94 protein-coding genes, 3 tRNA genes and 3 pseudogenes (2 of these 100 only partly in view) are annotated in these 115,343 nt (G+C 71.6%); 63 read left to right on the top strand and 37 right to left on the bottom strand.

Going from position 1 to position 115,343, the window contains the following annotated elements:
• The 7 genes in view from MQN93_RS09230 to MQN93_RS09200 are tightly spaced (at most 23 nt apart) and all read left to right on the top strand, a layout consistent with a single transcriptional unit that may run on beyond the window.
• Nucleotides 1-1,341, top strand: partial view of an alpha-(1->3)-arabinofuranosyltransferase gene (locus tag MQN93_RS09230; protein ID WP_242709067.1) — the end only. 3,411 nt of this gene lie to the left of the window's left edge; 1,341 of the gene's 4,752 nt are visible here — the last part of the coding sequence; its start codon lies off the left edge, out of view; it ends in the stop codon at nt 1,339-1,341.
• Complete coding sequence (locus tag MQN93_RS09225; protein ID WP_242709066.1) at nt 1,338-2,726, top strand: condensation protein; 1,389 nt, start codon at nt 1,338-1,340, stop codon at nt 2,724-2,726. Before MQN93_RS09230 ends, MQN93_RS09225 begins: the two co-directional genes overlap by 4 nt.
• On the top strand, nt 2,723-3,457 hold the full coding sequence (locus MQN93_RS09220; RefSeq protein ID WP_242709065.1) for a class I SAM-dependent methyltransferase: 735 nt from the start codon (nt 2,723-2,725) through the stop codon (nt 3,455-3,457). The genes MQN93_RS09225 and MQN93_RS09220 overlap by 4 nt, the downstream gene beginning before the upstream one ends.
• Before the next feature lie 23 nt (nt 3,458-3,480).
• Complete coding sequence (locus tag MQN93_RS09215; protein WP_037782476.1) at nt 3,481-4,398, top strand: membrane protein; 918 nt, start codon at nt 3,481-3,483, stop codon at nt 4,396-4,398.
• Nucleotides 4,395-4,619: a Trm112 family protein gene (locus MQN93_RS09210; RefSeq protein WP_016435436.1), complete on the top strand. Its 225-nt coding sequence runs from the start codon at nt 4,395-4,397 to the stop codon at nt 4,617-4,619. Before MQN93_RS09215 ends, MQN93_RS09210 begins: the two co-directional genes overlap by 4 nt.
• Entirely contained in the window at nt 4,619-5,455 is an 837-nt protein-coding gene (locus tag MQN93_RS09205; protein ID WP_242709064.1) for an FkbM family methyltransferase, read from the top strand. Before MQN93_RS09210 ends, MQN93_RS09205 begins: the two co-directional genes overlap by 1 nt.
• Nucleotides 5,421-6,020, top strand: coding sequence for a hypothetical protein (locus tag MQN93_RS09200; protein ID WP_242709063.1), 600 nt, complete (start codon nt 5,421-5,423; stop codon nt 6,018-6,020). The genes MQN93_RS09205 and MQN93_RS09200 overlap by 35 nt, the downstream gene beginning before the upstream one ends.
• Here MQN93_RS09200 and MQN93_RS09195 read toward each other — a convergent pair.
• Entirely contained in the window at nt 6,010-7,545 is a 1,536-nt protein-coding gene (locus MQN93_RS09195; RefSeq protein WP_242709062.1) for an FAD-dependent monooxygenase, read from the bottom strand. The two genes, MQN93_RS09200 and MQN93_RS09195, sit on opposite strands and share 11 nt — an antisense overlap.
• A gap of 143 nt (nt 7,546-7,688) precedes the next feature.
• On the opposite strand from MQN93_RS09195, the gene MQN93_RS09190 reads away from it, so the two are divergent.
• Nucleotides 7,689-8,375, top strand: coding sequence for a TetR/AcrR family transcriptional regulator C-terminal domain-containing protein (locus MQN93_RS09190; protein ID WP_242709061.1), 687 nt, complete (start codon nt 7,689-7,691; stop codon nt 8,373-8,375).
• On the opposite strand, the gene MQN93_RS09185 is transcribed toward MQN93_RS09190, so the two are convergent.
• The gene (locus MQN93_RS09185) at nt 8,344-9,213 is read right to left on the bottom strand and encodes an ATP-grasp domain-containing protein (protein WP_242709060.1); all 870 of its coding nucleotides are present in this window, start codon (nt 9,211-9,213) and stop codon (nt 8,344-8,346) included. The genes MQN93_RS09190 and MQN93_RS09185 overlap by 32 nt on opposite strands.
• A gap of 160 nt (nt 9,214-9,373) precedes the next feature.
• Here MQN93_RS09185 and MQN93_RS09180 point away from each other — a divergent pair, with 160 nt between their 5' ends.
• Nucleotides 9,374-10,432, top strand: a complete 1,059-nt coding sequence (locus MQN93_RS09180) for a MerR family transcriptional regulator (protein ID WP_242709059.1) — start codon at nt 9,374-9,376, stop codon at nt 10,430-10,432.
• A gap of 26 nt (nt 10,433-10,458) precedes the next feature.
• Here the strand turns inward: MQN93_RS09180 and MQN93_RS09175 are convergent, their stop codons facing one another.
• A complete protein-coding gene (locus tag MQN93_RS09175; protein WP_242709058.1) occupies nt 10,459-11,193 on the bottom strand; it encodes a FadR/GntR family transcriptional regulator in 735 nt (244 codons plus the stop codon).
• Between the two features lie 224 nt (nt 11,194-11,417).
• Between MQN93_RS09175 and MQN93_RS09170 the strand changes: the two genes are divergently transcribed.
• The 3 genes from MQN93_RS09170 (at nt 11,418) to MQN93_RS09160 (ending at nt 15,753) form a co-directional block, all read left to right on the top strand.
• Nucleotides 11,418-12,818, top strand: a complete 1,401-nt coding sequence (locus tag MQN93_RS09170) for an SLC13 family permease (protein WP_242709057.1) — start codon at nt 11,418-11,420, stop codon at nt 12,816-12,818.
• Between the two features lie 84 nt (nt 12,819-12,902).
• On the top strand, nt 12,903-14,369 hold the full coding sequence (locus tag MQN93_RS09165; protein WP_242709056.1) for an acyl-CoA synthetase: 1,467 nt from the start codon (nt 12,903-12,905) through the stop codon (nt 14,367-14,369).
• The gene (locus MQN93_RS09160; RefSeq protein ID WP_242709055.1) at nt 14,362-15,753 is read left to right on the top strand and encodes a carboxyl transferase domain-containing protein; all 1,392 of its coding nucleotides are present in this window, start codon (nt 14,362-14,364) and stop codon (nt 15,751-15,753) included. Before MQN93_RS09165 ends, MQN93_RS09160 begins: the two co-directional genes overlap by 8 nt.
• On the opposite strand, the gene MQN93_RS09155 is transcribed toward MQN93_RS09160, so the two are convergent.
• Complete coding sequence (locus MQN93_RS09155) at nt 15,728-19,351, bottom strand: S8 family serine peptidase (RefSeq protein WP_242709054.1); 3,624 nt, start codon at nt 19,349-19,351, stop codon at nt 15,728-15,730. The genes MQN93_RS09160 and MQN93_RS09155 overlap by 26 nt on opposite strands.
• A gap of 201 nt (nt 19,352-19,552) precedes the next feature.
• Here MQN93_RS09155 and MQN93_RS09150 point away from each other — a divergent pair, with 201 nt between their 5' ends.
• The 6 genes from MQN93_RS09150 to MQN93_RS09125 all read left to right on the top strand — a co-directional run bounded on the left by MQN93_RS09150 (nt 19,553) and on the right by MQN93_RS09125 (nt 28,626).
• Nucleotides 19,553-19,903: a CU044_2847 family protein gene (locus MQN93_RS09150; RefSeq protein WP_037782470.1), complete on the top strand. Its 351-nt coding sequence runs from the start codon at nt 19,553-19,555 to the stop codon at nt 19,901-19,903.
• A complete protein-coding gene (locus MQN93_RS09145; protein WP_242709053.1) occupies nt 19,900-21,570 on the top strand; it encodes a VMAP-C domain-containing protein in 1,671 nt (556 codons plus the stop codon). The genes MQN93_RS09150 and MQN93_RS09145 overlap by 4 nt, the downstream gene beginning before the upstream one ends.
• A 32-nt stretch (nt 21,571-21,602) precedes the next feature.
• Nucleotides 21,603-22,610, top strand: a complete 1,008-nt coding sequence (locus tag MQN93_RS09140) for an AAA family ATPase (RefSeq protein WP_242709052.1) — start codon at nt 21,603-21,605, stop codon at nt 22,608-22,610.
• Nucleotides 22,610-25,891: an SAV_2336 N-terminal domain-related protein gene (locus MQN93_RS09135; RefSeq protein ID WP_242709051.1), complete on the top strand. Its 3,282-nt coding sequence runs from the start codon at nt 22,610-22,612 to the stop codon at nt 25,889-25,891. Before MQN93_RS09140 ends, MQN93_RS09135 begins: the two co-directional genes overlap by 1 nt.
• A 178-nt stretch (nt 25,892-26,069) precedes the next feature.
• On the top strand, nt 26,070-27,107 hold the full coding sequence (locus MQN93_RS09130) for a rod shape-determining protein (protein ID WP_016435420.1): 1,038 nt from the start codon (nt 26,070-26,072) through the stop codon (nt 27,105-27,107).
• 52 nt (nt 27,108-27,159) lie between these two features.
• Nucleotides 27,160-28,626 (top strand): GAF domain-containing protein, encoded by a 1,467-nt coding sequence (locus MQN93_RS09125; RefSeq protein ID WP_242709050.1) that lies wholly within the window; start codon nt 27,160-27,162, stop codon nt 28,624-28,626.
• Nucleotides 28,627-28,633: 7 nt separating this feature from the next.
• Here the strand turns inward: MQN93_RS09125 and MQN93_RS09120 are convergent, their stop codons facing one another.
• Nucleotides 28,634-29,584 carry an anti-sigma factor RsbA family regulatory protein gene (locus tag MQN93_RS09120; protein WP_242709049.1) on the bottom strand — a complete coding sequence of 317 codons (951 nt, stop codon included), beginning with the start codon at nt 29,582-29,584 and terminating at the stop codon, nt 28,634-28,636.
• 554 nt (nt 29,585-30,138) lie between these two features.
• On the opposite strand from MQN93_RS09120, the gene MQN93_RS09115 reads away from it, so the two are divergent.
• The 3 genes from MQN93_RS09115 (at nt 30,139) to MQN93_RS09105 (ending at nt 32,298) form a co-directional block, all read left to right on the top strand.
• On the top strand, nt 30,139-30,627 hold the full coding sequence (locus MQN93_RS09115) for a hypothetical protein (protein WP_234024427.1): 489 nt from the start codon (nt 30,139-30,141) through the stop codon (nt 30,625-30,627).
• Between the two features lie 193 nt (nt 30,628-30,820).
• Nucleotides 30,821-31,114 carry a hypothetical protein gene (locus tag MQN93_RS09110; RefSeq protein ID WP_016435415.1) on the top strand — a complete coding sequence of 98 codons (294 nt, stop codon included), beginning with the start codon at nt 30,821-30,823 and terminating at the stop codon, nt 31,112-31,114.
• A gap of 119 nt (nt 31,115-31,233) precedes the next feature.
• On the top strand, nt 31,234-32,298 hold the full coding sequence (locus MQN93_RS09105) for a LamG-like jellyroll fold domain-containing protein (protein ID WP_308404275.1): 1,065 nt from the start codon (nt 31,234-31,236) through the stop codon (nt 32,296-32,298).
• Nucleotides 32,299-32,450: 152 nt separating this feature from the next.
• Here MQN93_RS09105 and MQN93_RS09100 read toward each other — a convergent pair.
• The 3 genes from MQN93_RS09100 to MQN93_RS09090 form a co-directional block, all read right to left on the bottom strand.
• Nucleotides 32,451-32,524, bottom strand: a tRNA-Ile gene (locus MQN93_RS09100).
• Nucleotides 32,525-32,703: 179 nt separating this feature from the next.
• Nucleotides 32,704-32,776, bottom strand: a tRNA-Asn gene (locus tag MQN93_RS09095).
• Between the two features lie 5 nt (nt 32,777-32,781).
• Nucleotides 32,782-32,854 (bottom strand) — tRNA-Asn (locus MQN93_RS09090).
• A gap of 157 nt (nt 32,855-33,011) precedes the next feature.
• Here MQN93_RS09090 and MQN93_RS09085 point away from each other — a divergent pair.
• From MQN93_RS09085 to MQN93_RS09070, 4 genes are all read left to right on the top strand, one after another.
• Nucleotides 33,012-33,317, top strand: coding sequence for a hypothetical protein (locus MQN93_RS09085; RefSeq protein ID WP_037782862.1), 306 nt, complete (start codon nt 33,012-33,014; stop codon nt 33,315-33,317).
• Nucleotides 33,318-33,418: 101 nt separating this feature from the next.
• Nucleotides 33,419-34,876, top strand: coding sequence for an FGGY family carbohydrate kinase (locus tag MQN93_RS09080; RefSeq protein WP_016435412.1), 1,458 nt, complete (start codon nt 33,419-33,421; stop codon nt 34,874-34,876).
• A 115-nt stretch (nt 34,877-34,991) separates the two neighbouring features.
• On the top strand, nt 34,992-36,725 hold the full coding sequence (locus tag MQN93_RS09075) for an ABC transporter ATP-binding protein (RefSeq protein ID WP_016435411.1): 1,734 nt from the start codon (nt 34,992-34,994) through the stop codon (nt 36,723-36,725).
• Nucleotides 36,725-38,653, top strand: coding sequence for an ABC transporter ATP-binding protein (locus tag MQN93_RS09070; RefSeq protein WP_016435410.1), 1,929 nt, complete (start codon nt 36,725-36,727; stop codon nt 38,651-38,653). The genes MQN93_RS09075 and MQN93_RS09070 overlap by 1 nt, the downstream gene beginning before the upstream one ends.
• Before the next feature lie 32 nt (nt 38,654-38,685).
• Here MQN93_RS09070 and MQN93_RS09065 read toward each other — a convergent pair whose 3' ends face one another.
• From MQN93_RS09065 to MQN93_RS09045, 5 genes are all read right to left on the bottom strand, one after another.
• Nucleotides 38,686-39,990, bottom strand: a complete 1,305-nt coding sequence (locus MQN93_RS09065; RefSeq protein ID WP_037782467.1) for an RNA polymerase sigma factor — start codon at nt 39,988-39,990, stop codon at nt 38,686-38,688.
• 102 nt (nt 39,991-40,092) lie between these two features.
• Nucleotides 40,093-41,997: a DNA primase gene (dnaG, locus tag MQN93_RS09060; protein ID WP_016435408.1), complete on the bottom strand. Its 1,905-nt coding sequence runs from the start codon at nt 41,995-41,997 to the stop codon at nt 40,093-40,095.
• A 29-nt stretch (nt 41,998-42,026) separates the two neighbouring features.
• Nucleotides 42,027-43,292, bottom strand: a complete 1,266-nt coding sequence (locus tag MQN93_RS09055; RefSeq protein WP_016435407.1) for an NAD(P)/FAD-dependent oxidoreductase — start codon at nt 43,290-43,292, stop codon at nt 42,027-42,029.
• A gap of 168 nt (nt 43,293-43,460) precedes the next feature.
• Entirely contained in the window at nt 43,461-44,774 is a 1,314-nt protein-coding gene (locus MQN93_RS09050) for a deoxyguanosinetriphosphate triphosphohydrolase (protein ID WP_016435406.1), read from the bottom strand.
• A 75-nt stretch (nt 44,775-44,849) separates the two neighbouring features.
• Nucleotides 44,850-45,650: a sirohydrochlorin chelatase gene (locus tag MQN93_RS09045; protein WP_242709048.1), complete on the bottom strand. Its 801-nt coding sequence runs from the start codon at nt 45,648-45,650 to the stop codon at nt 44,850-44,852.
• Between the two features lie 242 nt (nt 45,651-45,892).
• On the opposite strand from MQN93_RS09045, the gene MQN93_RS09040 reads away from it, so the two are divergent.
• Both MQN93_RS09040 and MQN93_RS09035 read left to right on the top strand, forming a co-directional pair.
• A complete protein-coding gene (locus MQN93_RS09040; protein WP_016435404.1) occupies nt 45,893-46,564 on the top strand; it encodes a SanA/YdcF family protein in 672 nt (223 codons plus the stop codon).
• A gap of 113 nt (nt 46,565-46,677) precedes the next feature.
• Nucleotides 46,678-48,777, top strand: a complete 2,100-nt coding sequence (locus MQN93_RS09035; protein ID WP_242709047.1) for a molybdopterin oxidoreductase family protein — start codon at nt 46,678-46,680, stop codon at nt 48,775-48,777.
• 3 nt (nt 48,778-48,780) lie between these two features.
• Here MQN93_RS09035 and MQN93_RS09030 read toward each other — a convergent pair whose 3' ends face one another.
• Nucleotides 48,781-49,215 carry a gamma-glutamylcyclotransferase family protein gene (locus tag MQN93_RS09030; protein WP_242709046.1) on the bottom strand — a complete coding sequence of 145 codons (435 nt, stop codon included), beginning with the start codon at nt 49,213-49,215 and terminating at the stop codon, nt 48,781-48,783.
• 141 nt (nt 49,216-49,356) lie between these two features.
• On the opposite strand from MQN93_RS09030, the gene MQN93_RS09025 reads away from it, so the two are divergent.
• On the top strand, nt 49,357-51,009 hold the full coding sequence (locus MQN93_RS09025; RefSeq protein WP_242709045.1) for a M4 family metallopeptidase: 1,653 nt from the start codon (nt 49,357-49,359) through the stop codon (nt 51,007-51,009).
• A 122-nt stretch (nt 51,010-51,131) separates the two neighbouring features.
• Here MQN93_RS09025 and MQN93_RS09020 read toward each other — a convergent pair whose 3' ends face one another.
• Entirely contained in the window at nt 51,132-51,713 is a 582-nt protein-coding gene (locus MQN93_RS09020) for an NADPH-dependent FMN reductase (protein ID WP_242709044.1), read from the bottom strand.
• Nucleotides 51,714-52,016: 303 nt separating this feature from the next.
• On the opposite strand from MQN93_RS09020, the gene MQN93_RS09015 reads away from it, so the two are divergent.
• Together MQN93_RS09015 and MQN93_RS09010 are read left to right on the top strand one after the other, a co-directional pair.
• Complete coding sequence (locus tag MQN93_RS09015) at nt 52,017-52,532, top strand: hypothetical protein (RefSeq protein ID WP_242709043.1); 516 nt, start codon at nt 52,017-52,019, stop codon at nt 52,530-52,532.
• 416 nt (nt 52,533-52,948) lie between these two features.
• A complete protein-coding gene (locus MQN93_RS09010; RefSeq protein ID WP_242709042.1) occupies nt 52,949-53,569 on the top strand; it encodes a class F sortase in 621 nt (206 codons plus the stop codon).
• Here the strand turns inward: MQN93_RS09010 and cpt are convergent.
• Entirely contained in the window at nt 53,553-54,086 is a 534-nt protein-coding gene (cpt, locus tag MQN93_RS09005; protein WP_242709041.1) for a chloramphenicol phosphotransferase CPT, read from the bottom strand. The genes MQN93_RS09010 and cpt overlap by 17 nt on opposite strands.
• A gap of 211 nt (nt 54,087-54,297) precedes the next feature.
• Here cpt and MQN93_RS09000 point away from each other — a divergent pair, with 211 nt between their 5' ends.
• The 5 genes from MQN93_RS09000 to MQN93_RS08980 all read left to right on the top strand — a co-directional run bounded on the left by MQN93_RS09000 (nt 54,298) and on the right by MQN93_RS08980 (nt 60,037).
• Nucleotides 54,298-55,509: an NAD(P)/FAD-dependent oxidoreductase gene (locus MQN93_RS09000; protein WP_016435396.1), complete on the top strand. Its 1,212-nt coding sequence runs from the start codon at nt 54,298-54,300 to the stop codon at nt 55,507-55,509.
• Nucleotides 55,509-58,142, top strand: coding sequence for a nitrite reductase large subunit NirB (gene nirB, locus MQN93_RS08995; RefSeq protein WP_242709040.1), 2,634 nt, complete (start codon nt 55,509-55,511; stop codon nt 58,140-58,142). The genes MQN93_RS09000 and nirB overlap by 1 nt, the downstream gene beginning before the upstream one ends.
• The gene (gene nirD / locus MQN93_RS08990; protein ID WP_016435394.1) at nt 58,139-58,489 is read left to right on the top strand and encodes a nitrite reductase small subunit NirD; all 351 of its coding nucleotides are present in this window, start codon (nt 58,139-58,141) and stop codon (nt 58,487-58,489) included. The genes nirB and nirD overlap by 4 nt, the downstream gene beginning before the upstream one ends.
• A gap of 54 nt (nt 58,490-58,543) precedes the next feature.
• The gene (locus tag MQN93_RS08985; protein ID WP_242709039.1) at nt 58,544-59,128 is read left to right on the top strand and encodes a TetR/AcrR family transcriptional regulator; all 585 of its coding nucleotides are present in this window, start codon (nt 58,544-58,546) and stop codon (nt 59,126-59,128) included.
• 141 nt (nt 59,129-59,269) lie between these two features.
• Nucleotides 59,270-60,037, top strand: a complete 768-nt coding sequence (locus MQN93_RS08980) for an SDR family NAD(P)-dependent oxidoreductase (protein WP_242709038.1) — start codon at nt 59,270-59,272, stop codon at nt 60,035-60,037.
• Nucleotides 60,038-60,086: 49 nt separating this feature from the next.
• Here the strand turns inward: MQN93_RS08980 and MQN93_RS08975 are convergent.
• Nucleotides 60,087-61,012, bottom strand: a pseudogene (locus tag MQN93_RS08975) (oxidoreductase).
• A gap of 166 nt (nt 61,013-61,178) precedes the next feature.
• Between MQN93_RS08975 and MQN93_RS08970 the strand changes: the two are divergent.
• Nucleotides 61,179-64,001: a helix-turn-helix transcriptional regulator gene (locus MQN93_RS08970; RefSeq protein ID WP_242709037.1), complete on the top strand. Its 2,823-nt coding sequence runs from the start codon at nt 61,179-61,181 to the stop codon at nt 63,999-64,001.
• Nucleotides 64,002-64,023: 22 nt separating this feature from the next.
• Here MQN93_RS08970 and MQN93_RS08965 read toward each other — a convergent pair whose 3' ends face one another.
• On the bottom strand, nt 64,024-66,657 hold the full coding sequence (locus MQN93_RS08965) for a hypothetical protein (protein ID WP_242709036.1): 2,634 nt from the start codon (nt 66,655-66,657) through the stop codon (nt 64,024-64,026).
• Nucleotides 66,658-66,915: 258 nt separating this feature from the next.
• Here MQN93_RS08965 and MQN93_RS08960 point away from each other — a divergent pair, with 258 nt between their 5' ends.
• Together MQN93_RS08960 and MQN93_RS08955 are read left to right on the top strand one after the other, a co-directional pair.
• Nucleotides 66,916-67,548, top strand: coding sequence for a hypothetical protein (locus MQN93_RS08960; RefSeq protein ID WP_242709035.1), 633 nt, complete (start codon nt 66,916-66,918; stop codon nt 67,546-67,548).
• Nucleotides 67,545-68,810, top strand: coding sequence for a hypothetical protein (locus MQN93_RS08955; RefSeq protein WP_242709034.1), 1,266 nt, complete (start codon nt 67,545-67,547; stop codon nt 68,808-68,810). The genes MQN93_RS08960 and MQN93_RS08955 overlap by 4 nt, the downstream gene beginning before the upstream one ends.
• A 139-nt stretch (nt 68,811-68,949) precedes the next feature.
• Here the strand turns inward: MQN93_RS08955 and ppdK are convergent, their stop codons facing one another.
• Together ppdK and MQN93_RS08945 are read right to left on the bottom strand one after the other, a co-directional pair.
• Nucleotides 68,950-71,670, bottom strand: coding sequence for a pyruvate, phosphate dikinase (gene ppdK, locus MQN93_RS08950; protein ID WP_242709033.1), 2,721 nt, complete (start codon nt 71,668-71,670; stop codon nt 68,950-68,952).
• Between the two features lie 440 nt (nt 71,671-72,110).
• Nucleotides 72,111-73,307 carry an ROK family transcriptional regulator gene (locus MQN93_RS08945; protein ID WP_242709032.1) on the bottom strand — a complete coding sequence of 399 codons (1,197 nt, stop codon included), beginning with the start codon at nt 73,305-73,307 and terminating at the stop codon, nt 72,111-72,113.
• Between the two features lie 140 nt (nt 73,308-73,447).
• On the opposite strand from MQN93_RS08945, the gene MQN93_RS08940 reads away from it, so the two are divergent.
• Together MQN93_RS08940 and MQN93_RS08935 are read left to right on the top strand one after the other, a co-directional pair.
• A complete protein-coding gene (locus MQN93_RS08940) occupies nt 73,448-75,385 on the top strand; it encodes an amylo-alpha-1,6-glucosidase (protein ID WP_242709031.1) in 1,938 nt (645 codons plus the stop codon).
• A gap of 222 nt (nt 75,386-75,607) precedes the next feature.
• A complete protein-coding gene (locus MQN93_RS08935) occupies nt 75,608-77,437 on the top strand; it encodes an LTA synthase family protein (RefSeq protein ID WP_372504320.1) in 1,830 nt (609 codons plus the stop codon).
• A gap of 224 nt (nt 77,438-77,661) precedes the next feature.
• On the opposite strand, the gene dusB is transcribed toward MQN93_RS08935, so the two are convergent.
• Nucleotides 77,662-78,795: a tRNA dihydrouridine synthase DusB gene (dusB, locus tag MQN93_RS08930; RefSeq protein ID WP_242709030.1), complete on the bottom strand. Its 1,134-nt coding sequence runs from the start codon at nt 78,793-78,795 to the stop codon at nt 77,662-77,664.
• A gap of 65 nt (nt 78,796-78,860) precedes the next feature.
• A complete protein-coding gene (locus MQN93_RS08925) occupies nt 78,861-79,736 on the bottom strand; it encodes a helix-turn-helix transcriptional regulator (RefSeq protein ID WP_242709029.1) in 876 nt (291 codons plus the stop codon).
• Nucleotides 79,737-79,838: 102 nt separating this feature from the next.
• Here MQN93_RS08925 and MQN93_RS08920 point away from each other — a divergent pair, with 102 nt between their 5' ends.
• Complete coding sequence (locus tag MQN93_RS08920; protein ID WP_242709028.1) at nt 79,839-81,284, top strand: MFS transporter; 1,446 nt, start codon at nt 79,839-79,841, stop codon at nt 81,282-81,284.
• Nucleotides 81,285-81,377: 93 nt separating this feature from the next.
• Nucleotides 81,378-82,823, top strand: a complete 1,446-nt coding sequence (locus MQN93_RS08915) for an MFS transporter (protein WP_242709027.1) — start codon at nt 81,378-81,380, stop codon at nt 82,821-82,823.
• A 98-nt stretch (nt 82,824-82,921) separates the two neighbouring features.
• On the opposite strand, the gene MQN93_RS08910 is transcribed toward MQN93_RS08915, so the two are convergent.
• Nucleotides 82,922-83,830, bottom strand: a complete 909-nt coding sequence (locus tag MQN93_RS08910; RefSeq protein WP_242709026.1) for a helix-turn-helix transcriptional regulator — start codon at nt 83,828-83,830, stop codon at nt 82,922-82,924.
• Between the two features lie 101 nt (nt 83,831-83,931).
• Between MQN93_RS08910 and MQN93_RS08905 the strand changes: the two genes are divergently transcribed.
• The 3 genes from MQN93_RS08905 (at nt 83,932) to MQN93_RS08895 (ending at nt 86,991) form a co-directional block, all read left to right on the top strand.
• Nucleotides 83,932-85,359, top strand: a complete 1,428-nt coding sequence (locus tag MQN93_RS08905) for an MFS transporter (RefSeq protein WP_242709025.1) — start codon at nt 83,932-83,934, stop codon at nt 85,357-85,359.
• A 179-nt stretch (nt 85,360-85,538) separates the two neighbouring features.
• On the top strand, nt 85,539-85,748 hold the full coding sequence (locus MQN93_RS08900) for a hypothetical protein (RefSeq protein WP_016435378.1): 210 nt from the start codon (nt 85,539-85,541) through the stop codon (nt 85,746-85,748).
• A gap of 85 nt (nt 85,749-85,833) precedes the next feature.
• Nucleotides 85,834-86,991, top strand: a complete 1,158-nt coding sequence (locus MQN93_RS08895) for a serine hydrolase domain-containing protein (RefSeq protein ID WP_242709024.1) — start codon at nt 85,834-85,836, stop codon at nt 86,989-86,991.
• Here the strand turns inward: MQN93_RS08895 and MQN93_RS08890 are convergent, their stop codons facing one another.
• Both MQN93_RS08890 and MQN93_RS08885 read right to left on the bottom strand, forming a co-directional pair.
• The gene (locus MQN93_RS08890) at nt 86,992-87,582 is read right to left on the bottom strand and encodes a TetR/AcrR family transcriptional regulator (protein WP_242709023.1); all 591 of its coding nucleotides are present in this window, start codon (nt 87,580-87,582) and stop codon (nt 86,992-86,994) included.
• A 25-nt stretch (nt 87,583-87,607) separates the two neighbouring features.
• Entirely contained in the window at nt 87,608-88,618 is a 1,011-nt protein-coding gene (locus tag MQN93_RS08885) for an aldo/keto reductase (protein ID WP_242709022.1), read from the bottom strand.
• A gap of 174 nt (nt 88,619-88,792) precedes the next feature.
• On the opposite strand from MQN93_RS08885, the gene MQN93_RS08880 reads away from it, so the two are divergent.
• On the top strand, nt 88,793-89,839 hold the full coding sequence (locus MQN93_RS08880; RefSeq protein ID WP_016435374.1) for a chitinase: 1,047 nt from the start codon (nt 88,793-88,795) through the stop codon (nt 89,837-89,839).
• Between the two features lie 4 nt (nt 89,840-89,843).
• On the opposite strand, the gene MQN93_RS08875 is transcribed toward MQN93_RS08880, so the two are convergent.
• Complete coding sequence (locus MQN93_RS08875) at nt 89,844-90,455, bottom strand: LysE family translocator (RefSeq protein ID WP_016435373.1); 612 nt, start codon at nt 90,453-90,455, stop codon at nt 89,844-89,846.
• Nucleotides 90,456-90,642: 187 nt separating this feature from the next.
• On the opposite strand from MQN93_RS08875, the gene MQN93_RS08870 reads away from it, so the two are divergent.
• Nucleotides 90,643-91,347: a hypothetical protein gene (locus MQN93_RS08870; protein WP_242709021.1), complete on the top strand. Its 705-nt coding sequence runs from the start codon at nt 90,643-90,645 to the stop codon at nt 91,345-91,347.
• Between the two features lie 69 nt (nt 91,348-91,416).
• Here the strand turns inward: MQN93_RS08870 and MQN93_RS08865 are convergent, their stop codons facing one another.
• Nucleotides 91,417-92,799, bottom strand: coding sequence for a glycine--tRNA ligase (locus MQN93_RS08865; RefSeq protein ID WP_016435371.1), 1,383 nt, complete (start codon nt 92,797-92,799; stop codon nt 91,417-91,419).
• A gap of 173 nt (nt 92,800-92,972) precedes the next feature.
• Here MQN93_RS08865 and MQN93_RS08860 point away from each other — a divergent pair, with 173 nt between their 5' ends.
• From MQN93_RS08860 to MQN93_RS08845, 4 genes are read left to right on the top strand one after another with little or no spacing between them, the layout of a single operon-like run.
• Nucleotides 92,973-93,932: a metal ABC transporter substrate-binding protein gene (locus MQN93_RS08860; RefSeq protein ID WP_016435370.1), complete on the top strand. Its 960-nt coding sequence runs from the start codon at nt 92,973-92,975 to the stop codon at nt 93,930-93,932.
• On the top strand, nt 93,929-94,699 hold the full coding sequence (locus MQN93_RS08855) for a metal ABC transporter ATP-binding protein (RefSeq protein ID WP_242709020.1): 771 nt from the start codon (nt 93,929-93,931) through the stop codon (nt 94,697-94,699). Before MQN93_RS08860 ends, MQN93_RS08855 begins: the two co-directional genes overlap by 4 nt.
• Nucleotides 94,699-95,601, top strand: a complete 903-nt coding sequence (locus tag MQN93_RS08850) for a metal ABC transporter permease (RefSeq protein WP_242709019.1) — start codon at nt 94,699-94,701, stop codon at nt 95,599-95,601. Before MQN93_RS08855 ends, MQN93_RS08850 begins: the two co-directional genes overlap by 1 nt.
• Nucleotides 95,602-95,660: 59 nt before the next feature.
• Nucleotides 95,661-96,080 (top strand): Fur family transcriptional regulator, encoded by a 420-nt coding sequence (locus tag MQN93_RS08845; protein ID WP_016435367.1) that lies wholly within the window; start codon nt 95,661-95,663, stop codon nt 96,078-96,080.
• Between the two features lie 92 nt (nt 96,081-96,172).
• Here the strand turns inward: MQN93_RS08845 and MQN93_RS08840 are convergent, their stop codons facing one another.
• Nucleotides 96,173-96,982 carry a helix-turn-helix transcriptional regulator gene (locus tag MQN93_RS08840; RefSeq protein WP_242709018.1) on the bottom strand — a complete coding sequence of 270 codons (810 nt, stop codon included), beginning with the start codon at nt 96,980-96,982 and terminating at the stop codon, nt 96,173-96,175.
• A gap of 71 nt (nt 96,983-97,053) precedes the next feature.
• Here MQN93_RS08840 and MQN93_RS08835 point away from each other — a divergent pair, with 71 nt between their 5' ends.
• Entirely contained in the window at nt 97,054-97,767 is a 714-nt protein-coding gene (locus MQN93_RS08835; protein WP_242709017.1) for an SDR family oxidoreductase, read from the top strand.
• Between the two features lie 18 nt (nt 97,768-97,785).
• On the opposite strand, the gene MQN93_RS44565 is transcribed toward MQN93_RS08835, so the two are convergent.
• Entirely contained in the window at nt 97,786-98,298 is a 513-nt protein-coding gene (locus MQN93_RS44565) for an NAD(P)H-dependent oxidoreductase (RefSeq protein WP_278190598.1), read from the bottom strand.
• 81 nt (nt 98,299-98,379) lie between these two features.
• On the opposite strand from MQN93_RS44565, the gene MQN93_RS08820 reads away from it, so the two are divergent.
• Nucleotides 98,380-98,868, top strand: a complete 489-nt coding sequence (locus MQN93_RS08820) for a MarR family winged helix-turn-helix transcriptional regulator (protein WP_242709015.1) — start codon at nt 98,380-98,382, stop codon at nt 98,866-98,868.
• Nucleotides 98,869-98,902: 34 nt separating this feature from the next.
• Here the strand turns inward: MQN93_RS08820 and MQN93_RS08815 are convergent, their stop codons facing one another.
• From MQN93_RS08815 to MQN93_RS08800, 4 genes are all read right to left on the bottom strand, one after another.
• Complete coding sequence (locus tag MQN93_RS08815; protein WP_016435362.1) at nt 98,903-99,748, bottom strand: isoprenyl transferase; 846 nt, start codon at nt 99,746-99,748, stop codon at nt 98,903-98,905.
• A 79-nt stretch (nt 99,749-99,827) separates the two neighbouring features.
• Nucleotides 99,828-100,574 carry a DNA repair protein RecO gene (gene recO / locus MQN93_RS08810; RefSeq protein WP_016435361.1) on the bottom strand — a complete coding sequence of 249 codons (747 nt, stop codon included), beginning with the start codon at nt 100,572-100,574 and terminating at the stop codon, nt 99,828-99,830.
• A gap of 26 nt (nt 100,575-100,600) precedes the next feature.
• The gene (locus tag MQN93_RS08805; protein ID WP_242709014.1) at nt 100,601-101,224 is read right to left on the bottom strand and encodes a DUF1266 domain-containing protein; all 624 of its coding nucleotides are present in this window, start codon (nt 101,222-101,224) and stop codon (nt 100,601-100,603) included.
• Between the two features lie 36 nt (nt 101,225-101,260).
• Nucleotides 101,261-101,476, bottom strand: a complete 216-nt coding sequence (locus MQN93_RS08800) for a hypothetical protein (RefSeq protein WP_016435359.1) — start codon at nt 101,474-101,476, stop codon at nt 101,261-101,263.
• Between the two features lie 183 nt (nt 101,477-101,659).
• On the opposite strand from MQN93_RS08800, the gene MQN93_RS08795 reads away from it, so the two are divergent.
• The 5 genes and pseudogenes from MQN93_RS08795 (at nt 101,660) to MQN93_RS08775 (ending at nt 106,209) form a co-directional block, all read left to right on the top strand.
• Entirely contained in the window at nt 101,660-102,493 is an 834-nt protein-coding gene (locus MQN93_RS08795) for a helix-turn-helix domain-containing protein (protein ID WP_016435358.1), read from the top strand.
• Nucleotides 102,475-102,753, top strand: coding sequence for a DUF397 domain-containing protein (locus tag MQN93_RS08790; protein WP_242709013.1), 279 nt, complete (start codon nt 102,475-102,477; stop codon nt 102,751-102,753). The genes MQN93_RS08795 and MQN93_RS08790 overlap by 19 nt, the downstream gene beginning before the upstream one ends.
• A gap of 212 nt (nt 102,754-102,965) precedes the next feature.
• Nucleotides 102,966-103,778 (top strand): annotated as a pseudogene (locus MQN93_RS08785) (DUF8746 domain-containing protein); the annotation flags it as partial.
• Between the two features lie 19 nt (nt 103,779-103,797).
• Nucleotides 103,798-104,628: an ABC transporter permease gene (locus tag MQN93_RS08780; RefSeq protein WP_242709012.1), complete on the top strand. Its 831-nt coding sequence runs from the start codon at nt 103,798-103,800 to the stop codon at nt 104,626-104,628.
• 99 nt (nt 104,629-104,727) lie between these two features.
• A complete protein-coding gene (locus MQN93_RS08775) occupies nt 104,728-106,209 on the top strand; it encodes an alpha/beta hydrolase (RefSeq protein WP_242709011.1) in 1,482 nt (493 codons plus the stop codon).
• Nucleotides 106,210-106,218: 9 nt separating this feature from the next.
• On the opposite strand, the gene MQN93_RS08770 is transcribed toward MQN93_RS08775, so the two are convergent.
• Entirely contained in the window at nt 106,219-107,331 is a 1,113-nt protein-coding gene (locus tag MQN93_RS08770) for a glycoside hydrolase family 113 protein (protein ID WP_242709010.1), read from the bottom strand.
• Between the two features lie 139 nt (nt 107,332-107,470).
• Between MQN93_RS08770 and bla the strand changes: the two genes are divergently transcribed.
• Complete coding sequence (bla, locus tag MQN93_RS08765) at nt 107,471-108,352, top strand: class A beta-lactamase (RefSeq protein ID WP_242709397.1); 882 nt, start codon at nt 107,471-107,473, stop codon at nt 108,350-108,352.
• 10 nt (nt 108,353-108,362) lie between these two features.
• Here the strand turns inward: bla and MQN93_RS08760 are convergent, their stop codons facing one another.
• From MQN93_RS08760 to MQN93_RS08755, 3 genes and pseudogenes are all read right to left on the bottom strand, one after another.
• Complete coding sequence (locus MQN93_RS08760) at nt 108,363-108,791, bottom strand: protein-tyrosine phosphatase family protein (RefSeq protein ID WP_242709009.1); 429 nt, start codon at nt 108,789-108,791, stop codon at nt 108,363-108,365.
• Nucleotides 108,792-108,844: 53 nt separating this feature from the next.
• A pseudogene (locus MQN93_RS44540) lies at nt 108,845-108,948 on the bottom strand (protein phosphatase); the annotation flags it as partial.
• Between the two features lie 28 nt (nt 108,949-108,976).
• Nucleotides 108,977-109,705, bottom strand: a complete 729-nt coding sequence (locus MQN93_RS08755; protein WP_242709008.1) for a FadR/GntR family transcriptional regulator — start codon at nt 109,703-109,705, stop codon at nt 108,977-108,979.
• A gap of 207 nt (nt 109,706-109,912) precedes the next feature.
• Between MQN93_RS08755 and MQN93_RS08750 the strand changes: the two genes are divergently transcribed.
• The 4 genes in view from MQN93_RS08750 to MQN93_RS08735 are tightly spaced (at most 39 nt apart) and all read left to right on the top strand, a layout consistent with a single transcriptional unit that may run on beyond the window.
• Nucleotides 109,913-111,511, top strand: a complete 1,599-nt coding sequence (locus MQN93_RS08750) for an ABC transporter substrate-binding protein (RefSeq protein WP_016435349.1) — start codon at nt 109,913-109,915, stop codon at nt 111,509-111,511.
• A gap of 39 nt (nt 111,512-111,550) precedes the next feature.
• The gene (locus tag MQN93_RS08745; RefSeq protein ID WP_242709007.1) at nt 111,551-112,513 is read left to right on the top strand and encodes an ABC transporter permease; all 963 of its coding nucleotides are present in this window, start codon (nt 111,551-111,553) and stop codon (nt 112,511-112,513) included.
• The gene (locus tag MQN93_RS08740) at nt 112,510-114,555 is read left to right on the top strand and encodes a dipeptide/oligopeptide/nickel ABC transporter permease/ATP-binding protein (protein ID WP_242709006.1); all 2,046 of its coding nucleotides are present in this window, start codon (nt 112,510-112,512) and stop codon (nt 114,553-114,555) included. Before MQN93_RS08745 ends, MQN93_RS08740 begins: the two co-directional genes overlap by 4 nt.
• Nucleotides 114,552-115,343: the 5' portion of an oligopeptide/dipeptide ABC transporter ATP-binding protein gene (locus MQN93_RS08735; protein WP_242709005.1), read on the top strand. 228 nt of this gene lie beyond the right edge of the window; 792 of the gene's 1,020 nt are visible here — the first part of the coding sequence; its start codon is at nt 114,552-114,554; its stop codon lies off the right edge, out of view. Before MQN93_RS08740 ends, MQN93_RS08735 begins: the two co-directional genes overlap by 4 nt.

Below are 115,343 nucleotides of genomic sequence, written 5' to 3'. Positions count from 1 at the left end.
CACCGGGTCGAGGCCGGGGACGCGGGGCCGCTGGTCCTCACCGATGTGACGCTGACCCGCGGCACGGTCGCCGAACCCACGTCTGTGGCACGGCAGTTGACGGTGCGGGACTGGCTGGGCGACCGCCGCGAGGTGACCGTCGGCTCCGGTGCCGCCATGTATCTGACGACGTACGAGAACTACAACGACGGCTGGAACGCCACCCTGAACGGCAAGGAGCTGACCCCGGTCCGCCTCGACGGCTGGCAGCAGGGCTGGCGGATCCCGTCCGGAGCGGGCGGCACCGTCAAGCTGTCGTACGAGCCCGCGACGACCTACGAGGGCGGGCTGATCGGCGGGGCGGCGGGTCTTGCGGTCCTGATCGGTCTGGTCGTGTGGCGCCGTCGCGCGCCGAACCCCGACCCGGTGCAGCCGACCGCGCCGCTGCCGGGGCTGTGGCTCGGCACGGTGGTGCTGACGGCGGTGGGCATCGTGATCGCCGGGTGGTTCGCGCTACTGGTACCCGCACTGGCCCTGCTCGCCCTACGCCGACGCGCACTACTCGTACCGCTCGCGTTCACCGCCCTCGCGGCCGCGGGAATCGCGGCGGCCACAGGGGCCGGCGAGCCCGCAGGCGCGGGCCACGGCTCCTTCGGCCACACGGCCCAACTACTGTCGCTGCTCGGCCTGTTCGCGGGGATGGTGAGCGTGCAGGAGCCGCACGAAGAACCGGACTCCACGGCGGTACTACCTCCGACACCCGCGCCCGGACCGACACCAGGCGGACCGGCGCCCGGCGGGGGGATACCCGGCGGCCCGGCGCCCGGCGGGCGGACGCCCGTTGGCCCGGCGCCCACCCCACCCGCACCCACCGGACCGGCCCCCGGCTCCGAGGCGCCGACCCGTCCACTCCCCCCGCTGCCCCACCTCCCGCAGCGGCAGCGGGGGGAGAGCGGGCCGATCCCGGGCGGGCCCCGCGAGGGCGGACACGGGGACGGCGACGGGCCACGCTCGGGTAGCGCGGGCGCGGCGCCCGCGACCAGCCCCGACGGCGGGCCGCGCCCCGGTAGCGCGAGCGCGGCGCCCGGCCCCGACGCCGAGCACCCGATCCCGGCGCCCGGCCCCAACTCCGGGCACCCGATCTCGACGCCCGGCCCCGACGCCAAGCACACGATCCCGGCGTCCAGCCCCGACTCCGCCCACCCGATCTCGCCGCCCAGCCCCGACTCCGGCCACACGATCTCGGCGCGCGGGCCCGGCGGGTCCGATCCCGCGCCGCCCACTGCGCGGATCAGGCGCGGTAAACCGCTGTTCCGGGCGACCGCGCCCGGGGGCGAGGGGGAGAGGGGTGAGTCCAGGTGACTGCGCTCGACCGCCCCGCTCGCGCCGAAGGCCCGGCGCATCCGCCCGTACGGATCCCGTTTCCGGTCGTCGATGAGGTGGCCCGGCACTGTCTTCAGGAGGAGGAGCCGGAGACCGTGCACATCGAGGTGCATCTGCCGGGGTGCCTCGACCGCGACCGGCTGCGCGGCGCGTTCGGCGAGGCGCTGCGCAGGCACCCCCGCATCCTGATGCGTGAGGCACCCGGTGCCTGGTACCGGCGGCGCTACGAATGGGAGTTGACCGCCGAGCCGGACACCGAGGTGGTGACGTTCCCGCCGGCCGGCCGCTGCGCCCTGCGCGACGCCCGCACCCGGGCCCTGACCACGGCTCCGCCGCTGTCCCTGTCGCCGCCGATACGCCTTGAGGTGGTGGAGGGCGCGGGCCCGGCGGAAGGCAGCGAGGCGACGGACGCCGTCGGTGTGCCGCCCGGAAGGTCCGAAGGACCCAGGCCGCCGCGCCCCACGGGCACCGTTCTCTTCCTCACCATCAACCACACCGCCCTCGATGGCCCCGCCTGCCTGCGGGTGCTCGCCACCGCCGCCGAGATCTACGGCGGCCGCGACAACTCCCCCGCCGCACCGCCCGTACGCACACCGGACGCCCCCCAGGACCCCGGCGACACCCCCTCCAACTGGTCCCCGCCCGCCCGTGTCGCCCCCGGCACCCCCGAGCCCTCCCCCGGCAACGGCATGCTCGTCACCGAACTCCCCCTGCCACACCGGCCCAAGGGCTCGCCGTACACGGTGAACGACCAGCTCATGGTCACCACCGCGCTCACCATCGCCCACTGGAACCGCGAACACGGCGCCGCGCCGCGCCCCTTGCGCATCACCATGCCCGTGGACGACCGCCCCCGGGACGCCACCATGCCCATCGGCAACGGCACCCGGCTCGTCGAAGTACCGTTCGCCGTCGAAGAGTTGGCGGCACACGGCCCCGAGCAGATGCCCGCCCTGCTGCACCGCACGGCGACCCGTACCCGCGCCCTGAAGTCGCTGCCCCGCCCCCAGCTCGGGCACGGCGCCGCCCTGCTCACCGCCCCCGTCACCCCCGTGACCTGGCGCGCCGCCCTCACCCGCGGTCTGCGCAGGGCCGCCGCGCCGTGGACGTCGACGACCCTGCTCAGCAACATCGGCCGCGTCCCCTACCCGCTGGACTTCGGCGAGGAGGCGGGCCGCGCGTACGCGGTCTGGTTCTCGGCGCCCGCACGCATGCCGCGCGGCCTGACCGTCACCACCGCCTCCACCGCGGGCCGCCTCCACCTCGCCCTGCGCTGGTCGCGCGCGCTGCTCAGCCACGGCGACGGCGCGCATCTGCGGGACCTGTTCGAGCACTATCTGCACGCCACGGAGGTGACCCCGTGACCACCGCCCCGGTGCACCACCCCGACCTGCGCGACTTCTACGAGGACCCCGCCGTCCCCGTCGCCTCCGGCACCCCCCGCAGCCTCCGCCAGGCCCGGATGCTGGCCGCCGCCCTCGGCCCGGCAGGCGCCGTACCGCGCACCGTCCTCGACATCGGCTGCGGCGACGGCACCGCCGCAGCCACCGCGGCCCCCCTGCTGAGCGGCCACCGCATCGTCGGCGTCGACTGGTCCCAAGACGCCCTCACCCGCGCCCGTACGCGTCTGACGTACGCGATCCGGGGTGAACTCACCGGCGGGGGGCTGCCGTTGAAGGCCGGTTGCGCCGACGCCGTGCTGTTCAGCGAGGTCGTCGAGCATCTGGTCGACCCGGACTCGGCACTCGACGAGATCCGCCGGGTCCTGCGCCCGGGCGGCCATCTGATGCTCTCCACACCGAACCTGGCCGCCTGGTACAACCGCGCCCTGCTGCTAGCCGGGGTGCAGCCCGTGTTCTCCGAGGTCAGCCTGCGCGCGATCCACGGCCGCCCGGGAAAGGAGGTGGTCGGACATCTGCGGCTCTACACCGCCCGTGCGCTGCGGGAGTTCGTCACCGCCGCCGGATTCGAGGTGGTGGGGCTGAAGGGCGCGCCCTTCCACGGCGTGCCCCGCCCTCTGCGCGCCCTCGACCGGCTGGCCTGCTCCAGACCCTCCCTCGCCTCGATCCTGCTCCTGCACGCGAGGAAGACGTAGAGGGGGCCGCCATGTGGTGGGGAGTGGCCGCGGCGTTGATGGCGAACACCCTGTACAGCCTCGGTTTCGTCCTGGAGAAACGGGCGCTGACCGCTCTCCCCGAGGTGACCATCCGCAAGCCCGCCCGGCTGCTGCGGCTGGTGCTCGGCAGCCCGCTGTGGATCGGCGGCTCGCTCGCCCTGGCCGCCGGGTTCGGCGCCCAGCTCGTCGTCTACCGCACCCTGCCGATCGCCGCCGCCCAGGGCATCTTCGTCTCCGGACTGGTGCTGCTCGTGCTGCTGTCGGCCCGGCTGCTCGGCGAGGAGACCACGGGACGGGAGCGGTACGCGCTCGGTGCGATCCTCGGCGCCCTGCTCATGGTCGTGCTCTCGCTCAAGGAGCAGGGCGCGGGCGCCGACTCCGTCAGCCGCAGCGCGCCGTACCCGCTGATCCTGCTGGTGTGCGTGCCGTCGCTCGCGGGCGGGGTGTGGCTCTACGGCTCCGCGGAGCGCCGCGCCCGCCACCGGCACCGTGCGCCGACCACGGGGGTGGAGTACGGGGTGGCCGTGGGCCTGCTGTACGGGGTCAGCTCGCTCGCCATCAAGGGCGTGTCGAGCTGTCTGACCGCCCGTGGGCTCGGGCCGGCGGTGTCCGGGGTGCTCCGCTCGCCGTACCCCTATCTCCTGCTGTTCACCGGCGCGTTCGGCCTCGTCATGTCGCAGGCCGCGCTGCAGCGCTGCCGGGCCTCGCTGATCGTGCCCGTGTGCACCACGGTCACCTGCCTGTACACGGCCGTGCTCGGCACGCTCTCGTTCGGCGAGTCGCTTCCGCAGGACCCGCTGCGGCTCGCGCTGCGTCTGGCGGGGATCGCGCTGGCCGTGTCCGTCCTTCTCGCCATGCCCAAACACGATCCTCAGCCCTCTCAACCCCCCATCCCCACCAAGGAGTTGACCCCTCCATGAACCCCGACGACCCGCTGCTGCAGATCCTTGCGTGCCCGCTCGACAAGGGCTCGCTGCACCTTCTCGTGCCGACCGGGCCGACGGAGCACGAGGCGCTCTACAACCCGCGTCTGCACCGCCGTTACCCGATCGTGGACGGCATCCCGCAACTGCTTCCGTCCTCCGGCGAGCAGGTGTCGGACGCCGAGCACGAGATCCTGCTGGAGCGGATGGCCCGGTGATGTCCCGCACCCTGGCCGCCCGGCTTGCCCCGCTGCTGCCCACCCGGCTGGTGGCCGCCACCGCGCGGGCGGTCTATCCGCGCTTCGAGCCCGAACTGGCCCGGCTGGCCGACCTGTGCCCGTCCGGCTGCGGCACCGCCGTGGACGTCGGCGGCTGGTACGGCCCGTGGACGCGACGCCTGGCCGGGCGGGCACGCGACGTCGTGACCGTGGAACCCGTCCCCCATCTGGCCCGGCTGCTCGACTCCGCGACCCCGTCGAACGTACGCGTCGTCCAGGCCGCCGCCTCCGACCGCCCGGGCACCGCCCGGCTGTGGTTCCCGGCCGACGACTCCGGTGACCGGGGGGTGTCCTCCCTGGTCCGGCGGGACATCCACGCCCGCTCCCTGCACGTCCCCTGCGTCACCCTCGACGAACTCGGCCTGCGTGACGTCGACTTCATCAAGATCGACGTGGACGGCGGGGAGCTCGCGGTGCTGCGGGGCGCCACGGGGCTGCTGGCGCGCGACCGCCCGGCGCTGTTCGTGGAGCTGGAGTCCCGCATCCAGCCGATCGCCCGCGTCGTCACCTATCTCTCCCTGCTCCGCTACGACGGCTGGGTGCTGCCGGGCTCGACCTGGGTGCCGCTCGCGCAGTTCCCCCTGGAGGCGCACCAGGCCACCGCCGCGCACGTCGTCTCCCAGGGACTGCTGGGCCGCGTCCTGCCCTTCCGCCGCCATCCGCGCTACGTCAACTCCGTCCTGTTCCTCCCGGACGGGCGGCGCCCCGGCGGCAGCGCGGTCGAACACGGCATGGGCGACCATGGTTCCCATGCCGTCCGCCAAGCGCCCCGCTAGCCCCTTCACCCCGCTCGACTTCCAGCTGGTCCTGCTGCGCCGCATGGCCGACCACAATCCGGACCTCGTGGAGGACGCCCGGCACCAACTGGGCGTCTCCATCGCCGACATGAGGGAGGCCAACAAACGCTGGCAGGCGATGCTGCACTCCCCCCGCGGCCGCGCGGCCGCCTCCCGCTACCGCTCGATCCTCGGCACACCCGAGGCCACGCTCCCCCGCAAGATCGGCGACCTGGACTGCGAGGCCCTGCTCTGGCCCGTCCCCCTCTGGCCCGACCTGCGCTTCGAGGCCCTCCTCGCCCCCAACGGCGCCGTCTGGAACGAATGGCTGGTACGCGCCCCGGGCGCCGAGGGCCCCACCCTGAGGACCCTCGACGACCTCACCCCCTGGTCCTGCACAGTCGACGAGGCCGCCCACGCCTTCGCCCCCACCCGCCCACTGGAGGGCACAGCCCCAACCCGCTGGGGCCTGTCCTTCACGGCCCCGGACGCACAGGGGGTGCCGCGTCAGGTGGCCGCGGAGTTCACCTGGGGGCTGCTGCAACGCACCGCCGTCAGCGACTGAACCAGGCGGCCAGGGCGGTCTCCAGGGCCTCGTCCACCGGTCCGTCGGCATCGGATCCGGCTCCGGTTGCGACTCCGGCTCCATTTCCGGCACCACCCCCTGCGCCGGCCCCCGACGCCCAAGCGATCGCCCCGTCCGGGCGTACCAGTACGGCGTCGAGGCCGTCGTGGGCGATGGACTCGATCCGGACGAGTTCGACGCGTCGTCGCCAGGGCTCGGCCGGCCTCAGGTCCGGTGCGAGGAGGACGGGGCGTCCCTCACGGGTGTAGGTGCTCAGGCGTTCCTCGCGCGTGCCGGTTCTGACGGTCAGGTCGGGGCAGTGGCGGCCGGTCAGGGGGTGGGGGCTCGGGTAGGGGAAGTCGTAGGTGTCGTCGAGGCCGGACAGCATGCGGCCGAGGTGGCGGTTGACGTCGGGGAGGTCCATCAGGTCGGAGAAGATGTCGCGCAGGGCGTCGGTGTGCGGGCCGGGGGTCAGCAGTGCGGACTGGGCGCGGGTGTTGTGCAGGACGCGGGCGCCGGCCGGGTGGCGCTCGGCGGTGTAGCTGTCGAGCAGGCCGGGCGGGGCGTCGCCGCGGACCTCGGCGGCCAGTTTCCAGCCGAGGTTGACGGCGTCCATCAGGCCGAGGTTGAGGCCCTGGCCGCCCATGGGCGAGTGGACATGGGCGGCGTCCCCGGCGAGCAGGACGCGGCCTCGCCGGTAGGTGTCGGCCTGCCGGGCGTGGTCGCCGAAGCGCAGGGTCTCGCCCGTGACGGCGACCTCGATGTCGGCCCCGGTGATCCTGCGGACGCTGTCCTGAAGTTCCTCCGCGGTCAGCGGAGCGTCCCGTTCCTCGGGGGTGTCGCCGAAGAAGTCGAAGGTGGCGAGCATGCCGTTGCCGTAGTAGAGGATGCCGCGGGGCTGCCGCCCCGGCGGCGGGAGCTGCTCCGCACCCTTGAGGATCTCGGCCTGGGCGCGCCGTGCGGTCATGATCGGGGCGGTGCCCGGGAAGGCGAAGCCCGTCAGACGGCGCACCGTGCTGCGGCCGCCGTCGCAGCCGACGGCGTAGGCGGCGCGCAGCGAACGCTCACCGTGCGGGGCGGCCACGGTCACCGTCACGCCGTCCGCGTCCTGCGTGAGCCCGGTGACGGTGTGCTCACGGCGGACCTCGACGCCGAGCCCACTCGCGTACGCCCCGAGCAGTGCCTCCAGGTCCGGCTGCCAGATGAACACGCTCTGCCGCTCGGGCTCCTCCTGCAGCGCCTGTTCGATCTTGAAGATCGTGGAGAAGTGGCCCTTCTCGCTGCCGTGGTCCCGGGCCTTGTCGGCGGCTCCGGCCCCGCCGTGCGCGGCCAGCCGCTCGCCGAGGCCGCGGCGGACCAGCGCCTCGGCGGCCAGTGGCCCGACGCTGCGCGCCTTGTGCTGCGGCGACGGGACCGCGAGCCGTTCGAGGACCAGTGGTGTCGCGCCGGCGAGGCGCAGTTCGGCCGCGAGCAGGAGTCCTACGGGGCCCGCTCCGACCACGATCACATCGGCGTCGTGGGTCATGCCCACCCCTCCTTAACAAGTTAAGCGCACCCTCAACGCTTCCCTTAACTTGTTAAGCTGTCAAGCAGCGGCATCGGAAAGCGGACACCGCACGCGAGCAGGGCGACCAGCCGTCGCCCGCCTCGGGGAAGGACCACAATCGCTTGGCCATCGACAGGGACCACGCGGCACGCACCGCCCTGCGACTGCTCGACGCCGAGGGCCTGGAAAAGCTCACCGTGCGCCGGCTGGCCCGCGAACTCGGCGTCCAGGCCCCCGCGTTGTACTGGCACTTCGCCAACAAGCGCGCCCTGCTGGACCAGATGACGGACGCGATGCTGGCGCCCGCCGCAGCACGCCTGGACCGCCCGGCTCCCGGTCAGCCCTGGTGGGAGTGGCTGGAGGAGATCCTCGGCGGTCTGCGCCGCGCCCTGCTCGCGCACCGGGACGGCGCCTCGGTCGCCTCAGGGGCCGATCTGCGCCGGGCCCACGCACTCGGTCTGCACGCCGAGCGCATCACCCAGGTCCTCCACGAGGCGGGCTTCAGCCTGGCCGACGCCTCCCGCGCGGCCGGGGCGTCGATCCACTTCCTCGTCGGCCGCGTGGTCGAGGAGCAGACCCGGCCCGACCCGGAGGCCGAGCGGGCCGTCCTCGACGCCGCGGACTTCCCGTTCCCCTTCATGGCCCGCTCGATGCACGAACGGCACGCGTCCGCCGCCTCCCCGGACGACGACTTCGGCTACGCCCTGTCGATCGTCGTGGCGGGCCTGCGCACCCTGCACACAGGCGCCAGGGACACCTCGGACACGACGGACTCGGCTACCGCGCCGCCGCCAGAATCGCGTCCCTGACCACGGCCCGCGACCCCGGGTGCAAATCGAGGAACAGGTTCGGCTCGACGAGCTCCAGCTCCATCAGCACCGGCTGCCCGTCCTCCCCGTCGACCACGTCCACGCGCGCGTACAGCAGCTCGGGCGCGTCCGGCACGGCGGCCAACGCCTGCTCCGCGAGGGCGAGTTCGGCCGGGGCGGGCGTCCACGGCACCAGGTCCGGGTGGGCCACCTTGGCGGCGTCGTACGCGGTGCCCGGCGCCAGCACGGCACCCTTGCGCCCGGCGTGCAGGAACCGCCCGCCGAAGAACTGCAGCGCCCGCTCCCCGCCGACGTCGATGCCGGTCAGATACGGCTGCACCATCGCGGTCAGCCCCTCGTCGTGCATGCGCGCGAGGTGCCGTAGCGCCGTGTCGTGGTCGTCCGGCGTGTAGCGGGCGGCGTAGCGGGCGCCCGCGCCCGAGGCCGGCTTGACGACGTACTCGTGGTCGCCGGGCAGGTCGGGGGTGTCGCCGGGTGCGAGATACCGGGTCGGCACGACGGGCACGCCCGCCGCGGCCAGATCGCCGAGGTAGCGCTTGTCGGTGTTCCAGCGCACGACCTCGGCCGGGTTGGCGAGCCGGGTGAGCCCGGCGACCTTCCGCGCCCAGGCCACGAACTCCTCCGCCCGCCAGCTGTAGTCCCAGGTCGACCGGATGACGACCAGGTCGAAGGCGCTCCAGTCGGTGCCGGGGTCGTCCCAGGGCACGGCGACCGCCTCGGCCCCGGCCTCCCGCAGCGCCCGCACCAGCCCCGGAAGGTCGCGGTCCTTGCTGGGTTGCGGTCCGGGGTCGTAGGTGGCGAGGGCGACTCGGGGCACGACGGTCTCCAGTTCGTACGTCCTACGGCGGCGGATACGTCCTACGGCGGCGGATCGCCTCGCAGGCTAACCGGACCGCCCGCAACCGAGGCAACCGAATTGACCTTCCCCTTCGGTGAAGGCCCAGCATCGGTGCCTGGAACACGGGGAGGACTGCCGGATGCCCAAGGACATGCTGACGATCGGCGCCTTCGCACGGGCCTGCCGTCTGTCACCGAAGGCGCTGCGTCTGTACGACGAGCTGGACCTGCTGCGCCCGGCCCATGTGGACCCGCACTCCGGCTACCGCTACTACGCGGCGGCGCAGCTGGAGCGGGCCCGGCTGGTGGCCTGGCTGCGGCGGCTGGGCATGCCGCTGTCCCGCATCCGTGAGGTCTGCGCCCTCGCTCCGGCGGACGCTGCCCACGAGATCCGCGCGTACTGGAGGCAGGTCGAGGCCGAGACGGCGGCACGGCGGGACCTCGCCGCGTTCCTCGTGGACCACCTGACGGACATCCCGAGGAAGGACACCACCATGCTGGAACTGCGTTACTTCGCCCACTCGGACCGCGGCCGGGTCCGCCCCGCCAACCAGGACACGGCCTACGCGGGCGCTCGGCTGCTCGCGGTCGCCGACGGGTACGGTCCGGCGGGCGCGCCCGCGAGCAGCGCGGCGGTCGAGGCGCTGCGGGTCCTGGAGACCGAGGAGCTGCCGGCCGGTGACGTGCTGAACGTCCTTGAGGACGTCGTACGGGGCGCGACCGAAGCGGTACGGGACGCGACGGACGGTTCGCGCGACGACGGCACGACCCTGACGGCCCTGCTGTGGACGGGCTCCCGGCTCGCGCTGGTGCACATCGGCGACTCCCGTGCCTATCTGCTGCGCGAGGGGGCGCTGTTCCGCATCACGCACGACCACACGATGGTCCAGTCGATGATCGACGAGGGCCGGCTGACCCCGGAGGAGGCCACCGCCCACCCCCAACGCACCCTGCTCCTCAAGGCCCTCGGCACCGCCGCGCCGGAACTGCGCCTGCACGACGCGGCCCCCGGCGACCGCTACCTCCTGTGCTCCGACGGCCTGTGCGGTGTCGTCCCCGACGCCCGCATCCGCACCGTCCTCACGTCTGCCGCGAGCCCCGACGAGGCGACCCGCACCCTGATCGCCGAGGCGAACGACGCGGGCGGCCCGGACAACGTGAGCTGCGTGGTGGCGGACGTGGTGGAGACGGGCGGCTGACCCGGGGCGTGCCTTTTCGACGGGCCCTACGGCGCCTCGGGCTCGCCTTCCGCCTCCGGCTCGGTCTCCGGCTCCCAGTCCAGCAACCGCACCTTCGCCACCGTACGGACATGGCGGCGCATGGCGGCCGCCGCCCGGGTGGGGCGCCGGTCGGCGATGGCGTCGAGGATGGCCCGGTGCTGGGCCAGGGACCGGGTGGGGCGGCCGGGCTGGCGCAAGGACTCGGTGCGGCTCTCGGCGATCTGGTCGGAGATGGAGCGCATGAACTCGGCGAGCAGGCTGCTGTGCGCGGCCGCGGTCACCGCCGCGTGGAACCGGCGGTCCCCCTCGACGCCGTGCCCGCCCTCGCGCATCTCCCCCGCCATGTGGTCGAGGGCCTGCCGCATCGCGTCGAGGTCCTCGTCGGTGCGGCGCTCGGCGGCCAGTTCGGCCAGCTTGGTCTCCAAAGCCTCGCGGGCGTCGAGCACGTCGGGCAGCCGGCGCCGGCGCTCGACCATCTTCTCCATGGGCTCGACGTCGAGGCTGTCGCGGACCAGATAGGTGCCGCCGCCGTGCCGCGCCTCGACCAGGCCCTGGACCTCCAGGACCACGATCGCCTGCTTCACCGAGGCCCGGCTGACACCGAGCCGCTGGGCCAGGTCGCGCTCGGGCGGGAGTCGGTCGCCGGCCCGCAGGCCGCTCTCGGTGACGTACTGGCGCAACCGGTCGAGCACCTGCTCGTAGAGGCGCTGCTTGGTCATGGGGCGCAGGGCGTCGGTCACGGGCTCCCCCTCTCGTCGGGAGACTAACACCGTGCCTCTGATTGGCCGAGTGGCTGAACCAATTTTCTGCGCGACCCCTTGACGCACCCCGCGTACGCCCGCACGCTAACCAGCCAACACCCCGAACCCGCATCTGAAGTGGTTCAGCCAATTGACCACTCGGGCATATGCTCCGCCCCCCCACTCCCCGACCGCTCGACAGGGACCCAACGACGGGAGCCCGTATGTCCTCCGAACTCATTTCGATCCTTGTCCTCGTGGTGGTGTTCGTCATCGCCACCACCCGCTCCGTGAACATGGGCGCGCTCGCCTTCGCCGCCGCCTTCGGCGTCGGTGAGCTCGTCGCCGACCTCGACGCGGACGGCATCTTCGCCGGCTTCCCGGGCGATCTGTTCGTCGTCCTGGTCGGCGTCACCTATCTGTTCGCGATCGCCCGGGCCAACGGCACCACGGACTGGCTGGTGCAGGCCTCGATCCGGCTGGTGCGCGGGCGGGTGGCGCTGATCCCGTGGGTGATGTTCGCCCTCACCGGCGCGCTCACCGCGATCGGGGCGGTCAGCCCGGCCGCGGTGGCGATCGTCGCACCGATCGCCCTGAGCTTCGCCGTCCGGCACGGCATCAGCCCGCTGCTGATGGGCGTGATGGTGGTGCACGGCGCCCAGGCGGGCGGCTTCTCGCCGATCAGCATCTACGGCACGATCGTCAACGGCATCGTCGAGCGCGAGAAGCTGCCCGGCAACGAGATCGCCCTCTTCCTCGCCTCACTGTTCACCAACCTGGTCATCGCGGCCGTGGTGTTCGTCCTGTTCGGCGGCCTCAAGCTGTGGAAGCAGGGGGCGGTCGCGCCGGAGGAGGCGACCGGGAGCAGGGCCGCGGAGGACGCGCCCGGCGCCCCCGAGACCAACACCGGCACGGACACGGGAACCGGCACGGGAACCGGCACCGGCACGGGCACGGGAACTGGCACCGTAGCCTCGCCGACCGCCACCGCCGTCGCCACCCACTCCGAGACCGCCGGCGTCATCCGCCTCACCCCGGCCCGGATCGCCACCCTCACCGCCCTGGTCGCCCTGGTCGTCGCCGTTCTCGCCCTGGACCTCGACGCGGGTCTGACGGCGATCACGCTCGCGGTCGTGCTCAGCACCGCCTGGCCCGAGGACAGCCGGCGGGCGGTCGGCCAGATCGCCTGGTCGACGGTCCTGCTGATCTGCGGTGTCCTCACCTACGTCGGCGTGCTGGAGGAGATGGGCACCATCAAGTGGGCGGGCGAGGGCGTGGGCGGCATCGGCGTCCCGCTGCTGGCCGCGGTCCTGCTGTGCTACATCGGCGCGATCGTGTCGGCGTTCGCCTCCTCCGTGGGGATCATGGGTGCGCTGATCCCGCTGGCGGTGCCGTTCCTCGCGCAGGGCGAGATCGGGGCCGTAGGGATGGTGGCGGCGCTCGCGGTGTCGGCGACCGTGGTGGACGTGAGCCCGTTCTCGACGAACGGCGCGCTCGTCCTGGCCGCGGCACCGGACGTGGACCGCGAGCGTTTCTTGAGGCAGTTGATGGTCTATGGAGGGATCGTGGTGGCAGCGGTGCCCGCGGTGGTGTGGCTGGTGATGGTCGTGCCCGGCTTCGGGTAGGACCGACGGGCGGCAACCGTCGAACAGCCAAGGAACACCACGGAACACCAAGGAACACCAAGGAACAGCTAAGGAGTACGACGCGTGTCCTCTCTCTTCCCTGCCCTGACCGGCGGCCCGGCCCGGCGCCCCGCCCTGCGGTTCGGCGACCGGTCCCTGACGTACGCGGAGCTCGCCGCCGCGACCGGCGCCCTGGCGGACCGGATCCCGGGCAGCGGAAGAGTCGCCGTCTGGGCGACCGTGGAGCTGGAGACCGCGGTGGCCGTCGTGGCGGCGCTGGAGGCCGGGGTCGCCGCGGTGCCGCTCAACCCGAAGTCGGGCGAGAAGGAGCTCGGGCACATCCTGTCGGACAGCGCGCCGTCCGCGGTGCTGGCGGCGCCGGGTGCCGAACTGCCCGCTCCCGTACGGGACTTGCCGCGCATCGACATCGAGGTGCACGGCACGACGAGCGCCGCACCCGCCGCCCCCACCACGCCCGATGCCTCCGCCGGCGACGAGGACCCCGCCCTGATCGTCTACACCTCCGGCACCACCGGCCCGCCCAAGGGCGCCGTCATCCCCCGCCGCGCCGTCGCCACCACCCTGGACGCGCTCGCGGACGCCTGGCAGTGGACCGGCGACGACGTGCTGGTGCACGGGCTGCCGCTGTTCCATGTGCACGGCCTGGTCCTCGGCATCCTGGGCCCGCTCCGGCGCGGCGGCTCCGTGCGGCATCTGGGCCGGTTCACCACGCAGGGCGTGGCGCGCGAGCTGAACGACGGCGCGACCATGCTCTTCGGCGTCCCGACGATGTACCACCGCATCGCCGAGGCGCTCCCGGCGGAACCGGAGTTGGCCAAGGCGCTCGGCGGGGCCCGGCTGCTGGTCTCCGGCTCCGCGGCCCTGCCCGTGCACGACCACGAGCGGATCGCGGCCGCGACCGGGCGGCGGGTCGTCGAGCGGTATGGCATGACGGAGACGCTGATGAACACCAGCGTGCGGGCCGACGGTGAGGCGCGCGCGGGGACGGTCGGCGTCCCGCTGCCCGGCGTCGAGCTGCGGCTCGTGGAGGAGGACGGGTCGGCCGTCGCCGCGTACGACGGCGAGACGGTGGGCGAGATCCAGGTGCGCGGCCCCAATCTGTTCACCGGCTATCTGAACCGGCCCGACGCCACGCGGGACGCGTTCACCGCGGACGGCTGGTTCCGCACCGGCGACATGGCGGTCCGTGACCCGGACGGCTATGTCCGTATCGTCGGCCGCAAGGCCACCGACCTGATCAAGAGCGGGGGTTACAAGATCGGGGCCGGTGAGATCGAGAACGCCCTGCTGGAGCATCCGGCGGTGCGGGAGGCGGCGGTGACCGGGGAGCCGGACGCCGACCTGGGCGAGCGGATCGTGGCCTGGGTCGTCCCGGCGGACCCGGACTCCCCGCCCGGCGTCGAGGAGTTGGCGGACCATGTCGCCCGCCGCCTCGCCCCGCACAAGCGGCCCCGCGTCGTGCACCATCTGACCGCGCTCCCCCGCAACGACATGGGGAAGATCATGAAGCGGGCGCTGACCCGTGACTGACCGCCTCTCGGCCCGCGCGTTCCTCGCCCTCGTCGCCGACGAGGATACCTTCCGCGAACTCCCGTACCCGGAACGGAAGTCCGAGCCCGACGGGCCCCTCGGCTGGCAGGGCTACGACGCCTCCCGCGCCCGCGCCGCCGAACGGACCGGCGAACAGGAGTCCGTGGTGTGCGGCACCGCGAGCGTCGCGGGCACCCCGGCCGTGCTGATCGCCTTCGAGTTCGGCTTCCTCGGCGGCTCGCTCGGCGAACGCACCGGCGACCGGCTGGAGTCGGCGTACATCCATGCCCGCGAACACCGTCTGCCGGTCGTCCCGCTGGTCGCCACCGGTGGCAGCCGGATGCAGGAGGGCATGCTCGCGCTGACCCAACTCCAGCGCGTGGCACGGCAGTCGGCGCTCACCCGGGAGGCCGGGCTGCCACAGATCGCGGTGGTGCGGGACCCGACGACGGGCGGCGGCTGGGCCACGCTCGGCGCGGGGGCCGACGTGATCCTCGCGCTGCCCGGCGCCCAGGTCGGCTTCGCGGGCTCCCGGGTCCGGCCGCCGGACGCGGACCCTACGGCGTACACGGCCGAGGCACAGGTCGCGGCCGGGTCCGCGGACGCGGTGGTGGAGACGGCCGAACTGCGCACCACGCTGGGGACCTGGCTACGGCTGCTGACCTCACCGGCGGCCGGGGCGCCCGTCCCCGCGGCCCTCGGCGCGGGCGACCTGCCCGCCACCGGCTGGCAAGCGGTCCAGCGGGCCCGCTCCCCCGAACGCCCGCGGGCCCAGGCCTACTTGGACGCCTACTTCACCCGTCGTACGGCGATCTCCGGTGACCGCTGCGGCGGCACCGACCCCGACGGCATGCTCTGCGGCTTCGGCGAGCACGAGGGCCGCACCGTCGCCTACGCCGCCCAGACCGGGACCGCGACCCGGCCCGCCGGCTACCGCGCCGCCGCCCGGCTGATCCGGCTCGCCGACCGGCTCGGCATCCCGGTGCTGACGCTGGTGGACACACCGGGCGCGGCCAACGACGCGGAGGCGGAGCGGCAGGGCGCCGGCGCCGCGATCGCGGAGGTGTTCGGCGCGGTGGCGGCCGCCCGCACCCCGGTCACCACCCTCGTCGTCGGCGAGGGCGGGTCCGGCGGGGCACTGGCGCTCGCCGCTCCCGGCAACACCTATGCCACGCCGGACAGTTACTTCTCCGTCATCGCCCCGGAAATGGCGGCCGCCATCCTCAAGCGGCCGCCCACCCGGGTCGAGGACACGGCGGACGAACTGCGCATCCGTCCGCAGGACCTGGTGGAGCTGGGGGTCGTCCGTGGCGTCGTACGACCTGTTCCGCCCCGACCGCCCGTGCCACCCTCACCGCCTATTTCACCCCCACCGCCCGGATGATCTCCTGCGTCACCGAGCCGCCGCGGTCGTCGGCGGCCGAGGCGCGCAGGGAGACGTAGGAGGCGTCGCGCGGCACGTTCAGCGTGCCGTGGCCGTCCTTCAGCCGCACCGACCGCCATGACGCCCCGTCGTCGTAGGACACCTGCAGCACAGGGTCGTCGATCGTTCCGGTGTCCGGTGCGCCCTTGACGTACTCGGCGAAGACCCGCACCGGCAGCCGCTTCCCGCCCCGTACGTCGCCCGCGAGGTCGGTGCCGACGTCGAAGCCGAGGTTGATCAGGGGCAGGAAGGTCCACCGGTCGTCGGGGGTGGCCGCGGACCGGAAGGTCCACTCGGAGTGCCCCTGGGTGGACAGCCGCCAGCGGTCCGCGTCGAGCGCGGTGTCGGTGACGACCTTGTAGGTGTGCTCGTCGGCGGGTGCCTCCCAGTCGTACGCGCCGGAGTCGGTGCTCCGGTCGACGAGGGTTCCGTCCCGGTACACCTCCGTGGTCTGGGACATGCCGGCCTCCGTGCTCCAGACGTCACCGAAGCCGGTGTGGTCGGGCCCGGAGTCGCCCCAGCCGGGGGTGTTGAACCGCAGCTGGTTCCCGTTGCGCTGCTGTCCCCAGCCGAGCCCGGTGCCCAGCCACGGGTGCCAGACGGGCCTGAACCAGTTCAGCGTCCGGTGCGAGCCGCCGCGGTAGGTGACGAGCCCGCTGCGCTCCTCCAGTGCGCCGTTCGCGGCCGTCACCGACTCGTGCCAGAGCTGGCCGGGGCCGGTGGACACGTAGTCGGTGCGCTCGGCCGGGTAGTCGATCCGCTCCCGGAAGCCGAGGCCGACGGGGAAGCTGTCGGTGAGGGAGTACCGGAACTCGCCGCCGTCGACCGGCTTGGTGGCGTGGAACTTCGTGTGGAGCGTGGCGAGTTCACGGCCACGGGGCTCGTAGGTCAGGTCGTGGTCCGGCACCGCGCCCCGGTGCCCCTCGGAAAGGTCGTAGACGTAGGGCGAGTTGCGGGTGCCGGTCATGTCGACGCGTCCCGCCGCCCGCAGTCGTGCCGCGTCGGCGGTGTTCACCGTGGCGATCTGCAGGGGCCGGTCGCTGTTGTCGTCGTTGCCCCACCAGGCGGTGAGCCGTCCGGCGGTGGCGTCGGTGACGAACAGCGCCTTCGCGCCGGCGTCCTGGGCGGCCTGCGCGAGGGCGACCGGGTCGGCGCCGTCGGCGAGAGTGGCGAGCACGGCCTTGCCCCGGACCCCGCTGAGGGCGGCCCCGTCGAACTCTCCCGTGCCCACGTCCACGAGCGGCAGTCTGGTGCGCCCCTTCAGGAGGGTGCCGCCGGACTGGACGACGGCCTCGCCGATGCCCTTCACGTCCAGCAGCGGTTTACCCAGCCGCCACACGGTCCGGTACTCGAAGCCGCCCTGCGTGACGCGGCCGGTCGGGGCCGCGAAGATGCTGTCGTACGTCAGCGGCACCTGGACGGCGTCGAACAGGTCGGACCCGTTCGCGGCGCGGTCGTACTCCATGAGCAGCTGCCGCGTCTCGGTGCGCCGCGGCACCTCCGCCCCGATCTCACGCAACTGCCGTCCGTCGAGCGTGACTTCGCGGTCCCGGTCGAGGTCGATCTCGGGCGCCGCGAGGAAGCCGAGCCCGAGCGAGTCCGCGCCGTGGCTGCCGTGCACGTCGAGGAAGGAGGTCAGGCTGTACGTTCCCGGCTGCAGCCGCAGCTTCAGCGTGCCGGTGTCGCCGACGTGCGCCGGAGCGGGGTCCACGCCCTCGGCCAGCTTCTGCACCACGAGGTCGGCGGCGGTGGCGGCTCCCGCGCGGTCCTTCACATGGACGGTGAGCGTGTACCGCTCCTCCTCCTTGACCAGCCCGAACACGGTGTGCGCGACGGGCGTCCCGGCGACGGACGCCACGATCTGCCCGCTGGTGTTCCCCACCGCGGCCTTCGCGCCGTCCCCGGTGACGGTGGTCGACGCCGTCCCGTGCGCGGGCACGGTGAGCGTGGTGTCGGCGAGGGTCGCCACGCCTTCCGGGGCACCCTCCACGGACAGGCTCAACTCGACGTCCGTGCCGGAGGAGTTGGCGTACGTGACGGTCCTGGTGACCGGCTTGTTCGCCTCGTAGGGCCAGCTGTAGAAGCCGAGGTCGGCGCTTCCGGTGGCGGTGACGTCCGCCTTGACGGCATCGGGGACGCTCACCCGGCCCGCGCCCAGCACATAGGCGGACGCGTCCAGTCGCGCGGACGTCGACATCAACGCGTCCTTGAGCCGCGCGCCGGTCCAGTCCGGGTGTTCCTGGGCGAGCAGGGCGGCCACTCCGGCGACGTGGGGCGTCGCCATCGACGTACCGCTCATGGACGTGTAGTAGCCCTCGCCCTCGGTGAGTCGGGACCTGGCGGCGAGGATGTCGACGCCCGGTGCGGAGACGTCGGGCTTGAGGGCGTTGTCGCCGAGGCGCGGCCCGGCGCTGGTGAAGTAGGCGGCCTGGTCGGCCGCGTCGACGGCCCCGACGGTGAGGGCGGCGTCGGCGGCGCCGGGCGATCCGATGGAGGAGGGGGCGCCGGTGTTGCCCGCGGCGACGACGAAGAGGGCGCCGGTCTCCTTCGAGAGGGTGTCGACGGCGCGGGCCATGGGGTCGGTGCCGTCGCTGGGCTCGGTGGACCCGAGGCTCATGGAGACGACCCTGGCGTGCACGTCCCGGGCGGCCCACTCCATACCGGCGATGATCTGCGACTCGCTGCCCGAGCCCTGGTCGTCGAGCACCTTGCCGACGGCGAGCGTGGCCTCGGGGGCGACGCCCTTCTCCTTGCCGTCGGAGGCGGCCCCGCTGCCGCCGACCGTCGAAGTGACGTGGGTGCCATGGCCGTTGCGGTCGGCGACGTCCTCGCCCTCGATGAAGCTCTTGGTCGCGGAGACACGTTGCGCGAGGTCGGGGTGGGAGGTGTCGACGCCGGAGTCCAGGACGGCGACGGTCACCCCCTTGCCGGTGAGCCCGGCGTCCCACGCCGCCCGCGTGCCGATCTGGGCGTTGCTCTCGGCCATGTCGGCGCTGACCCGCCCGTCCAGCCAGACCTTGTCGATGCCGTCCTGCGCGGTGAACGCCCGCCAGAACCCCCGCCCCTTGTCCGCCTCGACGGCGGCCCCGCGCACGCTCGCAAGAGTCCGCGTCCGCACCACGTCCCGCGGCGTGGCGACCTTCGCGCCCTTGTCGTACGTCACGATCAGCGGCAGCTCACCGGTCTTGCCGTCGCCCAGCCCCTGACGTATCAACTCACCGACGTCGAACAGCCGTTGATCGAGTGTCCCGGCACGCAGATAGGGCAGTGCCTCGTCCGGTACGACACTGATCTCCCCGTTCGCCGTCCGGGTCCGGACGGCACCGGAGGCCCCGCGCGGCCGGGTGACGTCCACCGTCCGCCTGCCGTGGCCGAGGTCGGTGACGGTCACCTTGTCGCCGGTGACGAGGGTCACGGTGTGGGTGGCGGTGCGCGTGGCGGCCGGATCGGGTGCGGCCCTCTCGGGCGCGACCGCCGCCGCCGTACCGGCCGGCAGCAGGGCGATCACGAGCCCCGCCGACAGGAGGGTCGCTCTGCGTCTGCCTGGTCCTCTGCTCATGCATGCCTCTCTCGGTCGAGTGCTGCACAGGATGTCGGGGCCCGTGGGGCAGGAGGGCCGGCCGGACGTGGCGGGTTGGCGCCCTGGCGGTTTTCCGCCAGCCTCACGAAAACGGCACATCCGAAACCGCGACAGCGCCCAACACCGTCCGTAACATTGGAGTTTGCCTGCGTCACAGAGCACGGGGGGAGCGACAACCCATTGGACGCGCTGGTGGAGTTCAAGACCGAGGACGGCGCACGGATCGTCGTGGAGGGCGTGGACGAGGAGTCCGGGGCCCGGATGGTGTCGCGCGGTGACGGACCGGCGCAGGCGGCCCGTACGTTCGAGAGCGCGCTGGACGGCGTCCGGGCGGCCGCCGAGTCCGCGCTCAGGGTGTTCCGGGACGGCGCGCTCAGGCCGGACTCGGTCGAGCTGGAGTTCGGGGTGAAGCTCAGCGCGGAGGCGGGCGCCGTCATCGCCAAGGGAGCGGCCGAGGGGCATCTGGTGGTGAAGCTCAGCTGGTCACCCGGACCGTCCCGGCCGGACGCGCAGGCCGCCGGTCCGTCATGACCGACGTCGCCTGGCACGCGCGCATCGTCTGCGGCAACGAGGTCGGGGCGGGCTTCCTCGTCTCCGCGCGCCGCGTGCTCACCTGCGCCCACGTCGTCCGGGCGAGCGCCACCTCCGAGGTGACCGTGTCCTTCCCCAACAGCCGGAGCCTCGGCCCGCTTTCGGCCACCGTGACCGCTCTCGGCGGGTGGGCGGGCGACGCGGCCGACCCCGGCGACCTCGCGGTGCTGGAACTGGGCCGCGAAGTGCCCCTGGAACCCGCCCGGTTCGCACCCGTCGGCGCCGAACTCGCGGGCGACCCCGCACCGACCCTGGTCGCCTACGGCTTCCCCAAGGGGTACGACGAGGGCATGCTCGCCCGCTATCACGCGGTGCCCGGCGCCCTGGTCCGCGACGAATGGCGCCAGTTGGAGGCCGTGACCGCCCATGGCCAGGCACTGGCGCCCGGGTTCAGCGGGGCGGCCGTGACCCTCGCGGACGGCAGGGTGGTCGGCATGGTGTCGACCGTCGTGGGCGCCCGGGACGGCCGCGTCGGCCGCATGCTGCCCACGCAGGTCATGGCCCGCTACTGGCCCGAGCTCGGCGCTCTGCTCGCCACCCCCGACAGGGAAGGGGACGCGCTGCGCCGGCTGCACGCGCTGGTGCGGCGGGCGGTGGCGGAGGGCCTGGACTGCGACCCCAACCGGGTGTTCCTGGACGCTGTGGGGCCCTTCGGCCCGGGACTGCCGACACGGGAGGGCTTCGCCTCGCTCGGCGCGGCCGCCGGGTATGTGCAGTGGGAGGTCGAGGACGGTGAGGCGGTGACCCGGTTCGCCGACCGGCTGCAGGAACTGCTGGACGCCCCGCCGGCACGGCCCGCCGCGGTCCCGGTGTGGTCGCCGATCGTCGTCGAGATGGACCGCAGCGGCGCGGGCCCGGACCAGGTCACCGTCGAGGTGTCCGCCTACCGCGACGGACAGCGCCGGCGCGTCGCCTCCAGGCGGCTGCCACGCGCCGCCGTACGCGCCTTCGTCCAGCGCGGCATCGACGAGGCCTTCACCCAACTCGCGCCCGGCGCCGAGGAGTTGATCACGTTTGTACTGCCCCGCGAGTGGCTGAACGAGCCGGTGGCGAGCTGGGAGTGCGGAGCCGACGACCCCACCCCGCTCGGCTGCGCCTATCCGCTGGTCGTCGTGGACCGCTCCCGGCACCGCAGCGGACGGCTGCGCCATCAGCTGGCCAAACGGTGGCAGAAGCTGGACACCTGCCCCGGGGCGCGGCTGCACCGCGTCGACTGCGGCAGCGGGGAGCGGCCGCAGAGCCTGCGCAAACGGCTGCGCGACGACGACGCCGACCTGACCGGCTTCGCCTACCCGCCCACCGGAGCACCACCGCACTTCGAGGTCGGCCTCAACACCCCGGTCGCGATCCTGCTGTGGCCGCGCACGGGCTGCACCGACCCCGCACACGACGGCCCCTGCCCCGGCACCACGTTCCTGGACGAGCTCACCGACCGCCTCACCGGCGTACCGCCCGCCGAACTCCCGCGCGAGGTCATGGAGCTGCGGGAGACCGCCGAGGCCGACGAGCACCCCGACCGGCACTGGGCGCGCACCGTCCAGCTCCTGTGGGACGACCCCCGCTGCTTCCCCGAGCCCGCCGCCCTGCTCCACTCGCCCGTCGCCTGAACCGCCCCCGCCCCACCCCGGAGTGAAGATCCATGCCCCTGTGGCCCGTCTACACCGGCAGCAACGAGCCGCACGACGGCATCACCCGGCTGCCGCCGCCCCCGCCCTGGCGCGCGTTCGACGGCGCCCCCGTGATCCGGACACCCGAGGAGGCCGCCGACGCGTCCGCCGTCTCCCCCGACCGCGCCCATCGCGCCGCGACCTACCGCGCCACCCAGGAGACGGTCCAACTGGTCAACGCCGCCCTCTACTTGCGGCGCCCGCTGCTGGTGACCGGCCCGCCCGGCACCGGCAAGTCCTCGCTGGTGTACGCGGTCGCCCGTGAGCTGCGCCTGGGACCCGTCCTGCGCTGGAACATCACCAGCCGCAGCACCCTGCACGACGGTCTCTACCAGTACGACCCGCTCTCCCGGCTGTACGCGGCCCGGCACGCCCCGGCCGCCGCCGAGGCCGGCATCGAGGACCATCTGCGCCTGGGCCCCCTCGGCACCGCCCTCCTCCCGCACGCCCATCCCCGCGCCCTGCTCATCGACGAGATCGACAAGAGCGACCTCGATCTGCCGAACGACCTGCTGAACGTCCTGGAGGAGGGCCAGTACGAGATCCCCGAACTGGTCCGCAGCGCCCGCCGCACCCCCACCGCCGAGGTCATGATCGACGGCACCGACGAGCGGGTGCCGGTGGAGCGCGGCCGGGTCCGCTGCCGCGCGTTCCCCTTCGTCGTGCTGACCAGCAACGGCGAGCGTGAGTTCCCGCCCGCCTTTCTGCGCCGCTGCGTCACCTTACGGCTGCGCCAGCCCGACGACGACCAGCTCGCCGCGATCGTCCGCGCCCACTTCGACGAGGAGCCCGACGCCTACGCGCAGTCCCTGATCAGCCGCTTCCTGTCCCGGGTCGGCGGCGGCGACCTGGCCACCGACCAGCTGCTCAACGCGATCTATCTGGCCCGCTCCTCCGACCTCGGCGCCGAGTCCCTGGACGAGCTGGCCGAACAGCTGATGCCGTACCTGAGCGAGTCCGGGCACACGGACGCCTTCTGATGCGCGGCGACCAGCTGGCCCGGCTCGCCGACATCCTGGCCGAGGCCTCCTCGGGCCCCCGCCCGAGCCCCCGGGAGCTCGCCGAACTCCTGTGGCTGGCCCGGCACATGGAGCCACACGAGCCCGACGCCCCTCGACCACCCGGCCCGGCCCGGCAAGCGCGGCCCGCCGAGGACCGGCCGTCTCCCCCACCGCAGCCGACGCCGCCCGCCTCTCCCCCGACGCCGCAGCAGCAGCCCCAGCCCCCTGCGCCCGCGCCGCCGCAGGAGCCCGCGCGCGTCCCCCTTCACCTGCCCGGTTCCGGGAAGGGAGGCGGGACGGGCCGCCCCCACACCACCCTGCTCGCCCCGTCGCCGCCGATGCTGCGCCACCCCCTGGGCCTGCAACGTGCGTTACGTCCCCTCAAGCGCCGTATCGCCGCGCCCACGGGCCTGGAGCTGGACGAGCACGCCACCGCCGACCGCATCGCCCGCCTCGGGGCCGGCCCCGAGTGGTGGCTCCCGATCATGCGCCCCTCGCGGGAGCGGTGGCTGTGCCTGAACCTGGTCCACGACACCGGGCCCACGATGCCCGTCTGGCGCCCGCTGATCCGTGAACTGCACACGGCCCTCGCCCAGTCGGGCGTCTTCCGCACCGTCACGCCCTACCGGGCCCGGCCGGACGGCACCGTGTGCGGCGACGACGCGCCCGCCCCCGTCGACGGCCGCACCGTCACCCTGGTGATCAGTGACTGCATGGGCCCGCAGTGGCGCCGGGGCGCGGCCGGCACGCTCTGGTACCGCACGCTGCGCCGCTGGGCCCGACGCATGCCACTGGCCGTCGTACAGCCGCTCCCGGAGCATCTGTGGCGGGACACCGCCTTGCCGACGACACCGGGCCGTCTGACGGCACCGCATCCCGCGGCGCCGACGACGACCCTGCGCTTCACGCCGTACGAACCACAGGAGATCGCGGCTGTCCCCCTGCCCGTCATGGAGCCCGACCCCCGCTGGCTGGCGAACTGGGCGGCGCTGGTCGCGGCCCCGGGAGGCGCGGAACTCCCGGCCGCCGTCGGCCTGTTGGACCGTCCGCCGGACGCCTTGGAGGACCGTACGGACGCCGGACTGCTCTCCAGCGAGGAACTGGTGCTGCGGTTCAGGGCGACCGCGTCCCCCGAGGCGTTCCGGCTGGCCGGGCATCTCGCCGTCGGACGCCCCGATCTGCCGGTGATGCGGCTGGTGCACGCCGCGCTCGAACCGGAGCCGCGCCCGCAGCATCTGGCCGAGGTGATCCTCAGCGGCATGCTCACCACCGTCCCCGGACCGGCCGGCTCCTACGCCTTCCGCGACGGCGTGCGCGACCTGCTGCTGCGCAGCCTGCCCCGCACGGCCCGCAGCCGCACCACCGAACTCCTGGAGCGCGTGGGCGGTTTGATCGACCACCGCGCGGGCCGCGCCCCCGGCGAGTTCCGCGCCTCGACGCCCGCACCGGCCGGCACCGAACCGGGAGCGGACGGCGAGGCGTTCGCCACGGTCGGTCCGGAGGTCGTACGGAGGCTGGCGGGAACGCCCGTGGACGGGCTCGCGGAACAGACCGTCCCGTCCGGACCGCCGAGCCCCGTGATCCTCTTCGAGGCCGACGACCTCACCGGCCACCCCGAGGCCCGGATCACCCTCGAATACGCGGTGGACCGCATCCTCGACCGGGCCGCGCTCGCCCACCGCGAAGTGCAGGTGCGGGACGACGGCTACCTCGTGCTCGCACCACCCGGCAGCTACGCCCTGCCGGTGCTGGTGGCGACCCTGCGCGGGCTCGCCGACCGGCTCGCACAGCTGCCGGACCCACCGCGCCTGCGGGTGACGTTCTGGCACACGCCCGCCTCCGGGACCGGCGTTCCCGACCTCCCGGCCGAGGTCCGCACGCTTCAGGACCGTACGACCGCCGACGTCCTGGTCGTCATCTCCCCTTCCTGGTATGAAGAGTTCGCGGCCAGCTCCGCCGCACTCGACCGGCCGCGCTTCCGGCCGGTGCTGGGCGACGCCGCCGACGCACCGCCCGTCGCCTGGTACCACCCGCTGCACACGAGCGGTCCCGAACCCGAGGAACGGGACCTGGTCACGGGGCCGTTCATCACCCACGACCTGCGCCGGCTGGGCATCCCCGCCCCGGGCCGTACGGCGATCGTGCACACCCAGCCCGACGGCCCGCTGACCCTGCTCAACCCGGCCCAGCCGCTCGGCACCCGCCCGCCGCGCCGCACCACGTACTACGAGGTCGACCTCACCGCCCACCAGGCCGTGCACCAGGTGTCCCTGCCGAGCTCCGGCCGGGGGGCCTTCGCCGCCACGGTCGAGCTGTCCTGGCACGTCGTCGACCCGGTCTCCTTCGTACGGGGCGAGACCGCGCACGTCTCCGGGCGGCTCCTCGACCATCTGCTGGACGCGGCGGCCCGCATCACCCGCCGCCATCCCCTGCGCCGGGCCGGCGCGGCCCAGCGCGCGGTCAACGCCGGCCTGCGCAGGTGGCCCGTACCGGGACTGGCGGTCGCGTACACGGTGCAGCTCGCCGCGGAGAGCGCCCGGCTCCCCGAACCGCACAGCCCCGCACCCCGGTCGCCGTCCGACCTGCTCGCCGACGCCGAGACCGTACTGCTCGGCTTCGACGGGCCCGTCACCCGGCTGTTCTCGGCGCACACCGCCCGCGAGGCCGTGCTCGCCCTGCTCTCCGTGGTCGCCGAACACCGGGACCCCGACGAGGCGTTGGCGGGCCGCCCGCTGCCGCGGGCCGCGGAGCAGGACCTCTTCCCGCACCCCCTGGACGTCCTGCGCGCCTTCGCCCACGACCGGCTCGGACCGATGCTGCGCGACCGTCTCGACCAGCTCGAACTGCAGGCCGTGCCGAACGCCCCCCTGACCCACAACGCCAACGTCCTCATCCGCACCCTGCACCACTCCGGCCGCCGGGTGGCGGTGGTCACGGACGTCTGCGAGCAGGCCGCACACCACTATCTGGACCACTACCGGCTGCCGTTGGAGGGCCTCCACGGCCGCGCGCGCGACCTCGCCCGGCTGACGCCCGACCCCGACTGTCTGCTGCGCGCCCTGGGCTCCCCCGACGCACCCGCGGCCACGGGCGTACTCATCGGTTCCACGGTCGCCGAGCTCACCGCCGCCCAGCAGATCGGCCTCGGCTTCATCGGGCTGGCCCGCAATCCGACCGTCGACCAGAGCCTGCGCGAGGCGGGCTGCGAGACGACGGTGTCCTCACTGGCACCCCTGCTGGACGTCGCCCGCGCCTTATAAGCCCTGACCCGACTTTATTCCGCCATTACTTCAGATATAAGGGACAAAACCCCCCATTCAGCGGCACCCCCACCCGGCCCCCCAAAAAAGGCGCACCCCACCCCCGCACCCCCACGATGCCTATAAGGCACGCCACCCGGCGGCCCCTCCACGGTCTGCGCTCTCGGGAGGACCCTGTATGACCGCCAGTCTGGAGCAGCTGCGCCGCTGCCATTTCGCCGTCGACCTGGGGGCGGCCCGGACCCGTGTCTACGTCAAGGGCGCCGGCCTCGTCGTCGACCAGCCCTCCGCCGCCGCCGTCAACACCCGTACCGGCGCCCTCATCGCCGTCGGCGAGTTCGCGGAGAAGATGAGGGGCCGCACCCCCGACTACATCCGTGTCGTCCGCCCGGTGTCCGGCGGCACCGTCGTCGACATCGAGATGGCGCAGCGCATGCTCCGCCAGCTGCTGGGCGACAGGATGCGCCGCACGCTGCGCCGCAAGCCGTTCCTGCGTGCCGCGGCCTGCGTCCCGCACGACGCCGACCCGCTGGCACGGCGTGCGGCCGTCGAGACCCTGGTCGGGCTCGGCGCGCGCCGGGTGGAGCTGGTGGACACGCTCATCGCGGCCGCCGTGGGCTGCGGACTGCCCGTGGAGCAGCCCGAGGCCACCATGATCATGGTGTGCGGTGCCGCGGCCACCCAGGTCGCCGTGCTCTCCCTCGGCTCGATCGTCACCGCCGAGCGCATTCCCGTCGGCGGTGAGGCCGTCGACCACGCGATCGTCCAACACCTGCGCCACGAGCACGAGTTGATGCTCCCCAGCCAGTCCGTACGACCGCTGCAGATCGCCCTGTCCGGCAACGGCCTCACCCGCCAGGGCCCGGAGTCCACCGAGATCCACGGCCGCGACGTCGCCACCGGGCTCGCCCGCAGCGTGCGGGTCGACACCGCCGCGGTGCGCGACGCGATCGAGACCCCGCTGACCGCCGTGCTCGACGGCATCGGACGGGTGCTGCGGGGCTGCCCGCCCGACCTGGTCGCCGACCTCGTCGACAGCGGGATCACCATGGTGGGCGGAAGCGCGCTGCTGCCGGGCCTGGACCAGATGCTGCGGCAGGCCACCAAGCTGCCCGTGCACATCGCCGAACGGCCCGACGTGTGCGCCGTACAGGGCCTGGGTCACATGCTGGAGGGCAAGATCGAGCCACTGGCGCTCGAACCGATCTCCAAGTGAGACCCGCTCCCCACGTGAGACCCGCTCCACGGCGCCCCGTGGCGGTCCCGGAATGACCGGTGCCCGGCTCCCGCCCCTGTTCGAGGCGGTGCTCGCCGTCGGCACCGACCTCGATCTGCACACCACCCTCCAGCACATCGTGGACCGTGCCGCCGAACTGACCGGCGCCCGCCAGGCGGCCCTGTGCACCGTCGACCCGGCCCGGGACGGACTCACCGAGATCCTCCCCGGGACCTCGCCCGGACGGACCCCCGCCCCACCGTGCGCGCCGCCGGGAGCCGGACCGCACTCCCCCGGCACCCTGCGCGTGCCCATCCACGTCCAGGACGAGCTGTTCGGCGACCTCCATCTCGCCGGGAAGCCGCACGACGCGCCCTTCACCGCCGAGGACGAGCAGCTGCTGCACGTCCTCGCCGCGCAGGCCGGCCTAGCGATCGGCAACGCCCGGCTGTACGAGGCCGCCCGGCAGCGCGAGCGCTGGATCGAGGGCGCCGCGGCCGTCACCACCGCCCTGCTCACCGGCGAGAGCGCCGCCGACGCGCTGATGACGGTCGCCGAACGCGCCAGGATCCTCGCCGACGCCGCGGCCGGTGTGATCCTGCAGCGCACCGAGGCCGGCGGCATGGAGATCGTGACCGCGTCGACGTATGAGGACCCCGGCGACATCGTGGGCACCACCATCCGGCCGGGCAGCCCCGTCCTCGTCCAACTCCTCGGCGGGGAACCGGTGTTCATCGACGACTCGGCGACCGATCCGCGGATGACCACGCATGTGCGGCACCGGTTCGGGCCGAGCATGATGCTGCCGCTGGAGGCGGACGGCCGCCTCATCGGCACCCTCGCCCTGCCGCGCCGCCGCGGCGACCGGCCGTACACCGCCGTGGAACGGCTGCTGGCCGGCCAGTTCGCCTCCCAGGCCGCGCTCGCCCTGGTCCTCGCCGACGCGCAGGCCGGCCGGGCGCGCCTCGCCGTCTACGAGGACCGCGACCGGATCGCCCGTGACTTGCACGACCTTGTCGTCCAACGGCTGTTCGCCACCGGCATGATGCTGGAGTCCACCCAGCGCAGAGGCAGCGGCGAGGACGAGGTCCAGGACATCCTCACCCAGGCCGTCGACGAGCTGCGGTCGACCGTCCAGGAGGTCCGCACCGCGATCTTCGCCCTGCAGCAGCCGCCCGCCGCGCCGCCGACCGGCGTACGCGGCAGGGTGCTCCGGGAGGCGGCCGGCGCGGCCGCGGTGCTCGGCTTCAGGCCGTCCACGCGGTTCAGCGGCGCCGTCGACAGCCGCGTCACCGACCGGGTCGCGGACCGCCTGCTCACCGAGCTGCGCCGCGCGCTCGCCGCCGCCTCCCGACGCCCCGACGTCTCCCGCATCGAGATCGACGTCGACACGAGGACCCGGCTGCCGGACGGCCGCGAGGGGGTACGGCTGACGGTGCGCGACGACGGGAGGGCGGGGGACGGGACGGCGGAGGACGGGGGTACGGGGACGACGGTGACGTGGGAGGCGCCGCTGTAGCCGCAGCTCAGAGGGCGAACCAGCAGCGGATCGTGGTGCCGGCCGGGCCGGTGTGCACACGGACCAGGTCCGCGATGAGATTGACCATCAGGAGCCCGCGACCGCCGCGCTGCTCCCGAGGCACGGGACGGCGTCCGGCCAGCGGATCGGCGAGATGGCCCTGGTCGCGCACCTCGCACACCACATACCCGTCCTCGCCCCACACCGCGAACGAGCCCGAACCGCCGCCGTGCACCACGCTGTTGGTGATCAGCTCCGCGGTGACCAGCGCCATGTCGTCGCGCCGGGGAGACATGAGGCCGAGCCGCGCCGCCTCACCGACGGCGAGGTGCCGGGTGTCGCTGAGGGACCCCTCGGTGAAGCGGAAGTACGGCACGTCCGGCGGCGCGGGCGGCAGCGGCCGGTTGTAGCGGGCCACGACGTCGGCGGGGGCGTAGGCCGCGCTGTCCTCCTGCCGGCCGGAATCCGCCCGGACGACGGTGGGGTGGGTGGCGTACGCGTCGGTGATGACCTGCGGGCCCAGGCGCCGGATGTCGTACGGGCACAGGATCGCCGCGTCCGCGCCCCGGAAGGCCTCGTTGATCAGCGCCTCGTGCTGGACGCAGGCGGGGTATTCGGTGGCGGTACGGCCGGCCCAGATCGGTTCGCCGATGATGCTCACCCGTGTGCCCGGCGACTGGACGTCGGCGAAGGCGCGCAGCACCGCGGGGATGATCCGGCCGGGGTTGCGCCCGACCTCCCGCATGTCCATGAACCGTACGGCGTCGGCGTCCGCGCCCAGTCCGTCCCTGATCAGCCGGAGGTTCTCCGCCGGAACGGCCACGGCGACGGGCCGGCCGGCCACGAGAGCGTCACGGACGAAAGGGAGGGTGCCGGCGAGGTACTCCTGCTCGTCGCCGTAGAAGAGGGCGGGGTGCGCAAAGGTGCCGGGGATGCTGTGCGCCTCGGTCACGCTCATGACTTGATCACCTCCACCGTCCGCGGATCCGTCTCCTGCCACCTTGGGGTGTCCGCGCGGCGGCCGCCAGTGCGTGGGCTCGCGCGACATCGACGAAGGCCGGGCCGGACAACTCGAGACGGTACATCCGGCCGCCCTCGCGCACGGCCGGGCACGGCGTAACCCGTCGTCCGGGCTGCCCCGGCACGACATCAGTACGGCAGCAGTCGTCCCGACGGTGTCCTGCGGTCGATGGTGGTGTCACGGGGCGTGGCGGGCCGGCGGCTGGCACGGACGCGGATCTGGCGGTTCATGACGCCCTCCTCGGACCTTCAAGGCCTACTGCCTGACACACACCAGCCTCCGCCCCGAGGTGCCCCGCCACATCGCGCCCACGGATGCACCCGCACTGCCTCCCCGGCAGGACCGGCCCCACACTCCACTACTCCCCGGGGAGGAGATGCCCCCTAGGCCCTGATACCCCGGACACACCACGCGCACCCGGCGCCCGCTGACGTATCCCGTCGTCTGCCGGCGTCTGCCCCCGCCGCGTCCCCCGGGCGCACACTGGAGCCATGGCCAGACGCACACCCCCGGGCGCCGCCCGGTGGCACCGTGCCGTACGGACCCTCGTGCGCCTCCATCACCACCCGGCCCCCGCCCGCCCCTCGCGCCCGGCCCAGGTGCACGCACTGGTCGCCGTGCTGGACGAGGCGGTGGCGGCGCAGACCCCGGCGGACGCGGCGGTGGCCGCGTGCGGGGAACCGGGCCCGGTCTCCCGGCAGACCGCCCGCTCCTGCGGACAGCAGAGCATCACATTGCACCGGCTGCGCGCCCGGCTGCAGGACATCGAACTCACCGAGCCCGACCTCGTACAGGTCCGGGCCCGAGCGGCACGACTGCTCGCCTACGACCTCTGGATGCTCCGCGAATCCCTCAACCTGGCCTTCACCCTCCACCAGAACCCCCGTACGGAAGCCGCCCGACTGCGCCTCAACGGCCTGGGCAGGCACGCCGACGACCTGCGCCGCCTGCGCGACGGCCTGCGCGCGGAGGCAGGCTGAGGCCACCTCAACTCCCGCTCTCGCCCGGGAACTTGCGCCGACCCCCGCTCGAAATACGACTAGATGATTGACGGAGCAGATCCTGAACCCCGGCGCGCCAGAGGATAATTCAGGACGTTTCTCACTAATCTCCCATAGCTGTAAGGAGTCGATCCTTCGCGTACCGCATCCCCCTCTCTCCACCGGAGACGACATGCACAAGCTCCACAAGGCCGCCGTCCTGATCGCTGCCCTCGGCAGCGTCGGCCTCATGACCGCCGGCATCGCGCACGCCGACGGCACGGGCCAGGGCGGCGGCGTCGGCGGCGGCCAGTTCAGCGTCCAGCAGAGCACCACCTGCAGGTCCCACGACCTGAACATCGACATCCTCGGCGCGGTCGGCCTGCTCGACGGCGTCCTGGGCAACGGCGTCAACGGCGAGGGCAACCCGGCCGCCCAGAGCTCCCAGCTCGGCTCGAAGATGGGCTGCGACAACACCGCCTTCTAGTACGAGCCCCGACAACGACACGGGCGGCCAGCCACCGGCTGACCGCCCGTCCGGCATGAGAAGCCCGCCCAAAAACCTTCCTGTGCTGTCAGTGCCCTCTGTTAGCTTCATGCGCCTGCGTGATCCACGCACTCCCACCACGGTCCTCGGGGCCCGCCTGGTCGTTCGCGATCGGCGGCGCACGGGTGTCCGGCGGTGCTCCCGAGACCGGCGAGTGGACGCATCTGCTGGGGCTCTACGACGCCGAGACCGGGAAGGCCCGGCTGTACGTCAACGGCCACGAGGTCGGGACCGCGGCCGAGGCGACCCCCGCCGAGGCGGCCGGAGCCTTCCAGATCGGGCGCGCCCGCGGCGCCGCCGGCTACCGGGACCGGTGGCACGGGGACGTCGGTGACGTCCAGGTGCACGACCGGGTCGTGGTGCCGGACGAGGTGGCCGAACTGGCGTACCGCAAGCCGAAGCTGCTCGGCCACTGGTCGCTGGAGAACGCGACGGACGGTGTGAGCCCCGAGCAGTCGGGCGGCGCGCCGCTGCGACTCGGCACGGGCGCCTCGATCTACCGGGGCTCCGACGATTCCTGTGTCCCGGACCTCGACCCGGACTGCACCTACGTACCGCCGCCGCTCGTCGGCGAGGGACATCTGCGCCTGGACGGCGAGAGCGGGTACGCCGCTGCCGACGGGCCCGTCGTGGACACCGGGGACAGCTTCACCCTCGGCGTCGTCGTGCGCCTCGCGGACTCCGATCCCGCGCACCCGATGACCGTGCTGTCGCAGGCCGGTGAGCACACCGACGCCTTCAAGGTGCGCTACGAGCCGTCCACGCACACCTGGCAACTGGTGATGCCGGTGAAGGACGAGGCCGGAGCCCCCGAGAAGGTGGTGTCCCGGATCGAGGGCGCGGACGGCGGCGAGGGCCAGGGCCATCGCCTCGCCGTGGTCTACGACGACGCCACCGACACGATCAAGCTCTACCTCGACGGTTACACCGACGCCCAGGCGACCACGACCCTCCCCGACGGCCGGCCCAGCAACGGCGGCCTCCAGATCGGCCGGGCCCGGGTCGGCGACGGCTGGGGCGAGTACCTGCACGGCGACGTGGACGAGGTACAGGCCTACGCGGGCGCGCTCAGGGACGACGACATCCTCGGCCTGGGCTGGGACACGGACCCTTGCCTGTGCTGACCCCTGGTAGCTGACCTCGACCGCGGCCCGCCCGAACCCACGTTTGGGCGGGCCGTAGTCCCGCGCTGTCCGAGAAGAGCCCAAAGTCCCGCACCCACACGTCAGATGAGACGTTTCCGCAGGTCGAAACTTCCTGTATCAGGACGGGTGAGTGGGGCGGGTGGGACTCGAACCCACGGCCGACGGATTATGAGTCCGCTGCTCTAACCGGCTGAGCTACCGCCCCATAGCGGCGTGTCGCGCACATTTGTGCGCGCCGTCTGCCGCAGCATAGCCGCTCATACGATCTCCTGCTTCGTATGGTCGACTTCGCCTGCCCTTCAGGACTCCGCTGTGACCTGCGCGGTTCCCGGGGTTCGGGACCGGACATGAAAAAGGACCCCACCGGGGTCCTCGTTCAGCGTGCTCCCCCGACTGGACTCGAACCAGTAACCTGCCGGTTAACAGCCGGCTGCTCTGCCAATTGAGCTACGGAGGACCGAGCTCCCCCGACTGGACTCGAACCAGTAACCTGCCGGTTAACAGCCGGCTGCTCTGCCAATTGAGCTACGGAGGAATGCCTCGTTGCATCGAACGTACCTACCTGGGTATTCGCCAGGGGGCGCGCGCTCGCTGCGACACATACATTAGCGCAAGCAGGGGGGTGCTCCGCCAATCGGTTCCCCCGACACCGACGCTGCGCCATGGACCTGCACGAGGAAAGGGTGGCCGTCATGCGCTACAAGCTCACGTTCGTCGTCGGACTGGCTCTGGGTTACGTCCTGGGTACTCGTGCCGGGCGCGAGCGCTACGAGCAGCTGAAGAAGTCCGCTCGCCAGGTCGCGCAGAACCCTGCCGTCCGCAACACCGCGGAGTCGGCGGCCCAGCAGGGACGCCAGTTCGCCGGCAAGGCGTACCACGTGGTCAGCGACAAGGTGGGCGACCGTGTCCCCGAGTCCGTGACCCAGCGCGTGCGCTCCCTGCGCGACCGCAGCACCAACGGCGCGGCGGACGACGACTGGGGTACGAGCAACACGTAGAGCACCACGGAGCACCACGGAGCGGCACGTAGATCGTCCCGGCCGAGGGCGCGCCGCAATGCCACACGCCCGCACGGCGTACGGCCCATAGAATTTCGGTCATGGGGATAGTCGCCGGGTTGGACAGTGCGCCCGATTTCACTCGCATCGTCGTCTGCGACGCGGACTCGGGCGCCGTGCTCAGGCAGGGGTACGCCGCGCATCCCGTCGAGGGCGGCGAGGGCGGCGGCCGGCCCTCCGACGTCGACCCGCAGGCCTGGCTGCTGTCCCTCGGCGAGGCGGCCGGCGGCGGACTCCTCGAAGGTGTGCAGGCCATCGGTGTGTCGGCGCAGGCGAACGCGGTCGTGCCGCTCGACTCCCAGGGCAACACCGTGCGGCCCGCGATGGTCGGCGGCGACAAGCGGGCACAGGTCGCGGCGGCCGATCTGATCGACGCGCTCGGCGGGCGCGAGGCCTGGGCGCAGGCGGTCGGCTGTGTGCCACAGGCCGCGCAGCCCGTGACCAAACTGCGCTGGCTCGCGAAGAGCGAGCCCGACGCCGCCCTGCGCACCGCGATCCTGATGCAGGCCCACGACTGGCTGGTGTGGCAGCTGCTCGGGCGGCCGGTGCGCCGGACCACCGACCGGGGCGGCGCCTCCGGGACCGGCTACTGGTCGGCGGCCACCGGCAACTACCGCACCGACCTCGTCGAGTTGGCCCTCGGTCACCAGGCCATGCTGCCCGAGGTGATCGGCCCGTCGGACCCGGCCGGTACGACGCCGGAGGGGCTGCTGATCTCCGCCGGGACCGGCGAGACCATGGCCGCCGCCTTCGGGCTCGGCATCGGTCTCGGGGACGCCGTGGTCTCGCTCGGCGCCTCCGGGTCCGTGATGGCCGTCCACCGCGAGGCGCTCGTGGACAGCTCCGGGATGATCACCTCGCTGGCCGACGCGACCGGTATGCATCTGCCCGTCGTGACCACGTTGAACGCCGTACGGACCCTGCGCGGGACCGCCGAGCTGCTCGGGCTGCCCGATCTGGAGAGCCTGTCCGACCTGGCGCTGAAGTCGACGCCCGGCTCGCACGGTCTCGTACTGCTGCCCTATCTGGAGGGTGAGCGGACGCCGAATCTGCCGCACACCGCGGGGACCCTGGCCGGACTGCGGCGGGAGTCGATGAAGGCGGAGCATCTGGCGCGGGCGGCGTTCGAGGGCATGCTGTGCGGGCTCGCGGACGCACTGGACGTGCTGCGGGGCCGGGGGGTGGAGGTGCGGCGGGTCTTCCTGCTGGGGGCGGCCGCCGAACTGCCCGCCGTGCAGGCGGCGGCGCCCATGCTGTTCGGGGCGCAGATCGTCGTGCCGCAGCCCGCCGACTACGCGGCGATCGGTGCGGCCCGGCAGGCCGCCTGGGCGCTCGGCGCCTCACAGGGCACCCTCGATCCGCGCAATCCGCCGGCCTGGCAGGGTGCCGCGGCGGCGCAGGTCCTCGCGCCCGGCGACGAGCTGGCCGTGGGACAGGCGGTACGTCAGCAGTACGTTTCCGTGAGGGATCAGACACACCCGGGCGCTTTCCGCTCGTAAGGCGGTAAAGGGCACTGCTGTCGGCTTAATCGGTTGAGGTAACGCGGGTGGAGTGTCGGACGATAGGAGCCTCGGGCATCAAGCCCGCCCCACCGCCGACTCCGAGAGACGTAGCGTGCTCATACGACTTCTGCGGACCTATCTCAGGCCCTACAAGAAACCCATCGCCCTGCTGGTGCTGCTGCAGTTCCTGCAGACCTGCGCCACCCTGTACCTGCCCACACTGAACGCCGACATCATCGACAACGGTGTCGTGAAGGGTGACACCGGCTACATCCTCTCCTTCGGCGCCCTGATGATCGGCATCTCCCTGGTGCAGGTCGTCTGCAACATCGGTGCCGTGTACTACGGCGCCCGGACCGCCTCGGCCCTCGGCCGGGACGTGCGGGCCGCCGTCTTCGACCGGGTGCAGTCCTTCTCGGCGCGCGAGGTCGGCCAGTTCGGCGCGCCCTCGCTGATCACCCGTACCACCAATGACGTGCAGCAGGTCCAGATGCTGGCCCTGATGTCGTTCACGCTGATGGTGTCCGCGCCGATCATGTGTGTCGGCGGCATCGTGCTGGCCCTCGGCCTGGATGTGCCGCTGTCCGCGGTGCTGGTCGCGGTGGTGCCGACGCTGGGCATCTGCGTGACGCTGATCGTGCGGCGGCTGCGGCCGTTGTTCCGGGCCATGCAGACCCGGCTGGACACGGTGAACCGGGTGCTGCGTGAGCAGATCACGGGCAACCGTGTGATCAGGGCGTTCGTCCGGGACGAGTACGAGAAGGACCGGTTCAAGAAGGCCAACACCGATCTCACCGAGATGCAGCTGGCCACCGGCAACATGCTCGCGCTGATGTTCCCGATCGTCATGACCGTGGTGAACCTGTCGTCGATCGCCGTGGTGTGGTTCGGCGCGCACCGCATCGACAGCGGCGGGATGCAGATCGGCGATCTGACCGCCTTCCTCGCCTATCTCATGCAGATCGTCATGTCCGTGATGATGGCCACCTTCATGTTCATGATGGTGCCGCGCGCGGAGGTCTGCGCCGAGCGGATCCAGGAGGTCCTGGAGACCTCCTCCAGCGTGGTGCCGCCGGTGGCGCCGGTCACCGAGCTGCGCCGGCACGGGCATCTGGAGATCCGCGGCGCCGGGTTCCGCTACCCCGGTGCCGAGGAGCCCGTGCTCCGGGCGATCGACCTGGTGGCCCGGCCCGGCGAGGTGACCGCCGTGATCGGTTCGACCGGCAGCGGCAAGTCCACGCTGCTCGGGCTGGTCCCGCGGCTGTTCGACGCGACCGACGGCGAGGTCCTCGTCGACGGCACGGACGTCGCCACCCTCGACCCGAAGCTGCTGGCGAAGACGGTCGGTCTCGTACCGCAGAAGCCGTATCTGTTCGCCGGCACGGTGGCGACCAATCTGCGCTACGGCAATCCCGACGCCACCGACGACGAGCTGTGGCACGCGCTGGAGGTCGCGCAGGCCAAGGACTTCGTCAGCAAGCTGGAGGGCGGGCTGAACGCGCCCATCGCCCAGGGCGGTTCGAACGTCTCGGGCGGTCAGCGCCAGCGGCTCGCCATCGCCCGCACGCTCGTCCAGCGCCCGGAGATCTACCTCTTCGACGACTCCTTCTCCGCCCTCGACTACGCGACGGACGCGGCGCTGCGCGCGGCGCTGGCCGAGGAGACCGCGGAGGCGACCGTCGTCATCGTCGCCCAGCGGGTGGCGACCATCCGGGACGCCGACCGGATCGTGGTCCTCGACGAGGGCCGGGTCGTCGGCACCGGCCGCCATCACGAGCTGATGGACGACAACGAGACCTACCGGGAGATCGTGCTCTCCCAGCTGACGGAAGCGGAGGCTGCCTGATGGCCGGGCCGATGGCGCGGATGATGGGCCAGGGCGGCCCCGACAACCGCTCGATGGACTTCAAGGGGTCGAGCAAACGGCTGATCTCCCAGTTCAGGCCGGAACGTGTGACGATCTACGCACTGCTGCTGTGCGTGGTGGTCAGCGTCGGCCTCAGCGTGATCGGGCCGAAGATCCTCGGCAGGGCCACCGACCTGGTCTTCGCGGGGATCATCGGGCGGCAGATGCCGGCCGGGGCGAGCAAGGAGCAGGTCCTCGACTCGATGCGGGAGCGGGGCCAGGGCAGCATCGCCGACATGCTGCGCAGCACCGACTTCACGCCGGGCCAGGGCATCGACTTCGACGCGGTGGGCCGCGTACTGCTGCTCGCGCTGTGCACGTTCGCGGTCGCCGGTCTGCTGATGGCGGTGGCGACCCGGCTGGTCAACCGGACGGTCAACCGCACGATGTTCCGGCTGCGCGAGCAGGTGCAGGCGAAGCTGTCGCGCCTTCCGCTGTCGTACTTCGACAAGCGGCAGCGCGGTGAGGTGCTGTCCCGGGCGACCAACGACATCGACAACATCGGTCAGACGCTGCAGCAGTCGATGGGCCAGCTGATCAACTCGCTGCTGACCATCATCGGTGTGCTCGCGGTGATGTTCTGGGTGTCGTGGCTGCTGGCGCTGGTCGCGCTGGTGACCGTGCCGCTGTCGTTCCTCGTCGCCACCCGTGTCGGCAAGCGCTCGCAGCCGCACTTCGTGCAGCAGTGGCGCTCCACCGGCAAGCTGAACGCCCACATCGAGGAGATGTACACCGGCCACACGCTGGTGAAGGTGTTCGGGCGGCAGGAGGAGTCGGCCCAGCAGTTCGCCGAGCAGAACGACGCGCTGTACGAGGCCGGGTTCAAGGCGCAGTTCAACAGCGGGATCATGCAGCCGCTGATGATGTGCGTGTCGAACCTCAACTATGTGCTGGTGGCGGTCGTCGGCGGTCTCAGGGTCGCCTCGGGCGCGCTGTCGATCGGCGATGTGCAGGCCTTCATCCAGTACTCGCGCCAGTTCTCCATGCCGCTGACGCAGGTCGCGTCGATGGCGAACCTGGTGCAGTCGGGCGTGGCCTCGGCCGAGCGGATCTTCGAACTCCTGGACGCGGAGGAGCAGGAGGCGGATCCGGTGCCGGGCGAGCGGCCCGAGGAGCTGCGCGGCCGGGTTGAGCTGCAGAACATCTCCTTCAGCTACGACCCCGACAAGCCGCTGATCGAGAACCTCTCCCTGAAGGCCGAACCGGGGCACACGGTCGCGATCGTCGGCCCGACGGGCGCCGGCAAGACCACCCTGGTGAACCTGCTCATGCGGTTCTACGACGTCTCCGGCGGGCGCATCACCCTCGACGGCGTCGACATCGCGACCATGACCCGGGACGAACTGCGGTCCGGGATCGGCATGGTGCTGCAGGACACCTGGCTGTTCGGCGGCACGATCGCGGAGAACATCGCCTACGGAGCCTCGCGCGAGGTCACCCGGGGCGAGATCGAGGAGGCGGCGCGGGCCGCGCACGCCGACCGGTTCATCCGCACGCTGCCCGACGGCTACGACACCGTGATCGACGACGAGGGCTCGGGTGTCAGCGCCGGTGAGAAGCAGCTCATCACCATCGCGCGGGCGTTCCTGTCCGACCCGGTGATCCTGGTGCTCGACGAGGCCACCAGCTCCGTCGACACCCGCACCGAGGTGCTGATCCAGAAGGCGATGGCGAAGCTCGCGCACGGGCGTACGTCGTTCGTGATCGCGCACCGGCTCTCGACGATCCGGGACGCGGACACGATCCTTGTCATGGAGAACGGGGCCATCGTCGAGCAGGGCGCGCACACCGACCTGCTCGAGGCCGATGGGGCGTATGCGCGGCTGTACAAGGCGCAGTTCGCGCAGGCGGTGGCCGAGGTCGACTAGCGGCAGGGGGCCGCCGGAAGGCGGCCCCCTTTTCAGTCCAGGTAACCCCTCAATTGGTCCGCGAAGGCGTGGTCCCGCAACTTGTTCAGCGTCTTCGACTCGATCTGCCGTATCCGTTCCCGGGTCACGCCGAAGATGCGGCCTATCTCCTCCAGGGTGCGCGGGCGGCCGTCGACGAGGCCGTAGCGGAGCTGGACGACCTTGCGCTCGCGTTCGCCGAGCGTGGACAGCACGGCCTCCAGATGCTCCCTGAGCAGCAGGAACGCAGCCGACTCGACCGGTGACGTCGCGTCCCCGTCCTCGATCAGATCGCCGAGGGCCACGTCGTCCTCCTCGCCCACCGGGGCGTGCAGGGAGACGGGCTCCTGGGCCAGCCGCAGCACCTCGCTGACCCGCTCGGGCGGCAGGTCGAGATGGGCGGCGACCTCTTCCGGGGTCGGCTCGTAGCCCCGCTCCTGCAGCATGCGGCGCTGGACGCGGACGACGCGGTTGATCAGTTCGACGACATGGACCGGGACCCGGATGGTGCGGGCCTGGTCGGCGAGGGCCCGCGACATCGCCTGGCGGATCCACCAGGTCGCGTACGTGGAGAACTTGTAGCCGCGGGCGTAGTCGAACTTCTCGACCGCCCTGATCAGGCCGAGGTTGCCCTCCTGGACCAGGTCGAGCATGGTCAGCCCGCGGCCGACGTAGCGCTTGGCCACGGAGACCACGAGCCGCAGGTTCGCCTCGATGAGGCGGCGCTTGGCCATCCGGCCGAGCACGACCAGGCGGTCCAGGTCGAGCGCCAACTGGCTGTCGAGATCAGGGGTGTTGCTCAGTTTCTCCTCGGCGAACAGGCCGGCCTCGACCCGTCGGGCGAGTTCGACCTCCTCGGCCGCGGTGAGCAGCGGGATGCGGCCGATCTCGCGCAGATACTGGCGGAACAGATCGGAGGAGGGGCCCCCGGTGTCGGCGCGGACCCGCTCCACGATGGGGGTGTCCACCGGCTCGGCGGACTCGGCGGCCAGCGCCTCGGCGGGCGGTTCGGCCGGTTCGGGCGGACCGTCCGGGCCCGCCTCGGGATGGTGCGCGACACGGCTCTGCGGCGGGACCGCGACGAGGACGTCGGCCTCGGCGTCCGGCGCCGTGCCGTCCGTGGTGGTGTCGGTCTGTGTGAGGGTCTGGGTCTGCACGGGGGCGACCTCCAGGATGATCGCTGCTGAGGTGTGCGGCAGCGCTACTTCGGGAGCGGAGTCGGCGGCCACGCCGCTGTCCGTCCCGTACGCGATGAGCGGAACCGCGGGGGTGTGCGACCCGTGTGGGACGGGTCGGCCGCGCTCCGAGGACTCAGGCACCGGACCCAGTGTGGAGTACGACACATCGCCGCCACGAGGGGCGTGCGGTGACTTTTTGCAATCGGGTCGTGACCGCGCGGTTACCGTGTCCTGCGGCCCTGGTCAGAGAGCTGCGGCTCCGTGCTCCCGCAGTGCCTGGTCGTACTGCTGGAGTACCCACAATTCGTTCTGCACCGCGGCAAGTTGCGCCGGATCCCCGCCCGCGGACAGCCGGGCCATCTGCGACTGGATGTCGCGGATGCGGCGCTCGACGGCGCGGCGCCGGACCTGGACCAGCACCGTGCCCGCGTACACCTCGTCGACGGTGCGGCGCATGATCGGCTCCACCGCCAGCTCGGTCACCATCGCGCGCACGGCGTCGTCGGGCGCGGCCTCACGGACCCGGACCAGGTACTCCTGGGCGTCCTGCACACCGCCCTCGGCGCCGCCCGCCTCCATGATCGCGAGGCGCACGGCGGCGTACGGTGCGGCGGTGAACTCGTCGATGCCGTACGCGTCGAACGCCGGGGAGACCAACTCCGGTTGCTGGAGAGCCAGTTTGAGCAGTTCGCGTTCGGTGGCGTAGACGGGGTTGCGGAGGTTGAGGGCGGGGCCCGAGGCCCTGGGGGGCGCTGCCGCCTCGTACGTCTGCGCGCCCCGCCCGGCGGGGGCCGGGCCGCCCCTGCCGCCGCGGTCACGGGCCCAACGGGCCAGCTGGGCCACCCGCTTGACCACGAACTGGGTGTCCAGGATGCCGAGCATGCCGGCGAGCTGGACGGCGACCTCGTGCTGCGCGCCGGTGTTCTTGATGCGGGCGACGATCGGGGCCGCCTCGTCCAGGGCCGCGGCGCGGCCGGCTGGGGTGTCCAGGTCGTAGCGGACGACGATCTGGCGCAGCGCGAACTCGAAGAGCGGGGTGCGGGGTTCGACCAGGTCCGCCACCGCGTCGTCGCCCTTGGCGAGGCGCAGCTCGCAGGGGTCCATGCCGTCCGGCGCGATCGCGATGTAGGTCTCGGCGGCGAACTTCTGGTCGTCCTCGAAGGCGCGCAGGGCCGCCTTCTGGCCGGCCGCGTCGCCGTCGAAGGTGAAGATCACGCGCGCGCTGCCGTTGTCCATCAGCAGCCGGCGCAGGATCTTGATGTGGTCGCTGCCGAAGGCCGTGCCGCAGGTCGCGATCGCCGTCGTCACGCCCGCGAGGTGGCAGGCCATGACGTCGGTGTACCCCTCGACGACCACCGCGCGGGACGCCTTGGCGATGTCCTTCTTGGCGAGGTCGATGCCGTAGAGGACCTGGGACTTGCGGTAGATGGCGGTGTCGGGGGTGTTGAGGTATTTGGGGCCGTTGTCCGACTCGTAGAGCTTTCTCGCGCCGAAGCCGACGACGTCGCCGCCGATGTCGCGGATCGGCCACATCAGCCGGCCGCGGAAGCGGTCGATGGGGCCGCGGCGGCCCTCCTGGGCCAGGCCGGACAGGACCAGCTCCTTGTCGCTGAAGCCCTTGCCGCGCAGATGGCGGGTGAGGTGGTCCCAGCCCTGCGGGCTGTAGCCGACGGAGAAGTGCTCGGCGGCGGCCTGGTCGAAGCCGCGCTCGGCGAGGAAGGTGCGGCCGGTGTCGGCCTCGGGGCTGGTGGCCAGCTGCTCCATGTACCACTGCGCGGCGATCTTGTGCGCCTCGACCAGGCGGATGCGCTCGCCGCGCTGGTGGGTCGGGTTGTACCCGCCCTCCTCGTAACGCAGCGTGATGCCGGCCTGGCCCGCGAGGCGCTCGACGGCCTCCGAGAAGGAGAGGTGGTCGACCTTCATCACGAACGTGATGGTGTCGCCGCCCTCCTGGCAGCCGAAGCAGTGGAAGAGTCCCTTGCTGGGGCTGACCTGGAAGGACGGGGACTTCTCGTCGTGGAAGGGGCACAGGCCCTTGAGGTTGCCACCGCCCGCGTTGCGCAGCTGGAGGTACTCGGAGACGACGGCGTCGATCGGGACCGCGTCCCGTACCGCCTTCACGTCCTCGTCGTTGATCCGTCCTGCCACGCGTGAATTCTACGGTGGTGCACTGACAGCTAAGGGACGAGGCTTTCGAGCGGAACGTGCGGGTCCGCCAGTGCCTCCGTGTTCACCTGTGTCTTCGCGCGGATCAGCTTCTGGACGGGGTCCTTGACGTCCCACACGTTGACGTTCATCCCGGCGAGCACCCGGCCGTCCTTGACCCAGAACGCGATGAACTCACGCTTTCCGGCGTCCCCGCGGATCACCACTTCGTCGTACGAGCCCGGGGGCGCCCAGCCGTTGTACTCCATCCCCAGGTCGTACTGGTCCGAGAAGAAATAGGGCACACGGTCGTAGGTGACGTCCCGCTCGAGCATCGCGCGGGCCGCGGCCGGGCCGCCGTTGAGGGCGTTGGCCCAGTGCTCGACGCGCAGCCGGGTGCCGAAGAGGGCGTGCGGGAAGGAGACGACGTCGCCGGCCGCGTGGATGTCGGGGTCGGAGGTGCGCAGCCGCTCGTCGACCACGACGCCGCCGCCGTGTTCCCGGGCGGCGATCTCCAGGCCCGCCGCCTCGGCGAGCCCGATGCGCGGGGCGGCGCCGATCGCCGCGAGGACGTCGTGGGCGGGGTGCTCCTCGCCGTCGTCCGTGCGGGCGGCCAGCACCATGCCGTCCTGGCCGACGATCTCCGTAAGCCTCACCCCGAAGCGGAAGCGGACGCCGTGCTCGCGGTGCAGATCCGCGAAGAGGCTGCCGAGCTCGGGGCCGAGGACCCCGTGCAGCGGGGTCGGGGCGGGCTCGACGACGGTCACCTCGGCGCCGTACTCCCGGGCCGCCGCCGCGACCTCCAGACCGATCCAGCCGGCGCCCGCGATCACGAGGTGGCCGTTGTCCCGGCCCAGAGCGCTCAGCACTCCCTTGAGCCGCTCGGCGTGCGCGATACGGCGCAGGTGGTGGACGCCCGCGAGGTCGGTGCCCGGAATGTCCAGGCGGCGCGGTTCGGCGCCGGTGGCCAGCAGCAGCTTGTCGTAGCGGACGAGGGTGCCGTCCTCGCCGAAGCGGACCGTCTTGGCCGTGCGGTCGATGGCCTCGACGGTCTCACCGAGGTGCAGCTCGATGTCGTTCTGCGCGTACCAGGCGGGTTCGTGGACGAAGACGCTGTCGCGCTCCTCCTTGCCCAGCAGATAGCCCTTGGAGAGCGGGGGGCGCTCGTAGGGGTGGTCGCGCTCGTCGCAGATCAGTATCACGCGGCCACTGAAGCCCTCCGCTCGGAGCGTCTCGGCCGCCTTGGCGCCGGCGAGTCCGCCTCCGACGATGACGAATGTCTGATCCGCGTCGACCACTTGATGCCTCCTACGGGGTGTCCGAGGGGTGTCTCCTCAGAGAACACTGCGGGTGCCGCCACATGCGAGCGTCCCGCACGCAGCGTGATGGGGGAAGAGGGAGTGGCCCGATCAGGCCACGGAGGGTCACAATCGGGCGCGTTCGGCGTCACTTACGTCCCGTCAGTCTCATGGATGCCCCGTCAGACGCGCGTGAAGCGAGCGGGCCGAGGCGTCGGTGAGGGACGCGATCTGGTCGACGATCACGCGCTTGCGGGCGCGGTCGTCACCGGCCCGGTCGAACAGGGCGCGGAACTGCGGGTCCAGGCCGTCCGGGGCGCGGGCGGTGAGCGCCTCGGCCAGTTCGGCGACCACGATCCGCTGGTCGGCCCGCAGCCGCTCCTGCTCGGCGCGCTGCATGACATAGCGGTCGGCGACGGCCTTGAGGACCGCGCACTCCAGCCGGGTCTCGCGGGGTACGACGAGTTCGGCGCCGTAGCGGGTCAGGCGCCCGGTGCCGTGTCTCGCGCGCGTGGCGGCCTCCGCGGCGAGGCAGAAGCGGCCGATGAGCTGGCTGGTGGCGTCCTTGAGGCGGGCCTGGGCGACCGCCGAGCCGTCGTAGCCGTGCGGCCACCACTCCTGGTCCTGGAGGCGGTCGAGGGCGGCGGCCAGTTCGGCGGGGTCGGTGTCCGCCGGCACATAGCGGCCGACGGCGACCGCGAAGACCGACTGCCGCTCGGGCTCGGCGTGCAGGCAGTTGGGGTCGATGTGTCCCGCGTGCAGACCGTCCTCGACGTCGTGCACCGAATACGCCACGTCGTCCGACCAGTCCATGACCTGGGCCTCGAAGGTGGCGCGGGTGCCGGGCGCCTCCTTGCGGACCCAGTCGAAGACGGGACGGTCGTCCTCGTAGACACCGAACTTCCGGGAGCCGGGGTCGGTGGGGTGGTCGCCGCGGGGCCAGGGGTACTTGGTGGCCGCGTCCAGGGCGGCGCGGGTGAGGTTGAGGCCGACGGAGCGGGAGCCGCCTTCGGTGAAGCGCTTGGGTTCGATGCGGGTGAGCAGCCGCAGGGACTGGGCGTTGCCCTCGAAACCGCCGCAGTCCTCGGCGAATTCGTTCAGCGCCTGCTCGCCGTTGTGCCCGAAAGGCGGGTGGCCCAGGTCGTGGGAGAGACAGGCCGCCTCCACCAGGTCCGGGTCGCAGCCGAGGGCCGCGCCCAGCTCCCGGCCCACCTGGGCGCATTCGAGGGAGTGCGTCAGGCGTGTACGAGGACTGGCGTCCCAGGCCTGACTGCGGGCCCCGGGGGTGACCACCTGGGTCTTGCCGGCCAGCCGGCGCAGGGCCGCGGAGTGCAGCACGCGCGCGCGGTCGCGCTGGAAGGCGGTGCGGCCGGGGCGCTTGTCGGGCTCGGTGACCCAGCGCTCCACTGCGGACGCGTCGTAGCCGGGCGGCGGGACGTGGTTCTCGTAAGCCTGCGGCGCGATGCCTGCGATGCCTTCCATGCTCCCGACAGTAGAGGCACGGACCGACAATCGGGACGTCAGGTGCCGTTTCAGGCCGAGGGCGTCAGGTGCCAGTCAGGCCGAGGCGAGCTCGGGGCCGGTCAGCGTGGCGGGCCTCGCCAGGGCCTGGTCGTAGCGGTGCAGGATGAGGCGGGTCATGGCCGGGTGGGTGCCGAGGGGGGCCGAGGCGATCCAGGGGGCCGCCTCGGCGCACTCCGTCGCGAAGCGGCCGGGGGCGGTGAAGTACGAGGCCACGGCGACCCGGTGGCGGCCGCTCGCGGTCAGGGCCCGTACCGCGTCCGGGACCGCCGGCGCGGCGGCGGAGGCGTAGGCGGGGACCACCGGGACGCCCAGGCGCTCGGCGAGCAGCTGCGCCGTGCGGCCGGTGTCCACCCTCGACTCCGGGTCGCGGGACCCGGCGGCGGCGAGGACGACGGCGCTGCTGCGGCGCGTCGCCTCGTCCTCGGGGGTGCGCCAGCCGGCCTCGGCGAGCCGGGCGCGGAGGACCTCCACGAGGAGCGGGTGCGGGCCGAGCGCACCGGCCACGCGTGCGCGTACCGCCGACTCCGCGGCCATCTCGGGGATGTCCCGCTTGATGTGGTAGCCGCGGCTGAGCAGCAGCGGGACGAGCACCGCCTCGGCGGTGCCCAGGGAGGCGAGGGTGTCGGGGAGCAGCGGCTCGTTGAGTTCGATGTGCCCGAGGCGCACGGGCAGACCGGGGCGCTGCCGCCGGATGCGGTCCAGGAGCGCCTCGACGGTGCGCAGGGCGCGCGGGTCACGGCTGCCGTGCGCCACGACGACGAGCGCGGGCGGCTCCGCCCACGGCCCGGTCAGGAACTCGCCACGAGGAGCCGGTGATCTGCGCGTCACTGTCATGCGCCGATGGTGTCGGCGTCACGTTGCCGTCCCGTTGCGCGCGCGTGACGGGCGTTTACGGGCAGTTCACGGTGGCGCGGGTGAGGACTGTGAACCGATATGACCTGCGGTTTCCTCACAGGGAGTGAGTCTGCTCACGTGGCGTGCCGCGAACCGTGGCGCCTGACAGGACGTCTCTGACTGTCGACACAAGAGATACAGGGGATACAGGGGCTCGGCGGGCCGACAGGGAGGGGCGTCCCATGCGCAGACCACGTCTGCCACGCACGCGTACCGGTCAGCGGCGGCTGCTGCAGGCCGTGATGGCCGGGTGCGTCCTCGCGCTGCTGCCGGCGACCTGGATGTACACGGTCACGGGCGACCGGCTGCGCACGACGGCGGACGTGCCCCGCACCGACGTCGCCGTCGTCTTCGGCGCGGGCCTGTGGGACGGCGAGCCCTCGCCGTATCTCGCGCACCGTCTGGACGCGGCGGCGCAGTTGTACCGCGCAGGCCGGATCAAGGTCGTGCTGGTCACCGGCGACAACAGCCGCGAGGACTACGACGAGCCGGACGCCATGCGCGCCTACCTCACCCGGCACGGCGTTCCCGGCGGGCGGATCGTCAGCGACTACGCCGGCTTCGACACCTGGGACTCCTGCGTCCGCGCGAAGAAGATCTTCGGCGTCGACCGGGCCGTACTGATCAGCCAGGGCTTCCACATCCGGCGCGCGGTCGCGCTGTGCCAGGCGGCGGGCGTGCGCTCGTACGGGATCGGGGTCCAGGACAAGCACGACATCACCTGGTACTACGGCGGCACCCGGGAGGTCCTCGCGGCCGGCAAGGCGGCCCTGGACGCGGTCTTCCACCCCGACCCGCGCTTCCTCGGGCCGAAGGAGGCGGGGGTGTCGAAGGCGCTGGCGAGCGCCCGGTGACGGTGCGGAAACGGGACGCTCACGCCGGGGCGGCCGGGGCGGGGAGGTCGCCGTCCCGCTCGCGTAACAGGGGGCCGTCCCGCACGTAACACGACCGAAGCACGCTGAGGGACATGCAGACCTCCGCGACGCCCACGCACTGCCCCTACTGCGCCCTGCAGTGCGGGATGAACCTGACGCCCGTGCCCGGGGGCACGGTCGAGGTGAGCGAGCGCGCGGACTTCCCGGTGAACCGGGGCGCGCTGTGCGGCAAGGGCCGTACGGCACCGGCCGTGCTGTCGAACCGGGTGCGCCTGACCACCCCCCTCGTGCGTGAAGGGGGCACGCTGGTGCCCGCCGGCTGGGACGAGGCACTGGACCGGATCTCCGAGGGACTGCGCCGGACGCGTACGGAGCACGGCCCGGACGGGGTCGGCGTGTTCGGCGGGGGTGGACTGACCAACGAGAAGGCGTACGCGCTCGGCAAGTTCGCCCGGGTGGTGCTCGGCACCTCGCAGATCGACTACAACGGGCGCTTCTGCATGTCGTCGGCGGCGGCAGCGGGCACGAAGGCCTTCGGCCTGGACCGCGGGCTGCCGTTCCCGCTGGAGGACATACCGAGGACGGGCTGCGTGATCCTCGTCGGGTCGAACCTCGCCGAGACCATGCCGCCGGCGCTGCGGTTCTTCAGCGAGCTGAAGGAGAACGGCGGCACGCTGATCGTCGTCGACCCGCGCCGGACGAGGACCGCGGAGCAGGCCGATCTGCACCTCGCGCCCCGCCCGGGCACGGACCTCGCCCTCGCGCTCGGTCTGCTGCACCTGGTCGTGGCGGAGGGGCACGTCGACGAGGCGTACGTCCAGGAGCGCACGGACGGCTGGGAGGAGGCGCGGGCCGCGGCGATGGCGCACTGGCCGGAGCAGGTGGAGCGGATCACGGGGGTGTCCGTTCCCCAACTACGCGAGGCGGTACGGCTGTTCTGCGCGCCCGAGGAAGCGATGGTGCTGACCGCGCGCGGGCCCGAGCAGCAGTCCAAGGGCACGGACACGGTGGGCGCGTGGATCAACCTGTGCCTGGCCACCGGCCGGGCGGGCCGTCCGCGGTCCGGCTACGGCTGTCTGACCGGGCAGGGCAACGGCCAGGGCGGGCGCGAACACGGCCAGAAGGCCGACCAGTTGCCCGGCTACCGCAAGCTGGACGATCCGGCCGCACGGCGGCATGTGGCCGAGGTGTGGGGCGTGGACCCGGACGCGCTGCCCGGGCCGGGACGCAGCGCCTACGAACTGCTCGACGCCCTGGGCACGGACATCAGGGCGCTGCTGCTGATGGGCTCCAACCCGGTGGTGTCGGCTCCGCGGGCGGCGCATGTCGAGGGGCGCATCCGGTCGCTGGACCTGCTGGTGGTATGTGACATTGTACTGTCCGAGACCGCCGCCCTCGCCGACGTCGTCCTGCCCGTGACCCAGTGGGCGGAGGAGACCGGCACCACCACCAGCCTGGAGGGCCGCGTCCTGCTGCGGCGGCAGGCGATCACCGCCCCCGAGGGCGTCCGCAGCGACCTGGAGGTCCTGCACGAACTCGCCGACCGGCTCGGCGTGGAGAAGGGCTTTCCGACCGACCCGGAAGAGGTCTTCGAGGAGCTGCGGCGGGCCAGCGCGGGCGGCCCGGCCGACTACTCCGGGATCACCTACCGCAGGCTGGCGGAGGAGAACGGGGTGTTCTGGCCGTGTCCGCAGGATTCGCCCGATGAGGAGCCGGCGGGCTCGGTCCACCCCGGCACCCCTCGCCTCTTCCTGGACCGTTTCGCGACCGCGGACGGGCGGGCCCGGTTCGCGCCCGTTTCGCACCGGGCGATCGCCGAGGAGCCGGACGAGGAGTACCCGGTGCTGCTGACGACCGGCCGGGTCGTCGCCCAGTACCAGTCCGGCGCGCAGACCCGCCGCGTGGAGGAGCTGAACGCCGCGGCGCCGGGCCCGTTCGTGGAGCTGCACCCGCGGCTGGCGGCGCGGCTCGGGGCGGCGGAGGGGGACCCGGTGGCGGTCGTCTCACGCCGGGGCCGCGCGGTGGCGCCGGCCCGCATCACGACGGCGATCCGTCCCGACACCGTCTTCATGCCCTTCCACTGGCCCGGCGAGGGACGCGCCAACACCCTCACCAACCCCGCGCTCGACCCCACCTCGAAGATGCCGGAGTTCAAGGCGTGCGCGGTGCGCCTGGAGGCCGTACGGACGTGACGCTCACCTGAACCTGGGCCTGAGCCTGCGCCTGAGCCGCCAGTCGCCGCTCTCGATCGGCTTCCTGCGAGCGCGCAGGCATGCGGCGACGGCGGGGGCGGCCAGGTAGACCCAGGCGCGTACGGCGGTTCCGTCGCCGACCCGGACGACATCGCGCTCGACGCGCTCGTAGAGGCTGTGCGGATCCCCGGGGACGTACTCCTCCAGGTGGTCGAGGGTCACGAGCAGTTCGTCGTAGTCCTGCGGCCGCGCGGTCACCACCTCGCCGTGGACGATGCCGCCGAACTCCTCGACGGCGTACGGATAGCCGGGGCCGTCGTACAGCACCGCGTCGTTCAGTCGTCCCGGCTCCTCGCTCGCGGTGCGGCCGTGCAGGAACGCGCCGTGGTTGGGCTCGCCCGCGAGGAGGGTTCCGTAGACGAAGAACGGGAGTCTCACAAAAACGATTCTTACTCCTCACATACCTCCTCGTCCGCGCTATGGACCTTGATCTGTCATGGCCTCTTAAATCTCAGTCAATAGGCAGTACCAGTCAGTAGCGCTCCCCCACGCGCCCTTGGCGCCTTCCCGAGGAGATCGATGAGTCGGATACGTATCGACGTCCGGGGCTCCCGTCGTCTGGCCGCACTCGGCGTGGCCGCAACCACCGCCACCCTGCTGGCCTCCGCGCTCTCCCCCGCCGCCGTCGCGGACGACCGGCCCACCCGGGCGGGCGCGATCGAGAACGCGGCGGCCGCGCTGCTGCAGCACGCCGCGAGCCTCGGACTCACCTCCGACGAGGGCACCAAGGTGCGGGACGTGATCGTCGACAGCGACGGCACCCAGCATGTGCGCTACGACCGGACGTACCGTCATCTGCCGGTCCTGGGCGGCGACTTCGTGGTCCACGTGGCACGCGACGGCGCCTTCCGCAGCGCCGACCGCGCGACGCGCAGCAAGATATCCCTCGCCTCGGTCGACCCCTCCATACCGGCGCCGAAGGCGGCCGACCTCGCGGCGAACGCGCTGCGGGCGGTCAATCTCGGCGAGACCCTCAAGAAGCTGACGGCCAAGCCGCAGCTGGTCGTCGACGCCCTGCACGGAGCGCCGAAGCTGGCGTGGCGGACCAGTGTCGTGGCGCAGGACTCGCTGGGCAACCCGGTCTCCCGCACCGTCCTCACGGACGCGCGCACCGGCTCGCAGATCGACGCCTGGGACGACATCGAGACGGCGACGGGCGACGGCAAGTCGCTGTACAGCGGCACGGTGCCGCTGGAGACGACGAAGTCGGGATCGACGTACCAGCTCAAGGACGCGACGCGGGGCGGGACGTACACCGGTGACGCGGCGGGCCAGTCGGACCTGTGCATCCTGACCAGCATCTGCATCACCCGCGCCCCCTCGACGGTGTTCACCGACGCGGACAACCACTGGGGCGACGGGACGAGTGCGGACCGTGCATCCGCCGCCGTGGACGCGCAGTACGGCACCGACATGACCTGGGACTTCTACAAGGACGTCTTCGGCCGCAACGGCATCGGCAACGACGGCAAGGGCTCCTACAACCGCGTCCACTACGGCAACAAGTACAACAACGCCTTCTGGGACGACAGTTGCTTCTGCATGACGTACGGCGACGGTGACGGTACGACGCTCGGGCCGATGGTGGGCCTGGACGTGGCCGGTCACGAGATGACGCACGGCGTGACCTCCAAGACGGCGGGGCTGACGTACTCCGGCGAGTCCGGCGGTCTGAACGAGGCGACCTCCGACATCCTCGGCACGCTGGTCGAGTGGCACGCGAACAACCCCTCCGACCCCGGCGACTACCTGATCGGCGAGAAGATCGTCCGCTCCGGCTTCGGCGCCAAGGCGCTGCGCTTCATGGACAAGCCCTCCAAGGACGGCCAGTCCGCGGACTACTGGAGCAGCTCGGTCGGCGATCTCGACGTCCACTACTCCTCCGGAGTCGCGAACCACTTCGCCTACCTCCTGGCGGAGGGCAGCGGCGCCAAGACCATCAACGGCGTCAGCTACAACTCCCCCACCGCCAACGGCAAGTCGGTCACCGGCATCGGCCGCGACAAGCTCGGCGAGATCTGGTACCGCGCCCTGACCGTCTACATGACCTCCTCGACGGACTACGCGGGCGCCCGCACGGCAACCCTGAACGCGGCAAAGGACCTGTACGGCGCGGACAGCACGGAGTACGCCGCTGTGGGGGCTGCTTGGAGCGCGGTGAATGTGAACTGACGCCCTGTGGACGGAAGTTCATGGGCAGCGGAGTCCTGGTCGGGGCCGGGCTCCGCTGCTCGTTTTCCTGCGCGCACCGCTCGGAAGGCAGGCACGGCGACCCACCCGCCCCGCACGCGCTCCTAGCCGCTGTACGCCCGCTTCTCCCGCGCCTCCCTCAACCCCAACCCCCACCACACCAGTTGATCCAGCATCACCTTCGCCGCAGCGTCCGCCGCTGTCGGGTCCTTGAGGCGGCCCTCCTCGAAGGAGGTGCCGGCGTTGTGGAAGGAGACCGTGTCGCGGAGGGTGACGGCGTGGAGTTCGGCGAAGACCTGGCGGAGGTGTTCGACCGCGCGCAGGCCGCCGGAGAGGCCGCCGTAGGAGACGAGGGCGACGGGCTTGGCGCGCCATTCGGTGAAGTGCCAGTCGATGAGGTTCTTGAGGCCGGCCGGGTAGGAGTGGTTGTACTCGGGGGTGAGGACCACGAAGGCGTCGGCGGCGGCCAGTTTCGGGGTGACGGCGGACAGGGCCGCCCGCGCCTCGGCGGTGGGGGCGAAGGTCGTGGGGAGGTCGGTCTCCGCCACGTCCAGTACGTCCGGGGCCAGGTCGTCCCGGTCGCGCATCCGGTCCAGGAGCCAGTCGGCGACGACGGGGCCGAACCGGCCGTGCCGGTTGCTGCCGACGACGAGGGTGACGGCAAGGGGCGCTTCTGTGATCTGCATGCACCCCACCCTCATACCTCAACCTTTGTTGAGGTCAAGCGCACGCCGCCGGCGCCGGGTCACCCGTTCACACGCGCACCCTGCGCCCTTCGGGTTCTCTTGCCCCGAGCCCTCGCTGCACGCCGGTGACCTGCACGAAGTCCGCCCGGGACACCCACGCGCACCCCGAGCTGACACCCATTCACCACATTTCTGACGCCGCTTCAGGAAGCGGGCTCGGCGCGCTGCGACTTACCTCGGAAAGGCAACAGGACGCCCCACAGGGCACCACACAGCACACCGAGGAAGCTCGAAGGAGCACCGATGCGATGTACCGCCCGACTGCTGACCGGCATCTCGCTCGCCGTCGCAGCCGCAGGCATCCTCACCGCGCCCGTGTACGCGGCCGGCGGCGCCACCCTGGAGGTGTTCCCCTCCTCGGCCGTGCCCGGCGGCCAGGTCACGGTGAACACCGCGGGCTGCACGGGCGGCACGGCGGCAGGTGACGCCGGCTCGGTGGGCGCGGGTGCCTTCACGCTGGCGCCGAGCGCGCACGAGAACGAGGCCATCGGGCAGTTCCAAGTGCCGTCGAGCGCCCAGCCGGGGACGTACGAGATCGTCGCGAAGTGCGCCGAGGGCGGCCGCCCGATCAAGGGCGATCTGACGGTGACCCCGGCCGAGGCGCGCGGACAGGCGCCGCGCGGAAGTGTGAAGACGGGGGTCGGCGGCGCTCTGGGCCCCGATCCCGTGCAGACCGCGGCAGGCGTGGCGGCTCTCGCCGTCGCCGCCGCGGGCGGTACCTGGCTCCTGCATCGCCGGGCGAGAGGCGACGGGATCTGACGGACACCCTCCGCTGTTCGTCCGCCGGTACCGCATGTCCCTCCCCCTCCGGGTCCGACGCCCCTCGCGGCCCGGAGGGGGACCGGGTCCGTCCACCTCCCTCGCGGCCCGGAAGGGGACTGGGTCCGTCCACCCCCCTGGCGGCCCGGAGGGGGACCGGTCTCTCCACCCCCTTCGCGGCCCGGAGGGGGATCGGGTCCCTCCCCCCCCTCGCGGCCCGGAAAAGGATCGAGTCCGTCCCCTCCCCCCACGGCCCGGAAGAGGACCGGGTCCGTCCACCCCCCCCTCGCGGCCCGGAAGAGGACCGGGTCCCTCCCCCCCCCTCGCGGCCCGGCGCGAAACCCGGGTCCCCCCCCACCCCCTCGCGGCCCGGCGCGAACCCCGGGTCCGTCCGCTTCGTCCCGCAGGAGGCTCGCGTGCGCCGGATCAGCAACGCCGCGATAGGTGCCGTCACCGTGATCGCCCTGTGCTCGGGCGCCTGGCTGCTCGGCACGGACACCGGGGCCGAGGCGCCGCCGCAGCCGTCCGCGGCACAGGCCCGCACCGGCCCGGGCGGCGAGGAGCCCGGCGCGCCCGCGCTGCCGCCCTCCCCGCCCGACCGCATCCGTATCCCCTCGATCCGGGTGGACGCCCCCCTGACGGGCCTCGCGCTCACCCCGTCCGGCAGCCTCGACGTGCCGCCCGCCACGCAGAAGAACCTCGCCGGCTGGTACGAGGCCGGCACCACCCCCGGCGAGCGGGGCACGGCCGTCGTCGCCGGCCATGTCGACAACTCCGAGGGCCCCGCCGTCTTCTACGACCTCGGCGCCCTGCAGAAGGGCAGCCGCATCGAGGTGGCCCGGCACGACGGCAGCACGGCGCTCTTCGCGGTGGACGCGGTCGAGGTGTACGACGCCCGCCACTTCCCCGACGCCAAGGTGTACGGCGCCGCCGACCGCCCCGAGCTGCGGGTGATCACCTGCGGCGGGGGGTATTCGCGCTCGACCGGCTACCAGGGGAACGTGGTGGTGTTCGCCCACCTCACCGGGAGCCGCTGACGACGGCCGCCGCGATGGTGCGCGCACACTCCAGTGACTCGGTGTGCGTGGTGTCGACCTCCATGTCGTAGACCACGCCCTGGTGCGCCAGCTCCGCCTGCTTGCGGGCCATCCCGTGCGCCCGGTCGCCCCGCGCGATCTCCCGGCCCTCGGCGACGTCGGCCTCGCAGCGCACGCCGACCCACAGCACGTCCAGGCCGTCCAGCACCGCACGCCACTCCGCCTGGGAGTGCGGACCGCCGAGGAAGACGTCGTCGACGATGATCCGGGCGCCGGCCCGGGCGGTCGCCGCGGCCCCCTTGCGCCACGCCGTCTGCAGCGTCGTGAACTCGGGGCCGACGCTCACCCCGCCGTCAGGCGAGACCAGCGCGGCCCGCAGGGACGCCGGGAGCGCGTCGACGAACGTGTCGATCGCGAAGGCCAGCCACGGGTCGGGCAGGACCTCCTGCAAGCAGCGCAGGATGCCGGACTTGCCGGCGCTCGATCCACCGTTGAGCACGATCACCTGAGTCGTCACCCGGTCACCGTAGCGTCAGGACCGCACGGATCCGCCCCGCACCGCCCCGACGGGAGCTGCTCTCACCGCCCTCCCGGCGCCTGCTCACACCGCCCTCCCAGGGCGTTCCCGGAACCCTCACACCCACCGCCCGCGCCCGAAGAGGGCAGCGTTCCGCGCGGGAAACAGTGGTGATGCTGCCGGGAAACACCGGCACCGCACGCTCCTGGACATGACCTCGAATACGCGTGTGGTGGTGATCGGCGCCGGACTCGCGGGCGTCCGTCTCGCCCGGCGGCTCGGTGAGCTCGGCACGCCCGTGACGCTGGTCGGCGAGGAGGAGCACCGCCCGTACAACCGGGTGCTCCTCGCCGAGGTGCTGGCCGGGCGCTACAGCCCGGACGTCATCGCGCTGCCCGCGCCCGCGGAGCTCGTCCGCGGCCGGGTCACGGGCGTCGACCGCGAGGTGCGAGCCGTACATCTCGCGGACGGCTCGGAGATCGCATACGACACCCTCGTCCTGGCGACCGGCTCGAACCCCGTACTGCCGCCCCTGCGCGGCCTGTTCACGCCGGACCACGTCCTGCCCGAGGGCGTGCACGCGTTCCGCACCATGGACGACTGCCTCGGCCTCTCCAAGGCCGTACGGCCGGGCGTGCGGGCGGTCGTCATCGGCGGCGGGCTCCTCGGGGTCTCCGCGGCCCGCGCGCTCGCCGAGCGCGGCGCCCAGGTCGTCCTCGCCCAGCAGTCCGAGCGGCTCATGGAGCGACAGCTCGACCCGAGCGCGTCGAAGCTGGTCGCACGGCATCTGGGCGACCTCGGCGTCGAGGTGCACACCGAGTGCCGGGTGCGCGACGTGCGCTGCGTGGGCGGCGCGGTCCGCTCGGTCGAGATGCACGACGGCTACGCCCTCGACGCCGACCTCGTGGTCCTGGCCTGCGGGGTCCACCCCCGCGTCGGCCTCGCGCAGGCCGCGGGCCTGGACGTGCGCAAGGGGGTCGTCGTCGACGACGAACTGCGCACCTCCGACCCGTACATCCGCGCGATCGGCGACTGTGTCCAGCACGACGGCACCGTGTACGGGCTCGCCGCCCCGGCGCTCGAACAGGCCGAAGTGCTTGCCGAGTTGCTCGCCGGACGGCCCGACGCCCGCTACACCGGCACCCGTTCGCTGACCCGGCTGACGCTGGCCGGCGAGGGCTTCTTCGACCTCGCCGCGTTCGGCGAGACGGAGCCGCTTCCCGGGGACGACGTCGTCCAGCTCACGGACGCCACCCGCGGCACCTACCGCAAGGTCGTCGTCCGCGACGACCGCCTGGTCGGCGGGGTGCTCGTCGGCGAACTGGGCACCGTCGGCGCGCTCGCCCGCGCCTGGGAGGGAGCAGAGCCGCTCCCCGACGACGGCCCGCTGCTCCACCTGCTCACCAACGATGGAGGCTCCTGATGACCGCCACCCCGCAGGCCACGGAGGCCACGGAGGCCGCCCCCACGATCGTGCTCGTCGGCCACGGCATGGTCGGCCAGCGCTTCCTCGAAGCGCTCGCCGAGCGCGGCCTGACCGCCACGCACCGCGTGGTCGTGCTCTGCGAGGAGCCGCGTCCCGCCTACGACCGCGTGGCCCTCACGTCGTACTTCTCGGGCCGGTCTCCCGAGGAACTCTCCATGACCGACCGGGAGTTCATCGACACGCACGGCATCGAGCTGTACGTCGGCGACCCGGCCGTCTCCGTCGACCGCGCGGCGAGGAAGGTCACCGCCCGGTCCGGTGCGGTCTTCGAGTACGACACCCTCGTCCTCGCCACCGGCTCCTACCCCTTCGTGCCGCCGGTCCCGAACAAGGACGCCACCGGCTGCTTCGTCTACCGCACCATCGAGGACCTGCTCGCGATCGAGGAGTACGCCAAGAAGGCCACGGTCGGCGCGGTGGTCGGCGGCGGTCTGCTCGGCCTGGAGGCGGCCGGGGCGCTCAAGGGACTCGGACTCACCTCCCACATCGTGGAGTTCGCACCGCGGCTGATGCCGGTGCAGGTCGACGACGGCGGTGGCGCGGCCCTGCTGCGCACCATCGAGGAGATGGGCCTGACCGTGCACACGGGGGTCGGCACGCAGGAGGTCGTGGTCGACGAGGCCGGCGCCGTCACCGGCATGAAGCTGTCCGACGGCTCCGAACTCGCCACGGACATGGTGGTGTTCAGCGCCGGTGTGCGGCCGAGGGACCAGCTCGCCCGCGACTGTGGCCTGACCGTCGGCGAGCGCGGCGGCATCACCGTCGACGAGCAGTGCCGTACGGTCGCCGACCCGCACGTCTTCGCGATCGGCGAGTGCGCGCTGGCCGCCGACGGCCGGGTGTACGGCCTGGTGGCGCCCGGTTACGAGCAGGCGGAGACGGCCGCGGCCACGATCGCCGCGGACGAGGCGTCGTTCACCGGCGCGGACCTCTCCACCAAGCTCAAGCTCCTCGGCGTGGACGTCGCCTCCTTCGGCGACGCGCACGGCGCCACCGAGGACTGCCTGGACGTCGTCTACTCCGACTCCCGCGCGGGCCTGTACAAGAAGCTGGTCATCGGCCGCGACGGCACGCTGCTCGGCGGCATCCTGGTCGGCGACGCGGAGGCGTACGGCACCCTGAAGGCCTTCACCGGCTCCGTCCCGCCCGTGAAGCCGGAGTCGCTGGTGCTGCCCGCGGGCGCCGGTGAGTCCGCGCAGCTGGGCCCGACCGCGCTGCCGGACGACGCGATCATCTGTTCCTGCAACAACGTCCGCAAGGGCACCATCCGCGCGGCCGTCACCGAGCACTCCTGCACCACCGTCCCCGAAGTGAAGAAGTGCACCAAGGCCGGTACCACGTGCGGCAGTTGCGTCAAGGTGCTCGGCCAGCTGGTCACCGCCGAACTGGAGGCGTCCGGCGTCGAGGTCGACAAGGGCCTGTGCGGCTGCTTCTCACAGACCCGCGAGGAGCTCTACGAGATCGTCCTCGCCCTGCGCATCAACACCTACCAGGACCTGCTCGACCGCTACGGCCGCGACGACGCCCGGGGCGGTGACGGCTGCGAGACCTGCAAGCCGGCCGTCGGCTCGATCATCGCCTCCCTCGCCCCGACGATCGGCGCGAGCGGCTACGTCCTGGACGGCGAGCAGGCGGCGCTGCAGGACAGCAACGACCACTTCCTGGCCAACCTGCAGAAGAACGGCTCGTACTCGGTCGTGCCGCGCATCCCCGGCGGTGAGATCACCCCCGAGGGCCTGATCACGATCGGTGAGATCGCCCGCGACTTCGGGCTCTACACGAAGATCACCGGTGGTCAGCGGATCGACATGTTCGGTGCGCGGGTCGAGCAACTGCCGCTGATCTGGATGCGGTTGGTGGACGCCGGCTTCGAGTCGGGCCACGCGTACGGCAAGGCGCTGCGCACCGTGAAGTCCTGTGTGGGCCAGACCTGGTGCCGCTACGGCGTCCAGGACTCCGTCCGCATGGCGATCGACCTGGAGCTGCGCTACCGGGGGCTCAGGTCGCCGCACAAGCTCAAGTCCGCGGTCTCCGGGTGCGCCCGCGAGTGCGCCGAGGCCCAGTCGAAGGACTTCGGCGTCATCGCCACCTCCAACGGCTGGAACCTCTACGTCGGCGGCAACGGCGGCGCGACCCCGCGCCACGCGGACCTGCTCGCCCAGGACCTGTCCGACGCCGAACTGGTCCGCCTCATCGACCGGTTCCTGATGTTCTACATCCGCACCGCCGACCGCCTCGAGCGCACCTCGACCTGGCTGGAGCGCATCCCCGGCGGCCTGGACCACGTACGGGACGTGGTGGTGGAGGACTCCCTCGGGATCTGCGAGGAGCTGGAGTCCCTGATGGCGGCGCACGTGGCGAACTACGCCGACGAGTGGGCGACCACCATCAACAGCCCCGAACGGCTCGCCCGGTTCGTGTCCTTCGTGAACGCGCCCGACACCCCCGACCCGGTCGTCGGCTTCGTTCCGGAACGCGACCAGGTCAAGCCCGATCTGCCGCTGCTGTCCATCGGCATGCGCACCACCGAGAACCCGGCCGACCTCCTGGAAGGAAGCGCCCAGCGATGACCCTGGCACCCGAGACGACCGACCTGAAGATCCAACTCCAGCTGCAGGACGGCTGGTTGGAGGTCTGCGACCTCACTCAGCTGGTCCCGGGCCGTGGGGTTGCCGCGCTGCTGCCCGACGGCCGCCAGGCCGCGCTGTTCCGCGACCGCGGCGGCAATCTGTACGCGATCGACAACCGCGACCCCTTCGGCGGCGCGGCGGTCCTCTCCCGCGGCCTGACCGGGACCCACCGGGGCCGCCCGTTCGTCGCCTCGCCCCTGCTGAAGCAGCGCTTCGACCTGCTGTCGGGGCAGTGCCTGGACGACGAGACGGTACGGGTGGCGACGTACGAGGTGCGGGCGGCATAGCCCTTCCCCTGCCATTCTTGACCGATCGTTCTGATAAGACCTAGGCTGCGGTACGTGGCCAGGACCAAGGAGTTCGATCCGGACGCCGCGCTGCAGGCAGCCCTGGAGCTGTTCTGGCAGCGCGGCTACGAGGCGACGTCGATGTCCGACCTGGTGGAGCGGCTCGGCATCGGCCGCGCCAGCATCTACGCGACCTTCGGCAACAAGCACGAGCTGTACCTGAAGGCGCTGGAGCGCTACGACCGGGCCGGGCTCCCGCCGATCCTGCGCGAGCTGTCCCAGCCGGGGCCGGCGCTGCCCGCCGTACGGTCCGTCGTACGGCGCTACGCCACCGAGGCGTCCGACGAACAACTGCGGGCGAACGGCTGCCTGGTCACCAACACGGCGAGCGAACTCGCCCCGCACGACGCGGCCGCCGCGCGGCACGTGGAGCGCAACTGGGACCAGCTCGAAGCCGTCCTGCACTCGGCACTGATCCGCGCCCAGGCCCAGGGCGAGCTGCCCGCGGAGCGGGACCCCCTCACACTCGCCCGCATGCTCCTGGTGCTGCTCCAGGGCCTTCGAGTGGTCGGCAAGGCCTCCACCGACCCGACCCGCGTCCGGGACGCGGCGGAGCAGGCGCTGGCGCTACTGGACTGAGGTGCCTCTCGCGCAGCGGGGGGCGCTTTTTATTGGGCAAATACTGAACCGTTCGGTCAATAATCAGAGATCAGGGCAGAGACCAGATCAGGGATCAGGGATCAGGGATCAGGGATCAGGGATCAGGGATCAGGGGAGATCATGACAAGCAGCCGCTTCACCGGCAGAACCGCTCTCGTCACCGGTGCCGGTTCCGGCATCGGGCGGGCGATCGCGCTCGCTTTCGCGGACGAGGGGGCGCGAGTCGTCGTGGCCGGGCGGCGCAGGGAGCCGCTCGACGAGACGGTCCGGCTGATCGAGGACCGGGGCGGCAAGGCGCTCGCGGTGACGGGGGACGTGTCCGACGCCGCGGACGCCCAGGCACTGGTGGACGCCGCCGTGGACGCCTTCGGCACGCTCGACGTGGCGGTGAACAACGCGGGCGTCTTCCGGGGCGGCGCCCCGCTGGCCGACCTCTCGGAGGCCGACTGGCACACCCAGCTCGACACGAACGTCACCGGCGTCTTCCTGGCTCTGCGGGCCCAGATACGCCGGATGCGCACCCAGCCGACGGGCGGGGCCATCGTCAACATCGCCTCCACCTTCGGCGCGCACACGCGCGTGCCGGGCGCCGCCGCCTACGCCGCCTCCAAGGCCGCCGTCTCCGCCCTGACCAGAGCCGCGGCCCGCGACCACATCGGCGAGGGCGTACGCATCAACGCCGTCAGCCCCGGCGCCGTGGAAACCCCCATGTCCCTACGCCCCGGCGAAACAGAAGCCGACCGCGAGGCCCGCGCAAAGGCAACCCTCCCCCTCGGCCGAGTCTCCACCACCCACGAGATCGCCGCCGCAGTCCTCTACCTGGCCTCGACCGACGCCTCCTCGGTGGTCGGTACGGACTTGGTGGTGGACAGCGGCGCAACGGCGTGACGGGGCACACCACGGTCTGACAGGTCACGCCCCGGGAGCGGAGGCAGGTTCACGCCTTCAGGCGGTCGTACGCCACCCCGGTCAGTTGCTCGGACGCAGCCCAGAGCCGTTCCCCATCGTGTCGTTGAGGGTCCACGACGCGCGCCAGGACGGGGCGGGGGAGCCGCGCCACATCATGAAGGAGGGGCCGGTGAAGGAGTCGGGGCGCACGTTGGGGGCTGTGGCGGCGTACAGGATGGGCAGTGCGCCCGTTTCTGCCGACTGGGCGAAGAGCTTGTTGCCGAGGGCCATCACCCGGCCGGCGAGCCTGCGGCCCTCCATCCGGGGCGCGGTGCCCTGGAGGTTGGTGGCCGCGTAGCCGGGGTGGGCCGCGACCGCCAGCACGTCCGCGCCGTGCGCCGCCAGCCTGCGTGCGAACTCGTGTGTGAAGAGCAGGTTGGCGGTCTTGGAGCGGCCGTAGGCGATCCAACGGCGGTAGCGGCGCCCGCTGTTGAGGTCGCCGATGTCGATGTTGGACAGGGCGTGCATCTCGCTGGAGACGGTCACGACGCGGGCGCCGGGTGTGGCGAGCAGGGCGGGCAGCAGCAGTCCGGTGAGCGCGAAGTGGCCGAGGTGGTTGACCCCGAACTGCGTCTCGAAGCCGTCCGCGGTCGTTCCGTACGGCAGCGCCATCACACCGGCGTTGTTGACGAGCAGGTCGAGACGGTCGTAGGAGAAGCGGTCCGCGAACTCCCGTACGGAGCGCAGGTCCCCGAGGTCGAGTCGAGCCAACTCCACTGCCGAGCCCGGCACTTCACCCTGAAGACGTTCGACCGCACCCCTCCCCCGCACCTCACTCCGGCACGCGAGCACCACCCGCGCCCCCTTGCACGCCAGCTCCCGCGCGGCGACGTACCCGAGCCCACTGTTCGCCCCCGTCACGACGGCGACGCGGCCGCTCTGGTCGGGGATGCCGTCGGTGTTCCAGCCGGACATGGCGGGCTCCCTCCGTGGGCCTGAGCATCCGCTGCTCCCCAGCCTACGAGAGACCGGTACCGGGGCGGCGGTGGCACCGCGAGGCCCGTCGGGTTGCGGCACGCCCCCAGCGAAGTCCCCCTCTTTCCGACAGAATTGCAGGCATCGGGATACTCGGGGGGACGCCATGTCGGAACACCGGGTGGGAGCGTTATTCCTCGGCCGACAGGAGCAGCTGTCCTGGCTGAGCGCACGGCTGAAGCGGGCCGCGAACAGCGAGCCGCAGGTGGTGATGGTCGACGGCCCGGCCGGCATAGGCAAGACCTCTCTGGTACGGCAGTTCCTCGTGGGTCTCGGCCCGGGCTCCTGCGTGCTGGAGGCAAGCGGCGAGGAGAACGAGACACACCTGCCGTACGCCGTGGTGGCCCAGCTGTTGGCGCACGTCACCGACGACCTGGAACCACCTCTGCTCGGACTCGACCGCAGTCTGCGGCCCGGCGCCGCGGTGCCGGATCCGGTCGCCGTGGGGTCCGGCCTGCTCGACCTCGTAGGACGCACTCAGGACCGAGCGCCTGTCGTCGTGATCATCGACGACGCGCACTGGGCCGACACGCCGTCCCTGCACGCCATCACCTTCGCGCTGCGCCGGCTGCGCGTGGACCGGGTGATGACCGTGCTGGTACTGCGCGACCCGAACGAGCCGCGACTGCCGCCGGGTCTACGCCGTCTCCTCGGCGACGACAACACCCTCAAGGTGCACGTCGACGGTCTCGGCCTGCGGGAGATCAACGGACTCAACACCGCGCTGGGCGGAGCCCCGCTGCCACGCTGGGCGGCCACACGACTGCGGGAGCACACCCGGGGCAACCCGTTGCACACCAAGGCCCTGCTCCGACAGTTCCCCGCCGAGGTCTTCACCGCGAGCAGCGCCGTGCTGCCGGCGCCCCGGGCGTACGAACAACTGGTCCGCGACCGTCTCGACCTGTGCGGCCCCGGTGCACGCCGCCTCATCGAGGCGACCGGTGTGTTGGGTATGTCCGCCCCGCTGCACCTGGCCGTCCGGATCGGCGCCGTGTCCGAACCCCTCGACGCCCTGGCGGAGGCCATGGAGGCGGAACTGTTGGAGGAGCGGACGACCGGTGACGTACCGACCGTGGCGTTTCCGCATCCAATGACGCGAGCCGCCGTCTACCTGGGGCTGCGGCCCGCCCTGCGCTCCCAGTTGCACCAGCAGGCCGCGAGCCTGGCGGACGACCCCGCGCAGTCACTGCGCCACCGGGCCCGCGCCGCTCCCGGACCGGACGCGGATCTCGCGGACGAGCTCGCCGCCTTCGCGGGCGAGCAGGCCGGGACGGGAGCGTGGTCCACCGCCGCCTCCGCGCTGAGTGCCGCCGCCCGGCTGGCCACGGACAGCTCCACCCGGGCCCGGTGGTTCCTCCAGACCATGGAGTACCTGCTGCTCGCCGGTGACATCAGTCAGGCCGCCGAGCTCGAGCGGGAAGCCCGTGCCCTCGCCCCGAGTACCGAACAGCACTACGTGCTGGGGCACTTGGCACTCACCACCGGGCACCTCAACAAGGCACGCGACGAACTCACCGCGGCCTGGGACTCCTGCGACGCGGGGACACCGGTGGAGATGGCCGGATACACGGCGGAGCAACTGGCATGGGTGCACCTGATCCAGGGCGACGGCCGGGGAGCGGTCACCTGGGCCAGGCGCGGGCTGGAGGGCGACGGCCGGGGAGCGGTCACCTGGGCCAGGCGCGGGCTGGAGGTGCCGGCGGTCAAGCGGCACTCCTTCCTTCGCGACTCCCTCGCCATCGGCCTGGCCTTCGACGGCCGCCACGACGAGGCCGTGCAGTCCGTCGCGCACCTGCCGGCCACGGGCCCGCGCACGACGCCCGCCGCACTGGAGGGCCTGATGGCGCGCGGGCTGCTGCGCCTGTGGGAAGGGAACCTGCGCGCCGCACGCCGTGACCTGGACCAGGCCGCCGCCGCACACCGCGTCGTCGGACTGCCCATGCTGACGATCACCTCGCTCGCCTTTCTCGCCGATGCCGAGTACCGCTCGGGACGGTGGGACGACGCCGTCACCCACGGCACCCAGGCGGTGTCGCTCGCCGAGGACACCGACCAGACGTCCACCCTGGCCCTGGTGCACGCGCTGGTGACGCCGCCGCTGGCCGCCCGCGGTGACCTCGACGCCGCCGGATGCCATGCGGGGTTGTCGGGTGAGTACGCCCGCAGGCTCGGCGACGTCAACGACGCCGCCCTCGCCGCGGTCGCGCTCGCCCACGTCCAAGTCGTCCGAGGCGACCACGAGGGCGCGATCGCCGCGCTGCGTCCCCTGCTCGACGTCGGCTTTCCGCACCGTGCGGGCCTGGACGAACCGGGCATCGTCGGATGGCGCCCGCTGCTTGCGGAGGCCCTCGTCAGGACGGGGCAGCTGGCCGAGGCCGGAACCGTACTGCCGCCCTACGAGGCGCGGTCCGCCATACTCGACCGCTGGCTCGACCAGGCCGTGGCCGCCCGGTGCCGCGGGCTGCTGGAGGCGGCCCGCGGCGACGCCGACGCGGCGGAGGCGTCCTTCCGCGCGGCCCTGGACCACTGCGCGCGGGGTGAACCCTGCTGGGAACAGGCGCTGTCACGACTCGCGTTCGGTACGTTCCTGCGCCGTGCCGGACGGCGCGGTCCGGCGGTCGCCCAGCTGGAGGCCGCCTGGGAGGCGTTCCGGCGGCTCGGGGCGGACCCCTTCCTGGAACGCTGCACCACTGAACTCGCGGCCTGCGGACGGCGGATGACAGACCATCAGGAGGCCCACCACGTCATGCTCACGCCTCAGGAACTCACCGTGGCGAATCTGGCGACCCGCGGGCTGACCAACCGCCGGATCGCCCGGGAGCTGGTGCTCAGCGTCAAGACCATCGAGTACCACTTGGGCAACGTCTATGCCAAGCTCGGCATCAACTCCCGTACGGAACTGGCCTCCCGCCTCACCCCCGAGGAGTGAGCCGGGAGGCCTCGCGGCGGGTTCAGCCCCGCCTTTCGCCCCCCGCCCTCACCCATCCCGCAGCGCTGGGTGCGGACCCGGTCGGCGGCAGGAAGTCCGCGCGCACGGCCCGCCATCCCTCCGGCACGGCCGCCTCGAATGCGCCGTCCCGCACGGGCACCGTCCGATAGGTGTAGGACTCGGGCCCCGTGCCTTCGCCGTCCACGGTCACGATCACCTTGCCGCCGTCGACGCGATCGCCCGTGCCGACCGCCACGACCGTGCCCGCCGCCCGCGGACCTCGGACCTCGAAGTCGTCGATGCGGGTGGCCCGGCCGGTGGTCACCTCGGCCTGTGCGCCGCCGAGTATTCCCACATGGTGGTGGCGTTCGTCCGTCGGGTCCTCGATCTGGCTGTGCACGCTCACTCGGTTGGACACCCAGCGGTATTCCTCCACGTCGTCCTGGCGCAGCGCGATGTCGGGCGGGAGGGTGGACGCGTCCGGATCCGGCGCGTACTCGAACATGAGGCCGATCCGCCGTGTCTCCCCGGCATTCAGCCACAGCCAGGTGTGCTCCACGAACGTGCGGTAGAGCGGGTTGCTCTGCGCGGCCACCACGAACACCCGGGCACGCTGCCGGTACGGATTGGTCACCGTGCACGAGGTGGTCTCCCGCGTCGAGGGCGACGCGGTGGACGCGATGAACCGGTCGTAGTTCGACTGGGCCTGGTTGTTCAACTCGGTGCGTTCCACGACGCTGAGCGCGGACGGGACGACGTACAGCGGAATGCGGGCCATCACGCAGAAGTGACCCCCCTTCTTCGGGGGCACCCACACAGTGCTGAACTCGACAGGGGCGCCGACCGGAACGGTCCTGGTGTCCGAGCCGATGTAGAACTCGGGCGCGCCGCCGATGTTGTAGTCCTTGACGTAGAAGTCGACGCGGACGCCCGGGGCGTTGACGTCCCCGCGGTTGCGGACCTGGGCCACGACGGTGTTCGCGTGCTCGAGCCAGGGCACGTTGAGCCAGGTGGGATCCGCATCGCTCCTGGCATTGCGCACCTCGATGTCCGGGCTCTGCCACGGCCGTTGAGGGCTCGCGGGCCACGGCCGGATGGAGGGGTCGGGGCACCCGCTGACGCCGTAGCGGATGTGTACGTCGGCCTTGGTGCCGTCGATGCCGCTGACGCTGATGCTGAAGTCGGTGGGGAACAGCGGGTCGGAATGGTCGGTCTCGGTGTAGACGCCGCCGTTGCCGAGGACCGGACCCGAGTCGTCCCCGTCGCTGCGCAGCAACAGGATCTGCGGACGGCTCACCGGTGCCTGCTCCGGCGCGGTGACGTCGGTGCCGACGACCCGGTTGTCGGCGGGCAGTCGGCGGTCTCCGATGTCCGGGGCCTCACCGTTGCGGTACTCCAGGTAGTAGTTGTAGCCGTCGGCGATCCGGATCTCGATCCCGGCGTAGGTGCCCGGCGCGGGAGCGCCCCCCTCCACCGGGCTCAGGGTCACCGTCTGGTCGACGGGCGATCCGTCGGCGAAGTTGAGGCGACGCAGCCAGTCGGCGGGTACCCAGCCCAGCATCATGCGGTGCACGAGGGTGGGATGGGGCAGTGGGTCGTCCCAGTCCATGATGTCCCACGAACCCACGTTGCGACCGGGGACCGCGGGCGTGTACTGGTCGAACAGCCCGAGGTTGTGGCCGAGTTCATGGCTGAACGACTCGTGGATCTCACGATCGTCCGCGGTCCCCCACTCGTTCGGCATGGAGACGATGCCCAGGATCCGGTGTCCGTCGGAGGTGGTGAACGGGCCCCGGCCGCCCACGCTCGCGTACGGCCAGGCGCTGCGGTCCGGATCGGTGCCGGCCGCGGGCACCGACTGGGACACCAGCAGGACGGTGTCGAAGCGCGCGTAGTCGATCAGGGAGTCCGCCGCGGTGATGCACTCCTGGGCGAAGTTGCCCTTGAACCTGCCCTTGGACTCGCCGCTTTCCTCGAAGTAGTCGGTGAACGTTCCCGGCAGCTGCACGGGCCCGAACGCCTCGGCGGTCAGGTCGAAGTTGCCGTACGAGACCTCCCGGAACCAGGCCGCGCTGCTCCGGATGACGCCGTCGGGGCCCTTGACCCCGCGGACGATCTCGTCGAGCCAGCGGTCGCGGTGGGCCTGCATCTCGACCGGATCGGTGGTGTAGCGCCGGGACGCGGTGTCCACGAACACGATGGCCACCCGGCGGACGCCGAGCGCCGGGAAGACGTCGTGGTTCTGCGGTGCGTCGGGATCACCGCCACCCCAGGCCGCTCCGGTCGTCGCGGCCGGCTGACGGCCGGAGAACCACTGCGCAGGCCCCTGTTCCTCCTCCGGCCAGTGCCCGACGACCTCGTACGAGGTCTCGCCCACCACGGAACCTGAGTTCCTGTCGGTCACCACCACTCGGTAGGTGCCGGGTGTGTGGCCCGCCAGCAGCATCACCTCGGGCCGCGCGGGGTCGAAACGAGGCCCGCGCGCCATCGACACCAGGCCGCCGGCGAGCCCATCGGGCACCGTGATGTCGAGGTCATCGAGCGTCAGCCCGGACTCCGGACCGATGCCGAGCCTGAGTGGTGCGTAGGAACCGACGAAGAGCCGCCCGTCCCTCGCGTCCAACCACAGGTCGACCGGAAGCTGCCCTGATGTCATGGGATCCCCCCTCGAACGGACATGGCCGTACGTACGTGGGCATCGACCGTAGAGAGCAGGAGACGGCACGGGCCTCGGGGACGTTCCCCGGGATGTCCCCGGAGGTTTTCCCAAGGGTGAGCCCCGGGAGATCCGCCGCGCACCCTGGGGCCGCGGGGTCCCGGGGCAATCCCCTACTGCTTCCCCGGGTTGGCCCGGCCGGCTCCTTCGTAGGGTTCCCCGTGCCGACGCCGAAGACATCGGAGACGGGGGTTCGCCATGTCAGGTCGTTCAGCGCTCGTCCAAGCACCCGGGAAGCCGCCCGCCCGACGCCGTACGGGGGTCGGCGTCGGCGGGGTTCTCGTGGTGCTCGGCCTGCTCGTCGGTGCGACGGCCTGCACCTCCTCCGACCCGCCCGGCCCCGGGTCCGTGACGTCGAGCGTGCGGGGGACCACGCCATCGGCCGGTACCAGGACGGGGCCGGAGACGACCACGCCACCCGTGCTGCCGGAGCCGGAGGACGACGCGTCCGAGGCAGCGGTGCTCCCGGAGCCGCTGGTGGGCGTGTGGGAGAGCAAGCCGGACGGCGGCTCGGCCACCATCGCCTACAGGTTCACCGCGGACGGAAGGTACAGGTACACCGGGCTGCTCTTCTATCCGAACACGGACGGGAACGACGTCCAGATCACCTTCATCGCGCAGGGCACGGCTCGTGTCGACGGCGACGTACTCGTCACCACACCCACCGAGGCCACCAGGTCGCGCATCGACCCCGCAGATCCGGCCGGCAACTACACCGACCAGCCGTCCGACCTCACCCCCGAACGTCACACCTGGGAGGTGGCCGACGACGAGCTCGTTCTCGCCGACGAGACGGGAACAGAGACCGTCTACGTACGGCGATCGTCATGAGCGGGCGGCCCCGGCGGCTGAGTGTGCGCATCCGCACCCAGATCGCCCTGCTCTCACTCGTCGTCGCCGCGGCGCTGCTGGCCACCTGGCAGTTCGGCGAGGCGTCCGGCGCATACCAGGACGCGGTGCGGCAGGAGATCAAACGCCGGACGGCCGTGGTCGAGGACGCCCGTTTCGTCTACGGCGAGGAAGGTCCCCCGGCCTTCACGGTCGCCGTGGCCGAGACCCGGGCGGAGCGCCTTCGGCCGCTCAGGAACGACGGCAGGCCGGCCGCGTCCGAGTACGCCGTCGCCGCACAGACCGCGTTCCAGCTGCGTCGCGCCGCCCGGCCCGACAGCCTGCTCGGCAACAGCACCTACCGCCAGGATCTCGGTTACGACCTGCCGCGACGACTCGCCGACATACAGACCGGCTCACCCGACCTGTATGGGCTTGATCCCGGCGCAACCCTGCAGCGCGGGGACAGCTGGTCCGTCGCGGGCCGGGTCTCCGTCGCCGTGGGCGCCGCGGGCGTACTCGCGGCGCTGTGCGCGGCCAACGTCCTCAGGCCGCACAGGTGGCAGCAGGCACGGACGCCCTCGGGCCGACGTGTGCTGAGGGACCTGGACATCATTCCCCAGCCCGCGATCGCGCCCGCCGGCCGGCGCCGGGCCGTCCTGTTGCACCTCGTCGTCTTCGTCCTGCCTCTGCTGCTGCCTCTGGGACAGATACTGGCGGCGGGCAACGAGCAACGTGCCCTGGCCGAGGCGGCGCGTGACGACATCCGGCTCAGCACCTCGATCAGCCTCCAGCTCCACCGCACGGCGTTTTTCAGCAACAGTCTGGTGGCCGCCAAGGTGGCCGAACTGCAGGCCCCGGCGCGGGAACTGGCCGCCCTGGACACCGGGATCGGCCCAGGGGCGGCACATCACGAGCGGAGGATGGCGGCCGTGGAGAGGGTTGTCGCACGGGACACCGAGGCCATCGCCCGGTACATGGGCCGACCGCCGACCAGGGCCGACGGCGTCGACCCGCAGACCGTCACAGCGATGGCCCAGGACCTCAGGGACCTGTCCGCCGCGCAGGCCGAGCAGCACCGCCAAGTGGATCTCGCAGACAGCGCAGGCCGACGCTCCCTGTACCTGTCCGCCGCCACGTCCCTCGCCGTCGTGGCCGAGATCCTGGCGGTGGCGGCACTGGCCGCCCGCAGCCGCGGATGGCGCTGGTGGCCGGCCGTCTGCGCCGTACTGTCCGTCGCCGTCACGGCTGCCGCGTACCTCTGACACCCGAAGGGGCGGCACCTCCGCACAAGGTGCCGCCCCTCTTGGTGATCCGGAGCCGCCGCCCATCGGTCTTGAGGGTCGGGGACGGGCGGCGGCTCCGGGGTTCGGGGGCCGTGGGGGCCGGCCCTGGCAGTAGGGGCTACCGGTGGTCGCTGCCCTCCGACTGGGTCGCCGCGCGCCCCGCCTCCAGGCGGGCCACCGGGATGCGGAACGGGGAGCAGGAGACGTAGTCGAGGCCCACCTCGTGGAAGAAGTGGACGGACTCCGGGTCGCCGCCGTGCTCGCCGCAGACGCCGAGTTTCAGATCGGGGCGGGTCGCCCGGCCCGCCTTCGCGGCCAGTTCGACCAGCGAGCCCACGCCGTCCTTGTCGATCGTCTCGAAGGGGCTGACACCGAAGATCCCCTTCTCCAGGTACGCCGTGAAGAAGCTCGCCTCGACGTCGTCCCGGCTGAAGCCCCACACAGTCTGGGTGAGGTCGTTGGTGCCGAAGGAGAAGAACTCCGCGGCCTCCGCGATCTGTCCGGCGGTCAGGGCGGCGCGCGGCAGCTCGATCATCGTGCCGATCGATAGCTTGAGCTTCGTGCCCGTGGCCGCCTCCACCTCGGCGATGACCCGGTCGGCCTCCTCGCGGACGATCTCCAGCTCCTGGACGGTGCCGACGAGCGGGATCATGATCTCGGCTCGCGGGTCGCCCTTGGCGGCCTTGCGCTCGGCCGCGGCCTCGGCGATGGCGCGGACCTGCATGGTGAACAGGCCGGGGATGACCAGGCCCAGGCGGACGCCGCGCAGACCCAGCATCGGGTTCTGCTCGTGCAGCCGGTGCACGGCCTGCAGCAGCCGCAGGTCGTTCTCGTGGGACTCCTCGCGGGACTCCGCGAGCGCCACGCGCACCGACAGCTCGGTGATGTCCGGCAGGAACTCGTGCAGCGGTGGGTCGAGCAGCCGGACCGTCACCGGCAGGCCGTCCATCGCCGAGAACAGGTCGACGAAGTCCTTCTTCTGCAGCGGCAGCAGCGCCTTCAGGCTCTCCTCGCGCTCGTCCTCCGTGTCGGCCAGGATGAGGCGCTCGACCAGTTCCCGGCGGTCGCCGAGAAACATGTGCTCGGTACGGCACAGTCCGATGCCCTGGGCGCCGAAGCGACGGGCGCGCAGCGCGTCCTCGGCGTTGTCCGCGTTGGCGCGCACCCGCAGCCGGCGCTTGCGGTCGGCGAACGCCATGATCCGGTGCACGGCCTCGACGAGTTCGTCGGCGTCGTTCGCGCCCGCGTGCATCCGGCCCTCGAAGTACTCGACGACCGGGGAGGGGACCACCGGGACCTCGCCCAGGTAGACCTTGCCGCTGGAGCCGTCGATGGAGATGACGTCGCCCTCTTCCACCACGCGCCCGCCGGGGACCGTCATCCGGCGGCGCTTGGTGTCGACCTCCAGGTCCTCGGCGCCGCAGACACAGGTCTTGCCCATGCCGCGCGCGACGACGGCCGCGTGGGAGGTCTTGCCGCCGCGGCTGGTCAGGATGCCCTCGGCGGCGATCATGCCGTCGAGGTCGTCGGGGTTGGTCTCGCGGCGGACCAGGATGACCTTCTCGCCGGACCGCGACCACTTGACGGCGGTGTACGAGTCGAAGACGGCCTTGCCGACCGCCGCGCCTGGCGAGGCCGCGATGCCCCGGGCGACCTGCTCGGTCTTCGCCTCCTCGTCGAAGCGCGGGAACATCAGCTGGGCGAGCTGCGCGCCGGTGACCCGCTGCAGCGCCTCGGTCTCGTCGATCAGGCCCTGGTCCACGAGCTGGGTCGCGATACGGAAGGCCGCGCCCGCCGTCCGCTTGCCGACGCGGGTCTGCAGCATCCACAGCCGGCCGCGCTCGATGGTGAACTCGATGTCGCAGAGATCCTTGTAGTGGTTCTCGAGCGTCCGCATGATCTGCATCAGCTGGTCGTACGACTTCTTGTCGATCTGCTCCAGCTGCGCGAGCGGCACGGTGTTGCGGATGCCCGCGACGACGTCCTCGCCCTGGGCGTTCTGCAGGTAGTCGCCGTAGACGCCCTGGTGGCCGGAGGCGGGGTCGCGGGTGAAGGCGACGCCGGTGCCGGAGTCGGGGCCGAGGTTGCCGAAGACCATGGAGCAGACGTTGACGGCCGTGCCGAGGTCGTGCGGGATGCGTTCCTGGCGGCGGTAGAGCTTGGCGCGGTCGGTGTTCCAGGAGTCGAAGACCGCCTGGATGGCGAGGTCCATCTGCTCGCGCGGGTCCTGCGGGAAGTCCCGGCCGGCCTCCTTCTTGACGATCTTCTTGAAGGTGGTGACCAGCTTCTTGAGGTCGGCGGCCTCCAGCTCGGTGTCGACCGTGACCTTCTTGGCGTCCTTGGCCTTGTCGAGGGCCTCCTCGAAGAGCTCGCCGTCGACGCCGAGGACCGTCTTGCCGAACATCTGGATGAGGCGCCGGTAGGAGTCCCAGGCGAACCGCTCGTCGCCGGCCTGCTCGGCGAGGCCCTTCACGGACTTGTCGGAGAGCCCGATGTTCAGGACGGTGTCCATCATGCCCGGCATGGAGAACTTGGCGCCGGAGCGGACGGAGACCAGGAGCGGGTCGTCGGCCTGGCCGAGTTTCTTGCCCATCCGGGCTTCGAGGGCGTCGAGGTGCGCACTCACCTCGTCACGCAGTGCCGCCGGCTCCTGGCCGCTGTCCAGGTAGACCTTGCAGGCTTCCGTCGTGATCGTGAAGCCGGGGGGAACGGGGAGTCCCAGGTTGGTCATCTCGGCGAGGTTCGCGCCCTTGCCACCCAGGAGGTCCTTGAGGTCCTTGTTTCCCTCGGTGAAGTCGTAAACGAACTTCGCTACGTGAGGATCTTTGTTTTCCGACACGGTCTCGACTCCCTCGAGGACGCGGTGGCTGCCCTGACGGCGAGGAACATACCCAGATCGAAGGCGTCTGGGTACGTCTGCTCACGCGTCATGCTCCTGTAACCACTCGTCCGCCAGCGGATCGAAAGTCAAAGCTTGGCAAGCGCTGACGCGCCGATGTTTTCACTTCTTGAACGCAACGACCACCCACAGACCGGTTTTCGCGCTCACCTGAGCGGCCTTAAGCCCGTCTGATTTCGATCGATGAACGATCAAGGGGTGGCACCCAGTGCCACCCCTTGGAGAAGTGCAGCCGCTCAAGATCCGCTCATCTGAGCGTCACCCTTATCAAGGGTGGCAAGAATCACGCTCCCACAGACGGCCGGATACCACCATACGGACGGCCCACGAGACGAAGAGCGGGTGCGAAACCCAGGACGAAACGCACCCGAAACGCGGGGTCACACGCCCATCGCCCGCAACCGCTCCTCCACCCGTTGTGGGGCATACAGGTACTCCACGACCAGCGCCCCGGCCCCCACCAGCCCCGCCCGCTCCCCCAGCCGCGAGGTCACCACCTCCAGATGGGCCGTGGAGCGGGGCAGCGCCCGCTGGTACAGCAGCTCGCGGACCCCCGTGAGGAAGGCAGTTCCGGCCAAATCCCCCGCGATCATCAGTACGCCGGGGTTGAGCAGCGTGACGACGGTCGCCAGCACGTCGCCGACCTGCCGCCCGGCCTCCCGCGCCAGCCCGAGCGCCTCGGGGTGCCCGGCCGCCAGCAGATCCCGTACGTCCGCGCCGGAGGCCGCGGGCAGTCCGGCCTCCCTGAGCCTGCGCGCGACGGCGCCGCCGCTCGCGACGGCCGCCAGGCAGCCGTGGGAGCCGCACCGGCACAGCGCGTCCGAGCCGACCCGGATGTGTCCGATGTCGCCGGCTCCCCCGTCGATGCCGCGGTAGATCGAACCGTCGACCACGACCCCCGCGCCGATCCCGGTCGACACCTTGACCAGCACGAACGCCGAGCTGTCGGGGTAGCCCGCGCGCTGCTCGCCGTACGCCATGAGGTTCGCGTCGTTGTCCACCAGCACCGGCACGGGCCCCGCGCCCGTGCGGTCGCCGAACGCTCCGGCCAGGCGGGCTCTTATGTCGTAGCCGTCCCAGCCGGGCATGATCGGCGGCTGGACGACCCGGCCGCTCTCGCTGTCGACGGGGCCGGGCACCGCGAGCCCGATCCCGCAGACGGCCTCGGCCGGCCGCCCCGCCTTCTCCAGCAACTGTGCGAACCAGCCGCCCAGTTCACCGAGCACGGCCTCCGGTCCGTCCTCGACGGCGAGAGGGCCGGTGTGCTCGGCGACGATCTCGCCGGTCAGGGAGAGGACGGCCGCGCGGGCATGGCGGGTGTCGAGGTCGCCGGCGAGGACGACGGCGTGTTCGTCGTCGAACTCCAGCGTGATGGAGGGGCGGCCGCCCAGGGGCGAGTCGACCGGGCCGCCCGCGCCCTCGCGCAGCCAGCCCGCCCGGAAGAGCCGGTCCAGGCGCTGGCCGACGGTGGCCCGGGAGAGTCCGGTGGCCTGCTGGAGCGCTCCGCGCGTGGTGGCGCGTCCGCTTCTCACCAGTTCCAGCAGATCGCCGGCGCGAGCTTGGCTACGTTCCGTCATGCGCACCCCCTTGTGCTCATCAAGCCTGCCTTACATATTGAGTTTTGCGTGTTAAAGAGGCGTAACTCTACGATGACCAGGTCCTCCGCAGCATGCGTCCCGCGCACCGTACAGACCTCAGTCAGGAGAGGGGACCTGGGATGACCGACCGACAGCATCTGCTCGTGCACGGCGGGACGTTCGCGGCCGTCGGTGACGGCGGGGACATCAGCGGGGTGCGCGCCACCGGCTCCCCGGACGGGCTGTTCGTGCGCGACGCCCGGCATCTGAGCCGCTGGCAGCTGACGGTCGACGGCGCGGTGCCGCAGACCCTCGCACCGGTCGCGGACGGGGACACGGCCCGCTGCGTCCTGGTCCCGCGCGGCGGACGCCAGGAGCCGCCCGCGTACACGGTCTTCCGCGAACAGGCCCTCGGCGACGGGGCGTTCGTCGAGTCGTTACGGGTGACCAGCAACCGCCCGGTAGCGACGACGGTCCGCCTCGCGGTCACCGCCGACGCCGACTTCACCGACCAGTTCGAGCTGCGCTCCGACCACCGTACGTACACCAAGACCGGCGCTGTCCGCTCCCGCCAAGTCCTGGAGGACGGCGTGGAGTTCGGCTACCGCCGCGGCGAGTGGTGCTCTCGTACGACGGTGACGGCCGAGCCCGCCCCGGACGGCGTCGAGGAGACCGGCACCGGCGCCCGCCGCCTCGTATGGACCCTGGACCTCGCGCCGCACGGCACCGCCGAACTGACATTGCGGGTCGCCGCCCGCCCTCACGGAGCGCCGGGCGAACCACGCGTCCCCGCGTCCCCGGCCGCCGCCATCGACCAACTCCTCTCCCTTGAGGGCGAGTTCGTGCGGGACGTGTCCTTCCCGACCGGCTGGCCCGAACTGGCTGCGGCCTGTGCCCGGGGACTGGCCGACCTCGCCTCGCTCCAGGTCGCCGCGACCGGACCGGACGGCGAGGAACTGCGCGTACCGGCGGCGGGCGCGCCCTGGTTCCTCACCCTGCTGGGCCGGGACGCGCTGCTCACCTCACTCTTCGCCCTCCCCTACCGCCCGCAACTGGCCGCGGCCACGCTCCCCGCCCTCGCGGCCGCCCAGGCCACCGAGACCGGCACGGACCCGGTCTCCCAGCCCGGCAAGATCGTGCACGAGGTGCGCCACGGCGAGCTGGCGCACTTCGGACAGGTCCCGTACGGGCGCTACTACGGCTCCGTCGACGCGACGCCGCTGTTCCTCGTCCTGCTGGGCGCCTACGTCGAGCAGACCGGGGACGCACCGCTCGCGCGCCGGCTGGAGACCCACGCCCGCGCGGCGATCGGCTGGATGCTGGACCACGGCGGGCTGACCTCGCGCGGCTATCTCGTCTACCGCGGCGACGAGGGAGGTCTCGCCAACCAGAACTGGAAGGACTCCCCCGGCGCGATCTGCTCCGCCGACGGCACCCGCCCGAGCGGGGCGGTGATGGCGGCAGCGGCCCAGGGCTACGCCTACGACGCGCTGCGCCGCACGGCGTGGCTCGCCCGCACGGTCTGGGAGGACGAGACCTACGCGGCACTGCTGGAGCAGGCCGCCGGCGATCTGCGTGACCGCTTCCAACGGGACTTCTGGATGCCGGACCGCTCCTTCTTCGCGCTCGCGCTCGACGGCGACGGCCACCAGGTCGACGCCCTCGCCTCGGACGCCGGGCATCTGCTGTGGTCGGGGCTGCTGGACAAGGAGTACGGGGAGGCCGTGGGGCGGCGGCTGCTGGAGCCGGACTTCTTCTCCGGGTGGGGCGTACGGACGCTGGCCGCGGGCCAGGCGGCGTACCACCCGCTGTCGTACCACCGCGGTTCGGTGTGGCCGCACGACAACGCGCTGATCACCCTCGGGCTTGCCCGTTACGGCCTGCACGACGAGGCACGCTCGGTGGCGCACGCCCTGGTGGATGCCGCCACTGCCGCGGGGCATCGGCTGCCGGAGGTGATCGCGGGGTACGGGCGCGGCACGCATGCGGAGCCGGTGCCGTATCCGCATGCGTGCGTACGGGAGTCACGGTCGGCGGCGGCCCCTCTGGCGCTGCTCACTGCCGTCGGGGGCGCCTAAGAGCTCGGTGCGATCGGTTCGTGGGCGGCTAAAGGCTGATCGTGGCTGGTCGCGCAGTTCCCCGCGCCCCTAAAAATTCCTGCACTTAGCGTTTGCCTGGTGTTTGCCGTTGGGCGCTGAACGGGGGTCCGGAAGTGGCCGTACGGACTGGTGGCGGGTCCCAGCCTCCCCAGCGTGGCCCGCCACTCCGCAGCACGGGCCTCGTACGGAAGGACCTTGGGGTTGTCTCAGGACACGAGCACGCGCCAGACGGCTGAGGCGACCGAGCCGCGCGAGCCCAGTAAGGAACTGGTCCTCGCCTCCACGGTGACCGCACCCGCCCCCACCCCGACCTTCCTCTCCCGTCTCCGCGCCCTCCCGCGCCCCCACCCCCGCCGGGCCTGGCGACGCTGGAAGGCCGCGCACCCCAAGCCCGCGCAGGTCATAAGCATCGCGGGAACGGCCGTAGCGCTCGTCCTCGTGGCCGTGGCGCTGGTGATGCCGAACCGGTGGGAGACCTTCCGCACGGCCGAGTTCATCCGGCTGCCCGTCGAGGCGCTGCTCGGGGCGGCCGTGCTGACGGCGCTGCCGCGCAGGCCGAGGCTGGTCGTGGCGGTGCTGTTCGGGCTGATCCTCGGCGTACTGACCGTGCTGAACCTGATGGACATCGGCTTCTACCAGTACCTGGGCCGCGGCTTCAACATCATCCTGGACTGGCCGCTGCTCACCGACGCACAGTCGTACCTGGGCGACACTTTGGGCAAGGGAACGGCCCAACTGGCAGCCGTAGGGGTCATAGTTCTCGTCCTTGCGATCCTGGCCGTGATGGTCCTGGCAGCGATCCGGGTCGGCAACCTGGTGGGCCGCAACCCGGGCCACTCGACCCGGGCCCTCCTCGTCCTCAGCGCCTTCTGGATGGTCTGCGCGAGCCTGAACCTGCAGAACCAGGGCGTCCCCCTCTCCGCCGAACACACGGTCACGATGCTGAAGTACCGCGCCGAACGCGTCAGGGACGCGATCCGCGACGAGGCAGCCTTCGGCAAGACGGCCCGCGCGGACACCTTCGGCGGCACCCCGCCCAGCCAGCTGGTGCCGGACCTGCGCGGCAAGGACATGGTCTTCACGTTCATCGAGAGCTACGGCCGCAGCGCGATCGAGGACCCGGTCGAGGCGCCCGGCGTCGACGCCACCCTCGACGCCCGCACCAAGGCCCTCGCGAGGGCGGGCTTCCACGCCAAGAGCGGCTGGTTGACGTCGGCGACCTATGGCGGCAGCAGCTGGCTCGGCCACTCCACCACGATGTCGGGCCTGTGGATCAACAACCAGAACCGCTACCGGACCGTCACCGCGGGCGACGGCGAACACCTCACCCTCACCAAGGCGTTCCAGAAGACCGGCGCCTTCGACACGGTCGGCATCATGCCGGGTATGCAGAAGGGCTGGCCCGAGGCCAAGTGGTACGGCCTGGACAAGGTCTACAACGCTTTCCAACTCGGCTATCAGGGCCCGAAGTTCAGCTGGTCCACGATGCCCGACCAGTACGCCCTCGAACAGTTCCAGCAGCGCGTCCACAGCAAGAAGCCGGCCGACGGCAAGTCCCGCATGTCCTTCCTCATCCTCACCTCCAGCCACCAACCCTGGGCCCCCATCCCAAAGATGGTCCCGTGGGAAGACCTCGGGGAGGGCAAGATCTTCAACGCGATCCACGACGAGGGCAAGAAACCGGGCGACATCATCACCAACTCACCCAAGTCCCAGGCGGAGTACGGCAAATCGATCCAGTACTCGGTGACGGCCCTGACCGAATGGCTGGAGCGCTACGGCAAGGACAACACCGTCCTCGTCTTCCTAGGCGACCACCAGCCCATAGCCCGAGTCAGCGGCAACCACGCCAACCGCGACGTCCCGATCTCCATAGTCGCCAAGGACCCCAAAGTCCTCGACAAGATCGCCGACTGGAACTGGACAGACGGACTCCGCCCGGCCCACGACGCCCCGGTCTGGAAGATGAGCGCCTTCCGAGACAAGTTCCTGACGGCGTACGGCTCGACCCCACACCCGACGAAGGGCTGACGCAGGGGTCAGCCGCGTACGGCGGGAAGGGGACGGGGCGGGGGTGTCCGCCCGCAGCGGCCGGCGTCAAACACCCCGCACATTCCACCGAGCGGCACCCGCCGGACCGAGGACGGACACCCCCGCCGCGGCCCCGACCCACAACGCACAACAGGCGCGAGGCGAACCCCCACAATCCCGCACAGGCGCCGCAGGCACCCCACCCAGGCGCCGCAGCAAATCACTCAACCGCCAGAGGTATCCAACTCCGCATCCTCCCCAACCCCCGCGCAGTCATACGGATCCTTCAACCACCCATCCGGCAACACCACCCGATTGTTCCCGGACGTACGCCCACGCGGCCCGTCAGCACCAGCAGGCCAAGGCTGATCGAGGTCCAACTCATCAAGCCCAGACCGCAGTTCCCCCAACGACGACGTGACCGCAAGCCGCTTGCGCATCTCACTGCCGACCGCGAACCCCTTGAGATACCAGGCCACATGCTTACGGAAGTCGACAACACCCTTGCTCTCGTCCCCGATCCACTCACCGAGCAACGTCGCATGCCGCACCATGACATCCGCGACCTCCCGCAACGACGGCCGCGCGATGGCCTCCGTACGCCCCTCGAAGGCCGCCACCAGATCCGCGAACAGCCACGGCCGCCCGAGGCAGCCCCGCCCGACCACCACCCCGTCGCACCCGGTCTCCCGCACCATCCGCAGCGCATCCTCGGCCGACCAGATGTCGCCGTTGCCGAGCACCGGAATCTCCGGCACATGCTCCTTCAGCCGCGCGATCGCGTCCCAGTCCGCCGTACCGCCGTAGTGCTGCGCAGCGGTCCGCCCATGCAGCGCGATCGCCGTCACACCCTCCTCCACGGCGATCCGCCCGGCATCGAGAAACGTCAGATGATCGTCGTCGATGCCCTTGCGCATCTTCATCGTGACCGGCAGATCCCCGGCCCCGGACACCGCCTCACGCAGGATCGCCCGCAGCAGATTCCGCTTGTACGGCAGCGCCGACCCCCCGCCCTTCCGCGTCACCTTCGGCACCGGGCACCCGAAGTTCAGGTCGATGTGATCGGCCAGACCCTCCTCCGCGATCATGCGGACGGCCTTGCCGACGGTCGCCGGGTCGACGCCGTACAACTGGACGGACCGCGGCTTCTCACTCTCGTCGAAGTGAATGAGCTGCATGGTCTTCTCGTTGCGCTCGACCAGCGCCCGCGTCGTGATCATCTCGCTCACGAACAGCCCCTTGCCCCCGCTGAACTCCCGGCACAGGGTCCGGAAGGGCGCGTTCGTGATCCCGGCCATGGGAGCGAGCACGACAGGCGGCGCGACGACGTGCGGACCGATGGACAGCGGCTGGGACATCAAGGGACTCCGGGCGGACGTACGAGGGTGATCGAGCAGGGGCAAGCACCCATTGTCGCTCACTCTCAGGCCGGCCCGGCCAGCCCGGCCAGCCGCTCCAGCCGCTCCAGCCGCTCCTCGGTGCACTCGTCCGCCGGCACATAGGCGACCACCCGCTGGGCCGGAGCCTGCGGCGCCAGCCACATGTTGCGGTGCTCCAGACGCAGCAGACCCACACGCGGATGCAAATAGCGCTTGACGTGCGCAACCATCGGCGCGACCTCGTGCCGCTCCCACAGCCTGCGGAACTCCGGCGAGACGTCCAGGAGCCGCTTCAGCCGGGCCTCCCAGACGGGCTCGCCTACATGCTCGGCCATGCTCGCCCGGTACTTGGCGACCAGGTCGCGCAGCATCTCGTCCCGGTCGAGGAAGTCGCGCCGCCAGCGTTCGCTGGTGGTCAGCAGCCACAGACAGTTGCGCTGGTCCGGCGGCAGCTCGGCGGGGTCGCCGAAGACCTGGGCGTAGGGGCGGTTGGCGGCCAGGACGTCGTAGCGGGCGTTCTGCAGGGAGGCCGGATAGGGGGCGAGGCGCTCCACGATCCGCAGGGCCGAGCGGGAGGCGACGGTGCACTCGGCCTCGGTGTGCGGGTCGGAGGTGCCGGCGAGGGCGTAGAGGTGGGCGCGCTCGGCGGCGTCCATCAGCAGCGCGCGAGCGACCGCGTCCAGCACCTGGGCGGAGATATGGGCGGCCCGCCCCTGCTCGATCCACGTGTACCAGGTGACGCCGACCGCGGCGAGCTGCGCGACCTCCTCGCGGCGCAGCCCCGGTGTGCGGCGGCGCGGGCCGCGGGGCAGTCCGACCTGCTCGGGGGTGACGCGCTCGCGGCGGCTGCGCAGGAAGGCGGCCAGCTCACGGCGGCGAACGTCGCGGTCCTGCGCGGGCTCGGGCACTACGGCGGTCATACGACCAGCGTGCCGTGTCCCCGTACACCGGTTCCAGTTGGTGGCAGTACCCGGATCAGCACCATCTGGTACCCGGCTGGGCGCCCCCGCAGGCTCGCTTCCATGACCACCGACTCCCGACCCGACTCCCCGCCCGACTCCCCGCCGGGCGCCCCGACCGCCCTCCCCCACCGCACCCTCACCCCGTGGGGCCTGTTCACCCTGCTCCTCGGCGCCGCGCTGCCGATGATCGACTTCTTCGTCGTCAATGTCGCGCTGCCGACCGTCCGCCACGACCTGGACGTCTCCGCGGCCGCCCTGGAGATGATCGTCGCGGGTTACGCGGTCGCCTACGCCGTGCTGCTCGTCCTCGGCGGCAGGCTCGGCGACACCTACGGCCGGCGTCGGCTCTTCCTGTGGGGCGTGGCCGCGTTCGGGCTGACGTCGCTGGCCTGCGGGCTGGCTCCGGGCGCCTGGTGGCTGGTGGCCGGGCGGGTGGCGCAGGGCGCCGCGTCGGCGCTGATGCTGCCGCAGGTGCTGGCCACGGTCCATGCCACGACCGAGGGCGAGCGACGCGCCCGCGCGGTGGCGCTGTACGGCTCCGTGGGCGGCGTCTCCGTGGTGCTCGGGCAGGTGCTCGGCGGTGTCCTGGTCGCCGCCGATCTCGCCGGCACGGGATGGCGGGCGGTGTTCCTGGTGAACGTGCCGGTCGCGACGGCCGCCCTGCTGGGCGCGGTGCGCACGGTCCCCGACAGCAGGGCCGTACGCCCGGCACACGGCGACCTCACGGGCACTCTGCTGCTGGCCGCCGCCCTGACCGCGCTGCTGCTGCCGCTGACGGAGGGCCGGGCGGCCGGGCTGCCCCTGTGGTCCGTCCTCCTGCTGCTCGCGGCACCAGTGCTGGGCCTGGTCTTCTACGGCGTGCAGCGGCGCGCCGAGGACGCGGGCGGAAGTCCCCTGCTGCCGCCGTCGCTGCTGCACGCCCCCGGTGTGCGCAGGGGGCTGCTTCTGGGAGTGCCGGTGTTCGTCGGCTTCGGCGGCTGGATGTTCGTGAGCGCGGTCGTGCTGCAGCAGGGGCTCGGCTACGGCGCCCTGGAGGCGGGGCTGGCGCTGGTGCCGATGGGGATCGCGCAGTTCGCGGCGTCGGTGCTGGCGCCGCGGCTGGTGCGACGCTGCGGCGGGCGCGCGGTGACCTTGAGCGCGGCGGTGCATCTCGCGGGTCTGGCCGTCGTGGCGGGCACCGCGCTGGCCGTCCCGTGGCCCCGGTTGAGCCCGCTGCTGCTCGCTCCGGGACTGGCGCTGTGCGGCGTGGCGCAGGGGCTGCAGCTGCCGCTGTGCTACCGGATCCTGCTCGCGGCCGTACCCGCGGAACGCGCGGGCGCGGGCAGCGGGCTGGCCGCGACGCTGCAGCAGTCCTGCCTCGCGGTCGGCGTCGCCACGCTGGGCTCGCTGTTCCTGTCGCTGACCCCCGGGCTCGGCATGCGGGACGCGCTGGTGGCCGTCCTCGGGGTGCAGGCCGTGGGACTGGTGGGGCTGGCGGTGCTGGGGCTGCCCTCGCGGCTGCCATGATCCCTCGCGGATGCCGTGATCCCTCGCGGATGCCATGATCTTGTATCGGTCATTAGTTAGACGCACTATCGAAATCGTCGTACAGTGGGAAGCATGCCCGAGCTGAGTCCCCGACGACGACTGCTGGTCCTCGCGATCTGCTGCATGAGCCTGCTGATCGTCAGCCTCGACACCACGGCCCTCAATGTCGCGCTGCCCTCGATGCAGCACGACCTGGACGCCCCGACCTCGGGCCTGCAGTGGACGATCGACGCGTACACCCTGGTGCTGGCCTCGCTGCTGATGCTCGCCGGGTCCACCGGCGACCGGGTGGGCCGCAAGAAGGTCTTCATGTCGGGCCTGATCGTGTTCACGCTCGGCTCGCTGCTGTGCTCGCTCGCCCCCATCCTAGACGCGCTGATCGCGTTCCGCATGATTCAGGCGGTCGGCGGCTCGATGCTCAACCCGGTCGCGATGTCGATCATCACCAACACCTTCACGGACCCGCGCGAGCGCGCCCGTGCGATCGGTGTGTGGGGTGCGGTGGTCGGCATATCCATGGCCGCCGGCCCGCTGGTGGGCGGTCTGCTGGTCGACTCGGTCGGCTGGCGCTCGATCTTCTGGGTCAATCTGCCGGTGGGGCTCGTCGCCCTGCTGCTGACCCTGCGCTTCGTCCCCGACTCCCGCGCCCCCAAGGCCCGCCGCCCCGACCCCGTGGGCCAGGTCCTGGTCATCGTCCTGTTCGGCTCGCTGACGTACGCGATCATCGAGGCCCCGGACTCCGGGGTCGGCTCGATCCTGCCGTTCGCGGTGGTCGCGGCGCTCGCTCTGGCCGGGCTGCTGTGGTACGAGCCGCGGCGCGACGAACCCCTCATCGACCTGCGCTTCTTCCGTTCCGTGCCGTTCAGCGGGGCGACGGTGATCGCGATCAGCGCGTTCGCCGCGCTCGGCGGGTTCTTGTTCCTGTCGACGCTGTATCTGCAGAACGTCCGGGGGCTGAGCGCGCTGCACGCCGGGCTGTGGATGCTGCCGATGGCCGTACCCATCGTCCTGTGCGCGCCGCTGTCCGGGCGGCTGGTCGGGAACCGGGGGCCGCGGCTGTCGCTGGTGATCGCGGGGGTCGCGATGACCGTGAGCGCGGTGCTGTTCGCGGCCTTCGACGCGGAGACGTCCGACGTCACGCTGTTCATCGCCTACGTGGTGTTCGGCATCGGGTTCGGGTTCGTGAACGCGCCGATCACCAACACGGCGGTGTCCGGGATGCCGCGGGCGCAGGCCGGGGTTGCCGCGGCGGTCGCTTCGACGAGTCGGCAGTTGGGGCAGACGCTGGGGGTTGCCGTGGTGGGGTCGGTTCTGGCGTCGGGGGTGGGGGCGTCGTCGTATCGGTCGGCGTTCGTGTCGGCTTCCGTGCCGGGGTGGTGGGTGTTGGTTCTGTGCGGGGGGCTGGTGCTGGTGTTCGGGGCGGTGACCAGTGGGCGGTGGGCTCGGCGTACCGCCGAGCGGACTGCTGAGCGGCTTGAGGCTGTTGAGGTGCGTGAAGCGGCTGGGGTCAGCGCGTAGGTCTCGGGGGCCGCGCGTAGTTCGGCGAGTGCGGGTCCGTGGGGGCTGGTCGCGCAGTTCCCCGCGCCCCTAAAAGCTTGCAGTCACGTCCCGCGCCCCTAAAGGCCTGCAGGGCTCCTCTCCAGGGCTATCTGCTGTAGCTTCTCCAGGCGTTGCCAGGACTCGTCGTCCGCCGGGGCGTACGTGACGATGCGGGGGCCCAGTTCGGGGCCGAGCCAGAGGTCGGTGTGGTCGACCGTGATGCGGCCGACGTAGCGGTTGTCGAAGAGTTTGCGCTTGGAGCGGTGGGCGATGACCTCGTGGCGGTCCCACATCTCGCAGAAGTCGGGGGACTCGGCGCGCAGCCGCTTGAGGAGCATCTTCCAGCCGGGCTCGACGAGATGACCCGCCATCGAGGCCCGGAAGCGGGCCGCCATCGTTCGCTGGGCCTCTTCCAGGTGCACGATCGAGGAGCGCCACTCGTCGTTCGTGTACGACAGGACCAGGCAGTTGCGGCCCTCGGCCGGTACCGCGTCCAGGTCGCACAGCAGCAGGCCGTAGGTGCGGTTGTAGGCGAGGATGTCGTAGCGGCTGTTCTGCACACAGGCGGGGACGGGCTCCAGCTGTTCCAGGACGGCCCGCACCCCGGGTGTGATGGAGGGGCAGATGGTGGCCGGAGTGGGGTCCACCTGACCGGCCAGCTGGAAGAGGTGGGCGCGCTCGCTGGGGTCGAGGAAGAGCGTGCGGGCCAGGGAGTCCAGGACCTGGACCGAGACCTGGATGTCACGCGCCTGCTCCAGCCACGTGTACCAGGTGACGCCGACGGCGGCGAGATGCGCGACCTCCTCGCGGCGCAGGCCCGGGGTGCGGCGCCTGCTGCCGCGGGGCAGACCGACCTGTTCGGGGCTGATGTGCTCACGGCGGTGCCGCAGGAAGGCGGCGAGCTCGTGCCGTCGTACCGAACCGGCGTCCTTCGTCGCAGGGGGGTTGTCGGTGCCTGCCGGCCGATCCTGCGCCATGGTCGTCATGCCCCCAGCCTGCCGCCGCGCGGACCCTGTTTCCAGGTACTCCTTCTACCAGGATAAGAAGACTCTGGTACCAGTCTGCGGACGACCGCAGGCTCGACGGCGTGACCGAAACCATCACTTCACGCACCGTCCGATCACCGGCCGCGCCACCCACGCTCGGCGGCCTCGGACTCTTCACCGTGCTGCTGGCCGCGGCACTCCCTCTCATCGACTTCTTCATCGTCAACGTCGCCCTGCCCACCATCGGCCAGGACCTGCACGCGAGCGAGGCCGTGCTCGAACTCGTCGTCGCCGGGTACGGGCTCGCGTACGCCGTCCTGCTCGTCCTCGGGGGACGGCTCGGCGACCTGTTCGGGCGGCGCCGCTTCTTCCTCGGCGGCATGGCCGCCTTCGGCCTGACCTCGCTGGCCTGCGGGCTCGCGCCCAGCGCCTGGACCCTGGTCGCCGCGCGGGTCGCGCAGGGCGCCGCCGCTGCCGCGATGCTGCCGCAGGTCCTCGCCACCATCCAGTCGGCCACCGCGGGACAGCGGCGGGCGAAGGCCATGGGGCTCTACGGTGCCACGGCCGGCCTGTCCATGGTGGCGGGCCAGATCCTCGGCGGGATCCTGGTGGCCGCCGACGTCTGGGGCACCGGCTGGCGTTCGGTGTTCCTGGTGAACGTCCCCGTGGTCGTCGTGGGCCTGGTCCTGGCCGTCCGCGGCGTGCCCGAGACCCGCTCCCAGCACCCCGAGCCGGTGGACGGACCCGGCACCGTCCTGCTCACCGCGACCCTGCTCGCGCTCCTCGCACCGCTCACCGAGGGCCGCTCGGCGGGCTGGCCGCTGTGGACGTGGCTGTCGCTGGTGGCGTTCCCGTTCGTGGCGGCGGCGTTCTACGCGGTCGAGCGCCGGGCGGACCGGCAGGGCCGTACGCCACTGGTGCCACCGAGTCTGTTCGCGCTCGCCTCGCTGCGCCGCGGGCTGGTGATGATCGTCCCGTTCTCCGTCGGCTTCAGCGGGTTCATGTTCGTGATCGCGGTCGCCCTGCAGCGGGGCGCGGGGCTCGGGCCGGTACCGGCGGGGCTCGCGCTCGCGCCCATGGCCGTCGTCTTCTTCTTCGTCTCGCTCGCGGGACCGCGTCTGGTGGCCCGGTACGGCACCCGCGTGGTGACCGCCGGTGCGCTGATACAGGGGCTCGGAGTCGGGCTGATGGCGCTGGCCGCCTGGCGTTCCTGGCCGGACCTCGGCCTTCTCGAACTGCTCCCCGGGGCGGCGCTCGCCGGCGCGGGCCAGGCGCTCCAACTGCCCATCGTCTTCCGGGTCGTGCTCTCCGAGGTGCCGCCCGCCCGGGCCGGTGTCGGCAGCGGCGTGATGATGACCACCCAGCAGTCGGCCCTGGCGCTCGGTGTGGCGGCCCTGGGCACCCTCTTCCTCTCCCTGGTTCCGAGCACCGGCATGCGCGACGCCCTGATCACGACCCTGCTGGTCCAACTGGCCTGTGTGGCCCTGACCGGTCTGCTGAGTCTGCGGCTGCCGCGGACGATCGGCTGACGGGCGGTTTGCCGCGGGTTTGCCGCGCTTCTTCCGGACTGGAGCGGATCGCGTCCCGCAAAGCCCCACCGAACGACCCCGCTTTCCCCACATGACGCAGAACTCCCACCGAACTCACGCGCCAGGAGCCCCTGTTGATGTTGGTCTTGCTGCACACTCCTAGCCGGAGGCGAGACATCATGCTGCAGACAGGTACGAGCAAGGTGAGCCGCTGGGACCAGCACGGGCGGGAACACACCGTCCGGGTGCTGCGCAAAGGGCCGCAGCGCACGATCAGATGCGACACCTGCGGCTGGCGCAAGGGCGCGCAGTTCCTGCCCTGGCTGAAGGCCGAGGAGCATCTGGCGGAGGCGCACCAGGCGACGGTGGATCCGTCGACGGAGGAGTAGGCGCCCCCTCGGCCGATGACTTTTCGCCGCGGTTGCGGTCGTAGATCGGTAAGCCGTACGACGACCACGCCACGGAAGGCCGGCCATGAGCACTCTGTACGAAACCCTGCAGCGCCACGTGGACGAGGGCACCGCGCCCGGGGCCGTGGCCCTGGTGGCCCGCGGCGACGACGTCGAGGTGGTGACCGTCGGTTCGGTGGACACCGACGGCACCGCCCCGATGGCCCGGGACTCGATCTTCCGGATCGCCTCGATCACCAAGCCGATCACGGCCGCGGCGGTGCTGATGCTGATCGAGGACGGCGTGCTCGGACTGGACTCACCGGTCGAGGAGTGGCTGCCGGAGCTGGCGAAGCCGATGGTGGTGCGCACGCCGTCGAGCCCCGTCGAGGACGTGGTCCCGGCGGCCCGTCCGATCACGGTCGAGGACCTGCTGAGCTCGCGCACCGGCTGGGGCTTCCCCGCCGACTTCGCGCTCCCCGCGGTGCAGTCGCTGTTCACGGTGCAGAAGGACGGACGCGCGCTCGGGTCCTGGCCCGAGGCGGGCGCCTGGCTGACCCTGCTCGCCCAGGTGCCGATGCTGTACCAGCCGGGCGAGGCCTGGCTCTACGGCACCTCGTCCGACCTCCAGGGCATCCTGGTCGCCCGCGCCGGCGGCCGTGGTCTGCCCGACTTCCTCGCGGAGCGGATCTTCGAGCCGCTGGGCATGACGGACACGGCGTTCGCGGTGCCGCCGTCGAAACGGCACCGCTTCACCTCGGCGTACTCGACGAACCCGGACGGCAGCCTGGACCTCTTCGACGCCCCGGACGGCGAGTTCAGCAGCGTGCCCGACTTCCACTCGGGCGGCGGCGGCCTGGTCTCCACGGCCGACGACTGGCTGTCCTTCGCGCGTCTGCTCCTGAACTCCGGCACCACCCCGGACGGCCACCGGCTCCTGTCCCCCACCTCGGTGAGCCGCATGACCACGAACCACCTCACGGCGCAGCAGCGCGCACGCGTCCCGCTCTTCCTGGAGGGCCAGGGCTGGGGCTACGGCGGCCAGGTCGACGTCACCCCGACCGACCCCTGGAACGTCCCCGGCCGCTACGGCTGGGTGGGCGGCACCGGCACCACGGCCCACCTCGTCCCGCCCACACGAACCATCTCCATCCTGCTCACCCAGGCAGCCATGCAGAACCCGACACCTACGCCTCTGATGAGGGACTTCTGGAGGTACGTGGCGGACGGCCCGCGCAGCTGACTAGCCCCGCAACCCCTTCACCAGCAGATCCATGACCGCCTCGAACTCCTCCTGCACACCCGGCCGTTCCCACTCCTTGGCGTAACCCGGGTCGTGGAAGAAACCGGTGGCCTGGAAGAGGGCTCGGGCGGTGGTCTCCGGGTCGTCGACGGTGAAGGCGCCGGATGCGACTCCGGCTCGTACGATGTCGGTCAACTGGCCGGTCAGGTCGCAGATGTGGTCGTTGACCACCTCGCCGGACTCGCCGACCAGCACCGTGTACGTAGCGAACAGTTCGGGGTCGAGGCCCGCCTTGCGGCGCTTGGCCGCGAAGAGGGTCGCGAACCACTCGCGCACCCGGTCCTCCGGGTCCAGCCCGGTGTCCGCGGCGACGGCCGCCAGTACCTCCGTCGTCCGGTCCAGCCAGCGCTTGGTCACCGCCTCCCGCAGCGCCGCCTTCGTACGGAAGTGGCGGTAGACGCTGCCGTGGCTGACGCCGAGCGCACGGGCCACGTCGACCACGGTGGCCTTCGCGGGGCCGTGGCGGCGCAGCACTTCCTCGGTGGCGGCGAGGATGCGCTCGGCGGTCAGGGTCTCGGTGGTCGCAGGCATGCCTAGACGGTACCCGGCACCGGATTCAGCGTTCGCTGTCGAGCATGGCCATCTGCGCGGGGGCGTACCGCTCACCGGCCGCCGCGTCCGCCGGTACGGCGGCCTCGATGGCGGCGAGGTCGTCCGCGTCCAGGGTCACGTCCAGCGCGCCCAGCGCCTCACCGAGCCGCTCGCGCGTGCGGGCGCCGACCAGCGGCACGATGTCCTCGCCCCGGGACAGCACCCAGGCGATGGCGATCTGCGCGACGGAGACGCCCTTCTGCTCGGCGATCTTGCGCAGCGACTCGACCAGGGTGAGGTTGTGCTGCAGGTTCTCCCCCTGGAAGCGGGGCGAGTGGGCGCGGAAGTCGTTCTGCGCGTACTGCTGCCCGGGCGTGACGTGCCCCGAGATCAGCCCGCGGGAGAGCACACCGTAGGCGGTGACGGAGATGCCCAGCTCGCGCAGGGTGGGCAGGATCTCCCGCTCGGGGCTCCGGGAGATGAGCGCGTACTCGATCTGGAGGTCGGCGATCGGGGCGGTGGCGGCGGCCCGGCGGATGGTGTCCGCGCCGACCTCGCTGAGCCCGATGTGGCGGACGTATCCCTGCTCGACGAGTTCCGAGATCGCGCCGACGGTCTCCTCGATCGGCACGTTCGGGTCGAGCCGGGCGGGGCGGTAGACGTCGATGTGGTCGACGCCGAGCCGCTGCAGGGAGTAGGCGGCCCAGGTCTTCACGGCGGACGGGCGCGTGTCGTAGCCGAGCCACGCGCCGTCCGGACCGCGGTGGGCGCCGAACTTCACACTGACCAGCGCGTTCTCCCGCAGGGCGGCCGGGGCGGTGCGCAGGGCCTCGCTGATCAGCAGTTCGTTGTGGCCCATGCCGTAGAAGTCGCCGGTGTCGAGCAGGGTCACGCCGGCCTCCAGGGCGGCGTGGATGGTGGCGATGGACTCGGCACGGTCCGCCTCGCCGTACATGCCGGACATGCCCATGCAGCCGAGGCCGAGGGCGGAGACCTGGGGGCCGGTGGTTCCGAGGTTTCGCGTCTGAATCGTCATGGGATCCACCTTGGCATGACAGCTGACAGATTTCAATATCTGTCAGCTGTCATCACCGGCCAAGAGAGCGTTCCCGCACTCGCCAAACTGGTCCAGACCTATTGACGAAAGGTCTGGACCGCTGCACTGTCATGCCTACGACACCTCACCGCACCCCCCACCGGGAGGCCTCGCATGATCCGCCGCGCCTTGAGCCTGCTCACCGCAGCCGTCGCGACCGCCTGTCTCACCCAGCTGCCCGCCGCCCCCACCGCCTCGGCCGCCGACACCTGCGCCGTGAAGTCCAAGCCGGCCGGCAAGGTCCTGCAGGGCTACTGGGAGAACTGGGACGGCTCCGCCAACGGCGTCCATCCGCCCTTCGGCTGGACCCCGATCACCGACTCCCGTATCGCCGCCCACGGTTACAACGTGATCAACGCCGCCTTCCCCGTGATCCGCTCCGACGGAACGGCCCTGTGGGAGGACGGCATGGACTCGGGCGTGAAGGTGGCGACGCCCGCGGAGATGTGCGCGGCCAAGGCGTCCGGGCAGACGATCCTGATGTCGATCGGCGGCGCGACGGCCGGCATCGACCTGGGCTCCACCGCCGTGGCGGACAAGTTCGTCGCGACGATCGTCCCGATCCTGAAGAAGTACAACTTCGACGGCATCGACATCGACATCGAGACGGGCCTGACCGGCAGCGGCAGCATCGGCCAACTCTCCACGTCCCAGGCCAACCTGATCCGCATCATCGACGGCATCCTGGCCCAGATGCCGTCCGACTTCGGCCTGACCATGGCCCCGGAGACGGCCTACGTCACCGGCGGCAGCGTCACGTACGGCTCGATCTGGGGCGCCTACCTGCCGATCATCAAGAAGTACGCCGACAACGGCCGCCTGTGGTGGCTGAACATGCAGTACTACAACGGCAGCATGTACGGCTGCTCCGGCGACTCCTACTCCGCCGGCACCGTCGAGGGCTTCACCGCCCAGACCGACTGCCTCGACAAGGGCCTCGTGGTGCAGGGCACGACGATCAGGGTGCCCTACGACAAGCAGGTCCCCGGACTGCCCGCGCAGTCGGGAGCGGGCGGCGGCTACATGTCCCCGTCCCTGGTCTCCGAGGCCTGGAAGCACTACGGCACTTCACTCAAGGGCCTGATGACCTGGTCGATCAACTGGGACGGCTCGAAGAACTGGACCTTCGGCGACAACGTCAAGTCGCTCCAGGGCCGTTGAACCGCTAACGCGGTGTCAGCGCCAGCTTCGCGCCCAGTGCCACGAACGACCCCGCGAAGCTCCGCCGCAGCCACGCCATCACACGCGGCCGCGCGATGACGTGGCTGCGCACCGACGCCGCGAGAACGCCGTACGCCGCGAACACGACGAAGGTCGCCAGCATGAACACCCCGCTGAGCGCGAGCATGTGCGGCAGCGCGTGCGGTGCGGAGGGGTCGACGAACTGCGGCAGGAACGCGAAGAAGAAGATCGTCAGCTTGGGGTTGAGCAGGTTGATCAGCACGCCCCGCACGATCACACGCCCGGCCGAGAGCGGCGCGGCATCCTCCTCGACGTCGATCGCCTGCTTGTCCCGCAGCGTGGCCCACGCCATGTACAGCAGATAGCCCACGCCGGCGTACTTGAGGACCTGGAAGGCGGCGGCGCTCGCGTTCAGCAGGGCGGCGAGCCCGGTGACGGTGGCCAGTACATGCGGCACGATCCCGAGGGTGCAGGCGAAGGCCGCGACGACGCTCGCGCGGCGGCCGCGGGACAGCCCGGCGGCGAGGGTGTAGACGACACCGGTGCCGGGGGTGGCGACGACGACCAGGGTGGTCAGGAGGAACGCGAGGCTCATGGGACCACTCTGCGGATGGGGTGGCCGGGCCTACAGGTCCAATCTCGGGCCCGTATCGGGGACCAATGATCGAGCACCCGAGATCGGGGGTCACCCATGACCCTGACACGGGGTCAGGGGCGGCTCAGGGGTGGGCAAGGGAGATCCCTGTTACCGCGCGGGTGTATGTGACGGCACGCTGAGTGACATGAAGATCACCGCATTGCTCGCCGTCGGCGCCCTCGCCGCCGTCCTGGTCACCGGTGCGACGGCCCTCCCGGCCGCGGCCGAACCGCCCCCTCCCGCCTACGACTTCAGCGACTGCCCCGCGCTCCCGCCCGGCGTGGACCCCGCCGAGTGGAAGTGCGAGGTGATGACCGCCACGGGTTCGCTGACCCTCGGCCGCACCACCCTGCCCGAGTTGTCACCCATCACCATCACCCACGCCGAGGGCCCCCTGCCGGACGGCGGTGAGGGCCAGGTCTTCGGCGCCCTGCGGGGAGCTCCCACGGCCGTTCCGGGCCACCACCGCATGTCCCTGCGCCCGGAGTACGGCGGCCGCTCGGACTTCTACTCCGTCGGCAACAACCTCGGCCTGTTCACGATGCGCTTCCGCGTCCTCGACCCGCTGCTGCCGCACGGCTGCACGATCGGCAAGGAGACCCCGATCGAGCTCCGCCTCCAGCGCAAGGGCGATTCGGAGTGGGTCTCGCAGGACCCGCCGGTCATCAGGTTCGACGCCTACGACGACACGTTCACAGCCCCTCGGGCAACGGGCTGCGGCCCCCTGAACCCCCTGGTCAACCACCGGCTCGGCCTCCCGAGCCGCACCGGCAACACGATCGAGCTGTCGGCGGTGTACACCTTCAGGACGTACGACACCCTGGACATACCGAACGCCGGAGGGAACTGACCGAGGTCGGTCCCGTCCGGCGTTCGACGGCGTGTGCCGCAGGGGCACGGGCAGAGGCGGGGGCGGGCGTCAGCTGCCCAGCAGGCGCCCGGCCAGGTACCCCTCGATCTGGTCGAGGGAGACCCGCTCCTGCTTCATGGAGTCACGCTCGCGCACGGTCACGGCGTTGTCGTCGAGCGTGTCGAAGTCGACCGTGACGCAGTACGGCGTGCCGATCTCGTCCTGGCGACGGTAGCGGCGGCCGATGGCGCCGGCGTCGTCGAACTCGATGTTCCAGTTCTGGCGCAGCGCCTGGGCGAGACCCTTGGCCTTGGGCGACAGCTCCGGGTTGCGGGACAGCGGCAGGACGGCCACCTTCACCGGGGCGAGCTTGTGGTTCAGCCGCAGCACCGTGCGCTTCTCCATCTTGCCCTTGGCGTTCGGCGCCTCGTCCTCGACGTAGGCGTCGAGCAGGAAGGCGAGCATCGCGCGGCCGACACCGGCCGCGGGCTCGATGACGTACGGCGTCCAGCGCTCGCCGGCCTCCTGGTCGAAGTAGGACAGGTCCTGGCCGGAGGCCTTGGAGTGGGCGTTCAGGTCGTAGTCGGTGCGGTTGGCGACGCCCTCCAGCTCACCCCACTCGTTGCCGCCGAAGTTGAAGCGGTACTCGATGTCGGCGGTGCGCTTGGAGTAGTGGGAGAGCTTCTCCTTCGGGTGCTCGTACCACCGCATGTTCTCCTCCCGCAGGCCGAGGCCGGTGTACCAGTTCCAGCGCTGCTCCATCCAGTACTCGTGCCACTTCTCGTCCTCGCCCGGCTTGACGAAGAACTCCATCTCCATCTGCTCGAACTCACGGGTACGGAAGATGAAGTTGCCGGGCGTGATCTCGTTGCGGAACGACTTGCCCATCTGCGCGATGCCGAACGGCGGCTTGCGGCGCGAGGTGGTCTGCACCTGGGCGAAGTTGGTGAAGATGCCCTGCGCGGTCTCGGGGCGCAGATAGGCGATCGAGCCGCTGTCCTGCGTGGGGCCGAGGTGCGTCGAGAGCAGACCCGAGAACTGCTTGGGCTCGGTGAACTGGCCCTTGTTGCCGCAGTTGGGGCAGTTCACGTCCGCCAGGCCGTTCTCCGGCACGCGGCCGTGCTTGGCCTCGTAGGCCTCCTCCAGGTGGTCCGCGCGGAACCGCTTGTGACAGGAGGTGCACTCGGTGAGCGGGTCCGTGAAGGTGGCGACGTGGCCGGAGGCGACCCAGACCTCGGGGGCCAGGATCACGGACGAGTCGATACCGACCACGTCCTCGCGCGAGGTCACCATGTAGCGCCACCACTGGCGCTTCAGGTTCTCCTTGAGCTCGACACCGAGCGGCCCGTAGTCCCAGGCGGCCTTCGTGCCGCCGTAGATCTCACTGCTGGGGAATACGAAGCCACGGCGCTTGCTCAGGCTGACGATGGTGTCGATCTTGTCGGCGGCCACGGTGCTCTCTTCATTACGACGACGGGCGAGGAAGCGAGACGCTTCAGAGCGAATGCTTCAGGGTACCGGCGGGGGCTCCCCCTCAATCAAATCGGTCCGCCTTACCTGCCGCGCAGGCACCCCTCACCCAGGCTTGTTGACAACGGTTTCCATGTTTGTTGAAAATGACTGTCATGAACGTACGACGACACCTCATACCCGCGGTGGCGACCGCGGCCGTCACGGCCCTCGGTCTGGCCACCCTCTCCGCCTGCTCCACCGACAGCGCCGCCGCGGGCGACACCGGCAAGTTCGACGTCGTCGCGTCGTTCTACCCGATGGCCTTCCTCGCCGAGCGGATCGGCGGCAGCCACGTCCATGTCACCAGCCTGACCCAGCCCGGCCAGGAGCCCCACGACCTGGAGATCAGCGCCAAGCAGACCGCGCAGCTCCAGGAGTCGGACGCGGTGCTCTACCTCAAGAACCTCCAGCCCTCCGTCGACGACGCGGTCGCCCAGTCCGAGGTCAGGACCAAGATCGACGCCGCCTCCCTCACATCGCTGGAGAAGCACGGCAACGAGGTCGGCGGTCACGCCGCCTCCCACGACCACTCCGAGAACGAGGAGCTCTCCGGCCTCGACCCCCACATCTGGCTGGACCCGGTGCGCTACGCCGAGGTCGCCGAGGGCGTCGGCAAGGCCTTCGAGAAGGCGGACCCGGACCACGCGGCCGACTACAGGAAGAACACCGCGGCCCTCGTGAAGAAGCTCGACGCGCTGAACACGCAGTTCAAGGACGGACTGGCGCACACCAGGTCCAAGGTCTTCCTCACCACGCACGCCGCCTTCGGCTATCTCGCCGAGCGCTACGGCCTGACCGAGGAGGCCATCAACGGCCTCGACCCCGAGTCCGAGCCGAGCGGGGCCCGCGTCAAGGCCCTCGAGGAGATGGCCAGGGCCGACGGCGTCACCACCGTGTTCTACGAGACGCTCGTCAGCGACAAGACCGCCAAGACCATCGCCTCCGACACGGGACTGAAGACGGACGTCCTCGATCCGATCGAGGGCATCACCGACAAGTCCCGCGGCAAGGACTACTTCTCGGTCCAGGAGGCCAACCTCAAGGCGCTGCAGCAGGCGTTGGGGGCCTCATGACCGGGGACGGAACGACCGGCGAAGCCGTCGTCTCGCTGCGCGGCGTACGCGCCGACCTGGGCTCGCGCCCCGTCCTGCGCGGCATCGACCTCACCGTTCACCGCGGTGAGGTGGTCGCGCTGCTCGGCGCCAACGGCTCCGGCAAGTCCACCGCGATCCGCACGATCATCGGCCAGGTGCCGGTGAGCGCCGGTGAGGTCGAGCTGTTCGGCACCCCCCGCGGCCGGTTCCGCGACTGGGCACGGGTCGGCTACGTGCCGCAGCGCACCACCGCCGCGGGCGGCGTCCCGGCCACCGTCACCGAGATCGTCTCGTCCGGCCGGCTGTCGCGGGCGCGCTTCGGGGTGCTGCGCAAGGCGGACCACGCGGCCGTGCGCCGGGCCCTGGAGCTGGTCGGGATGGCGGACCGCGCCAAGGACTCGGTGAACGCCCTCTCCGGCGGCCAGCACCAGCGCGTACTGATCGCCCGCGCGCTCGCCGCCGAACCCGAACTGCTGATCATGGACGAGCCGATGGCGGGCGTGGACCTGGCCAGCCAGGAGGTGCTCGCGCGGACCCTGCGCGAACAGGTCGCCTCCGGCGCCACGGTGCTGCTCGTCCTGCATGAACTGGGGCCGCTGGAGCCCCTGATCGACCGCGCGGTGGTGCTCCGCGACGGCTGCGTCCTGCACGACGGCCCACCGCCGAAGGCCCTGGGGCAGCATGCCCTCCCCGGCCACGACCACGTACACCCGCATGCTCCGACCCGCACGGGACTGCTGAGCTGATGGACATCCTCGACTACGCCTTCATGCAGCGGGCCCTGCTCGCCGCCGTCCTCGTCGGCATCACCGCCCCGGCGATCGGCATCTACCTCGTGCAGCGCCGCCAGGCCCTCATGGGCGACGGAATCGGCCATGTCGCGATGACGGGTGTCGGCCTCGGCTTCCTGCTCTCCGCGTCCCCGGTGTGGATGGCGACGGCCGTCTCCGTGCTCGGCGCGATCCTCATGGAGCTGATCCGCTGGTACGGCCGCACCCGCGGAGACATCGCACTGGCCATGCTCTTCTACGGCGGTATGGCGGGCGGCGTCATGTTCATCAACCTCGCGCCGGGCGGCTCCAACGCCAACCTGACCTCGTACCTCTTCGGCTCGCTGTCGACGGTGTCGGAGTCGGACGTGACCGCGATCTGTCTGCTGGCCGGATTCGTCGTGCTGGTCACCCTCGGTCTGCGCCGGCAGCTGTTCGCGGTCAGCCAGGACGAGGAGTTCGCGCGGGTCACCGGGCTGCCGGTGCGCGCCCTGAACCTGCTCACCGCGGTCACGGCGGCGGTGACGGTCACGGTCGCGATGCGCGTGGTGGGGCTGCTGCTGGTGAGCGCGCTGATGGTGGTGCCCGTGGCGGCGGCCCAGCAGCTCAGCCGCAGTTTCGCGGCCACCTTCGCGATCGCGGTGGCGATCGGGGTGACGGTGACCATCGGCGGCACGGTCACCTCCTACTACGAGGACGTGCCGCCCGGCGCGACGATCGTGCTGCTGACCATCGGCGCCTTCATGGTGCTCACCGCGCTGGCGACCCCGCTGGCCCGCCGCCGCGCCCGTACGGCCGCCGCGGCGCGGCCCGCCCCGGACCCGGCCGAGTGCGCGATTCCGGCCGCCCGGGCCGCGGACGGGAAGGTCGGCGTCTGACCGTGCACAGCCCCGGCTGGCACAATGTCCGGGCAGACGCAGATGTGAGGAGGCAACCGGTGACGACCGCTGGACCGCCCGTGAAGGGCCGTGCGACCCGGCAGCGGGCAGCCGTGGCGGCGGCCCTGGACGAGGTCGAGGAGTTCCGCAGCGCGCAGGAGCTCCACGACATGCTGAAGCACAAGGGCGACTCGGTCGGACTGACCACCGTCTACCGCACGCTGCAGAACCTCGCCGACGCGGGGGAAGTGGATGTGCTGCGCACGTCCGACGGGGAGTCGGTGTACCGGCGCTGCTCCACCGGGGAGCACCACCACCATCTTGTCTGCCGGGTCTGCGGCAAGGCTGTTGAGGTGGAGGGGCCTGCTGTGGAGAAGTGGGCGGAGGCCATCGCTGCGGAGCACGGGTACGTCAATGTCGCGCATACGGTTGAGATCTTCGGGACGTGTGCGGAGTGCTCGGAGTGTTCTGCGGGGTAGCCGCTGTTCGCCGTGAGGGTGCGGTTCGTTGCGGACTGACTGTTCGTTGTGACTTGTCGCGCAGTTCCCCGCGCCCCTGAGGGCGTTGCAGCTCAGGCTCTGGTCAGGGTGCTGAGGGCACTTCTTGTGGTGGTTCCGGGGGTGGCCGTGATCAGGACGACCTCCTGGTCGTCCTCGGGGACGAGTAGGACGTCGCAGTTCAGGCGCAGTGCGCCGGCCTTGGGATGGTTCAGGGTCTTGGTGCGGTGTCCGGGGGCGTGGACCGGGCGCGTCTCCCAGATCTGGCGGAACTCCGCGCTGTTGGCGTGGAGTTCCGCCAGCAGCGCGGCCAGCTTGGGGTCGTGCGGGTAGCGGTCCGCGGCTCGGCGTAGCCGCGCCACCACGATGTGCCCGAACTCCTCGGCGCTGGAGCTTTCGTACATCCGCCCCTGGTTCAGGAAGCGGCGTCGGGCCAGGTTCGTCGTCCCGCCGCCAGGGTCGGCGCCGAGCAGTGCCCGGGCCAGGGGGTTCCAGGCGACGACGTCGTACGCCGCGTCAGTGACGATGGCACCGGTCTCCGGCAGCCGCTCCAGCATCCGGGCCACATGCGGGCGCACCCGCCGCTCGACGCTGATGCCGGGCGGCGCGCTCGAACCCGCCAGGCGGAACAGATGGCTGCGCTCGGCCGGCGTGAGCCGCAGCGCACGGGCCAGCGCGTCCAGGATCCGGGGCGAGGGCCGCGGCCCCCGGGCCTGCTCCAGCCGCGTGTAGTAGTCGACCGACATGTGGGCGAGCTCCGCCACCTCTTCGCGGCGCAGACCCGGTGTGCGGCGGTCGGTACCCGTCGCCGCCAGGCCGATCTCGTGCGGACGCAGGGCCGCCCGGCGCTCCCTCAGGTAGTGGGCCAGCTCCTGCCGCGCCATGTCGCCTCCTCCCGCTGCCTGGTACAGGCTGTCCCTGGCAGGGCACCCACGACCGGGGAAGTGTGGGGGCCATGAACGAACGCACAGCTCTGGTCACCGGTGCCAACAAGGGCATCGGAAAGGATATCGCCCGGCTGCTCGCCGCCGAGGGGTTCACCGTGTACGTGGGCTCCCGTGACCCCGGGCGCGGGCAGCGAGCCGTCGAGGAGATCGGCGCAGGGGCCCGTCTGCTGGTCCTCGATGTGACGGATCCCGACGGCATCGCACAGGCCGCGGCTCAGGTGGACCGCTTGGACGTGCTGGTCAACAACGCCGGCATCTCGCCGTCGCTCGCCCAGCCGACCGACACCGGCGTCGAGGAGTACCGGCGCACATACGAGACCAATGTGTTCGGGGTAGTGGCGGTCACCAATGCCTTCCTGCCCGCCCTGCGCCGAGCCCCGCACCCGCGCATCGTCAACATCTCCAGTGGCACGGCGTCGCTGACCTGGAGCACCACCCCCAACCCCCAGTTCACCCCGACGAGCGGCGCTGCCGCCTACCGGTCGTCCAAGGCCGCCCTCAACGCCCTCACCGTCCTCTACGCCCAGGCGCTGGCCGATGACGGCTTCAAGGTCAACGCGCTCGCCCCCGGCCTGCGGGCCACCGATCTCAACCCCCGGGCCGCCGCTGCCGGAGGCGACCCGGCCGAGGCCGCGCAGGGTGCCCTCCGCCTGGCCCTGCTGCCGGACGACAGCCCCACCGGTGGCTTCTTCTCCTGGGACGGAACGCCCGTGCCCTGGTGATCGGTCACGAACTTGGCCTCATGCGGCCGTGGGCGTCTGTGTCCTGCCCTGGCGCACCCCGCGCAGGGCGCCGGACCAGGCGATCAGCTGGTCGAGCATGGTGTCCACGGCGGTGTCGAGGCCCTCCTGGGGGACGAAGGTGCCGGTGTGGAACGAGGGGTGTGTCGAGATGGTGGGCTGGGCGCGGACCGTGGCCACCTGGAGTTCGGCGAGGACGAGTCGCAGCGCCTCGGCGGCCCGTGCCCCGGCGGCCCAGCCGCCGTAGCTGATGATCCCGGCGGCCTTGTCGTTCCACTCGCGGTAGACGTAGTCCAGGGCGTTCTTCAGGGCTCCGGGGTAGGAGTGGTTGTACTCGGGGACGAGGAAGACGTAGCCGTCGAAGCTGTCGATGAGTGCGGCCCAGGCGCGGGTGTGGTCGTGCCGGTACTGCTGGAAGTTCGGGTTGCCGGGCTCGTCGAGGTTGCCGAGGTCGTGGTCGGCGAGGTCGATGAGTTCGTAGTCGGCTCCGCCGTGGGCGCGGGCGGCCTGCAGCGCCCAGGCGGCGATCTGGTCGCCGCGGCGGCCGGCAGGAGTTGAAGTGACAACTCTGCTGGTCGCGGTATCCTCGGCGACATGACGGAGACTCGATCGCTGGAACCCGAGGAGTGGGAGTTCTGGGATACCTGGATGCGCGCGCAGCGTCTGCTCACCAGAGAGCTGGAGCGTGGTCTACAGCGTGACTGCGACATCTCGAAGGCCGAGTTCAGCCTGCTGGTGACGCTGTGGCAGGCCGGCGGCCGCGAGATGCGTGTCGGCGAGCTCTCCGAGTCGCTCGACTGGGACAAGAGCCGCGTCTCACATCAGCTGACGCGTATGGAAAGACGCGGCTTCGTCAAGCGCACCCAGTACGGGGCCGATGGTCGCCGCGCGGGGGTCGGGCTGACCGCCGAGGGCCGCCGCGCCGCCCGGAGCGCCATCCTCGTGCACGGCGACAACGTCCGCCGCCACTTCCTCGACCCACTGACCCCGGAGCAGACATCAGTCATCCGAGCATGGAGCAAGCAAACAGTCGCCCGCCTGGAGCCCCACCACAACGAGGCCGCCGCCGACGACGCGTCCTAGACGGGCGTCCCACACGGCCTGTCTGCGCGAGCTCCTAGCCCTGGTCTCCTCGCATCTCCCGCTCCATTTCCAGGAGTTGTTCGTTCGGGACTGCGCCGCCGAAGCGGCGGTCTCGGGAGGCGAATTCGACGCAGGCGCGCCAGAGGTCGCGGCGGTCGAAGTCGGGCCAGAGGACGTCCTGGAAGACCATCTCGGCGTAAGCGCTCTGCCAGAGCAGGAAGTTGGAGGTGCGCTGCTCGCCGCTCGGGCGCAGGAACAGGTCCACGTCGGGCATGTCCTGGTAGTACATGTACTTCGCGAGGGTCTTCTCGCTGATCTTCGACGGGTCGAGCCGGCCCGCCTTCACGTCCTCCGCGAGCGCTTGCGCGGCGTCCGCGATCTCCGCACGCCCGCCGTAGTTCATGCAGAAGTACAGCGTCAGCAGGTCGTTGTCCTTGGTCTGCTCCTGGGCGACCTGGAGTTCCTTGGCGACCGACTTCCACAGCCTGGGCATACGGCCCACCCAGCGCACCCGGATGCCCAGTTCGTCGAGGGTGTCGCGGGTCTTGCGGATGAAGTCGCGGTTGAAGTTCATCAGGAAGCGGACCTCTTCGGGCGAGCGCTTCCAGTTCTCGGTGGAGAAGGCGTACAGCGAGATGTTGCCCACGCCCATCTCGATGGCCCCCTGCAGCACGTCCAGGACGCGCTCCGCGCCGACCTTGTGGCCCTCGGTGCGCGGCAGGCCGCGCTCCTTGGCCCAGCGGCCGTTCCCGTCCATGACGATCGCCACGTGGCTCGGGACCAGTTCGCCCGGCAGCTTCGGCGCGCGAGCGCCCGACGGGTGCGGCTCCGGCGCCTTGTACTCCCTGCGCCGGCGTCCCAGGATGCCGCGTACAGCCATGTGCTTCTCGTCTCCTTAGACGGCGTACTTCTCTACGATCGGCTTGCTTCTCTGCGGACCGCTGCTTCTCTGCGGACCGCTACTTCTCTACGTAACGCAGCGAACGCAAGCCGCGTTCCAGATGCCAGTGCAGATACGCGGACACCAGCCCGCTCCCCTCCCTGACATACCGCGGCTCGCACGCGTCCGCGGTCTCCCAGTCTCCCGTAAGCAGTGCGGCGAGGAGTTCCAGGGTCTGCGGCGAGGGTACGACGCTGCCGGCCACCCGGCAGTCGACGCAGACGGAGCCGCCGGAGGCGACCGAGAAGAACCGGTTCGGACCGGGCATACCGCACTTCACGCAATCGCTGAAGCTGGGGGCGTAGCCGTTGACGGCTAGGGAGCGCAGCAGGAAGGCGTCGAGGACGAGGTGCGGGGCGTGCTCGCCGCGGGCCAGCGTCCGCAGGGCGCCCACGAGCAGCAGATACTGCTGCACGGCCGGTTCGCCCTCGTGGTCGGTGAACCGCTCGGCGGTCTCCAGCATGGCGGTGCCCGCGGTGTAGCGGGCGTAGTCGGCGACGATGCCGCCGCCGTAGGGAGCGATGGTCTCGCTCTGGGTGCACAGGGGCAGGCCGCGGCCGACGAGCTCGCTGCCGCGCGCGAAGAACTGCACGTCGACATGGGAGAAGGGTTCGAGGCGGGCGCCGAACTTCGACTTGGTCCGCCGCACCCCACGCGCCACGGCCCGCACCCGCCCGTGCCCGCGCGTGAGGAGCGTGATGATCCGGTCCGCTTCGCCCAGCTTCTGGGTGCGCAGGACGATGCCGTCGTCGCGGAACAGACTCATGCAGCCATTGTCTCGTATGGCCGAAGTCAGCGGGCGCGGTCGGGGTGACTGATGGTGTCCCAGGGGGCGAGGTTCCAGGGGCTGGCGCGGTTCGCGGGGTCCAGGAGTGCGCTCAGATGCGCGTCGGCGGCGGACTGCGGGGCCGGGAACGTCTCGTCCCGGCCGCCGCCCAGGCCGTCCTGCCACACCTTGCGGCCGAGCAGGTAGTGGTCGGCGTACTCCTGCCAGGAGGCGTACGTCCGCACCACCGACGGCACGATGTTCTTCAGCGCCGTCCACGCCTCGGCCTCGGTGATCATCCCGCACCCGAAGCCGAGCCGGGCGATGTCGACGTACAGGGCGGCGTCCCAGGCGAGCGGCGCGACGCCGAGGACCTGCTGGGCGCGCGCCCGGTAGCCGCTGCGGGAGAGTTCGTCGAGCCGGTCGACCAGCACCTGCCGTGAGCCGATCTCCCACTGCTCCGCCAGCCAGCTGCGCGCGCTGTCGTCGTCGATCCGCCGGAACGGGTACAGCGTGGTGCGCGAGGCGTTGCGGTCACGGCTGACCGGTGCGCTCAGCGAGACCATCCACAGCTCGTGCAGGGTGAGGGGGGCGGGGTAGCGCCGCTCGGCCCGGGGTTTTCTCCATCTCCGTATGCTCGGCAACCTCATGCGCCCGCACCCTACTCAAGGGGTTCCGGTCCCGCGTCAAGGCACCTCGCCCCGGCTGCGCGCGTTCGCGTACGCGGTGGCCGCGCTGAGCCGCTCGGCGGTGGTCGCTCCGCGTACGGCGCCGGGGTCGGCGTCCCACTCCCTGCCGCCGCCGTACGGTCTCAGTTGTACGTACGGGCCTTCGTGCCCCATGACGATTCCCACCTTTCCTGTGCGCGTGTCCACGACATGAGTACCGATGGGGGGTTTCATTTCCTCTCCTTAACGACCGTAACGAAAACGACCCATAATTCAGGGGCCGGGTTCGTTTGCGCCCCCAGCGTGCTCCCCTTTCTTTTTGGGTTTCACGCTTTTCCTCTCCACCGTGAACCGTTCCGGCTACGCTCGGCAGGAGTCTGTGCTCTACAAGTGCGGTGCAGCTCAAGGGGGTTGGTCATGGCCAATGGTTCACGTCAGGCGGCGTGGGAGTTCTTCGGCACGGAGCTGAAACGACAGCGCGAGGACGCGGGGCTGACCCAGGCGGAGTTGGGGGCGCGGGTCTTCGTGTCCGGCGCGTATATCGGGCAGTTCGAGCAGGCAATTCGAAAACCCCAGCTCGATATCGCGTCCCGCATCGACGGGATCCTGCAAACCGACGGTATTTTCGAGCGGTTGTGCAGGAAGCTGATTGACGATCCTCGGTATGCGGATTACTTCGCGAAGGCGGCGGAGCTGGAACGGCTGGCGGTGCAAGTCTGCGACTTCGCCCCTGCGCTGGTGCCCGGCCTCTTGCAGACGGCGGCGTACACACGAGCGGTCACCTTGGCGATGAACCCCTTCGCGCCGGACGAGTACATCGACGACAAGGTGTCGGGCCGACTGGAGCGGCAGCGCATCCTCAAAGGCGCGACGCGGCCTGTGTATTGGGTGGTCCTACACGAGCATGTGCTCCGTATCCCTGTCGGCGGGGCAGCGGTGATGGCCGAACAGCTGGAGCACGTAGCAGCGCTCACGCGTGAGCGGGCGGTGGTGGTGCAAGTGTTGCCGTACGAGGCCGGTGCGTACGCGGTCATGAACGGGACGCTGCGCCTCATGGAGTTCGAGGACGCCCCACCAACGGCCTATACAGAAGCCGTGTATTCGGGATCGCTGCTGGACGATCCGGCTGTGGTGAAGCGGGCACAGTCGGCATACGATCTGATCAGGGCCGCCGCGCTGGCGCCGGAGGCGTCCCTGACGATGATCGAGTCGGCGGCGGAGGACTTCAGACGATGCGCGAGTACGACCTGAGCAACGCGAGCTGGCGCAAGAGCACGTACAGCGACGGCAACGGCGGCGAGTGCGTCGAGGTCGCGTACGACTTTCCCGGCGCCGCCCGCTGGCGCAAGAGCACCTACAGCGACGGCAACGGCGGCAACTGCGTCGAGGTCGCCGAAGGCATCCCCGGTGTCGTCCCCGTCCGGGACAGCAAGGTCACGCACGGGCCCGTCCTGGTCGTCGGCGCGGCCGCCTGGGCGAAGTTCATTGACTTCACCTCGGCGCGCGCGTAGCCGCCGAGCGTCGGGCACGCGCCTCGGCAAGCAGTCGCCGAGCCCCCTCCAAAAACGCGCCCCGGCCGCCCGCCAGTTCCTCGGCGCGCTCACGATGCCCACCACCCGACCACTTCGTGTACCCGCTCACTTCCCCAACTCCTTCTTCCGATCGACCAGGTAGTCCGCATAACGACGCTCGGCAAGCGGCATCACCGTGACACCGACACCAACCCCGCCTCATAAGCAAGACGACGACCCTGCGCATGCTGCTGGGGCTCGTCGAGCCGAGCGGCGGCACCGCCACCGTCGACGGCCGCCCCTTTCGCGCACGTCCGCGCGGCCTGCGGCACGTCGGGGCCCTCCTCGACGCGCACGACGTGCACGGCGGGCGCAGCGCGCGGGCCCATCTGCACGCCCTGGCCCGCAGCAACCGCATCCCGGCCGGACGCGTGGACGAGGTGCTCGCCGAGGTCGGGCTGACCGCTTCCGCCGCCCGCCGCCGGATCGGCACCTTCTCCCTCGGCATGAAGCAGCGGCTCGGCATCGCGGCCGCGCTGCTCGGCAGCCCCCCGGTGCTGATGTTCGACGAGCCGCTCAACGGGCTTGACCCGGAGGGTGTGTTGTGGGTGCGGGAGCTGTTCCGGCGCCTGGCGCGCGAGGGCCGTACGGTCTTCGTCTCCAGCCATCTGATGTCCGAGATGGAGCACACGGCCGACGAGTTGGTCGTGATCGGCCGCGGCGAACTCATCGCCGCCGAAAGCCTCGAAGAGTTCGCCTCGCGCGGGACGGCGCCGACCGTGACGGTGCGCTCGCCGGACGCGGGCCGGCTGGCCGCCGTACTGACGGCCGAGGGCGCGGTGGTGACCCCGCACGACGAGGAGACGCTGCGGGTGCGCGGCGCGAGTGCGGCCCGCGTCGGCGAGCTCGCCCACGAACACCGCGTCCTGCTCCGCGAGTTGACCACGCAGTCGGCCTCGCTGGAGACGGCCTTCATGGAACTGACCGCCGACAGCGTCGAGTACGCGGCGGGAGAGACCCGATGACCACCGCAGGAGAGACCCGATGACCACCCTCGCCGTCCCGGCCGCCCGCTTCACCGACCTGCTGGCCTCCGAGTGGATCAAACTCCGCTCCCTGCGCTCCACTTACTGGGCGCTCGGCTCGTGTGCCCTGGCCCTGATCGCCTTCAACGCGAACGCGGCCCGCGCCGACTACGCCAACTACCCGCACTACAACGCGCTGATCCGCCGCGAGTTCGTCCACTGGGCGCTGCGCGACGCCTTCACCGTGGGCGCCGCGATGATGATGATCCTGGCGACCGCGGGCATCGGCGCGATCACGGTCGTCGGCGAGTACGGGACGGGCCAGATCCGTACGACGTTCACCGCCGTGCCCGACCGGCGGGCGCTGATGAGCGCCAAGGTGCTCGTGGTGACGGCGGTGATGACGGTCTACGGCGCGGTCGTCGCGGGCGCCTCCTATGCCGCCTCCCAGGCCATCCTGGACGGCCGTGGCCTGGGCGTGCCGATCGGTCACCCGGGCGCGTGGCGCGTGGTCGTGGCGTCGGCGCTGCTCGCGCCGGTGAGCGCCCTGGTCGGCATGGGCATGGGTGCGCTGATCCGGCACAGCGCGACCACGATGATCCTGACCACCCTCGTCCTGCTGCTTCTGCCCGCCTTCGTCACGGACCGCTACCACTGGACGGCCTGCGTCCGCAACGCGCTCCCGTACAACGCCTGGGTGCGGCTCGTCGACACCGGCTACGGCGACCATCCCTTCACCCTGACGCCCAGGTTCCCGACCACGGTCACCGGCGGGTGGGTCGTGTTCGCGGTGTGGGCGGGGGTCGCGGCCATTCTGACGGTGGTGGTCGTGGACCGGCGGGACGTGTGACGTATGACCAGCCCTGCCGCAGTGCGGGGGTAAACCCCCCTGTCGACAGGGCTGTCGACCGGATGGGAGACGGGGGCCGGGTCCGGGAGGCTCGTAGGCATGAAGGAGATCACGAAGAGCGCCGCCCTGATCGCAGCCGCCTCCGGCATCGTCTTCGGTGTACTGACACCTCTGAGCGCGTCCGCGGCCGACGCGTCCTCCGCCCTGAACTGGGGCGCCTGCGACGGCGCCGGACTCGACCCGCGCCAGGAGTGCGCGACGCTGAAGGTCCCGATGGACTACGCCCGCCCCGACGGATCGACCATCGACCTCGCCCTGTCCCGGATCCCCGCCGAGAAGCCGTCCGCCCGCCGGGGCGCGCTGCTGCTCATCCCGGGAGGACCCGGCGGGTCGAGCCTCGACGACCCCTCCGGCAAGGGGCAGAAGCTGCCGCAGGCGGTACGCAACACCTACGACCTGATCGGATACGCACCGCGCGGCAACGCTCCCTCAACGACCACCAGTTGTGGGCTCGAACACCGTGACCTCGCCCTGACCGCCTCGCGGCCGTGGCCCGCGCCCGACGGGTCCATCGACGGGAACCTGGCCACCGCCCGGCGCATGGCGAGCGCCTGCGCCCGCAACGGCGGTGAGCTGATGCGGCACATCAGCACCGTCGACAACGCCCGCGACGTCGACAGCATCCGGGCCGCCCTCGGCGAGCGGAAACTGTCCGCGTGGGGCGTCTCGTACGGGACGTACGTCGGAGCGGTCTACGCCCAGCTCTTCCCCGGGCGCACCGACCGCATCGTGCTCGACAGCAACGACAACCCCGACCCCGTCAACCCGGAGCGCGCTTGGGTGAAAATCACCGAGGTGGGCGTCGAGGACAACTTCCCCGAGTTCGCCAAGTGGGCCTCCACGCCCGGCAATCCGTACCGCCTGGCCGACACGGCCGCCGAGGTGCGCCCGCTCTTCCTCCGGCTCGCCGCCCGCCTGGACCGCGAGCCGATCCCCTGGCCCGGCGCCAACCCCGAGGAGCTGAACGGCAATGTGCTGCGCCAGTCCATGCTCAACAGCCTCTACGACCCCGACGACTACCCGGCGCTCGCCCAGCTGATCCTCGCCGCGCAGCACGGCACGCCCCTGCCCGCGCCGCAGACGCTACCGGACAGCGTGGCGCAGGCCATGACCGCGGTCGGCGCCGCCACCATCTGCAACGACGCCGCCTGGCCACGCTCGACTGCCGTGTACGAAAAGGGAGTTGCGAAGAGCCGCGCCAAGTACCCTCTCACCGCCGGCATGCCCCGCAACGCCCTGATGTGCGCCGCCTGGCCGTGGCAGCCGAAGCAGCCGCCGGTGCGGATCACCGACCGGGGCCCCTCCAACATCCTCCTCGTCCAGAACGAACGCGACGTCGCGACCCCGCTGAGCGGCGCCCTGAAAATGCGCGAGGCCCTCGGCCGCCGGACCGTCATGGTGACCAACGACTCCACCGGCCACGACGCCTACCTCGACAACGGCACCGCGTGCGGCGACGCGACGGCCTCCCGCTTCCTGGCCACCGGTGAACGGCCGCGGCGGGACGTGTACTGCCGCTAGCAGTCCCGTCTACCGCTGCTGAGCGCACCCGCCGTACTGCCGGGCCAATGCGTAAAACGCCTCCTTCGGTTCCCAGTGCCAGCTCGAACGCGGGTCGTCGGGGCGGTCCTTGATGGCCTTTGTGATGCTGTAGCTCGCCATGTCGAGGTCCTTCTTCGGGTTGTCGGGGCGATGCGGGGCGTCCGGGGTGACGAACTCGAACGCCATCGCCGCGTACAGGCCCATCGACTCGAAGACCCGTACCAGGTCGGTGAGATGGACGGCCTGCGTGTGCTCGCTGCGCACCAGGTCGCCCTTGATCTCGCCCTTGTCGTAGTCGATGACGTTCCAGCCCATGCCGCCCGCCTGGGGTGCGCCCTCGTAGGTGCAGGTGCCGAACTCGGTGATGGCGAGCGGCTTGCCCCAGCGCCGGTACTGCGTCAACTCCCGTACGTAGTCGGCGTGGTGGCGGAAGTACGAGTAGTAGTCGATGCCGACGATGTCGAAGAGCCGCCAGTCGACCGTGTCGTCCTGGGCGGCGGCGTAGCTGAGGTTTCCGTGGAAGACGGACCGGCCGAGCGCCGCCGCCTTCGCGGTGACACGGTCGAGCTCACGCTGCATCCGCACGGGGTCGACATTGCCCTTGAGCAGGTTCTCCACCCGTTCCATGACCGTCTCGCCCGGCACGATCCCGGGCACGAACAGCCAGAACTCGCAGCCCACGCTGAAGTCGACGCTCGCGCCCTGGCGCCGCAGCCGCTCCGCGTACCGGCCGCACTCGGCCATGTGCTCCAGGATGTCCCGCTCCGGCGCGTCCGCGAGGGTCGGCTGCAGCCAGACGTGCAGCCCGCGCTCGGCAGCCTCGGCTGCCGTGGTGGTGAGGCGTTCGACGCCGTCACCGGTCACGTCGACGGTGTCGGCGTGCAGACGGTCCCTGATGGCGCCGATGTCCCGGCGCATCCGGGCGGCGCTCCACGCGGTCCCCGGTGTCTCGCCCGCGCCGACGGTGTAGACGACACCGCGGTGCCGCAGGCCGCCACCGGACGCCGCCGCCGGACGGGACGGAAGCACCGTCGCCGCGACCGAGAGCGCCGCCGCTCCCGCGAGGAAGTGCGCCCGGCTGATCCCCCTGGTCTTCTCCATGCCGTTCACTGTGCCGAGCACGGGCCCGGTCCGCCGTCCCCCGATGGTCTACGGCCGCGCAACCAAGGAATGACGTACGGCGTCGATCAAGGGAAAGAGGACCGAAGACCGCCTTCCGCCATCGACGAAGGAGAACACGATCACAGGCCGACGCACCCTGCTCACCGCAGGCACCGCCACCGTCGCCGCGCTCCTCGCGAGCGCGCCCGCCCGTGCCACGCCCGCCCATGCCACCACCGGCCCGCTGCGCGACCTGGAGCGGCGGCACGACGCCCGGCTCGGCGTCTTCGCGCACAACCTGCGTACGCGCAGAACCGTCGCCCACCGGGCCGACGAGCGCTTCCCCATGTGCTCGACCTTCAAGACCCTCGCCGCCGCGGCCGTACTGCGCGACCTGGACCGGCACGGCGAGGTCCTCGCCCGCCGGATCCACTACACGCGGGACGACCTGGTGGACGGCGCCCCCATCACGGGGAAGGAGGAGAACCTGGCCCACGGCATGACGGTCGCCGAACTCTGCGACGCCGCCATCCGCTACAGCGACAACTCGGCCGGCAACTTCCTGCTGCGCCTGCTCGGCGGCCCCACCGCCATCACCCGCTTCGCGCGCTCCCTCGGCGACCGCGTGACCCGCCTCGACCGCTGGGAGCCGGAACTCAACTCGGCCGAACCGGGCCGCCGTACGGACACCACGAGCCCCCGCGCGATCGGCGGCAGCTACGCCCGACTGGTCCTCGGCTGCGCCCTGAACGCCCCGGACCGCGCCCGGCTCACCCACTGGCTGCTGACCAACACCACCGGCGACCACCGCATCCGCGCGGGCCTGCCCGCCAGTTGGACGGTCGGCGACAAGACGGGCTCCGGCTCCTACGGCACCACCAACGACGTGGCCGTCGCCTGGACGGACGACGGTGATCCGGTCGTCGTGGCGGTGCTGTCGACGAAGCGGGACCAGGACGCGGCCTGGGACGGCGCGCTGCTGTCCGGAGCCGCGGCGATCGTGGCCGAAACGCTGCGCTAGCTGTCACCCACTAGAACCGCCGCACATACCGCTTCTGCCACGGCGTTTCCACCGCCCGCCGGTCGTAGTGGCTGCGCACGAAGTCCACCGCCTCCTCGGCGGGCACGCCGTCCAGGACGGCCAGGCAGGCCAGCGCGGTCCCGGTACGCCCGCGCCCGCCGCCGCAGGCGATCTCCACCCGCTCGCCCGCGGCCCGCTCCCAGGCCTCGGTCAGCGCGGCGCGGGCCTCCGCGCGGTCGGCGGGAAGCCGGAAGTCCGGCCAGCGGATCCACCGGAACTCCCAGGTAACGGGCGGGGGTTGACGACCGAGGAGATAGAGGGCGTACGAGGGCGTCGGCGCCGACCCGTCGAGCGGGCGCCGCAGCCCGCGCCCCCGCACCAGCCGCCCGGAGGGCAGCCGCAGCACACCGGGGTCCGCGGGGTTCCAAGGGTCCGTCATCGCCCCAGCGTACGGGCCCCGGCGCCCCGAAAGTGGTACGTCATCGGGGCGTGGGGCGCCGGCCCGTCAAGCGGGCGCCGCACTCCTGCCCCCGCACCAGCCGCCCGGAGGGCAGCCGCAGTACGCCGGGGTCCGCGGGGTTCCAGGGGTCCGTCATCGTGGGTCCGCGAAGTTCCGGAGGTCTGTCATCGCCCCAGCGTACGGGCCTCGATGCCGCGGAAGTGGTGTGTCATCGCGTGCTCGGCCCGTTCGGCGTCACCGGCCCGCAGGGCGGTCACGATGTCGCGGTGGCGGCCGACGGTCAGTTCCGGCTCGGGGTCGTCGGTCCAGCCGCGAGCCCCTGCCACCCGGCGGAAGACGGTCCAGAAGGCGCCGAGGAGCTGGGGCACGAGCGCGTTGCCGAGGGAGGCGTAGAGCAACTCGTGGAACTCGCGGTCGAGTTCGGGGAAGGGGCGGCCCGCCCGGACCGCCGCCTCCATCCGTACGACGACCGCTTCCAGCGCGTCCAGCTCCGCGTCGGAGACCGACCCGGCGATGCGCCGGATCAGCCCCTCCTCCAGCACTTCGCGCACCTGGAGGATCTCCGCGAGCGCGCCGGTGTCGTCGTCGTGCGAGGCGAGCGTGCGGAAGGTGAGCCCGTCGATCAGGGGGGACAACGACGCCTGGCCGACGTAGGTGCCGTAGCCGTGTCTGATCTCCACGATGTCGAGGGCCTGGAGGGCCTTCAGCGCCTCGCGCACGGAGTTGCGGCTGACGCCGAGGTCCTCCATCAGCTCGGCCTCGGTGGGCAGCGGCGCGCCCGGCCGGAGCCTGCGGTCGAGGATCAGCTGCACGACCTCCCGCCGCAGCCGGCTGTTCCCGGACTCCGCGCTCCTGTGGTTCCTGGGCTCCCTGTTCCTGGGGTCCGCGGCCATGCGCCGCATCGTACGCGCACCGGACGTCCCACGTCCCATGTCCGGCACTGACGTGCACCAACTCCCGCCAAGTCTCTTCGCCATTGGTGCAACCTCTGGCAGCTGCGCCATTCGTGTGCGGCCTCTTGACCACCCTCCGGGCCCCTCCTATGGTCGCGGCTGACGCAGGACGTAGGACGTCGTATCTCCTCACTCGCTGGAGGCACCGTGCATCGCCGGACCTTCCTGAAGTACACCGGCGCGATGGGTGCGGCCACCGCCGTCTCCGCGTCGCTGTCGGCCTGTTCCTCGGGGCCCCAGTCCACCAATGACACCGGCGGCGGGGGCGGCAAGGACCGCACGCTCACCGCGGTCATCGGCTACGGCAACGACGGGACGTGGGACCCGACCCAGACCGCGTCCGCCTTCTGCATGGCGGGCAACAACCACATCTACGAGGGTCTGCTCGACACCGACCCGATCTCCCGCAAGCCGTACGCCGCGCTCGCCACCGAACTGCCGAAGGACCTCAACTCCACGTCCTGGAAGTTCACGCTGCGGGCGGGCGCGAAGTTCCACGACGGCAAGCCCGTCACCGCCGACGACGTGGTGTTCGTCTTCGACCGCATCCTCGACCCGAAGACCCAGACCCTCGCCAAGGGCTTCTTCGAGAGCTGGCTGAAGGAAGTCCGCAAGATCGACGCGCAGAACGTCGAGCTGGTGCTCAAGTTCCCCTTCCCGGACGGCGCCGCACGGCTCACCCTCGCGAAGATCATGCCGAAGCACGTCTTCTCCAAGCCCGGCGCCTGGGAGGACGCGATCAAGGGCCTCGCGGTCGGCTCGGGGCCGTACCGGCAGAGCGCGCACCACCCCAAGTCGAACACGACCTTCGAGGCGTTCGCCGACTACAACGGCCCGCGCCCGCCCGCCTTCAAGAAGATGAACTGGCTGACGATCGTGGACGCCGCGCCCCGCGTCGCCAAGATCTCCGGCTCCAGCGCGGGCGCGCAGATCGCCGACAACATCCCGTACGCCAACATCAAGCAACTGCAGAGCGGCGGCCTCACGGTCGAGGGCGGCGCCGGCATGAACAACCTGTTCCTGATGTTCAACACCAAGCACAAGCCCTTCGACGACGTACGGGTGCGGCAGGCGCTGCACTACGCCATCGACACCGAGAAGATGGTGCAGGTCGCGCTGAAGGGCCACGGCAAGCCGTCGTCGTCGTTCCTGAACGAGTCCAACCCCACCTACCGGCGGGCGAAGACGGTCTACGACTACGACCCCGAGAAGGCGAAGGCGCTGCTGAAGGCGGCCGGGGTCAGCGGGCTGAAGATCGAGATCCTGGCTGTGAACGTGAGCTGGATCGTCGACTGCCTGCCGACCATCAAGGCCTCCTGGGACGCGATCGGCGTCAAGACGACCCTCGCCCCGCAGGAGACCACGGCCGTCTTCACCAAGATGGACCAGAAGCAGGACTACCAGGTCGTCGCCGCCGCCTCGAACCCCAACCAGTTCGGCCTCGACGCCGACCTGATCATGCACTACAACTACGGGCCCACCAACCTGTGGATGCAGTACACGCGGTGGGCGGACAACTCGGTGGCCAAGCAGCTCTTCAAGGACATGGACCGGGCCACCCAGGAGCCCGACGCGGACAAGAAGAAGACGATGATCCAGGACTACATCGACACCGTCGCCGAGCAGGCGGTGCTCTACCCGGTCGTCCACAACGAGCTGATGACCGCCTGGAACGCCAAACAGCTCACCGGCATAAGGGCGCAGCCCTACCCCGGCATCAACGTCCTCCAGGCCAAGTGGGTCTAGGGGCAGCCAAGTGGGCCTAGAGGCAAGGGAGTCCGCTTCGTGATCGCCGTCGTCAGGATCCTGCTCCGCCGTATCGCCCTGCTCGTACCGCTGATGCTCGGCATCGTGCTGTTCGTGTTCCTCGTGATGCGCTTCTCGGACGTCGACCCGGCGTCCGCGTTCTTCCAGGGCGCGAACCCCACCCCGCAGCAACTGCACGACTTCCGCGAGCAGAACGGCTTGCTGGATCCGCTGCCCGTGCGCTACGTCGACTTCGTCGGCGACCTGCTCCACGGCGACATGGGCACCAGTGCGCTGACCCGCGCCCCCGTGCTCGACCAGGTCACCACCGCGCTGCCGCTGACCCTTCAACTCACCTTCATGGGACTGGCCATCGCGGTGGTGCTGGCGCTGCTCGGCGGGGTGACGGCGGCGATCTACCGCGACCGGCTGCCCGACCAGGTCATCCGGGTCGTCTCGCTGACCGGTGTGGCCGCCCCCGGCTTCTGGCTGGCGCTGCTGATGATCCAGTACCTGGCCGTCGACCTGGGCTGGTTCCCGACCGGCGGCTACATCAACCCGGGCGACTCCTTCACCGGCTGGCTGAGGACGATGACCCTGCCGGCCCTCGCGCTCTCACTGCCCGTCGCGGCCCAACTCACCCGCATCGTACGGACGTCGGTGGTGGAGGAGCTCGACAAGGACTACGTCCGCACGGCGATCGGCAGCGGGCTGCCGCCGCACGTCGTCGTGGGGCGCAACGTCCTGCGCAACGCCCTGATCAACCCGCTGACCGTGCTGGGCCTGCGCGTCGGGTATCTGCTCGGCGGCGCGGTCGTCATCGAGACGATCTTCTCGCTGCCCGGCATGGGCAAGCTGATGATCGACGCCGTGAAGAACGGCGACCCGGCCGTGGTCCAGGGAGTCGTGCTCACCACGGCGACCGGCTTCGTCGTGGTCAACCTCGTCATCGACGTCCTGTATCTGCTGGTCAACCCGAAACTGAGGGATGCGGCCGCATGAGCACGCTGTTCACGCGCAAGAGCCTGACCGAGGCACTGTCCCGGCCCGGCATCCGCCTGCGCGGCTGGCGCAAGCTGCCGCCGCTGTCGAAGGTGGCCGTCTGCTTCCTGGGCCTCGTGGTCCTGGTGGCCCTGTGCGCGCCCCTGCTCGCGCCGCACGACCCGCTCGACCAGCAGGCGCCCGTCGACGGGTCCGGGCACCCTTCGGCCGATCACTGGATGGGCCAGGACAGCCTGGGCCGGGACATCCTCAGCCGGCTGATGTACGGCGCCCGTTGGTCGCTCGCGATCGGCCTCGGTGCGACGGCCCTCGCGCTGGCCGTGGGGGCGCTGATCGGAGCGATCGCGGCCACCTCGCGCAAAGCGCTCGACGAGACGCTGATGCGCTGCCTGGACGTGGTGATGGCGTTCCCCGGCATCGCCCTCGCGGCCGTCCTGGTCGCCGTGTTCGGCGGCGGGATCACCGTGCTGATCTGCGCGATCGCGTTCCTGTTCATGCCACCCATGGCGCGGGTGGTGCGGGCGAACATCCTCGACCAGTACGGCGAGGACTACGTGACCGCGGAACGGGTCATCGGCGCCCGCACCCCGCACATCGTGCTGCGGCACGTCGCCATCAACTGCGCCGCCCCGATCCTGGTGTTCTGCACCGTGCAGGTCGCCGAGGCCATCGTCTTCGAGGCGTCGCTGTCCTTCATCGGCGCGGGGGTGCGTCCTCCGGACCCGTCGTGGGGGAGTGTCATCGCCGACGGCAAGGACATGGTGCTGACGGGGGGTTGGTGGGCGACCGTCTTTCCGGGGCTGCTGATTCTGGTGACCGTGCTGTCGCTGAACATCCTGTCGGAAGGGGTGTCGGATGCCTGGGCGGCGCCTTCCGCGCGGGAGGTGTCCACTCGGGACGAGGCCGACCGGTTGGAGGCGCCGGAGCCCGGGAGCGGGGAGGTTCTTCAGCTGCCGGACCTTGCGGCGGCTGCGCAGCGGTTGCGGGATCGGCGCGCCCAAGAAGGTGGGGGTGTGCGTCGTCGGGCGGGTGCTGCTTCGTCCGGGCCGAGCGCGCAGTTCCCCGCGCCCCTTCAGGGGGCTGCTGTGCTGGCTGTTGAGAATCTTGCCGTTGGTTTTGAGGGGCGGCATGAGGGTGTGGACATTGTTGACGGGATTTCTTTCGAGGTGGGGGCCGGTGAAGTTCTCGGGCTGGTCGGGGAGTCGGGGTGCGGTAAGTCGTTGACCGCCTTGTCGGTCATGGGGTTGGAGCCGAAGGGGGCGCGGGTTCGGGGGCAGGTGCGGTTCGGGCAGCGGGAGTTGCTGGCTGAGCCGATGCGGGTGCGGCGGCGGCTGCTCGGCCATGAGATGGCGATGATCTACCAGGACGCGCTGTCCTCCCTGAACCCGGCGATGAGCATCCGCGCCCAGCTGAAGCAGGTCGTACGGCGCGGTGGCCGGCGCAGCCCCGCCGAACTGCTCACCATGGTCGGCCTCGACCCCGACCGCACCCTGCGCAGCTTCCCGCACGAGCTGTCCGGCGGCCAGCGCCAGCGGGTGCTGATCGCCATGGCGCTGTCCCGCGACCCGAAGCTGATCATCGCCGACGAGCCGACGACGGCCCTGGACGTGACGGTGCAGGCCCAGGTGATCGAGCTGCTGCTGCGCCTGCGCGAGGAGTTGGGCTTCGCCCTGATCCTGGTCTCGCACGACCTGGCGCTGGTCGCGGACGTCACCGACCGGGTGGTGGTGATGTACGGCGGGCAGATCGTGGAGACCGGCGTGACCGCCGACCTGGTGGAGGCACCGGCCCACCACTACACCCGTGGACTGCTCGGCAGTGTGCTGTCGCTGGAGTCGGCGGCCGAGCGGATGACGCAGATCAAGGGCGTCGTGCCCTCCCCCGCGAACTTCCCTGCGGGCTGCCGCTTCGCCGACCGCTGTCCGCTGGCGACCGACATCTGCCGTACGACCCCACCCGACCTGCTGGGCACGCCGACGCACACCGCGGCCTGCCACCATCCCGCGGTCGAGCTCATGACGTCGTCGGAGGCCGTGAAGTGAACGCGATCGTGGAGCTGTCCGACGCGCATGTCGTGCACAAGGCGCGCAGCGGCGGCCTGTTCACCCGGGACAGGGTGTACGCCCTGACGGGCGCCGACCTCTCCGTGGCGCCCGGCGAGACGGTCGGCGTGGTCGGCGAGTCCGGGTGCGGCAAGTCGACGCTGGCGAAGGTGCTGGTGGGCGTGGTGCGGCCGACGTCGGGCACGGTGTCCTTCCAGGGCCGCGACCTGTGGTCGATGCCGGCCGCCGAGCGCCGGGCCGCCGTCGGCGGCAGCACCGGCATGATCTTCCAGGACCCGTCGACGGCCCTGAACCGCCGGCTGCCCGTACGCCAGATCCTGCGGGACCCGCTGGACGTGCACGACCGCGGCACGAAACAGCAACGCGAGGACCGCGTACGGGAGTTGATGTCGCTGGTGGGGCTGCCCCGGGCCCTCGCGGACGCCCTGCCGGGCCAGCTGTCGGGCGGTCAGCGACAGCGCGTGGCGATCGCCCGGGCGCTGGCGCTCGACCCCGGTCTGGTGGTGGCAGACGAACCCACCAGCGCGCTGGACGTGTCGGTGCGCGCGCAGATCCTGAACCTGCTGCTGGACCTGAAGGAACGCCTGGGTCTGGCGCTGGTCTTCGTCTCGCACGACATCCAGACGGTCCGGCGGATGAGCGACCGCGTGATCACCATGTACCTCGGACGGATCGTCGAGGAGTCCCCCGCCGCCGAGGTCACCGAGCGCGCCCGGCACCCGTACACCCGCGCCCTGTTCTCGGCGACCCCCGGACTGCTCCACCCG

Source organism: Streptomyces spinosisporus (assembly GCF_022698145.1).
Taxonomy (GTDB): domain Bacteria; phylum Actinomycetota; class Actinomycetes; order Streptomycetales; family Streptomycetaceae; genus Streptomyces; species Streptomyces spinosisporus.
This window is presented reverse-complemented; position numbering and strand designations above follow the sequence as displayed.

Excerpts from the sequence above, each read along its gene's own strand:
- MQN93_RS09210 (WP_016435436.1), top strand. The coding sequence starts at position 4,395 with ATGAACCCCGACGACCCGCTGCTGCAGATCCTTGCGTGCCCGCTCGAC.
- MQN93_RS09205 (WP_242709064.1), top strand. The coding sequence starts at position 4,619 with ATGTCCCGCACCCTGGCCGCCCGGCTTGCCCCGCTGCTGCCCACCCGG.
- MQN93_RS09200 (WP_242709063.1), top strand. The coding sequence starts at position 5,421 with ATGGTTCCCATGCCGTCCGCCAAGCGCCCCGCTAGCCCCTTCACCCCG.
- MQN93_RS09195 (WP_242709062.1), bottom strand. The coding sequence starts at position 7,545 with ATGACCCACGACGCCGATGTGATCGTGGTCGGAGCGGGCCCCGTAGGA.
- MQN93_RS09180 (WP_242709059.1), top strand. The coding sequence starts at position 9,374 with ATGCCCAAGGACATGCTGACGATCGGCGCCTTCGCACGGGCCTGCCGT.
- MQN93_RS09170 (WP_242709057.1), top strand. The coding sequence starts at position 11,418 with ATGTCCTCCGAACTCATTTCGATCCTTGTCCTCGTGGTGGTGTTCGTC.
- MQN93_RS09155 (WP_242709054.1), bottom strand. The coding sequence starts at position 19,351 with ATGAGCAGAGGACCAGGCAGACGCAGAGCGACCCTCCTGTCGGCGGGG.
- MQN93_RS09145 (WP_242709053.1), top strand. The coding sequence starts at position 19,900 with ATGACCGACGTCGCCTGGCACGCGCGCATCGTCTGCGGCAACGAGGTC.
- MQN93_RS09140 (WP_242709052.1), top strand. The coding sequence starts at position 21,603 with ATGCCCCTGTGGCCCGTCTACACCGGCAGCAACGAGCCGCACGACGGC.
- MQN93_RS09135 (WP_242709051.1), top strand. The coding sequence starts at position 22,610 with ATGCGCGGCGACCAGCTGGCCCGGCTCGCCGACATCCTGGCCGAGGCC.
- MQN93_RS09130 (WP_016435420.1), top strand. The coding sequence starts at position 26,070 with ATGACCGCCAGTCTGGAGCAGCTGCGCCGCTGCCATTTCGCCGTCGAC.
- MQN93_RS09125 (WP_242709050.1), top strand. The coding sequence starts at position 27,160 with ATGACCGGTGCCCGGCTCCCGCCCCTGTTCGAGGCGGTGCTCGCCGTC.
- MQN93_RS09120 (WP_242709049.1), bottom strand. The coding sequence starts at position 29,584 with ATGAGCGTGACCGAGGCGCACAGCATCCCCGGCACCTTTGCGCACCCC.
- MQN93_RS09115 (WP_234024427.1), top strand. The coding sequence starts at position 30,139 with ATGGCCAGACGCACACCCCCGGGCGCCGCCCGGTGGCACCGTGCCGTA.
- MQN93_RS09110 (WP_016435415.1), top strand. The coding sequence starts at position 30,821 with ATGCACAAGCTCCACAAGGCCGCCGTCCTGATCGCTGCCCTCGGCAGC.
- MQN93_RS09085 (WP_037782862.1), top strand. The coding sequence starts at position 33,012 with ATGCGCTACAAGCTCACGTTCGTCGTCGGACTGGCTCTGGGTTACGTC.
- MQN93_RS09080 (WP_016435412.1), top strand. The coding sequence starts at position 33,419 with ATGGGGATAGTCGCCGGGTTGGACAGTGCGCCCGATTTCACTCGCATC.
- MQN93_RS09070 (WP_016435410.1), top strand. The coding sequence starts at position 36,725 with ATGGCCGGGCCGATGGCGCGGATGATGGGCCAGGGCGGCCCCGACAAC.
- MQN93_RS09050 (WP_016435406.1), bottom strand. The coding sequence starts at position 44,774 with ATGGAAGGCATCGCAGGCATCGCGCCGCAGGCTTACGAGAACCACGTC.
- MQN93_RS09045 (WP_242709048.1), bottom strand. The coding sequence starts at position 45,650 with ATGACAGTGACGCGCAGATCACCGGCTCCTCGTGGCGAGTTCCTGACC.
- MQN93_RS09040 (WP_016435404.1), top strand. The coding sequence starts at position 45,893 with ATGCGCAGACCACGTCTGCCACGCACGCGTACCGGTCAGCGGCGGCTG.
- MQN93_RS09035 (WP_242709047.1), top strand. The coding sequence starts at position 46,678 with ATGCAGACCTCCGCGACGCCCACGCACTGCCCCTACTGCGCCCTGCAG.
- MQN93_RS09025 (WP_242709045.1), top strand. The coding sequence starts at position 49,357 with ATGAGTCGGATACGTATCGACGTCCGGGGCTCCCGTCGTCTGGCCGCA.
- MQN93_RS09020 (WP_242709044.1), bottom strand. The coding sequence starts at position 51,713 with ATGCAGATCACAGAAGCGCCCCTTGCCGTCACCCTCGTCGTCGGCAGC.
- MQN93_RS09015 (WP_242709043.1), top strand. The coding sequence starts at position 52,017 with ATGCGATGTACCGCCCGACTGCTGACCGGCATCTCGCTCGCCGTCGCA.
- MQN93_RS09000 (WP_016435396.1), top strand. The coding sequence starts at position 54,298 with ATGACCTCGAATACGCGTGTGGTGGTGATCGGCGCCGGACTCGCGGGC.
- nirB (WP_242709040.1), top strand. The coding sequence starts at position 55,509 with ATGACCGCCACCCCGCAGGCCACGGAGGCCACGGAGGCCGCCCCCACG.
- nirD (WP_016435394.1), top strand. The coding sequence starts at position 58,139 with ATGACCCTGGCACCCGAGACGACCGACCTGAAGATCCAACTCCAGCTG.
- MQN93_RS08980 (WP_242709038.1), top strand. The coding sequence starts at position 59,270 with ATGACAAGCAGCCGCTTCACCGGCAGAACCGCTCTCGTCACCGGTGCC.
- MQN93_RS08970 (WP_242709037.1), top strand. The coding sequence starts at position 61,179 with ATGTCGGAACACCGGGTGGGAGCGTTATTCCTCGGCCGACAGGAGCAG.
- MQN93_RS08965 (WP_242709036.1), bottom strand. The coding sequence starts at position 66,657 with ATGACATCAGGGCAGCTTCCGGTCGACCTGTGGTTGGACGCGAGGGAC.
- MQN93_RS08960 (WP_242709035.1), top strand. The coding sequence starts at position 66,916 with ATGTCAGGTCGTTCAGCGCTCGTCCAAGCACCCGGGAAGCCGCCCGCC.
- MQN93_RS08955 (WP_242709034.1), top strand. The coding sequence starts at position 67,545 with ATGAGCGGGCGGCCCCGGCGGCTGAGTGTGCGCATCCGCACCCAGATC.
- MQN93_RS08945 (WP_242709032.1), bottom strand. The coding sequence starts at position 73,307 with ATGACGGAACGTAGCCAAGCTCGCGCCGGCGATCTGCTGGAACTGGTG.
- MQN93_RS08940 (WP_242709031.1), top strand. The coding sequence starts at position 73,448 with ATGACCGACCGACAGCATCTGCTCGTGCACGGCGGGACGTTCGCGGCC.
- dusB (WP_242709030.1), bottom strand. The coding sequence starts at position 78,795 with ATGTCCCAGCCGCTGTCCATCGGTCCGCACGTCGTCGCGCCGCCTGTC.
- MQN93_RS08925 (WP_242709029.1), bottom strand. The coding sequence starts at position 79,736 with ATGACCGCCGTAGTGCCCGAGCCCGCGCAGGACCGCGACGTTCGCCGC.
- MQN93_RS08920 (WP_242709028.1), top strand. The coding sequence starts at position 79,839 with ATGACCACCGACTCCCGACCCGACTCCCCGCCCGACTCCCCGCCGGGC.
- MQN93_RS08915 (WP_242709027.1), top strand. The coding sequence starts at position 81,378 with ATGCCCGAGCTGAGTCCCCGACGACGACTGCTGGTCCTCGCGATCTGC.
- MQN93_RS08910 (WP_242709026.1), bottom strand. The coding sequence starts at position 83,830 with ATGACGACCATGGCGCAGGATCGGCCGGCAGGCACCGACAACCCCCCT.
- MQN93_RS08900 (WP_016435378.1), top strand. The coding sequence starts at position 85,539 with ATGCTGCAGACAGGTACGAGCAAGGTGAGCCGCTGGGACCAGCACGGG.
- MQN93_RS08895 (WP_242709024.1), top strand. The coding sequence starts at position 85,834 with ATGAGCACTCTGTACGAAACCCTGCAGCGCCACGTGGACGAGGGCACC.
- MQN93_RS08890 (WP_242709023.1), bottom strand. The coding sequence starts at position 87,582 with ATGCCTGCGACCACCGAGACCCTGACCGCCGAGCGCATCCTCGCCGCC.
- MQN93_RS08885 (WP_242709022.1), bottom strand. The coding sequence starts at position 88,618 with ATGACGATTCAGACGCGAAACCTCGGAACCACCGGCCCCCAGGTCTCC.
- MQN93_RS08880 (WP_016435374.1), top strand. The coding sequence starts at position 88,793 with ATGATCCGCCGCGCCTTGAGCCTGCTCACCGCAGCCGTCGCGACCGCC.
- MQN93_RS08875 (WP_016435373.1), bottom strand. The coding sequence starts at position 90,455 with ATGAGCCTCGCGTTCCTCCTGACCACCCTGGTCGTCGTCGCCACCCCC.
- MQN93_RS08870 (WP_242709021.1), top strand. The coding sequence starts at position 90,643 with ATGAAGATCACCGCATTGCTCGCCGTCGGCGCCCTCGCCGCCGTCCTG.
- MQN93_RS08860 (WP_016435370.1), top strand. The coding sequence starts at position 92,973 with ATGAACGTACGACGACACCTCATACCCGCGGTGGCGACCGCGGCCGTC.
- MQN93_RS08855 (WP_242709020.1), top strand. The coding sequence starts at position 93,929 with ATGACCGGGGACGGAACGACCGGCGAAGCCGTCGTCTCGCTGCGCGGC.
- MQN93_RS08850 (WP_242709019.1), top strand. The coding sequence starts at position 94,699 with ATGGACATCCTCGACTACGCCTTCATGCAGCGGGCCCTGCTCGCCGCC.
- MQN93_RS08840 (WP_242709018.1), bottom strand. The coding sequence starts at position 96,982 with ATGGCGCGGCAGGAGCTGGCCCACTACCTGAGGGAGCGCCGGGCGGCC.
- MQN93_RS08835 (WP_242709017.1), top strand. The coding sequence starts at position 97,054 with ATGAACGAACGCACAGCTCTGGTCACCGGTGCCAACAAGGGCATCGGA.
- MQN93_RS08820 (WP_242709015.1), top strand. The coding sequence starts at position 98,380 with ATGACGGAGACTCGATCGCTGGAACCCGAGGAGTGGGAGTTCTGGGAT.
- MQN93_RS08815 (WP_016435362.1), bottom strand. The coding sequence starts at position 99,748 with ATGGCTGTACGCGGCATCCTGGGACGCCGGCGCAGGGAGTACAAGGCG.
- recO (WP_016435361.1), bottom strand. The coding sequence starts at position 100,574 with ATGAGTCTGTTCCGCGACGACGGCATCGTCCTGCGCACCCAGAAGCTG.
- MQN93_RS08805 (WP_242709014.1), bottom strand. The coding sequence starts at position 101,224 with ATGAGGTTGCCGAGCATACGGAGATGGAGAAAACCCCGGGCCGAGCGG.
- MQN93_RS08800 (WP_016435359.1), bottom strand. The coding sequence starts at position 101,476 with ATGAAACCCCCCATCGGTACTCATGTCGTGGACACGCGCACAGGAAAG.
- MQN93_RS08795 (WP_016435358.1), top strand. The coding sequence starts at position 101,660 with ATGGCCAATGGTTCACGTCAGGCGGCGTGGGAGTTCTTCGGCACGGAG.
- MQN93_RS08790 (WP_242709013.1), top strand. The coding sequence starts at position 102,475 with ATGCGCGAGTACGACCTGAGCAACGCGAGCTGGCGCAAGAGCACGTAC.
- MQN93_RS08780 (WP_242709012.1), top strand. The coding sequence starts at position 103,798 with ATGACCACCCTCGCCGTCCCGGCCGCCCGCTTCACCGACCTGCTGGCC.
- MQN93_RS08775 (WP_242709011.1), top strand. The coding sequence starts at position 104,728 with ATGAAGGAGATCACGAAGAGCGCCGCCCTGATCGCAGCCGCCTCCGGC.
- MQN93_RS08770 (WP_242709010.1), bottom strand. The coding sequence starts at position 107,331 with ATGGAGAAGACCAGGGGGATCAGCCGGGCGCACTTCCTCGCGGGAGCG.
- MQN93_RS08760 (WP_242709009.1), bottom strand. The coding sequence starts at position 108,791 with ATGACGGACCCTTGGAACCCCGCGGACCCCGGTGTGCTGCGGCTGCCC.
- MQN93_RS08755 (WP_242709008.1), bottom strand. The coding sequence starts at position 109,705 with ATGGCCGCGGACCCCAGGAACAGGGAGCCCAGGAACCACAGGAGCGCG.
- MQN93_RS08740 (WP_242709006.1), top strand. The coding sequence starts at position 112,510 with ATGAGCACGCTGTTCACGCGCAAGAGCCTGACCGAGGCACTGTCCCGG.